This is a genomic window from Streptacidiphilus sp. MAP5-3, from assembly GCF_041262505.1.
GTDB lineage: Bacteria > Actinomycetota > Actinomycetes > Streptomycetales > Streptomycetaceae > Streptacidiphilus.
This window is the reverse complement of sequence record NZ_JBGCCL010000027.1, coordinates 1-98,989: the sequence shown is the minus strand read 5'-3', so window position 1 is coordinate 98,989 and position 98,989 is coordinate 1. Positions and strand designations below refer to the sequence as shown.

Below are 98,989 nucleotides of genomic sequence, written 5' to 3'. Positions count from 1 at the left end.
AACCTCCGGATCCAGATTGTTGTTCAACATCCGCAGGGCGGCCTCCTGCTGCCAACCCAAAGTGCTGAGCCCCGTACCACGTGCGGCACGGACCGGCTCGGTGCGAATCGTCATGTCGAAGTCCTTTGGTGCTGTGGGAAAGCGTGGGGGAAAGAGCGGCGGGAGAGCCTCAGTGCAGGCGGCCGGTGACAGACTCGGCGGCGGCCAGCGCGCGGCCGTCGGCGACGTACTGGACGGCGGCCTCGATCTCGGGGGCGAGGTAGCGGTCGGTGCCGGGGCCCTCGACGTGCTCGCGCAGACCGGCGCGGACGGCCGCGGTGGCCGGGGCCGGGCTGAGCGGGGCACGCAGGTCCAGCGCGCGGGCGGCGGTGAGCAGCTCGATCGCCAGGACGCGGGTCAGACCGTCGACGGCGCGGCGCAGCTTGCGGGCGGCGGACCAGCCCATGGAGACGTGGTCCTCCTGCATCGCCGAGGAGGGGATGGAGTCCACCGACGCGGGCGCGGCCAGGCGCTTGAGCTCGGAGACGATCGCGGCCTGGGTGTACTGGGCGATCATGTGGCCGGAGTCCACACCCGGGTCGTCGGCGAGGAACGCGTTCAGGCCGTGGCTGCGGGCGACGTCGAGCATCCGGTCGGTGCGGCGCTCGGCGACGGAGGCGATATCGGCGACCGAGATCGCGAGGAAGTCGAGCACACAGGCGACCGGCGCGCCGTGGAAGTTGCCGTTGGACTCGACCCGGCCGTCACGGGTGACGACGGGGTTGTCGACGGCGCTGGCGAGCTCGCGGTCGGCGACGGTCTCGGCGTGGTCGAGGGTGTCGCGGGCGGCGCCGTGCACCTGCGGCGAGCAGCGCAGCGAGTAGGCGTCCTGGACGCGGGTGCAGTTGGCGGGGTCGCGGTGGCTGGCGACGATCTCCGAATCGGCGAGCACCGCGCGCAGGTTGTGGGCGCTGGCGGCCTGGCCGGGGTGCGGGCGCAGGGCCTGCAGGTCGGCGGCGAAGACGGCGTCGGTGCCGAGCTGGGCCTCGACGCTCATCGCGGCGGTGATGTCCGCGGTGGCGAGCAGGCGGCGCAGGTCGTGGGCGGCGAGGACGAGCTGGCCGAGCATGCCGTCGGTGCCGTTGATGAGGGCGAGGCCCTCCTTCTCCTTGAGCACCACCGGGGTGATGCCCGCGGCGGCGAGCGCCTCGCCGGCCGGGAGGAGCGTGCCGTCGACGTCGCGGACCTCGCCCTCGCCCATGACGGCGAGCGCGCAGTGGGCCAGCGGGGCCAGGTCGCCGGAGCAGCCGAGCGAGCCGTACTCGCGCACGACCGGGGTGATCCCGGCGTTGAGCAGGTCGGCGTAGGCCTGGGCGGTGGTCAGCCGGACGCCGGTGCGGCCGGTGGCGAGCGTGGAGAGACGCAGCAGCATCAGCGCGCGGACGACCTCGCGCTCGACCTCGGCGCCGGAACCGGCGGCGTGCGAGCGGACCAGGCTGCGCTGGAGCTGCGCCCGCAGCTCGTGCGGGATGTGACGGGTCGCCAGCGCGCCGAAGCCGGTGGAGACGCCGTAGTGGGGCGTGACGTCGTCGGCGAGGTCCTCGATGACCTTACGGCTGCGGGTGATCTCCTCCTGGGCCTCCAGGGAGATCTCGACAGCGGCCCCGAGACGGGCGACGGACACGACTTCGTCGGCGGAGAGCGGGCCGACCCCGACAAGCACCTTGTTCATGGCATCTATGAAGCACCAGGTCACAAGGGGTTCACCAGAGGTTTCCCCGGGCTTGTGTCTGGGATCCCAGACATTCGGCCGTGCAGTCGTCTGGGATACCAGACGCTGCCGGCGGGCGGGAACCAGGGCCCCGCGGGTTACCCTCCGGGCATGTCCATCGTGCCCGCGGCGGCCCAGGTGCTGGCCGTCCTCAGGTATCTCGCCCGCCAGGCGGCACCGGTCCCGGCCGCCGCCATCAGCCGCGACGTCGGCCTGCCGCGGTCGACCACCTACCACCTGCTCGACACGCTCACCGCGGACGGCTTCGTCGTCCACCTGCCGGAGGAACGGCGCTACGGCCTGGGCGTCAGCGCCTTCGAGCTCGGCTCCGGCTACTCCCGGCAGGCCCCGTTCCAGCGCCTCGCCCGGGTGCCGCTGGCCCGACTGGTCGACCGCACCGGCCACAACGCCCACCTGGCCGTGCTGCACGGACGGGAGGTCCTCTATCTGATCGAGGAGCGCGCTCCGGGACGCGCACCGCTGGTCACCGAGGTGGGCGTGCGGCTTCCGGCGCAGCTGACCGCGAGCGGCCGGGCGATGCTGGCACTGCTGCCGAACGCGCAGCTACGGGCGCTCTTCCCGGACGCGACGGCGTTCGTGCAGCGGACCGAGGTGGGCGGGCCGCGCTCGCTGACGGCGCTGCGCACCCGACTGGTCGAGGTGCGCCGCATCGGCTTCGCCACCGAGGACGGCGAGGTCACCCTCGGCTTCTCCTCCGTCGCCGCGGCGGTGACCGACCGCACCGGCCACCCGGTCGCGGGGGTGGCGATCACCTACGAGAGCAGCTCCGTCGACACCGCCCAGCAGGAGCAGTTGGCCGCGGAAGTGACCCGGACGGCACGGGAGCTCTCTCGAAGGGTGGGCGGCCGTTGACGCCTGCGTGAGTGGACTTATACATTCCACCCACCTGTGAATAGGTTGATGCAGACGGTACGACCGGCCCCTCCCTCGCGACCGGCTCCGCCTGCCGAAGGGAACCTGAGATGGACGCCCACGCCGAGCCGCCCGCTTTCGCCACCACGACCGAGGCGGTGGACGAGAACGTGTACAACAGCGTCCACCGCCTGCGCGCCGACGCCTGGGCCTCCCTGGAGGAGGCCGCGCGCCGCCTGGCCACCCTGCCGCGCACGAGCGAGGCCCGCACCGATCTCGACGCCCGCGTCGAGGAGCTGCTCGACCTGCTCGGCCCGATCGAGAGCTGCTGGTCCTCCCCCGGCACCGTCGTCCTCGGCGAACTCCGCGCACTCCACCGGGCAGGCGAGGAAGGGAAACTGACGGAACGTCTGGCCGAGGTCCGGCGCGCCCGCAGCCCCTACGAGACCGACGCCTCGAATACGCCCGACGACGCGACCGAGGCCACTGTGGGCGCCGAACCGGCCCGTCCGGTCTTCGAGGTACTGGTCGTCGACGAGTTGACGCCGGCCGAGGAGCGGTCGCTCCGCGCCCGACTGCATGCGCTGCGGCGGCCCGGCGACGAGTTCGCCTACGAGCTGGTCGTGGTGGACAGCTTCGAGGACGCGGTCATCACCTCGCTGGTCAACGTGCGACTCCAAGCCGTGGTGATCGGCCGCCGCTTCGCCGGGCGCTCCCGGCACGACCTGCGTCTGCTGCGCCGGTTCTTCACCGGGACCGCCGACGACGACAGCGACGGCAACCGCGGCGACGAGCAGTCCTTCGACCGCAGGGTGCGCCGCCTCGGCTCCCGACTCTCGTCGATCCGCCCGGAGTTGGACCTCTACCTGCTGGCCGACGGCTCCGTCGAGGTGCTGGCCGGGTTGGTGGACGGCCGCTTCGCCCGCGTCTTCCACGCCCGTGACGGGCTGCTGGAGCTGCACCTGTCGATCCTCGAAGGCGTCGGCCGCCGCTACCGCGCGCCGTTCTTCTCCGCGCTGGAGGCGTACAGCCGCCGTCCCACCGGCGTCTTCCACGCGCTGCCGATCTCGCGCGGCTCCTCGGTCGCCGGATCGCCATGGCTGCCGGAGATGACCCGCTTCTACGGCATGAACACCTTCCTTGCCGAGACCTCGGCGACCTCGGGCGGGCTGGACTCGCTGCTCGACCCGACCGGACCGCTGCGCGAGGCGCAGGAGTTGGCCGCGAAGACCTTCGGCGCACAGCAGACCTACTTCGTCACCAACGGCACGTCCACGGCCAACAAGATCGTGGTGCAGGCGCTGGTCCGGCCCGGCGACATCGTCCTGGTGGACCGCAACTGCCACAAGTCCCACCACTACGGGCTGGTCCTGGCCGGGGCCCATGTCGTCTACCTCGACTCGTACCCGCTGGACGAATACGGGATGTACGGGGCGGTACCCGTCGAGGAGATCAAGCGCAAGCTGCTGGAGTTCCGCGCGGCCGGCACGCTGCACCGGGTTCGGCTGCTGATGCTGACCAACTGCACCTTCGACGGCGTGGTCTACCACCCGGCCCGGGTCATGGAGGAGTGCCTCGCACTCCACCCCGAGCTGGCCTTCCTGTGGGACGAGGCGTGGTTCGCCTTCGCCCGGTTCCACCCCGTCTACCGCCCGCGCACCGCCATGGCCGCCGCCGGGACGCTGCGCGAGCGCTTCCGCGATCCCGAGTACCGGGCGCGGTACGCCGAGCAGCAGCGCGAGCTGGGTGAGAACCCGGACGACGCAGCGCTGCTGACGCACCGTCTGCTCCCGGACCCGGCGCGGGCCCGGGTCCGCGTCTACGCCACGCAGTCGACCCACAAGACGCTGACCTCGCTGCGCCAGGGCTCGATGATCCATGTCCACGACCAGGACTTCCACCGGCGCGCCGCGGAGACCTTCCGCGAGGCGTACATGACGCACACGTCCACGTCACCCAGCTACCAGATCCTCGCCTCGCTCGACCTGGGCCGCAGGCAGGCCGCGCTGGAGGGCTTCGGCCTGGTCCGCAAGCAGGTCGAGCAGGCGGGGCTGCTGCGCGACGCCATCGAGGAACACCCGCTGCTCCGCCGCTACCTGCACTTCCTCACCACGCCCGAACTGATCCCGGACCACTACCGCACCTCCGGCATCGACCAGCCGCTGCGCGCCGGGCAGGCGGCGATGGCCCGCGCCTGGGCGGAGGACGAGTTCGTGCTCGACCCCACCCGCGCCACGCTCTCGATCGGAGCCACCGGCATCGACGGGGACACCTTCAAGCACGAGCACCTGATGAACCGTCACGGCGTGCAGATCAACAAGACCACCCGCAACACGCTGCTCTTCATGACCAACATCGGGACCACCCGCAGCACGGTCGCCTACCTGATCGAGACCCTGGTCCGCCTGGTCCGGGGCCTGGAGGACGACGCCGACGCCCGCAGCCCGCGCGAGCAGGCGGCACACCGCCGCCGGGTGGCCCAACTGACCACACAATCCGTCCCGTTGCCGGACTTCAGCGCCTTCCACCCCGCGTTCCGCCCGGGCGGCGCGACCCCGGAGGGCGACATGCGCGCCGCCTTCTACCTCGCCTACGACGACACCCTCTGCGAGTACCTCACCTCCAACGAGGCCAACGCCGCCCTGGCCGCGGGCCGCGACCTGGTCTCCGCCACCTTCGTCACCCCGTACCCGCCGGGCTTCCCGGTCCTGGTCCCCGGCCAGACGGTCACCCCGGAGGTCCTCGCCTCCATGTCGGCGCTCGACACCCGCGAGATCCACGGCTACCAACCGGACCAGGGCTACCGGGTCTTCACCGAGGAGGCCCTCAAGGCCCGCTCCGGCTCCTGATCGTGGGGCACGCGCTGCCACATTCGAACGCGTGACGTCGGGAGCGGGCTAAGCGTCCAGCCTCGGGACCTGTCGGACGCATGCAGGACCGGGAGGTCAGGCGAACGCGGCCTCGGGCAGGTCCCAGCCGGGACCATCCTTGGCACGCCACCAGGCGCGCTGCCGCTCGGCGGTGAGGGTCAGTCCGAACTCGTCGCGGGCCGGGGTGGTGGCGAAGGTCGTGTGCAGCTCCTCGATGACGTCCCACAGGCGTCGGGGGCCGATCTGCCGCACGGCTCCGTCCGTGCGGGCAGTCGCGGTCGAGCCGTCCGGTGTCCAGATCCCCACGGCGGTGACGTCGCCGCTGCTGTCGGACCAGGTGCACGAGCGGTAGCCCGGCAGAGCGAGGGCGAGCGGGAACTGGAGCCGATCCACCTCGGTCACGGGGGCCTCGGTGCTGGTCGGTCGTACGTCGTCCAGTTCGGCGAAGCGTGGTTCAGCGCCTGGAGTACGGCTGCCCATGAAGTACGCGCCTTGCGGCAGGAACTGCGCGCGGGCGTGGCGGTCGTGGACGCTGACCTCGGCGAGTCCCCAGCCGATCGGTACGACCATCACCGCGCCGTCGGCGGACTGGTCGATCCACTGCCACGGAATCGACTGCATGCCGCAGGTGGCGATGATCCGGTCGAAGGGAGCCCGCCCGGGTACTCCGGCGACGCCGTCCCCGGTGCGGACATGCGGCTGGTATCCGCAGGCAGCCAGGCGTTCCTCGGCAAGCTTGGTCAGCTCGGGGTCGACGTTGACCGTGGTCACGCCTGCGTCGCCGAGGACGTGCGTGAGCAGCGCGGAGTTGTAGCCGGTGCCGGTCCCGATCTCGAGGACACGTTGGCCGCCGCGCACGTCGAGGGCGTCCAGCATGGTCAGCATCAGGTCCGGCTCGCTGGACGACGAAGTGGGCATCTCGTCGGTGAGTTGGGTCGTCAGCGCACGGTCGGCGTAGGCACCTTCCAGGTGTCCGGCGTCCCCGGCCGTGATGGTGTGCCACTGGCCGGCCGCATCCTGCTGGTGGAACACCGGGACGAAGAGGTGCCGAGGCACGGCCCGGACCGCGTCGACCCACCCCGGGCTGTGTCCCGATTTGGCCAGGCGCTCGGCGAGGGCTGCCCGTAGGGCGCGGGTCTCCTCGGTGTCGACGGCCACGGTCATGCGATGGCTCCTTGCAGGAGTGAGGCGTGGGCCTCGGCGATCGGGAGTTTCGTGGCGGCAGCGATGAACTGCCATTGTCCGGCGGGGTTGCACTCGAAGAACACCCACTCACCGGCCGGGGTCACAGCGAAGTCGTAAGCGCCGTAGTTCAGTTGGTAGTGGGCCTGGAAGCGGCACACGCCGTCGGCCACGTGGTCGGGCACGGGGACGGGCTCGTACTCCAAGGCGTCGTAGTCGCTGCGCCAGTCGACCTCGGCCTCGGCGCTGCGGGCGTGGATCGCCACGGAGAACATCTGGTCGCCCACGACGGTCAGCCGGACCTCGAACGCCTTGGGTACCCATTCCTGGAACAGGTGCGCGGTCAGCTCCAGTGACTCGTCCAGTTCGGTCGGCTCCAGGCGACGCGTCGGCAGGATGGTGGGAGGTGCGCCGGGGATGGTGATCGAGGCGGAGGCGACCGGCTTGACGATCAGCGGCCCGTTGATCCCCTCGGCCCAGGCACTGGCCCGGGACAGGCTGTTGGTCAGCAGCGTCCGGGGTACCCGTAGGCCGCAGGCGGTGGCCGCTACGAGCTGGCCCGGCTTGTGTGCGGCGGCCCGGTACACGTCGGGGTGGTGCATCCACACCACCGGCAGCGACCCGAGCACCTGCACCATCCCAACCAGCGCCTGAGACTGTGCCCACGCCCGATAGTGCTCCGGGACCTCGGGCGCGATGACGGGCAGGCCGGGCCGCCTGTAGTAGACGGCCCGGACCTCCTCCAGCCGCACCGCGCGAGCACTGGTGGCCAGATGCCCCGTCCAGCCCGGTCGGTCCCCGTCGTGCTGGGCGGCCAGGTCGAGGTGCTGGGGGAAGCGGGCGAGGTCGAACCGCATCGTCGGCACGGCTCGCTCGGCGAGGGCCTGCACCACGAGGTCCGCTGTGGGGTCGAGTTCCTCGGCGACGACCAGGACGTGCCCGTGCGGCGCGCCCATCGGCTACGCCACCAGGTCGCCGGGGAAGGCGTACGGGTCGCTCTGCTCATCCGGCGGGTTACCGGGCGACGTGTCGTTGTTGGTGGCGGTGCTGGAGGCTGCCATGGGCGTCTCGGCCCACAACGAGCCGTCCGGCGCCACGTTGACCTGCCGGCCCGGGTCGAACGCGAAACCGCTCGGGTCGATGGCGACGGTGTATGCGGGCTGGAGGCCACGCGCGCCGAACGGCACGCCACGGCGCTCGACAGTGATGGTGGACATGGTGCTCCTTCCGTTACTGCGGACAGGGCGGTGGGGTACTGCGAATGGGGCAGTGGTGCGGCCTCCCTGGCGGCCTCAACCAGACTGGCCGTCAGGGATACGCACACTCAACGAATTTGCAGCCCTTTGCACGGCTTCACCCGAGCGCGTCCATCGCCGCCAGGACCAGCGCCCGCGCGGCTGCCCCGTGAACAGCGAGATCTGCGAAGCGTGCGAACGCCTGCACGTACAGGGCGACGTCGCTGGGCGCAGTGACCGTCACCTGGGCGGACAACAGTTCCACGGCGGCCCGCTCACCGTCGAAGAGGTTGAACGTCTCCACAGGCCACATGTGGCGAGTCGCGGTGGACGGGATAATGCCGAGCGAGACGGCCGGCAGTGACATCGCTTCGAGGAGATGGCCGAGCTGACCGGCCATCGTCTCGGCGTCACCAATGCGGTACCGCAGGACCGACTCCTCCACCACGAAAGCGAACTGGTGTCCGCGCTGGTGGATGACGCCGGCTCGGGTCAGGCGGACGGCCACGGCGTCGGCGACGTCGTTGGGGATGCACCGGAAATCGGCCACGGTGGAGAGAAGCGCGGTGGCGTACGCCTCGGTTTGCAGCAGCCCCGGGACGACCCGCGACGAGTAGGCCCGCAACGCGCGGGTGCGCTGGTACAGCGGGATCCGGGACTCCTGGAGCCTGCGCAGCCCGGTGCGGGTGAGTCTGCGCCACTCCATGTACATCGAATCAGCGTCGCGGTTCTTCGCGATCAGGTCGTCCGCCTGGTCGTCGGCCCCGCACGCCGAGCACCAAGCTCGGATATCGCTGTCGGAGGGGGCTGTGCGGCCGTTGATGATCCGGCTGGTCTTCGAGCCGTGCCACCGGCACCGGACAGCCAGCTCGCCGCCCTGAAGCCCTGCGTCCAGCATGATCTCGCGCAGACGATCTGCGACGGCCTGGCGGGCAGCCTGGGCGCTGGTGGAAGGCGAGACGGGCATGGGCCGGCTGTCCGTTGTCGTGCTAGACGGTGTACTGGTGGTGCGGGATCGCGCGCTCCCACACCGCCTCGAAGGCGTCGGCACAGAGCTTCGCCACGGCTGGGTCGTCGCTGAACGATGGTCCGGCCGATTCACCCTCGCCCGTGAAGTGGTTGAACCGGACGATCCGGCCGTCGAACAGCCAGAAGTCGTTACCCGGCAGCGCAAGATCGGACGCCTGCCGCCGGGGCAGCCAGCGGATCAACTCACCGGCCGTGACGTTGGTGAACGTCCCCGAGTGCTCGTAGCGGATGTAATCGCTGACCGGCTCGGAGACAATCCGGGCGCGGCGGATGACGACGCCACGGGCCACGGTCTCGCTGATCAGGCCAAGCCAGGGGCGCCACCAGGACGCACGGTCAGCCGGGTCGTACCGGAAGCCGTCGCGCCACGCCGCGAACGCCTCACGCTCCTTCTCCACGCTGTACGAGTCGCGCATCTCCAGGTGGACTGCGGAATACTGAGCCTCCGCCAGCTGCTCAGCGAAGCTGGGCACGCTCGACGGCATCGCACGCCTCCCTCAGAGCCGGAACCATGCGAGCCGGGAGACGGAACACGCCCTCGGTGTCCGGGATACCGGTCTTGTGTCCGGCCACCCACTGGGTGTCGCTGATCTTGTCCACCATCTCCGGACCGGCCTTCCAGCCCTGGATCACGATCTCCTGCGCGTCGTTGTCGACCCACACCGTCGGGCACTCGTCGTCACCGGTGTTGGGGTCGATCCCGATGAACCGTAGGTCCACTGCGCCCTCCCGTATCAACCTGTTTCCACGGTCTTGCACGTCCACCGTTCCGGTTTACCGGCGGACCGTCAAGGGCGCTTGGTTGCAGCCTGGAAGCAACGGCGTCCCTCAGCTCGGGGAACCTTCGCGCACAGCGTCGTGGGCGCGGTGATCTCGTTGTGGAAGAACTCGGTGTCGTTCATCGGGTCGCCCACTGGGTGAGTCGAACTGGGTCGCGATCGCCAGCCGGACGACGTCCGGGCGCGCATGAAGCGTCAGTTCGACGTGCTCGCCGCAGAGTTGCTCGGCCAGGACGGTCGACTCATCCTCCCTCATGCCGCGTTGCTGGCTTCTGCCCAGCGCTGAGCCTGCACCCAAGGCCTGTTACAGCGGCGAGAGTTCGCCCAGACCCAAGGCGCGCAGGGTGAGGTTGGCCATCTCCAGATGGCCGACCGGGTTCGGGTGGGCCGGGTTGTCGAGCCACGGGATCGGGTCGGCGTCCTGGAAACGCGCCCGCCAGTGCGCCTCGTGGTCGACCAGCAGGGCGCCCGTCTCGGCCGCGATCTCGCGCACCGCCTGGCAGTAGGCCGGTTGTTCACCGCGGGCGCCACGGCCCGCCAGGCTCACCAGCACCGGGGTGTGCACCACGACCTGCACGCCCGCGCACTCGTTCCGACTCCTGGCGATGATCGCGTGCATCGCCTCCCGGAACTCGTCGAGCCCGGCCAGACCCGCCCGCGCGTCGTTGGTGCCGAGGGAGATCGACAGCACGTCCGGCCGGAACCGGCCGATCAGGTGCTCGAAGGAGCCGAGGACATCGGGGGCTCGCCACCCGGAGACGCCGGTGTTGACCACGATGTCGGTCAGCCGGTCGAGCTGCCAGCGGATCCGCTCGTGCAGGTGCTCCACCCAGCCGCGTTCGCCGTGGGTGTGGAGCACGGCCTGGGTGATGCTGTCCCCGGCCATCACCCAGGTCATGGGCTCGCTGGAAAGCCTGATCACGTCGTCCTCCCCGATGATGCCTACGCCGGCGGGGTGCACCGCCGGAAGGGAGTTGATCATAGCCAGGGCCACCGACCCGCGACACGCGCAAGCAGGACACCTGATGCCAGCCTCTGGCATCCGGCGCGAGCTGATGGCGACCTGGACACCCTGCGCGCCGGGGCAGTGGCCTCCGATGCCTGGCCGGAGCTGCGACGTGTGAAGTCCGCTGGACCGGGCACTCTCCCAGTCCGGGTGCAAGCCCGGAGAGGTAGTCGAGGAGTGACGACATGGTCACCTACGGTCGGCGGACAAGGGCGCTCGCCCAGCAGTCACTTGCCCAGCAGTACAGCGCGGCACTGGACCACTTCGGGCAGTTGGTCCGCCGGGTGGAAGTCCAGCAGTGGAGACTGCCCACGCCGTGCCCGCTGTGGACGGTCCGCGGTCTGGTCAACCACGTGACGGTCGAGCAGTTGTGGGTGACGCCGCTGCTGGCCGGCACTCCGGCGACCGCTGTGGGCGGCCGGTTCGAGGGCGACCTGCTCGGGGACGACCCGGTGCTGGCCTGGAAGCAGGCCGCGGCGGAGGCCGAGGAGGCCGTCCATGCCGACGGCGCGCTGGAGCGCACGGTCCGGCTCTGGCAGGGCCCGGCCCTCGCCGCGCATCTCTGCAGCCAGCTGGCCATGGACATCGTCGTGCACTCGTGGGACCTGGCCCGCGCGATCGGCGCGGAGGAGCAAATCCCGAGCGGCCTCGTCGCCTTCGCGCTGCACGAGGTCTCCGAGTACCCGGACCGGCTGGCCGAGTCGGGCCTGTTCGACAGCCCCCGCGCGGTCCCGCCCGGCTCGGACGCGCAGACCCTCCTGCTTGCCCTGACCGGCCGGGAGGCGTGACCGGCCGGGAGGCGTGACCGCGCCGAAGGCGAGTAGCTGCGTGTCGGCGGCAACCGTGCGTGCAAGAGACCCGAGCCGAGTGGAGTCAGGCGCTGGGAGCAGTCGGAAGGCGCCCGCTCGCTTGGTGACCGAGACGGGTAAATGTCCCAGGCAACGGGTAAATGTCCGAGTGGGCCCGTCGGAGCCGGGCGGGCCTGCACGCCGCCGTCGGGACGGCGCGTCCGCCACCCGAGGATCCCCGTCCATGCCCGCTTCTCCGTCATCCTCGCCGTCACGCTGGCCGACGGCCGGTGCCGAGCCGGTCCCCGGCCGACTTCCGTCACCACACGTCGTGGACACCGAGGACGCCCGTTCCCTCTCCCGTGAGCTGTTCCGACGCCTGCGCGAACTCGACGAGGGCACCGCGGACTACTCGTACGTACGCAACACGCTGGTCGAGCTGAACCTCGCGCTGGTCCGCTACGCGGTCGCGCAGTTCCGCCACCGCAACGAGCCCACCGAGGACCTGCTGCAGGTCGGCATCGTGGGCCTGATCAAGGCGATCAACCGCTTCGACCCCGCTCGCCACGTCGAGTTCTCCACCTTCGCGCTGCCCACCATCAGCGGCGAGCTCAAGCGTTTCTTCCGGGACACCACCTGGTCGGTACGGGTGCCGCGCCGACTGCAGGAACTTCGGCTCAGTCTGGCCAGGGCCCGTGACGAGCTCTCCCAGGAGCTCGAACGCCAGCCCACCGACGCGGAGTTGGCCGAACACCTGCACATCAGCGAGGCGGAGGTCGCCGAGGGCGTGGTGGTGAGCAACGCCTATGTCGCCGGCAGCCTCGAAGCGCCCGACCGCGAGGAGTTCGAGGGCCTCCAGAGCCGCCGGACCAGCTATCTCGACCGGGGCCTGGAAGGCGTCGAGAACCTGGAGAGCCTCAAGCCCCTGATCGCCGCGCTTCCGGAACGGGAGCGCACGGTGCTGGCACTCCGGTTCACCGCGGAGCTGTCGCAGGCGGAGATCGGGGAACGGCTCGGCATCTCGCAGATGCACGTGTCGCGCATCCTGTCGCGCACGCTCAAGGGCCTCCGTGAGGCCCTGCTCGCCGACGAGTGAGCGTCGCGTCCGCCGCCTCAGCCCTCAGGCGCGGTCGATCTCGAACCAGACCGCCTTGCCCTCCGGCCGGGTCTCACTGCCCCAGTTCCGCGCGAGCCGTTCGACGACCCGCAGGCCGTGCCCCCCGGGACGCGCCGGAACGGCGAGCGGTCGCAGGGTCGGCGGCTCGGAACTGGGATCGAGGACCTCGATCCGGAGCCCGGCGTGTCCGCAGCCGGAGACCGCCAGTTCACGCGGGCCCCCCGCGTGCAGACAGGCGTTGGTGACCAGTTCGGAGGTCATCAGCAGCACGTCCTCGACCACGGCGAGCTGATCCTCGCCGGGATCGTCGAGCCATCCGCGCGAGGCCAGGCTGGCCTGGACGAAGTCACGGCACCGGCCGACCACGCCCGTGGCGTCCACCAGCACCAGCCGGTCCACCGGCGACTCGTCGGTCGTGCCGCGCATGTGGTCCACCGCGCTCCTCCCTTCGCTCTCGGTCCGCTGCCCTGTGTGCTCAGTCCCCTTCCGCCGTCCGGGCCTCGGCGAGGGAGGCGAAGCGCGGGAAGAGCGTCGCCGCTCCGGTGATCTCGAAGACCCGGGCCACCCGCGGGGTTATCCCGACCAGCGCGATGATGCCATCACGTGCCTGGGCCCTGGACCGGGCGTCGAGCAGGAGGTTGATCCCGGTCGAGTCGCAGAAGTCCAGGCCCGAGCAGTCCACCAGGATCCGGGCTGCGCCGGCGTCCTCGCAACGCTTGAACGCCTCCCGCAACACCGGGGCCGAGTCGTGGTCGAGCTCTCCGGTCAGTCGGAGCACACTCTCGCCCTGCTGCACCGGGCTTCCGCTCGGCCGCGAGGTCGCGGTCACCGTGAACCGCCCACCGGCGGTACCACCAGACTCCAAGGTCATCGTCTCCCGATCTCCCCTTCTCCCGATCTCGTGTCTCCCGATCTCGTGGTCGTGCTCACACGCCCGCGCCGCCGTTGCCCTCCTGATGCCGACGATGCAACGACGGCAGATGCACGCGGCGCGGTGGCCGCATCGTGCGTAGTGCCTGTTCGAGCTTCTCGTCCTCGCGCAGCTCCTGCTCGATGTCGGTGAGTGCCCGTCGCTCACGCCAGGACAGAGCCGGTCCGTGCCGTGCCTCCACGAGGCGCCTCCTCACTGTCCGTGGTTGTCAGCCAGCGTCTGCCCACCCTGTGCCCCGCTATGCATCACAAGACACCCTTGCGGTTGTTGCAGGCGGCTTCGCCCAGGTCCGGACGGGTTCGCCCGGACGGCTGCGGCCGGGGAGCGCTCGTGGAACGATGAAGGGAGCCAAGCGATCTCGCCCAGGCCGGCCGAACCGAACGGCTGGCCGGACGACCTGCGGAGAGGCCGGACATGGACACTCCCCCGCCGCCCGCTCCCGATCTGCCGTACCCCCCGAACGGCCCCAACTCCAGCCACCCGGGCTCCAGCCACCCCGGCTCGAACCGCCCAGTCCCGGCGCGAACCGACCCGAACCGCCCGGACGAGCGGAGCCAGGAGGGCCTGCGGCAGCTGCTGGCGGGCCTGACCGCGGTGCGCGACGGCGACTTCTCGGCCCGGCTGTCCCCCGGCACGGACGGGCTGCTGGCCGAGATCGCCCTGGTCTTCAACGGGATGCTGGACCAACTGACCCTGGTCACCTACGAGGTGACCAGGGTCGCCCAGGAGGTCGGCGGCCAGGGGCGGCTCGGCGGGCAGGCACAGGTGCCCGGCCTGCGCGGGGTCTGGCAGGAGCTCACCGACTCCGTCAACGGGATGGCCCGGAACCTCACCGACCAGGTGCGCAACATCGCCCAGGTCACCACGGCCGTGGCCAAGGGCGACCTGACGCAGAAGATCGAGGTCGACGCGCTCGGTGAGATCCTCGCGCTGAAGAACACCGTCAACACCATGGTCGACCAGCTCTCCGCCTTCGCCGACGAGGTCACCCGCGTCGCCCGCGAGGTAGGCACCGAGGGACGGCTCGGCGGGCAGGCGCGCGTCCCCGGCGTGGCCGGGACCTGGCGGGACCTGACCGACAACGTCAACTCCATGGCGGGCAACCTGACCACCCAGGTGCGGGCCATCGCCCAGGTGGCGGGCGCGGTCGCCGGCGGCGACCTGACCCAGAAGATCTCCGTGGACGCGCGCGGCGAGATCCTGGAGCTCAAGACCACCATCAACACCATGGTCGACCAGCTCTCCGCCTTCGCCGACGAGGTCACCCGCGTCGCCCGCGAGGTGGGCACCGAGGGCAAACTGGGCGGTCAGGCCACGGTCCGCGGCGTGGCCGGGACGTGGAAGGACCTGACCGACAACGTCAACGTGATGGCGTCCAACCTGACCCATCAGGTCCGGTCGATCGCCCAGGTCGCGCAGGCGGTCGAACGCGGCGACCTGTCCCGGAAGATCTCCGTCGAGGCGAGCGGCGAGGTCGCCGGGCTGGCCGAGGCGATCAACACCATGGTGGACATGCTCTCCGCCTTCGCCGACGAGGTCACCCGCGTCGCCGGCGAGGTGGGCACCGAGGGCGTCCTGGGCGGCCAGGCCCGCGTCCCCAACGTCGCCGGGACCTGGAAGGACCTGACCGAGAACGTCAACTCCATGGCCACCAACCTGACCAACCAGGTCCGCAACATCGCCCAGGTGACCACGGCGGTCGCCAAGGGCGACCTGACCCGCAAGATCGACGTCGACGCGCGCGGCGAGATCCTGGAGCTCAAGACCACGATCAACACCATGGTCGACCAGCTCTCCGCCTTCGCCGACGAGGTCACCCGCGTGGCCCGAGAAGTCGGCACCGAGGGACGGCTCGGCGGCCAGGCCGAGGTCGAGGGCGTCTCCGGAACCTGGAAGCGGCTGACCGAGAACGTCAACGAGCTGGCCGGGAACCTGACCCGGCAGGTCCGCGCGATCGCCGAGGTCACCAGCGCCGTGGCGGAGGGCGACCTGACCCGCTCGATCACCGTCGAGGCGCCGGGCGAGGTCGGCGACCTGAAGGACAACATCAACGCCATGGTCGAGTCGCTGCGCGAGACCACCCGCACCAACCAGGAGCAGGACTGGCTCAAGACCAACCTGGCCCGGATCTCCGCTCTGATCCAGGGTCCGCGCAGCCTGACCGCCGTGGCCGAGCTGGTGCTGGACGAGCTGACCCCCCTGGTCGGCGCGCAGTTCGGGGCCTTCTACCTGGCCCAGGACGGACCGGACGGGCCGCTGCTGGTCCGGGTGGGTTCCTACGGCGCGCCCAGCGGACAGTCCGACAGTTTCCGTCTGGGCGAGTCCCTGGTGGGCCAGTGCGCCCGCAGGCGCCGCACGCTGCTGATCGAGGACCTGCCGACCGGCTACCTCTCCATCTCCTCCGGCGCGGGCAGCGCGGCCCCCGCCTCGCTGATCCTGCTGCCGATCGTGATGGAGGACCAGCTGCTGGGCGTCGTCGAACTCGCCTCGCTGCGGCCGTTCTCGCAGGTCGACCGGGACTTCCTGTCGATGGTGACCGAGGCGCTCGGCGTCAACGTCAGCTCGCTGGTGGCCAACACCCGTACCGACGAGCTGCTCACCGAGTCGCGTCGGCTCACCGCCGAACTGCAGGAGCGGCAGCAGGAGTTGCAGCGCTCCAACGCCGAACTGCAGGAGAAGGCGGCGTTGCTGGCCGACCGCAACTCCGACATCGAGACCAAGAACCTGGAGATCGAGCAGGCCCGGCAGGAGTTGGAGGAACGGGCGCACCAGCTGTCGATGGCGTCGATGTACAAGTCGGAGTTCCTGGCCAACATGAGCCACGAACTACGAACCCCGCTCAACAGCCTGCTGGTGCTGGCCCAGCTGCTGGCACAGAACCCGGGGAGCAACCTGACGGACAAACAGGTCGGCTACGCCACCGTGATCCACTCGGCGGGGTCGGACCTGCTGGAGTTGATCAACGACATCCTCGACCTGTCCAAGGTCGAGGCGGGCAAGCTCGACGTGAACCCCGAACCCTTCGCGCTGCGACCGCTGCTGGACTCGCTGGAGACCATCTTCCGTCCGCTCACCGCCGAGAAGGCGCTGGAGTTCCGCGTCAGCACCGGTCCGGACCTGCCGGAGCAGCTGGTGACCGACGAGCAGCGGCTGCGGCAGATCCTGCGCAACCTGCTCTCCAACGGAGTCAAGTTCACCGAGACCGGCAGCGTCGAACTGCGCGTCGAGATGGCGGCGCCGGACGCGCTTCCGGACGAACTGCCCGGTGGGCAGCGGGTGGTGGCCTTCCGGGTGGAGGACACCGGGATCGGGATCGCCGAGGAGCACCTGGACAGCATCTTCGGGGCCTTCCAGCAGGCCGACGGCACGACCAGCCGCCGCTACGGCGGCACCGGCCTCGGTCTGTCGATCAGCCGTCAGATCGCCCGCCTGCTCGGCGGGATGATCCACGCGGAGAGCACGCCGGGCCAGGGCAGCAGCTTCACGCTGCTGCTGCCGGTCCGCTCGCCGAAGACCGCGCCTCCGCCGCAGCCGGTCCCCGCGCCGACGACGCGCGGGCCACGGCTCGGAGACGAGCTGGAGGGCCGGACGGCGCTGGTGGTGGACGACGACGAGCGCAACGTCTTCGCCCTGTCCGGCCTGCTGGAGCTGCACGGCGCCACCATCGTTCACGCCCGCGACGGACAGGAGGGCTTCGACGTGCTGCAGGCCCGCAGCGACATCGACGTGGTGCTGATGGACCTGATGATGCCCGGCCTGGACGGCTATGCGGCCACCGAGCTGATCCGGTCCATGCCCCGGTTCGCGGACCTGCCCATCATCGCGGTCACCGCCAAGGCCCTCCCGGGCGACCGCGACGACATCCTCGGCGCGGGAGCGACCGACTACGTCGTCAAGCCCGTCGACGCGAACGACCTGCTCGACCGGGTCCGCCGCCATCTGCGCTGACACTCAGCCCATCCGACAGCCGATCTGACGATCTGTCACTCAACCGACCTGACGAGCCGTCAACTCAGCCGGACCAGCACCAGGCTGGCGTCGTCGTCGGTGTCGCCGACCGCCGCGGCCAGCAGCGCGTCCGCCTGGGCGTCGAGGTCACCGTCCACCTCCAGCTGCTCGACCACGCGGCAGAGCAGCGCGAGCGCGTCGTCCAGGGAGGAGTGCCGCCGCTCGATCAGCCCGTCGGTGAAGAGCAGCAGCAGATCGCCCTGGCGCAGCTCGCACTGCGACTCGGCGTAGCGGGTGTCCGCCACCGCGCCGAGCAACAGGTTGGGCTCCGCCTCCAGCAGCCGCGCCCGGCCCTCCCGCAGCAGCAGCGCGGGCAGGTGGCCGGCGCTGGTCCAGTGCAGCAGCCGGTCCGCCGGGTCGAAGTGGCCGCAGACGGCCGTGGCCGTCGGATGGCCGGAGGTACGCAGCGTCACCTCGTTGAGCCAGTGCATCAACTCCCCCGGCTCGCCGCCCGAAACCGCCAGCCCGCGCAGCGCGTTGCGCAACGCCACCATGCCGGTCGCCGCCTCGATGCCGTGACCGGCGACGTCGCCGACCGCGATCATCACCCGGCCGTCGGGCAGGCCCAGCATGTCGTACCAGTCGCCGCCGACCCGGTACTCCTCGGCCGCGGGCCGGTAGCGGGCCACGACCTGGAGGCCGGGCAGCCCGCCGAGGTCCGGCTGCTCGGGCACGATCGCCTGCTGCAGCTGGAGGGCGAGCCGGTGCCGCAGCGCGGCCTGGGCCTGCACGGAGCCGAGCGCGTCGAAGGTCGCGGCGAGCGCCTCCTCCGTCTGGTACTGCAGCGACACGTCCTGGAAGAACCCGGTCAGACCGGTCAACGTGCCGTGGGTGACCAGCGGTTCGGCGATCAGGCGGACGTGCCGGACGCCGCCGTCGGGACGCGGGATCCGCAGCACGCCGCTGACGCCGTCCAGGCGGGCGGTCAACGTCTCCAGCATTCCGGCGAGTTCGGGTCGGTCCTCGGCCACCAGCAGGTTGGCCAGCTGCTCCAGCGGGAAAGGCTCGGCGTCGGCGGGCAGTCCGAGGCACGGGGCGACCAGTTCGCTCCACTGGGTCACCCCGCGCGCCGTGTCGTCCTCGAACGCGGCCAGCGAGCCGAGCCGTCCCGCCCGCTTCAGCACGGTGAAGCTGTGGTCCCGGTTCTCGGTGTGCCAGAAGACCATGCAGCGCTCGGCCGAGACGGCCAGGACGCGGACGTTGAGCATCGGCGCGCTGTTCGGCCGCCGGACCTGCGGCAACCGGTCCACGCGCTGGACGGCGCCGTTCCGGTAGGCGTCGGCCACCATGGCAGCCAGCTCCTCAGCGGCGGCCGGCAGGACGTGGCTGAGCGGCCTGCCCACCGGCCTAGGCACGCCGCTGCTCAGCCGGTACGCGGCGGCGTTGAGGTACTCGACGAACACCCCCGACGCTCCGCCCGAACCCGAACCCGAACCCGGACCCGACGCCCGGCCGCGCCGCAGCGTCATCGCCGGTTCCGCCAGCAGGTCCAGCGCCGAGGCCAGCACCGGAAGCGATCCGCCCGGGTCCGCGTCCTGCTCGCCCCGCGCGAGCACCCGGGCGAGCACCTCCACCAGGCCGAGGACCCGGCGGCGCAGGCCCGGATCCAGCTCCCTGGGCCCCTTCCAGGCGACCAGGACGACGCCCACCGAGCGGCCCTCGTGGCGCAGCGGCAGCAGGGCGCGCGCGGACGTCCGGTCCTGGCCGGGGAGTTCGTGCGGGTCCAGGACGCCGACCGGCAGCCACAGCGGAGTGTCGTCGTCGAGCGCCTGCTGGGGCTTGGCCCGCCACTGCGGCGGGATCTGCCCCCACTGCGCCCGCACCAGCGGCGGGAACCCGGCGGAACCGACCAGCCGCAGACAGTCGCCGGCGGTGCGACGCCACAGCAGCAGTCCGCGCACGCCCAGCGGGTGCAGCTCACCGAGCACGGTCGCGGCCAGCTCGTCCAGGTCGGCGTCCGCCTCCCCCGCGCTGGCGATCCGGCGGCGCGCCCGGGGCTCCGGCAGCGCCGGAGCGTGGCTCCCCGGCTCTCCCGGCGCCACGACCTCCGCCCCGCAGGCGGCGTTGACGATGTCGGCGGCCAGGTCCGCGATCGACAGACCGGCCCCGACCGCGAGCCGCCGCAGCGCCTCCCCGGCGACCGCGGGCTCCACGCCCTGCTGCGCCACCAGGACTCCGGTGGCGAGGTCCAGCAGCCGTCGCCCCTCCGTCCGCGCCAGCTCGGCCGCCAGGTCCAGGTAGGCCGACGCCGTTCCGGCCGTGGCCTCGCCGCTGCCGTCGCGCAATTCGCCGTCCCGTAGCTCGCCGTCCCGTGCCATCAAGCCTCCTCCGCGCCGCGTACGGGTCCGCCCTCCCAGTCTGCGCGTTCGCCCGGCGGGGCGTCCCCCGCCACCGGCACTTCCGGCATTACGTGTGGGAAAGAGTCGCCGGAAGCAAAAGATCCCTGTCCGACCTGTGAAGGTGTCAGGAAGTTGAGCGCGACACGTTTCCCGCGCCGAAATGCGGACAGACGCGGATGGGCGCTCCAGACAGGCGGTCTGCCCGCGAGCGGCCCGATGTCCGCGAGCGCCCACCAAACACGTCCGGCCTCCTCCGGCGCGACGGGCGCATCCGGCAGGCCCGGAGGAGGCACAGCACGATGACGGCGGAGCCCGAACACCGCGCACCGCGCCACGGTCCGCTCAGTCCGCTCAGTCCGCCAGGAACTCCACGAACGCGTCGGTGAGCTCCGGCGCCACCGCCGCGTCACCGTGGTCGCCGGGCACCTCGACCAGGCGGGCGCCGGGCAGGACAGCGACCAACTCGCGTGCCGAGACAGCCCGTTCGTCCTCGGACCCCACCACCACGAGCGACGGGACCCGGATCGCGGCGACCTGCTCCTCGGTCGAGTGCGCGATCGAGTCGAGCACGTGCAGCGTCGCGACCGGGTCCACCCCGCGCTCCCGCATGGCCGCCACGGCCTGCGCCTCCCGCGAGCCGGGCTCCCACGTGCCGGCGGCGGCCCCGGCGAAGAGCCGCTTCAGCCAGGCCCCCGCGCCGCCGCCGGTCCCGTTGACCTCGCGCATCCCCTGCCCGCCGATCACCGCCCGCCGCGGCGTCGCCCCGCGCACCAGCATCCGCACCGCGATCCGCGCGCCGAGCGAGTAGCCGCCGAGGTCGTAGCCACCGGCGTCGTACGCGTCCAGCTTCAGGTGCTCGACCAGCGCGAGCGCGTCGGTGGTCAGCACGTCCGACGGGTACGCGGCGGCGTCCTGCGGCTTGGCGCTGTCGCCGTGGCCACGGAAGTCCGGCATGACCACCCGGTGCCCGCGCGCGGCGAGCCCGTCGACGATCCCGGTCCGGAACCACATCCCGGCATCCGCCGACATCCCGTGCAGCAGCACCACCGGCCGCCCCTCACCCACCTCCCGGTACGCGAGCTGCTGTCCGTCGGGCGCGGCGAAGAAGGAGGGCTGGGGCATCGTCATGCCAGGGACGCTACACGTGCTTCGGTTCGCACGCCCTCAGCCTCCCGGCTGCGCCATCAGGTAGGCGAGGACGGCCAGCACGCGGCGGTTGTCGTCCTCGGACGGAGGCAGGTCCAGCTTGGTGAAGATGCTGGTGCTGTGTTTCGACACGGCCTTCTCGCTGACGAAGAGCCGACCCGCGATCGCACTGTTGGAACGGCCCTCGGCCATCAGCTCCAGCACCTGGCGCTCGCGCTCCGTGAGGCGGGCGAGCGTCTCGCCGTTGCCGCCCCGGCTGCGGCGGCCGAGCAGGCGGGTGACCACGGCGGGGTCCATCACCGTGCCGCCCGCCGCCACCGTCCGGATCGCGTCGACGAACTGGTCGTCACTGAAGACCCGGTCCTTGAGCAGGTAGCCCACCCCGCCCGCCTGGTCGGCGAGGAGTTCCTCGGCGTAGATCTGCTCCACGTACTGCGACAGCAGCAGGATCGGCAGCCCGGGGATCCGCTCCCGGGCCGTCAGCGCGGCGCGCAGGCCGTCGTCGGTGTGGGTGGGCGGCAGCCGGATGTCCACCACGGCGAGGTCCGGCCGGTGCTCCAACAGCGCGTCGAGCAGGCCCGGCGCGCTGTCGGTGGCCGCCACGACCTCGAACCCGCGTGCCGCGAGCAGCCGGACCAGTCCTTCGCGGAGCAAGAAGAGGTCCTCCGCGACGACGACGCGCAGGGCGGCTACCTGCACGGCACCTCCATCGCCACGATCGTCGGCCCGCCGGGCGGGCTGCTGACGGCAAGGATGCCATCGAAGGACGCCAACCGCCGCTCCACACCGGCCAGCCCGCTGCCCCGGGCGGGATCCGCGCCGCCGACGCCGTCGTCGGTGACCTCGATCCGCAGCAGCCCGTCCGTGCGGGCGACGCGAATCCGCAGGCTCCGCGCGTCGGCGTGCCGGACGGCGTTGGTCACCACCTCGGCGACGGCGAAGTAGCAGGCCGACTCCACTGGGGCATCGAGCCGTTCGGGCAAGTCGATCTCGGTGGTGCAGGGCAGCGGCAGGTCCAGCGCCAGCGCGCGGATCGCCTCGCCGAGGCCGCGGTCGGCCAGGACCGGCGGGTAGATGCCGCGGACCAGGCAGCGCAGCTCCGAAAGCGCCGCCGCCGACGCCTCGCGGGCCTCCACGACCAGCGCGGCGGCCTCGTCCGGGCGGTCGGCGATCAACTCCTCTGCCACGCGCAGGTTCATGCCGATCGCGACCAGCCGGCCCTGCGCGCCGTCGTGCAGGTCGCGCTCGATCCGGCGCAGTTCGGCCGCCGCCGAATTCACCGCCTGCGCCCGCGTGTCGGCCAGCTCACGCACCCGCGCGGCCAACGCGGGATCCGGCTCCTGCCCCAACAGCCGCCGGGCGTCCGGCAGTACGGTGCGCGGCAGCAGCCAGACCCCGAGGGCCAGCAGCAGTGCGCCCTGGATCGCGCCGACCACGGAGATGTTGTGGCCGAGACCGACCTGGACCACCGGTCCCTGGCCCACCGGGTTGCCGACCCGCTGCAGCACCACCGCCGACCGGTTGAGCGCCCCCTCCACGACGGCGTACGCGCCGCTCGCCACCAGTCCCAGCGCCACCAGGTCGGCTGCCGCCCGCGGCCACCGCACCGGTGCGACGGCCGCGACGACCAACAGCGCCAGGCCGGCCGCCCAGCCGAGCACGGCGTGAACGGCGGAGACGCCCGGCGCCGGTGCTCCCCACAGGTCCAGGCCCGCCAATCCGCCGACCATGACGACCACAGCGGGCAGCAGCACGGCCCAACGCCCGGACGACCGCACCGCCTCGTCGCCGCGCGCCCACCACGCCAGGCCGTGCCCCGCCACGCCGCCGAGCACGAGCACGACCACCGCGCCGAGCAGCGCGTACTGCGGGCCTTCGACGTGCGTGGCCCCGTACGCACCGGTCATCGCCTCCCCCGCGACCACCGCCGTCACCGCGAGCACCCACGGCCTCGGTGCCGGTCCCTGCCCGGCGGACGGCATCAGGGCGGCGGTCAGCAGGCCCGCCAGCAGCAGCCCGAAGGCGAGCGGCCCGGACGGGGTCAGGTCCGGCACCGTCGCCCAGTAGCCGGACGAGGCCCCGACCGCCCGCACGTCGACGACGAGCGCCGACGCCTCGCCGTACCCGGCCACGCCCACCAGCGCGGCGACCAGCGGCCAGCCGACCGGCCCGGCCCAGCGCGCCGCGAGCGGCACCCGCTCACGGCGAACCGCCAGCACCGCGCACACCGCCGTCAACGCCACGAACACGCTCAACACCCACGGCAGTTCGGTCACCACCGGAAACGGCCACATCTCGGTCCCTCGCTCCGTCGTCCCACCGGCCACGGATCGCGGCCTCAGGATCATGCTGCTGCGCGGGACGCGGTCGTCGCCATGGACCCGAACCTACTTCTGAGGTGGGGAAATGCCTACCTTCTGCGCCTCGTCCGCCCAGCCGTCAGGTCCACCGCCGCGACCGTCCCCTCACGGCGGGGAGGCCGCCCGAACCTCTCCGGTCACCCCTCCAGGGCCGCCCGCACCCGGCGCGAGGGCTGGAAGGCGTAGAGGTCGAGGATCGCGGGCGGATCGGCGAGCCCCGGACCGCCCTGCTCGACCCAGGCGGTGATGTCCGCCGTCGCGTCCAGGTCGTTCACCAGCCCGAGCCAGACCGGCCTGCCGCCCGCCCGACGACCTTCGGGCGAGGGCTGCACCACGATCACGTTGGCGTGCTCGCAGGCGTCCAGGCAGTCGACCGTCCTGAGCCCACCGATCCCCGCCAAGGACCGGCGCAGATCCGCCAGTTGGGCCGTGTGGTCGACGCGCGGGATCTTCGGCGTGCCACAGCAGCAGCCCCGGCAGACGGAGACCGTCGGGCTGCCCGGCGTCCCGTCGACGACGGGCCCCACGGCCTTGCGAGTACGTCGGCTCACCGGGGGGCCTCGGCAATCTGGGTGTCGTACGTGCAGGTCACCGGCGAAGTCTTGCAAACCCGCCCGACCGTCCGCTCCCCCGGGCCTCAGTTCGGCGCGGGTACGGTGGGCCCATGGCACCCGGAGAACCCGCACGGCGCACGGTCATTGACGACCAGGGGACGCCGCTCGTCCTCGCCCACAGCCCGATCCGCCGCGTCGTCTCGCTGGTGCCGTCGCTCACCGATGCGATCGCGGTCAGCGCCCCCGGCCTGTTGGTCGGCGCGACCGACTGGTGCAGCCATCCGGCCGGGCTGGACGTGGTCCGGATCGGCGGCACCAAGAACCCCGACACCACGCGGATCGCCGCTCTGCGCCCCGATCTGGTGGTGGCCAACGAGGAGGAGAACCGCGCCCCGGACCTGGAGGCGCTGCGCGCGGCCGGAATCCCCGTCTGGGTCACCGAGGTGCGCACCCTCGACCAGGCCTTCCGCTCGCTCGACCGCCTGCTGACCCTGCTGACGCTGCTGAACAAGGACTCCGGCCTACCGCGCCCGCAGTGGCTCGACGACGCCCGCCGCGCCTGGGCCGCCGTGACCCCGCTGCCCGGCCATCCGTCCGGCCGTCCCCGCCGCGCGGTGGTGCCGGTCTGGCGTCGGCCCTGGATGGTGGTCGGCCGGGACACCTTCGCCGGGGACCTGCTGCGCCGCCTCGGCGTCGAGCAGCTCTACGCGGACCACGACGAGCGCTATCCGGCGATCCCGATCGACCAGCTGCGCGCGTCCGGCGCCGACCTGGTCGTCCTGCCGGACGAGCCCTACCGGTTCACCGGGACCGACGGCCCGGAGGCGTTCCCCGGTCTGCCGGCAGAACTGGTGAGTGGCCGTCACCTCACCTGGTACGGACCGTCGTTGACCGAGGCAGCAACGCTGCTCCGGCAGCAGCTGCAGGCACCCCTGCCACCCCCGGTGCCTGAACAGGGCTGAGCCGGACCGACCCCCGGCCCGAAACCGATTCGTCGTTCGAGCCGGGTGTCTGTTAGCGTTGGGTTCACCGACGCGGGGTGGAGCAGCTCGGTAGCTCGCTGGGCTCATAACCCAGAGGTCGTAGGTTCAAATCCTGCCCCCGCTACTCCGTACGGAGGGCCCGGCCGATCAATCGGCCGGGCCCTCCGTCGTTCTACGCCACTTCTGCCGCCACTCCCACTGCTTCCACTGCTTCCACTGCCCGGCGCGGACGCCGCAGCCGCAGGCGGTCCAGGACCGCGCCGAAGGAGCGGCCGAAGGCCGGGTCGCAGAGGGCTCCCGCGCTGTGCCGGACCTCCCGGGCCTGACGCGCGAAGGCGGCCACCACCCGCGCGGCCTCGTAACCCGCCGGAAGCGCGGGCAGATGCACCCGGCCCCGCTCCGCCTGCGCGGCGAGCGCTTCGGCCAACTCCTCGGGCGTACGCGGCCAGGGCGCGATCCCGGCGGCGGCCAGCGTGGCCGCATTGGCCTGGCCGTGGCCCGGAATGACCTCGTAACTCACCGCCGGCAGGCCCGCGACCAGTGCCTCCGTCAACGACAGCCCGCCCGCGTTGTGCACCAGCACGTCCGCCGCACCCATCAACTGCGGGACGTCGTCCCGCCATCCGAGCGCGACCGTGCCCGGCTCGGCCGACACCTGGCGCAGCAGCCGCCCGTTCCGCCCGCAGAGCACCACCGGCACCGTCCGCTCCGCCGCGCGCACCGCGCGGACGCCGGCCACCACGTCCCCCAGCCCGAGCGAGCCGGTGACCATCAGCGCCATCCGGTGGTCGTCCGGCACGCCCAACTCGGCACGCAGCGCCCGACATTCCGCCGGGTCGGGCGTCCGCGCGAAGGCCTCGGGGGCCAACGGACCGGCCGCCGCCATCACGACGCCGTAGCGGGCGCTGCCCTCCGCTGCGGTCGCCTCGGTGACCGTCAGATGCGCGTCGAGCGCGGGATGCACCCAGAGACGGTGCGGCGCGGGGTCGGTGAGGTAGCAGACGGTCGGCGCGGTCAGCGTGCCGTCCTCCTTCAGCGCGCCCAACGTCTGTGCCGCGAACGGGAAAGTGGTGACCACGACGTCGTACCCCTGCCCGACCCACCCGGCCACGCCGGAGCGCGCCGCCGTGCAGACCCGCAGCGTGAGCCGCCGCGCGACCGAGTCGCGCTCACCGCACCGGAAGAACCAGTCGAAGACCGCCGGAAGATGACTGGCCGTCAGCGCGTAACCCTGACGCAGCACCAGTCGCTGGTGCCGGGGCAGCGCGTCGAGGAAGTCCTGACAGTCGGCCTCCATCCCCATCGCCTCGAGCCGCCGGATCAGCTCCGCCGCAGCCCCGTTGTGCCCCGCGCCGACACTGCCGGTGATCACGAGCGCCCGCAGCGCCCCTGCCGTCCGCCTGCCCTGCCGAGGCACCCTGCGAGGCGTCCGCCTCACCGACCCGAACGCGACCATGGAAACGGAACCTCCTGCGCAACTTCGCCGACGTCGGGCACGACGATGACGGGTTTGCGGCGGTTTTGGGGTGTCCAGCGGCCGACCACTCGCGCAACATTCGACGAAGCCCCGGCGTCACCGGCGCACACCGAAGTCGCGCTCCACCGGACAACCCGCGAAAATAGGGTCTTGTGAGGTTTTCCCTGTTTTTCTTCTCTCTGTTCCGCCACCCCTCAGGAGCAGGAATGAGCACCGAACCGGAGCCGATCAGCCCCGAGGCGCGTCGCGCGCTGGAGCAGGACCTCGCGGAGCTGCGCGCCGAGCGCGCGAAGATCGCGGCGACGCTGCGGGACGTGGACTCGACCGGCGACCGCGCCGACCAGGCCGACGAGCTGCAGCGGGCCACCGACGTCGCGCGGCTCGACGACCGGATCAAGGCGCTCGACCTGCGGCTGCGGCAGGCTGCCGTGGCCGGGCCACCGCCGACCGACGTGGTCGGGGTGGGGAGCACGGTCACCGTACGGTTCGACGATGAGAGCACCGAGACCGTGCAGATCGGCGCCGTCGCCGAGGAGCTGGAACGGACGCTGGTCACCGCCGACAGCCCCCTGGGGCACGCCCTCCTCGGGCACCACCCGGGCGACACCGTCGGTTACGACACGCCCGAGGGCCACGCGACCGCGACGGTCGTCGCCATCGCGGCGAGCTGAGCCACAGGCAGCCGCCGAGCCAGGCGGTCAGAGCCGGTCGCTGTGCAGCCGCTCCGAGCTCCGCAGCTCCATGTACGGCTGCTGCCCGGCCGGTCCACCGACAGGACGGCGCAGTACGTCAGCGCCGCCGCATGGTCGCCGAGGGTGTCCTGCCGCAGCTCAGCGGGCACCCGGAGCAGCGCCTGCCGCCAGCCGGGCTCGTCGGGCCCAGCCGGGCTCGTCGGGCCGCTCCGCCTCTGCCGTGCTCATCGCAGGTCCGCCTTCTTCTCCCGAGGGAGGTCGTGATCGTCCGCGTCAGAGTAGCCCCGGTCCTGTCCCGGACCGGGGCTGGCAGACCATACAGGGGAAGTCAGGTGGCGGGACGGCGGCCGTGGTTGGCCCCGTGCTTGGCGCGCTGCTTCTTCTTCCGGCGGCGTTTCGACGACATGGCCACTCCTCTCGCAGACCTCGTCCTCACGGACCTCGCGCGGCATTCGTGCAACGCTCGCACAGCACTCGCGCAACACTTGCGCAACGCTCGGGCGGCGGACGACCGGCCCCTCGCTCCACGGTGCCACAGCACCGAGCGCCCGGCATGTCCGCGCGGAGGTGTACGCACGACGGCACTGCTGGGCGGGCGAGGACCGCCTCTCCCCCTCACATCGGCACCTGTGGGGCGTGAGACCGGACGTCCGCCATCCGGTCTGTGAGTGAAACAAGTCACTGCTTCGACCGACCCGCTGGTCGGTATGAAAAGGGTAGGTTCCTGCGACCAAGGGGAAGGACCTCCGTCCCCGGCTACAGCCGCTCCGCCCTGCCTGCCCTGTCCTGCTCGTGATCGTGCTTCCGCGTTGCTGTGTCTTCGCGGTTCCGCGAATCCCCCGTTCCCCTGACGAGAGACACACGACATGTCTGCGCATGACGCCACCCACCACCCACCCCAGCGCATCGGCGTGGTCGCCGAGTCGACCGCCGGGGAGACCCGCGTCGCCGCGACGCCCGCGACCGTCAAGCAGTTGCTCGGGATCGGCTACGAGGTCGTCGTCGAGTCCGGGGCCGGTGCGGCCTCGGGCTTCACCGACGAGGTCTACGTCGAGGCGGGCGCGGACATCGGCGACGCCTGGGCGCAGCAGATCGTGCTCAAGGTCAACGCCCCGTCCGGCAGTGAGATCGCGCGGCTGCGCGAGGGCACGACCCTGGCGGGCCTGATCGCCCCGGCGCAGCACCCGGAGCTGCTGGAGCAGCTGTCCGCGCGCGGCGTCACCGTGCTGGCGCTCGACGCGGTGCCGCGGATCTCGCGTGCGCAGTCGATGGACGTGCTCAGCTCGATGGCGAACATCGCCGGATACCGGGCGGTGATCGAGGCGGCCCACGTCTTCGGGCGCTTCTTCACCGGTCAGGTGACCGCGGCGGGCAAGGTGCCGCCGGCGAAGGTCCTGGTGGCGGGCGCCGGTGTGGCCGGGCTCGCGGCGATCGGCGCCGCGTCCAGCCTGGGCGCGATCGTGCGCGCGACCGACCCGCGTCCCGAAGTCGCGGACCAGGTCAAGTCGTTGGGCGGTGAGTACCTGCCGGTCAACGTCGTGCAGGAGCAGAGCACCGACGGCTACGCCAAGGCGACCTCCGCCGACTACGACCGCGCCGCCGCCGAGCTCTACCACCGCCAGGCCATGGACGTGGACATCGTGGTCACCACCGCGCTGATCCCCGGCCGTCCGGCGCCGCGGCTGCTGACCGCCGAGGACGTGGCGGCCATGAAGCCGGGCAGCGTGATCGTCGACATGGCCGCCGCGATGGGCGGCAACGTCGAGGGCACGGTGGCGGGCCGGGCCGTGGTCACCGACAACGGCGTGACCATCATCGGCTACACCGACCTGGCCTCCCGGCTGCCGGCCCAGGCCTCGCAGCTGTTCGGCACCAACCTGGTGAACCTGGTCAAGCTGGTGACGCCCGGCAAGGACGGGCAGCTGACGCTGGACTTCGAGGACGTGGTGCAGCGGGCGGTGACGGTCGTCCGCGAGGGCGAGATCACCTGGCCGCCGCCGAAGGTCTCCGTCTCGGCGGCACCGGCCGCGCCGGTCGCCGAGACCGCCAAGCCGGAGCCCAAGGAGGCCAGGAAGCTCAGCCCCGCGGCCCGCTTCTCACTGATCGGCGTCGGCATGCTCGCGCTCTTCGGCGTGGTCGGCTTCGCCCCGGCCCAACTCGCCGAGAACTTCACGGTGTTCATGCTGGCGGTGGTGATCGGCTACTACGTGATCGGCAAGGTGCACCACGCGCTGCACACGCCGCTGATGTCCGTCACCAACGCCATCTCCGGCATCGTGGTGACCGGCGCGCTGCTGCAGATCGGGCACGAGAGCTGGGTGGTCACCGCGCTGTCCTTCGTCGCGATCCTGCTGACGAGCGTGAACATCTTCGGCGGTTTCGCCGTCACCCGCCGCATGCTGTCCATGTTCTCGAAAGGCTGAGCCACGATGACCTCCACGACGGCCGCACACGCCGCGGACCTCGTAGCCGCCCTGCTGTTCATCCTGTCCCTGGCGGGGCTCTCCCAGCACCGCACCTCGCGCGCCGGCGTCGTCTACGGCATCGCGGGCATGGGGCTCGCGCTGGTCGCCACGATCGTGGTGGCGGCGCAGAGCATCGCCGCCGGGGCGATCGCGCTGATCCTGCTCGCCATGGCGATCGGCGCCGTGCTCGGGATGTGGCGGGCGCGCAGCGTCGAGATGACGCAGATGCCCGAACTCATCGCCGTGCTGCACAGCTTCGTCGGCCTTGCCGCGGTGCTGGTGGGCTGGAACAGCTACCTCGAGGTCGAGTCGCACGGCGCCAGGCAGACCGAGATCGCCGCGGACCTGCTGACCATCCACCATGCCGAGGTCTTCATCGGCATCTTCATCGGCGCGGTCACCTTCACCGGCTCGATCGTCGCCTTCCTCAAGCTGTCGGCCCGGATCAACTCCCGGCCGCTGATGCTGCCGGGCAAGAACGGGCTCAACCTCGGCGCGCTGGCCGCGTTCGTGGTGCTGACGGGCTGGTTCTGCGCGAGTCCGAACCTGCCGCTGATGATCGCGGTCACCGTGCTGGCCCTGGCGCTCGGCTGGCATCTGGTCGCCTCGATCGGCGGCGGCGACATGCCGGTCGTCGTCTCGATGCTGAACAGCTACTCCGGCTGGGCGGCGGCAGCGGCGGGCTTCCTGCTCGACAACGACCTGCTGATCGTCACCGGCGCACTGGTCGGCTCCTCCGGCGCCTACCTGTCGTTCATCATGTGCAAGGCGATGAACCGCTCGTTCATCTCCGTCATCGCGGGCGGCTTCGGCATCGAGGCGCCGTCCGGCGGCAGCGAGGAGACGGGCGAGCACCGCGAGATCCGCGCGGCGGAGGCGGCGGAGCTGCTGACCCAGGCCCGCTCGGTGGTGATCACCCCCGGCTACGGCATGGCCGTGGCCCAGGCCCAGCACCCGGTGGCGGAGCTGACGCGCCGTCTGCGCGAGCGCGGCGTCGAGGTCCGCTTCGGCGTCCACCCGGTCGCCGGACGCCTGCCCGGCCACATGAACGTGCTGCTGGCCGAGGCGAAGGTGCCGTACGACATCGTCCTGGAGATGGACGAGATCAACGACGACTTCGCGGACACCTCCGTCGTCCTGGTCATCGGCGCCAACGACACGGTCAACCCGTCCGCGGCCGAGGACCCGGGCAGCCCCATCGCCGGCATGCCGGTGCTCCGGGTCTGGGAGGCTTCGAGCGTCATCGTCTTCAAGCGCTCCATGGCCTCCGGCTACGCGGGCGTGCAGAACCCGCTGTTCTTCCGTGAGAACAGCAGCATGCTCTTCGGCGACGCCAAGCAGAGCGTGGACGCGATCCTCGCCGCGCTCGGCACGGACGGGCCGGCGTCGTCCGGTACGCGTTCCGCCGCCAGCCCGGCAACGGTCGGCGGGTAACCGAGCGGCTCAACCCCTCACGTGTGCCCCCGGCTCCGACAGCGAGCCGGGGGCACACGTGTGTTCGGGCACGAAAAACCCTTGGACGACGCAGCTCGCCTCGCGGCAGACTTCAATACCCCACACCCCCGCCTCCGCCGGAGCAGTTCGACGCGTCCCCCGTCGGCCGCTCCGAGGCTGGACGTTTGTGACAACCAGTCGTGCCCGCCTCCCCACCCCCACCGACCCGTGTGCGGGCACTCGACCCGAACCGACGACCGGCTGGTCCGGCATGCTCGGCAACCCCGGCATGCGCGGCCCAGCCTCGACACCTCCAGGGTTGGTATGGCAACGCCACACACAGGCCAGGGCACGCCGCGCAGAGGCGCGGTGCTCCTCGCCCTTCGTTACTACGGACGGGAGTTGGCCCGCCACAAACGGGTGACGCTCCCCGCGATGCTGCTGCCCGCGCTGGGCAACATCGGCATCAACTACCTCGCGCCGCTGATCGTCGCCCGCCTGGTCGGCAAGATCGCCTCCGACGCGCGGATGACCACCGCCGACGCGCTGCCCTACATCGCCGCCTTCGCCGGAGTGCTGCTGTTCGGCGAGGTGTTGTGGCGGCTCGGCATGCACTGCCTCAACCGCCTGGACGCGTCCGGCATCGAGCACCTCTACGTCATCGGTATGGACGAACTGTTCGCCAAGGACGCCTCCTTCTTCCACGACAACTTCGCCGGCTCGCTCACCAAGCGGGTGCTGAGCTTCGCCTCCCGCTTCGAGGACTTCGTCGACACGCTCACCTTCTCCGTGGTGGGCAGCCTGGTGCCGCTCGTCTTCGGCGCGGTGGTGCTCTGGCAGTTCCAACCGCTGCTGGTGGTCGCGCTGCTGGCGCTGATCGCGGTCACCGGGGTCATCACCGCGCCGCTGATCCGCCGCCGTCAGGCGCTGGTGGACCAGCGGGAGGAGGCCATCGCCCGGGTCTCCGGCCATGTGGCGGACAGCCTGATGAACATGGACACGGTCCGCGCCTTCGCCGCCGAGCGGCGGGAGGCGGCCGAGCACCGCTCCCGGGTCGCGGAGTCGCGGCGGCTGTCGCTGCGTTCGTGGGACTACGGCAACCTGCACATCGACACGCTGGTCGCACCGATGTCCGTGCTGACCAACGGCCTCGGTCTGCTGCTGGCGATCGCGGTCGGCGGCGGCACGCACAACGTCGAGGCGGTCGTGGTCGCCTTCTCCTACTACTCGACCGCGACGCGGATCATGTTCGAGTTCAACCAGATCTACCGCCGTCTGGAGAGCTCGATGACGGAAGCCGCGCAGTTCACCGAGCTGCTGCTGTCCCCGCCGACGGTGCTCGACCCCGAGTCGCCGGAGCCGCTGCGCCCGCGGTCCGCCGGTCGCGACGGTCATGCCGACGTACGTTTCGACCGCGTCACCTTCTCCCACGGGGGCGGCAAGCCGCTCTTTGCGGGGCTGGACCTCGCGGTGCCGAGCGGCGCGCGGATCGGCCTGGTCGGCCGGTCCGGCGGCGGCAAGACCACGCTGACCCGGCTGCTGCTGCGGATGACCGACATCGACGACGGCCGGATCCTGATCGGCGGCCAGGACATCAGCCGGATGCGTCAGGCCGACCTGCGCAGCCTCATCGCCTACGTCCCGCAGGACCCGGCGATGTTCCACCGCACCCTGCACGCCAACATCGCCTTCGCCCGACCGGACGCCACCGACGCGGAGATCCGCCGCGCCGCCGAGGCGGCCCACGTCACCGAGTTCGCGGACACCCTCCCCGAGGGCTTCGCCACCATGGTCGGCGAACGCGGCGTCAAACTCTCCGGAGGGCAGCGGCAGCGCGTCGCCCTGGCCCGCGCGATCCTGCGGGACGCGCCGATCCTGCTGCTGGACGAGGCGACCAGCGCGCTGGACTCGGAGAGCGAACTGCTGGTCCAGCAGGCGCTGTGGCGGCTGATGGAGGGCCGCACGGCCCTGGTCGTCGCCCACCGGCTGAGCACGGTGGCGACGATGGACCGTCTGGTCGTGCTGGACCGCGGCCGGATCGTCGAGCAGGGCAGCCACCAGCAACTCCTCGCCGCCGAGGGCGCCTACGCCAAGCTCTGGCAGCACCAGTCGGGCGGCTTCCTCGACGAGTCCGAAGATGCGGAACCGGCACTGCCGTGAACGCCGGGGTGTCCGGTCCGGTCAAGCGAGCCGGACCGGACACCCCGTTCCGTCACTGGCCGCTGGGGTGGTCCTTGAACCAGGTCAGGAAGTCGGACGTGATGGTCCCGACACCCGTCACGTCGTCATAACCCGGGCCTGTCTTGAGCGAGGTGTCCGAGTCCATGCCGATCATCACGGGGTTGTGGCTCGAGTTCCAGGCCTCCATGGCGGGCTCGTGCCCGAGCGCGGACGGCACACCCGACACGTCGTGGAAGGCGGAGGACCCGGACAGCTTGTAGAGCACGGGGTTGACGAAGCCGACCGGAACTCCCCCCGCCGCCTGCTGGGCCAGCGCCTCGACGCCGGAGAACAGCGGGGTGGCCAGGCTGGTCCCGCCATACTCCTCGTCGCCGTACGAGCCGCCGCTCTCGCTGAAGGTGGCGCCCGCACCCGAGCCGGCGTCCACGTTGATCGTGCCGTTCTGGGTGACGCCGATCAGCAGGCCGCTGTTCCAGTCCGCGTCCATGCCCACGTCGGGCACCTCACGGTTCGCCGTACCGGTGGCCGCCCCGACCAGTGAGTCGGAGACGACGCCCTTCTGGTACGACGGCTCGGGGAAGACCGAGCTGTTGCCGCCTCCGGCCCCGCCGATGAAGGGGTTGCCGGCAGCCCAGCCGTTGCCGGTGTCCTGCTGGAACCAGTCCCCCCAGCCGCTCTCCCAGGAGTAGTTGCCGTTGGAGTCGATGCCGAGGCTGGTGCCGCCCACCCCCGTGGCGAAGGGGTCGGAGGCCGGGAAGGCGACCGACGCGTGCGGCTGCACGTCGTTCGGGTCGGAGCTCCCGGTCGCGGCGACGGTGTAGTCGCCGTTGTCCATGCTGGCGAAGTTGAAGCCGATGCCCTCGGCCGCGCCCTGCTCGAAGATCTGCGTCTTCGCCTGGAACTCCTCCTGCGCCTGCGAGCTCTCGGCACCGCCCCAGGAGCAACTCACGATGTCCGCGGTGTGGTTGGCGACGATGGTCTCCAACGCGGTGTCGAAGCCCTGGTCGCTGCCGTCCGTTCCGTAGTAGACGATCTTCGCGTCCGGGGCCATCAGGTGCACGGACTCGATGTCCATCGTCTCCTCGCCCTGCCAGGAGGCCACCATCTTGGGGTCCGTGGACGGCGGAAAGCCACCCTGCGGCATCTCCTGGGTGAACTGGCCGGGGGCGAACTGGGGCAGGCCCATCTGCTGGTTCCAGTTGGCGACGTCCTGCGCGATGGTGGGCGAGGCGTAGGCGTCGACGACCGCGACGGTGACGCCCTTGCCGGTCAGCCCGCTCTGGGCCACCCCGTAGGCGTGCCGCAGCTGGTTCGGGGTGTACCCGCACAGCTGCATCGGCAGCGTCTGGCCGTCGAGTCCGGGCGGGGCGTCGTTGTAGTGCTTCTCGCCCCAGTAGGTGCTGCACCACTGGGTGCTGAACCCGGCGCTGTCCCCGGGCGTGTACTTCCCGCCACCCGCGGAGACGGCCTTCCCCTTCTTCTTCGGACTGACAGCCGTGGCCTTGAAGGCGAAGCTGGAGATCGGCGAGCTGGTGGTCAGACCGGTGACGCTGGAGACGTAGTTGCCGACGTCGGAGGGGTACTGCGGCTGGCCGGTCGGCGCGATGTCCACCCGACCACCGTGCTTGAACTTGTCGATCTGGACCTTCAGTACGGACTCGACCTTGTCCAGCGTCGTCGAGACGACGACGGAGTCGGCGCCCTGGGAGACGATCGTCATCCCGTCCTGCTGCAACCACTGGGTGACCGCCGTGGCGGCGTCGGGCACGTTGACGAAGGTGGAGTTGAACTGAGCAGGCGTCAGGTACTTGTGGTAGTCCGGCGATCCGGGCATGCCGACCTCGGCCGCATAGGTCGCCAGGTCCTGCGGGTGCTGCTTGGCGATCCAGACGGTGCCCTGCACCACCGTGCTGGGGTCGGCCGGCCCGACGTCGTTCGCCTTGGTCGCCCAACTCGGCGGGCTCCAACTGGTGCCGCCGTTGGACGTCGTGGTGATCGGCCCGCTGGATGAGGACGCACCGGCGACGGGCGTGCCGCCGCTGCCGCCGCTGCCACCACTGCCGCCGCGTCCGCCGGCGGCAACCGCGACCGCCCCGCCGACCACCAGCACGAGGGCCACGCCGATGCCGATCAGCACCCCCTTCTTGGAGCCGCGCGAGCCACCGCCGCCGGAGTTACCGGGGCCGCCGGGCATGCCTGGCCCGCCACCGAAGGGCGGCTGACCAGGGCCGCCCGGCCCACCCGGCCCACCCGGCCCGCCACCGAACGGGGGTTGGCCCCCGTACGGCGGGGGCGGAGGCGGCGGCGCGGCCGGGCCCTGCTGGTACGGGTTCGGCGGCTGCTGCGGAGGACGGCCACCGCCGTAGGGGTTCTGCGGCGGCCGGGGCGGCTGAGCCTGCGGCCCCCGCTGTGGCTGCTGCTGCGGCGGAAAGGGGCCGTTCTGGTACGGATTGTTCGGCCGGGGCGGATTGCCCGCGGACCCGTTGCCGTAGGGCGGGTAACTCACGGTGCCCGTCTCCTCGAGACTCGCCCGGGAGACATCACAGGACAGACAGGACAGACCGTCAGGCGTGCGCTATCCCCCGGTAGCGACGCTCATTCTTCGCACGCCCGTGCGCATCGTAGCGACATCCCCACCGTGCCCGACACGGGCTTCACGCCATGCTCACGAGCGACCAGCTCCTCCCCGCCCCAGCCCCGCCCCGGGACGCCCGGAAGCCCGCCTGCCACGGCGTCGCACCCTTCCTACGTCCTCCGCCCGTCGGCTGGGTGACGTGTACACGCACGAGACGTGGATCAACCATCCCGACGTGGACCTCGCCGACCCGGCGTTCAACACCTCGGGCATGCCGTGGTCCCCGCTCTACTACGGCGAGAACTACCCCCGGCTCCAGCGAGTGAAGGCGCGCTGGGATCCGCGCAACGTCTTCCGCCACGCGCTCTCGATCGAACCGCCCGCGTGACCCGGCGCCCAACCCGCAGGCGGGAGGTTCGCGTACAGGTGCGTCCAACAGGAGAGCCGATTACATGATCAAAGTTTTGCGAGGCTAACATGGAGGCCGCTGCCTAGCTGGAAGATAAAAGCCTGTGACTGTCAACGACGACTCGTTCACCGACTGGAAGATCCGCGAGGAGATCGCGGAGGCGATGATCCCGATCATCGGGAAGCTGCACCGTGAGCAGGACGTCACCGTCCTGCTGCACAGCCGCTCCCTGGTGAACAAGTCGGTGGTCAGCATCCTGAAGACCCACCGCTTCGCCCGCCAGATCGACGGCGAGGAGCTCTCGGTCACCGAGACCATGCCGTTCCTGCAGGCGCTCACCACGCTCGACCTGGGCCCGGCCCAGATCGACCTGGGCCTGCTGGCCACCTCCTACAAGGCCGACGACCGCGGCCTGAGTGTCGAGGCCTTCACGGCCGAGGCCGTCGCCGGCGCCACGGGCGAGAACAAGATCGAGCGCTCCAAGTCGCGCGACGTCGTCCTCTACGGCTTCGGCCGCATCGGCCGCCTGGTCGCCCGCCTGCTGATCGAGAAGTCCGGCTCCGGCAACGGCCTGCGCCTGCGGGCCATCGTCGTCCGTCGCAGCGGCGACATGGACATCGTGAAGCGCGCCTCGCTGCTGCGCCGCGACTCGATCCACGGCCAGTTCCAGGGCACGATCACGGTCGACGAGGCCAACAGCAAGATCGTCGCCAACGGCAACGAGATCCAGGTCATCTACTCCGACGACCCGACGACCGTGGACTACACGGCCTACGGGATCAACGACGCGGTGCTGATCGACAACACCGGCCGCTGGCGCGACCGCGAGGGTCTGTCGAAGCACCTCCAGCCCGGCATCGCCAAGGTCGTGCTGACCGCGCCCGGCAAGGGTGACGTCCCCAACATCGTGCACGGTGTCAACCACGACACGATCAAGCCGGACGAGCAGATCCTCTCCTGCGCGTCCTGCACCACCAACGCGATCGTCCCGCCGCTCAAGGCGATGGCGGACGAGTACGGCGTGCTCCGCGGCCACGTGGAGACGGTCCACTCGTTCACCAACGACCAGAACCTGCTGGACAACTTCCACAAGGCCGACCGCCGTGGCCGTTCCGCCCCGCTGAACATGGTGATCACCGAGACCGGTGCCGCCTCGGCCGTGGCCAAGGCGCTGCCGGACCTCAAGGCGAAGATCACCGGCAGCTCGATCCGCGTGCCGGTGCCGGACGTCTCGATCGCCATCCTCAACCTGCAGCTGGCGCGCGAGACCACCCGCGAGGAGGTCCTCGAGCACCTGCGTGAGGTGTCGCTGACCTCGCCGATGCGTCGTCAGATCGACTTCACCACGGCGCCGGACGCGGTCTCCAACGACTTCATCGGCTCGCGCCACGCGTCCATCGTCGACGCCGGCGCGACCAAGGTCGAGGGCGACAACGCGATCCTCTACCTGTGGTACGACAACGAGTTCGGCTACTCGTGCCAGGTCGTCCGGGTCGTCCAGTACGTCTCCGGCGTGGAGTACCCGACCTTCCCGGCTCCGCGGGGCTGAGCCCGGAGCAGGGACCACGCCCGAGGGGCCGACGCGCGCTGCGTGTCGGCCCCTCGGCGTTCGTCGGGCCCGTGCTCGGGCCGGTGCTCGCGCCAGACGTTCGCGGCGTCCACCCGGCCGTGGACGGCGAGCTTGGCGTAGACGTGCTCCAGATGCTTGTCGACGGTGCGCGGGCTGATGCCGAGTCGGCGGCTGATCTGCTGGTCGGACAGGCCGAGGGCGAGCAGGTCCAACACCGTCGCCTCGCGCGGGGTCGGCGCCGGCCCCAGGTTGCACGGATGCGGCGCGGCGCTCCGGCCCAGCCGGACCAGCGCGGCCCGGATCCGGTCCTGCAGCAGGGCCGCGGCGGCCACGTCGTCGTCGGAGAAGTCCAGGCCCGTCCGGTTCAGCGCGACGCACACGCTCCGCCCGCCCGGGACTCGGCCAGGGACTCCACCGGGGTCTCCGCCGACGGGGACCTCCAAGGCCAGCTGGTACTCACCACCGATCCGGCGGGCCACATCCGCGTAGACCGGCTGAGCGAGCCAGTCCGTCCGCGACTGGAGGTCCGAACGGCGCAGCGGCACGCCGGGACCGCCGGTGGTCAGCCGGATCAGCGGGTCTGACGTCCGGTAGTGGTCGATCAGCGCGTAGTCCTCCGGCGTCAGCAGCCCGGCCGGATGCGTCACCGGGAGTGGCGGCACCGGGCGGGTGGTCCAGATGATGTTCTCCGCGGGGATCGCCCCGAGCAGTTCCGGAAGCAGCACCGAGAGGAGCGCGTCCTCGTCGACGGCCTGGATCAGCAGGTCGACGACCGCGAGGATGCGTCGCAAACCGACCTCCCCGGCCGACGCGGTCACACCTCCAGGCTGCGCCGCCTCGCGCGGGCGGTCAACCCACGCCGACTGCCCCCGAGCGGGCGCCTCACCGCCTGGACCGCCTCACCGACTGGAACCCCTCAGCGACAGGACCGCCTCACCGACTGGCGGCGTAGACCCGGTTCACCGGCGTCTCGGCCGCGAGCCGCCAGTGGTGCAGCCCCGCGTGGTCGGCGATCGTCCGCATCGTCCGCTCCCCGGCGTGGTTGCCGAGCGCCTGTGGTCCGTGCTGGGCCAGCGCCGACGGCAGACAGACGGCGACCGACGCCGCGGTGATCGCCCGGCCCACCGGGTTGGCGTTGGCGCGGACGTCCTCGGACGCGTTCGGCTCGACGATCATGCAGGCGCCGCCCTCGGCCAGGCTCTCCGCCGCGTGGTGCAGGGCCGCCTGCGGGTCGCCCATGTCGTGCAGGCAGTCGAAGAAGGTCACCAGGTCGTAGGTGTCCCCGGGGAAGTCCTGAGCGGAGGCCACGTCGAAGCTGACCCGGTCGCCGAGCCCCTGCTCGTCCGCGATCCGGCGGGCCGCCTCGATCGAGGGGCCGTGGAAGTCGAAGCCGTGGAAGTGCGAGTTGGGGTACGCCTTGGCCATCAGCATGGTCGAGTAGCCGTAGCCGCAGCCCACGTCGGCGACCTCGGCGCCGCTCTGGAGTCTCTGCTCGGTGCCGTTCATGGCCGGCAGCCACTCCGCGACCAGCGAGGCCGTGTAACCGGGCCGGAAGAACTTGGCCGCCCCCGAGAAAAGGGCGGAGCTGTGCTGCTCCCACCCGACGCCCTCGCCGGTGCGGAACGCCTCCATCAGCGTGTCCTCGGTACCGAACATCGCCTGCAGCATGGTGAAGAACCCCGCCGCGTAGGTGGGCGCGGTCGGGTCCGCCAGCACGGCGGCGTGCTCGGGCGGCAGGGTGTAGCGGTCGGACTCGGGGTCGTAACTCACGTACTCCCCCGCGACCTGGACGGCGAGCCACTCGGCGACGTAGCGCTCGACCATCCCCGTCCGCTCGGCGAGTTCAGCGGCGCTCATGGTGCCCCCGGCCTCGGCCATGGCCGAGTAGAGCCCGAGTCGATCTCCCAGCGAAGTGCACAGTCCCGACGCCGCCGCGCCCGCGTCGGTGATCACGCGCATCAGAAAGTCCATCATCCGGTCCTCGTCGACCGCATCCATGGTTCCGGACATGGCCGTCCACCTCCTCCGTTCAGCCCTGCTGACGGTTCCACCCGACCAGCCCAACCGGACCCACGCCATACGGTGTTTCCCGTACGCCGCACCGCGCCTCGAGAGGCAGGTGACCGTACGTGCGCCTAGGGTGACGCCTGAGGCGACTCGGCCTCGCCGCGCCCGCGCGGCCCCGATGTCCGTGGAGCAGACTCATGACCACCGTCCCCCGCAGTGAACTGACCGGCGACTACGTCCTCGACCCCGCGCACACCCAGATCGGCTTCGTGGCACGGCACGCCATGGTGACCAAGGTGCGCGGCGGGTTCAAGAAGTTCGAGGGCACCGCCCACCTCGACGGCGAGAACCCGGCCAACTCGACGGTGCGGGTGAGCATTCAGGCCGACAGCATCGACACCCGCAACGAGCAGCGCGACGGCCACCTGCGCACCAACGACTTCCTCGACGCGCCGAACCACCCCGAGATCACCTTCGTCTCGACGTCCGTGCGCGAGGCCGACAACGATCGCTACGACGTCACCGGCGATCTCACCATCAAGGGTGTGTCCAAGTCGCTGACCATCCCCTTCGAGTTCCAGGGCAGCGCCATGGACCCGATGAACAACTTCCGTGTGGGCCTTGAGGGTTCGGTGACCATCAACCGCAAGGAGTTCGGCCTGACCTGGAACGCGGCCCTGGAGGGCGGCGGTGTCCTGGTCGGCGACAAGGTGGTGCTGGAGTTCGAGATCTCCGCCATCCGCAAGTCCTGACGTCCTGACGTCCTGACGCCCTGACGCCCTGGCCTTCTGGACGCCCCCGCGATGTCCCCACGCTGATGTCCCCATGCCCGCCCTGCGCAGCAGACGCCGCGCAGGGCGGACGTCGTCATGCGGTCCGGGATCCGCCCTACCCCCCCCGAGGGCGGATCCCGGACCGTCCCCCCAACTCCCCCTTGATGGCAGAGTCTTGCGCAGAATGGTTTGCAGTGCAAACCTGATGGCACAACAAATTCGGGGAGGCACAACCATGGTGAGCAATCCGCCCACAGACCCGTCCGACGATTCGCCCGCACAACTCCTGGCCGCCGCAACCACCGCAGGCAGGCTGACCCGGGCGGCGCGCCACGGGTTCTGGTTCCCGCTGGTGCTGTTCGGACTGCTGGTGATCGGCGCCGCACCGTTGTACCTGGTCAACGTGCCCTCGTGCCCGCACGGCGAGATGAGCTGCGTGATCAACGGCGGTGACGGCATTCCCGGGGGCTCGCTGGCCATGTCGCTCTACTGGCTGATCGCGGTCGCCGTCGGCTACGCCGCAACGCTCGGCTACTACTGGTCCCGCGCCCGACGCGTCGGCGTCGCCGGTCGGATCTGGCCCTACCTGGTGACGGGGCTCGCGCTGCTCGCGATCACCGTGCTCGCCACGCCCGAGGTGAGCGACCGACTGATGCATCGGGAACTGCTCTCCGTCCCTGGAGACCTGGCGATCCGCGGCATGACACCGCTGCTGGCGCTGGCGCTCGGCCTGTTCGTCCTGGCCCGGCTCGAACGCAGCGTTCCGATGGCGGGATTCGCCGTACTCTTCCTCGTCGTGACCCTGATCTCCAACCTCTACGACGTCGAGAACCAGACCCCGCTGATCGGCTGGACCCCATCCGCGGCATGGCAGTACGTCCCGAACCTCTGGCTCGCCGGATTCACGCTGCTGCTCGGTGGTCTGGGCTTCCGGCTCGCCAAGCTGCTGCGCGACCGTGACCGCGCCCGCGTTCAGATCCTGCCGCAGGGGCAGGCGACGTGAGCGACGAACCCGCCCAGCAGGCCCATCCCACCCAGGGCCTGGACGACACCGTCCACCAACGCGCCCGCCTCGGCATCCTGGCGGTGCTGCACGAGTCGGCCAGGGTCGAGTTCACCTTCCTCCGCGAGGCACTCGACCTCACCGCGGGCAACCTCTCCCGTCACCTCCAGGTGCTGGAGGAGGCCGGACTGGTCGCGGTGGACAAGGGTTACGAGGGCCGTCGCGCCCGCACCTGGGTCCGGATCACCAAGCCGGGGCGAGCGGCGTTCCTTGCCGAGATCTCCCACCTCAAGGAGCTCATCCGCCGCGTCGACGGTGCGGCGGACCTATCGTGAGAGGCAGACCCGCCGTCGGCCCGTGGAAGTGATGGTGACCGCACATGCCCGCCGGTAGCCCCTCCGGCAGCGTCCGCCGTCCGCTCTTCGCCCGGCTCTGGTCCCGCGTCGCCGGTCCGGCGCTGGACCGGGCCGGGATCGGCGAGCATCGTGCCCGCCTGCTCGCCGGGCTCTCCGGTGAGGTCGTGGAGATCGGCCCCGGGAACGGCCTGAACTTCCCGCACTACCCCTCCACCGTCACCCGCGTCCTGGCTGTGGAACCGGAGGAGCAGTTGCGCGCGCTGGCGACCGAGGCCGCGCGCACCGCGCCAGTGCCGGTCGAGGTGGCGGCGGGCACCGCGGACGCGATCCCGGCGGACGACGCGTCCTTCGACGCGGTCGTGGTCTGCCTGGTGCTCTGCTCGGTCCCCGACCAGGCCGCAGCACTGGCCGAGGCCCGCCGGGTGCTCAAGCCCGGCGGGCAGCTGCGCTTCTTCGAGCACGTACGCGCCGACTCCCCGGCGATGCGCCAGGTCCAGCGGGCCGTGGACGCGACCTTCTGGCCACTGCTCTGCGGCGGCTGCCACACCGGCCGCGACACCCGCTCCGCGATCGACGCGGCCGGCTTCCGCCTCACCGACGTCCGCACCTTCACCTTCCCGGACACCCGGATCCCCTCCCCCGCCGGAACCCACATCCTGGGCACCGCACAGCGCGCGGATTAGATCTGCATGCAACCCTTCTGCCCGCCGTCGAACCACTTACACACATATGATGTGTCGTCAGATATGTGTCGACCAGTAATACCAGAACCGGTTCAGCACCAGCAGCACGATCACCAGGTACCCCGCAGCCGGCACGACCCACGCCCAGTGCACGCCGGTCCGCTGGAACCACGCCCGTGCACCGCTCGGCAGCGGGAGGGTGCCCGTGCGCAGGTTGTGGACGGTGGTGTACCAGAGCAGCGGGATCGTGGCCGTCCAGACGACCATGCAGTACGGGCAGACCGCACCGATCGAGTACAGCGTCTGGTCGATCAGCCAGCACACGAAGCCGATCCCGAACAGCGTCCCGGCCTGGAGGCCGAGCCAGAACCAGCGGGGCAGCCGGACGCCGGTCAGGGCGACGACGCCGATGGTGACGACCGCCGCGAAGGCCCCCACGCCGATCAGCGAGTTGGGGAAGCCGAAGACGGAGGCCTGCGCGGTGCGCATCACCGAACCGCAACTGATGATCGGGCTGATGTTGCAGCTCGGGATGTAATGCGGGTTTTCCAGCAGCCGGATCTTCTCCAGCGTCAGCGTGATCGCGGCGGCCAGACCCAGGGCGCCGGCGATCAGCAGCAACCAGGCGTAGCCGCGCGTGGCGGCGACCCGGTCAGTGATCCAACTGCCGCCGGGCTCTACGGCGTTCGGTTCGACGGTGTCCAACATATCCGCCTCATCAGCCAGTTCGGGGTTCATCCTCGTCGGCTCCGGTCCGCTACTTGTTCGTGCCGACGGCCTGCTGGACCAGGCCCGTGTACTGGGCCGGGGTCACCGGGTTGCTGCTGTTGTCGAAGACGTTGAGCACCTGACCGTCGAGCTTGAGCGTGGGCGTGCCCTGGATGCCGCTGCTGTTGAACGCGTCCGAGACCTTGGCCGCCCAGGGGGCGAAGACGCGGTTCTCGACGTCCTTGGTGAACTGCGGCGTCACCAGGCCCGGCACCTTCTTCGCCAGGTCCAGCAGGGTGTTGAGGTTGCCGAAGCCGTCCGTCTCCTCGGAGGGCTGGTTGGCGTAGAGGACGTCGTGGAACTCCTTGAACGCCGTCGGGCCGCCCTCGTTGAGTGCGGCTCCCGCGACCTCCAGGGCGTCCATCGAGCCGGTGCCGCCGAGGTTGTTGTCCAGGAACGTGGCCATGTGGTATTGGATCTTGTACGTGCCGTTGTCCGCGAGCTGCTTGATGGTCGGGCCGTCGGCCTTCTCCAGCTTGTCGCAGATGGGGCAGCGGAAGTCCTCCCACACGTCCAGCGTGTGCTTGGCGTTCGGGTTGCCGTAGACGATCACCGTGCCGTCCGGGCCGCTGGCGTGGGCCGGGATCACCAACGGCTGGCCGGCCCCGGCGCTGCCCCCGCTGTTGCCGGCGAGGGCGACGGCCACCACCGCGCCGACGGCGACGACCGCGACGACGGTCGAGCCGATGCCGATCCGGCGCATCCGGACCTGCTTGCGGGCCTGCGCCTCGCGCTCGTACTGCAGCCGCTCGCGGGCGTTTCCCGGCTTGTTGGAGTTGGGGTTGCTGGGGTTGCTGGGGTTGTTGTGGTTGCCGGGGTTGTTGCGGTTCTTGGTCTTGCTCATGGCTGTCCTCACAGGTGAAGAAGTGCAGGAAAGGGTGAGGGACAGGCCTGTTCAGGCAGCGCAGCGCAAAAGAAGAAAGAAAAGAAAAGAGAGAACGCGAAGCGACGCCGCTCAGCAGGCCTGAGCGAGCATCGGCGGGCCGCGACGCGGCGCGGTGCGCGGCAGCACGTCCTGTGGACCGCGCGCCTTGGAACGGGGTGCGGGAAGCGGCGGCCGGGGGCCGCTCGGCTCGGGCAGCGCGACAGGCGCCGAGAGCCGGACGAGCAGGGCGCGGACGCCGTGCCACCCGGCGAGCACCGCCACCCGGACCAGCGCGAAGAGGGCCGCCTCACCGCGGCGCAGCCACCACGCGGCGGCCAGCGCCAGCACCAGGTGGACCACCAACAGCAGCATCGCCTGACCACCCGTCAGGGCGACCAGCGCGGCGTGCGTCTGCTCGGTCAGTCCCAGCAGGCCGGGACGGATGGTCCCGCCGCCGCACGCGAGCATGCCCCACCCCGGCAGGCCCGCATGCGCGGCGACCGGACCGGGCGGACAGCTCTGCTGACCGGTGTTGAAGAGGACGTTCATCCCGACCTGGAGCGGGACAAGGACGGCGACGATGCTCCGGTAGCCGCGTTCGCCCGCGAAGAGCAGCAGGGCGACGACCAGACTGCCGCCGAGCGCGAGGAGCGCGACGTCCACGGGGACCGGCTGACCGGTCACCGCCAGGCGCGCCCCGACCGGGAGCATGACGGAGAGCGCGGCGAACACCACCGCGCGCAGGAGCCTCAGTCCCCATCCGTCCATCGTTCGGAGTATCGCAGGGGCACGTGTGAAGGCGCTGTAAAGTCCTCGCCCGCCCTTCCCCGCCCCGCCCTACGCCGTCATGCCCCACGCCCTACGCCGTCACGCCGAACCGCCGGCCGTCGGGATCCGGGCGAGGCTGGACGCGAGGGCCGCGCGCTGGTCGTGGTCGAGCGCGCCCAACAAGGTGGCCTCGGTCGCACGGGCGCCGATCAGGATGTCGTGCGCGGTGACCGGGCCCACCCCGGGCAGCGCGCGGAGCAGGGACGCGAGGGTCATCCCGGCGGCGACCACGTCACCGCCATGCCAGGCGTCGAGGCAGATGTGGGCGAGCCGGGTCGGGCCCTCCTCCGCCGTGGCGGCGAGCCGCAGCTCACGGGCCCGGTGGAGTTCGGCACTCGGCGCGGACGACGACGGGCCCATATCCACTCCCCAATCCACTCCTTTCGACATCTCCTGCCGCTTGCAAGCGTATGCCGGGGCAACCATTCGTGCACGTAATACCCTGGTGCGCAATACCGCCGTGCACAATACCGTCGCGCACAACAGGCCCCAGGCACCTCCTGGCCGGCGCGGACGTCGACACCACGCCCGTCAGTCGGCCGTGAGCCGCCCCGCTCCAGAGACGCCCGAAGCGCCGGAATCTCCGGACCCGGCGGACCCGCCGAAACCACCCGGCACCGACTGCTGCGCGTTGTCGAAGTAGGCGGCCAACTCCCGGTCCAGCGGCGGGATGTCGTAGGGACGGCCGCCGTCGCGCAGCGACATCGTCGCCATGTATCCGGCGGCCACGCTCATCCGCGCCGCCAGCGGTGAGGTGTCCGTCGGGCCGCCCTCACGGACGAACCGCGCGAACTCCTGCATGATGGCGACGTCGCTGCCGCCGTGCGTGCCCGACGAGTCCGGCACGCGGTAGGAGATGTCGCAGTCCGCGCGGTAGCGGGAGGGCCCGGTGTTCCACACCCGGACCTCCGCTCCGGCCTCGTCGCCGAAGTTCTCCAGCCGCCCCTCGGTCCCGATCACCGTGTAGTTGCGGAAGTAGTCAGGGCTGAAGTGGCACTGCTGGTACGCGGCGATCACGCCGTTGTCCAGCTGCATGTTCATCACCGAGACGTCCTCGACGTCGATGCGGTGGTGCAGGTCGGCCCGCGTGGTCGGCGGCCACTCGTACTCCTTGAGCCAGTTCTCCGGACGCGGCATGCCCGGGGCCCGGCGCGGCAGGTCGCCGTGGAGCATCAACGAGCCGAACGCGTTGACGCGTTCGGTGTAGCCGCCCGCCAACCAGTGCACCACGTCGATGTCGTGGGCGGCCTTCTGCAGCAGCAGTCCGGTGGTGCGGCGGCGGTCGGCGTGCCAGTCCTTGAAGTAGAAGTCGCCGCCGTAGGAGACGAAGTGGCGCACCCAGACGGTCTTCGGCTCGCCGATGTCGCCGCGCGTGATGACCTCCCGCATCCGCCGGACCACGCCCATGTGCCGCATGTTGTGACCGACGTAGAGGCGGGTGCCGGTCTCGTACGCGGCGCGCAGGATCGCGTCGCAGCCGTCGACGGTGATCGCCATCGGCTTCTCCAGGTAGACCGGCTTGCCCGCACGCAGGCAGTCGACGGCGATCTGCTCGTGGGTGTCGTCCGGGGTCACCACCAACACCGCGTCGAGGTCGTCGCGGGCCAACAGCTCCCGGTAGTCGGTCACCGCGTCCTCGGACTTGACCGAGCCGGGCTCGACGCCGTCGAGCCGTTCCAGGCCGCGCCGCAGCGCTGCGGGGTCGCTGTCGCAGACGGCGGCGACGACGGTACCGCGCCCGGGCCGGTGGGCGGCGACGGCCAGCGAGATGCGCAGGCCCAGACCGATGACGCCGAGGCGCACGTCTTCCACGGTCACAGAGTTCCCTTCCCTGAGTGGTGTCACTTGGAGCCGGTGAAGGCGATGCCTTCGGTGATCCGGCGCTGCGCCAGGACGAACATGACGATCATCGGCAGGCTGGCCAGCAGCGAACCCGCCATCAGCACCGGGTAGTCGGTGCTGTGCTCGCCCTGAAGCGTGGCCAGACCGACCGAGAGCGGCATCTGGTTGGCGTCGTTGGCGACCACCAGCGGCCACAGTAGGTCGTTCCAGGACCAGAGCACGGTCAGCACGCCGAGCGAGATCAGACCGGGCTTGGCCAGCGGCAGCATCACCGACCAGAAGATCCGCAGCGGTCCCGCGCCGTCGAGCCGGGCGGCCTCCTCGACGTCCAGCGGAAGCGAGAGGAAGAACTGCCGCAGCATGAAGGTGCCGAAGGCGCTGAACAGGCCCGGCAGCACGATGCCGGTCAGGGTGTTGAGCAGGCCCAGGTGCATGAGGATCTGGTACTGCGGCAGCAGGTAGACCTGGCTGGGCACCATCAGCACCGCGAGCAGCAGCAGGAACAACGCGTTTCGTCCCGGAAAGCGCAGCCGGGCGAAGGCGTAGGCGGCCATCGAGCAGAACAGCAGCTGCGCCGCGACCCGGACCACGGTGATCAGCACGGTGTTCAGGAACTGCCGCAGGAACGGCATGCTCGTGAACACCTCCGAGTAGTTGGACCAGCGCCAGCCGGGCACGAAGTCCGGTGGCACGCTGGTCGCCTGACCCAGCGTCTGCAGGGAGGTCAGCAACTGCCAGAAGAACGGGGCGACCATCGCCGCCGCGCCGATCGCCAGCACGACATGAACCGGCCACAACCGCTGCTTATTCATAGTGCACCCACTTCTTCTGCAGCCGGAACTGGACGGCGGTCAGCACCAGCAGGACCGCCATCAGCACGACCGCGATCGCGCAGCCCATCCCCTGCTGGTTGTCGAGGAAGACGTCCTCGTAGAAGAGGTAGGCGATGGTCTTGCTGTCGGCCAGGGCCGGGTTGGCCTTGCCGAGCATCATCAGGACGGTGTCGAACATCTGCAGGCCGCCGATGACCGTCAGTACCGAGACGAAGAAGATGCTCGGGCTGAGCAGCGGCAGCGTGATCGAGAAGAACTGCCGGATCCGGCCCGCGCCGTCGAGCTCGGCCGCCTCGTAGTAGTGACGCGGAATGCCCTTGAGGCCGGCCGCGAAAATGATCATGTTGTAGCCGAGGCTGGCCCAGATCCCGACCACGGCCATCGCGTAGACGGTGAACCTGGGGTCGGAGACCCAGTGCGGGCCGTGGATGCCGACCAGCGACAGCAGGTAGTTGATCAGGCCGTAGTCGCCGTTGTAGAGCCAGCGCCACACCATCGCCACCGCGGCGGGCATGCTGACCACCGGCAGAAAGAACAGCGTCCGGTAGAGCGCGACGCTGCGTCCGCGCACCTGGTTGAGCAGCGCGGCGCAGACGATCGAGAACGGGATCGACAGCAGCATCAGCAGCGAGTACAGCACGGTGTTCCAGGCCGCCTTGGGCAGCTGCGGATCGCTCAGGAACGCACGGTAGTTGGCGAACCCGACCCACTGCTGCCCGCCGAAGACGCCCCAGCTGGTGAAGCTGTAGTAGCAGGACTGGACGATCGGCCACAGGTAGAAGACACCGATCCCGGCGACCAGCGGCAGGACCATCAGGTAGCCCCAGATCCACTCGCGCGGATGCCCGTGCTGCTCACCGATGCGCAGTCCGGTCCGGCGGCAGGTCCGGCGGCCGGTCCGGCGGCTGATCCGGAGGCCGGGTGCTTTGGCGAGGGCCACGGTCACCCCTTCGCCAGGTCGGCGTTCATGGTGGACGTCAACTGCCGGGCCCCGGCGTTCAGACCGGTCTTGCCGGCCCAGATCTGGTCCAGGATGCTCTGGGTGTCGGTGATCCACGGCATGCTGTCGGAGGAGACCGGGTACGGCACCGCGTACTTCAGCTCGTCGATGAAGGTCTGCAGGTGGTACTGCGGCGTCGACTTCACCCAGTCTCCGGCGAGGCCCTGGTACGCGGGGATGACCGCGCCGCTGGCCGCCTGGATCTGGTTGGCCTGCTCGCCGCCGAGGAACTTGACGAACTGCCAGGCAGCCGCAGCATGCGGGGTCTTGGCGTAGATGACGTTGGCCAGGCCGTTGATGACGGTGGCGTTGCCGTTCGGCCCGGCGGGCAGCGGCGCGACGTCGGCGTCGAGGCCCGGGGCGTTCTTGTAGGTCGGCATGTCCCAGTCGCCGTCGGTGAACATCGCCACCTTGCCGGAGGCGAACAGCTGGGACGGGTCGGTGTCCGCCATCTGCTGCGCGGTGGGCGAGGTGTGGTACTTGGTGATGAAGTCCAGCGCGTACTGCAGTCCGGCGAGGGCCTTGGGCCCGTCCAGCTCGGAGGACTTCTTGTCGGCGGAGACGACGCTGCCACCGGCCTGGTAGATGTCGTTGTAGAGGTTCTCCTGCGTCCAGTCCGGCGAGGCGATGCCCCAGACGCCCTTGGCGGAGTTCGTCAGCTTCTTCGACGCGTCGATGACGTCCTGCCAGGTCCAGTTGGCGGTGGGGTACTTCACCCCGGCGGCGTCGAAGAGCTTCTTGTTGTACCAGAGGCCGATCGTGTCGAAGTCCTTCGGCATCCCGTACTGCTTGCCGTTGATGGTGTAGATGGAGTTCAGCGAGGCCGGGAACGGCTTGTTGTCGAAGCCCGACTGGTCCGAGAGCGGCATCAGTTGGCCCTGGCCGCCGTAGAGGCCGATCTGGGTGGTGCTCATCCAGAAGACGTCCGGGGCGGTGCCCGAGGCGGCCTCGGTCTGCAGCTTGGTCCAGTAGTCGGCAACGGGGGTCAGTTCGATGTCGACGGTGATGTTCGGGTGGAGCTTCTCGAAGGCGGTGGCGATCTGCTGCATCGCGGGCTTCTGGTTGGCATCCCAGATGCCGTAGGTGAGGGTGACCGGGCCGGAGCTGTTGCCGCCGGAGCCGGAGGCTCCGCTCGAGCAGGCGGAGACGCAGGTCACGAGCGCGGCGGCGCAGACCAGCGCGGAGGCCTTTCCGGCGATCTTCGATCCCATGGTTCGGTCCCATCGGTCGGTGTGGCGTGGGGGTGGTACCGGGGTGAGCGGCACTGAGGGGTGGTGACGGGACAGTAGCCGAGCATTTATGCGAAGAACTAGCGTTAATCGAGCAAGAGTGCGCAGCCGAAACCGGAGCGAGACGTTCTCGTGACCCTACTCAGGGGTCATTGCGCGAGTTGTTGAGGTAAATCCGCCGCTCGGGACATGCGTCGGAACACGCGTCGGAACCTCATCAGGGCCCGCGCAGGGACCGGTGTCAGGGCCCGCGCAGGGACCGGTGTCAGGGCCCGCGCGGGGACCGGTGTCAGGGCCTGCGTCGGAGCGCGCCTCAGGAGGCGAAGAGCCGCCGCTCGGCCTCGTTGAGGCCGTACCGGACCGCGCCCAGGCAGACCGCGTCCGCGCCGAGCTCCGAGACCGCGACCTCCGGGGGGTAGAGGCAGACCGCACCCAGGTAGTCGCGGATCGGTGCGGTGATCCACTCCCCCGCCTGGGCCAGGGCACCGCCGATCACCACCAGCTCGGGGTCGAGCGGCGTCACCAGGGTCACCAGCGCCTCGGCCAGGCCGGTCGCGAAGGACTCGACGACTGTCGCCGCCTCCGCGTCGCCCCCCTGGGCGCGGGTCAGGGCGAAGAGCGCCGCCTGGGAGGGGGCCCGCAGCTCCCCCGGGTCGACGGCCAGCGCGTAGTCCATGACGTGCCGGAACGCGCGCCACCTGCTGTTGGGGTGGCCGCCCAGCTCCCCGGCCGCCGCGTGCGAGCCCCGGTACGGGACGCCGCCGAGCAGCATCCCCAGGCCGATCCGGCTGCCGCTGTGCAGGTAGAGCACGTCCGCCCGGCCGCGTGCGGCGCCGAGCCAGTGCTCGGCCAGCACCGCCAGCCGCATGTCGTTCTCGACCAGCACCGGCACCGCCAACCGCCGGGCCAGCTCCGCCTGGAGCGCCACCCCCGTCCAGTCGGCGAGCACCACGCTCTTGACCACCCGGCCGTCGGCGTCGATCACGCCCGTGGTGCCGACACCGGCGGCGGTGAGGTCGCCGACGGTCAGTCCGGCCTGCGCGCACACATCACCGACCAGGCGCGCGACCGCGTCGAGCCGCTCCGCCGCCGGCAGGTCGCGCGGCACGCCGACGGTACTGCGGGCGACGATCCGGCCGCGCAGATCGGCGACCATCGCGGTGAGGTGTGCGGCGCCGATCCCGACGCCCGCGACATGGCCCACGGCCGCGCGGAAGGCGAAGCGCCGGGCCGGTCGGCCGCGCAGCCCCTCGGCCGCGCCCTCCGCGTACTCCTCGGCCTGGCCCTCCCGGAGCAGTGTCTCCATGATCGCCTCGGTGGTGGCCCGGGAGACCCGCGCCGCCCTGGCCAGCTCGGCCAGCGTGGCGCTCTCCGTCCCGTGTAGGCCGCGCAGGATGGCGACCTGGTTCAACCGGCGCAGGAAACTCGCGTCACCGCTCTCCCGTGGCACGCTTCCTCCTGCTGTGTCGCCGACCGAGGCTGATCCTAAACGGTGCCCGACCGCGCCGGACGGCGGTTGACCTGCTTGACAGTGCTTGGCCTGCTTGACGGTGCTCGACTCGCTTGACGGTGGGGACGCCCGCTGATTACGTTCCGCCGGGTGACCCGACTGCCCGGACTACCCCGACTGCCCGGACCGACCTGCGACCACGGCGACGTGCTGGCCCTGGAGATCGCCGGGGACCGGATCGAGGCGGGCGTGCTCGGCGCGGACGGCGCCTGGCGGCACCGGGAGAGCCGTCCCAGCGACAGCGCGCTGGGCTCGGACGCCGTCATCGACGCGCTGGTCGACTGCGCGACGGAGCTGTCGCGGCGATACACCCCGGTCGCGGCGGGTGTCGCGGTGCCGGGGATCGTCGACGAGCGCACCGGCCTGGCCGTCTTCTCCGCCCATCTGCGCTGGCGCGACCTGCCGTTGCCGCGCTGGCTGGCGGACGAGCTCGGCATCCCCGTCGCGTTCGGGCACGACGTCCGCGCAGCCGCGTTGGCGGAGGCCCAGTTCGGCGCGGGGCAGGGCTCGCGTTCACTGCTCCTGCTCTCCCTCGGCGCGGGCGTCGCCTCGGCGGCGGTGCTGGACGGGCGGATCCTCGTCGGCGGCCAGGGACGGGCAGGTGAACTCGGCCATCTGGTGGTGCAGCCTGACGGTCCATCATGTCCGTGCGGCGGACGCGGCTGCGTGGAGAGCCTGGCCTCGACCACCGCGCTGCTCGCCCGCTACCGCGAGGCACGCGGGGCAGCCGACGGCACAACAGGCGGCGCGGCAGGCGGCGGGACAGGCGATGCGGCCGTCGACGCGGCGGAGGTGGTCCGGCGCGCGCACGACGGCGAACCGGCCGCTGTCGCCGTCTGGCGCCAGGCGGTCGCGGCGCTGGCCGACGCCCTGTGCGCGGCGGTGGTGGTGCTGGATCCCAAACGCGTCGTACTGGGCGGGCATTTCGCCGAGACGCTCCGGGTCGCGGACCTGCTGCCGCAGGTCTGCGCGGACCTGTCCGCTGCGCTCGCCGAGCGGCTCACCGTACAGGCCCCGCCGGCCCTGGTGCCCACCACGCTGCACGGCCAGGCCGGTTGCCTGGGTGCCGCACTGCTGGCGCGGCGCGGCTGAGCATATGCGCTGATGGCCGATCAGTGATGCTTATTTCTACAAGGTTCTTGTCAAATCTGCTCAGTTTCCCCTACAACGGAGTGCCCGTACCCGAGAATCCGTGAGGTCGCTCCCGTGCTCACTCCCGCGCCAGCTAGTGTGCCAACTCGTGTGCCAACTCCCCCGTCACGGCGGCTCCGTGCCGCGCTCGCCTGCGTCTCGGCGCTGGCCGCCGCCTCGTCCGGCCTGCTGCTCGGCACACCCGCCGTCGCCGCCACCGCCCCAACTGCCGCCGCGGTCAACGCCACAGGCAACGCCGCTGGCACCGCGCAGTACCCCGACTACGCGCCGACCCCGCCCATGGGCTGGAACGACTGGTCCTACTACCAGTGCGGCATCAACGAGAAGACGATCCTCGACAACGCCCACGCCCTGGTCACCACCGGCCTGGCCAAGAAGGGCTTCAACACCGTCACCATCGACGACTGTTGGATGGCCCCGAACCGGGACGCCAAGGGCAACCTGGTCGCCAACCCGACCGAGTTCCCACACGGCATGGCCTACATCGGACAGCAACTCCACAAGCTGGGCCTGAAGTTCGGCATCTACGAGGACGCCGGGACGCAGACCTGCGGCGGCTTCCCCGGCTCGATGGGCCACTGGCAGCAGGACGCGGACCTCTTCGCCTCCTGGGGCGTCGACTACGTCAAGCTCGACGGCTGCAACGTGCCGACGCCCACCGGCCAGACCGACGAACAGGCGTACCACGCCACCTACGCCGCGATGAGCCAGGCGCTCGTCAACACCCACCGGCCGATCGTCTTCTCCATCTCCGCGCCCGCCTACTTCCAGGGCGAGTCGAACTGGAACCAGGTGATCGGCTGGTCCGCCCAGTTGGGCAACCTCTGGCGTGAGGGCGCGGACATCGCGCTGGGCCAGGACACCGGCCCCGACAAGTGGGCCTCGATCGACTACAACTACAGCTACAACGTGGGCCTTGCCGACCTCCAGCACCCCGGCCGTTGGAACGACCCGGACTTCCTGCTCGCGGGCGACTCGGGGTTGACCCAGGACGAGATCCAGAGCCAGGTCTCGCTCTGGTCGATGATGGCCGCCCCGCTGATCTCCAGCACCGACCTGACCCACCTCTCGCCCGCCGCGCTCGAAGTGCTGGGCAACAAGGACGTCATCGCGGTCGACCAGGACCGCCTCGGCGTCCAGGGCCGGATCGTCGCCCACGGCACCGGCTACGACGTGCTGGCCAAGCCGCTGGCCAACGGCGACCGCGCCGTCGCGCTGTTCAACTCCTCGGACGCGGCGCAGACGATCTCGGTCGCCGCGCGGACGGCGGGCCTTTCCAGCGCCAAGGCCTACCGGCTGGAGAACCTGGTCAGCAAGCAGGTCACGGAGACCACCGGCACCATCTCCGCCGACGTGCCGCCGCACGCCACCGTGCTCTACCGGGTCTCGGCAGGCGCCGGGGCCGGCCTCGCACCCGCCACGGCGATCACCTGGCGTGACGTCAGTTCAGCTGCGCAGCCTGGCACTTACCGGGTCACGCTGGCCGACCACGGCTCGAAGCCGCTGACCGGCGTCCGGCTCTCGGTCACCGCGCCCAAGGGCTGGACGGTCAGTCCGAGTGCCGTTTCCCTGCCGCGCGTTCCGGCGGGCGGGACCGCCTCCGCCACGGTCCGGCTGAGCGGGCCGGCCCCCGTGCCCGGCACGACGATCACGCCGGTCGCCGCCACCGCGACCTACCGCGGCGGCTCGACCGACGGCTCGGTCAGCGGCCAGGAGACCGTGGTCCAGGTCGTCCCCTACCCGACTCTCGCCGCCGCCTTCGACAACGTCGGGGCCACCTCGGAGAGCAACACCACTCCGGGCAACTTCGACGGCAGCGGCGACAGTTACTCCTCGGACGCACTGGCCAAGGCCGGAGCCACACCCGGCGCGACGGTCAACGCCAACGGCCTGACCTTCACCTGGCCGACCGCCGCTCCCGGCACGCCGGACAACGTCTCGGCCGACGGCCAGGAGGTCACGCTGACCGGGCAGGGCTCGGCGCTCGGCTTCCTGGGCGCGGAGGCCGGGTTCGTCTCCGGCCCGGTCACCGTCACCTACACCGACGGGACCACCAGCACCGGCCAGCTCGGCTTCCCCAACTGGTGCTGCGCGCCGACCAATGCGTACGGCGCGCTGACCGCCTTCACCACGGACCACCGCAACACCCCGAGCGGACCGGCCAACTACGGCACCAGCTACGGCGTCTTCACCAACACCGTGCCGCTGACGCCGGGGAAGACCGTCCGCTCGGTGACGCTGCCCCAGGAGCCCGCGATCCACGTCTTCGGGCTCGCGATCAAGCCCTGACCTGACGGGCCACCGCGTGTCGGAGCGTCAGAACTCCGGCACGCGGTGCGTCGGGTGCCCGGCGACGACCGTCAACAGCACCGGCAGTGCGGCCAGTTGGGCGTCCGGGACGGTGAGCGGGCTGTCGGCGAGGACCGTCAGGTCGGCCCGGTACCCGACAGCCAGCCGACCGCCCACGTACTCCTCGCCCGCGGCCCAGGCCGGGTTGACCGTCATGCCCTGGAGCGCCTGGAGCGGGGTGAGTGCCTGTTCGGGGCCGTGCGGGGGCAGCGAGAGGTCGGCCGGGCGACGGTGCCGGGCCCCGGCCATCACGCTGAGCGGCGGGTAGGGCGCGATCGGCCAGTCCGAGCCGAGCACGACCCGCACGCCCGCGTCCCACAGGTCACGGCAGCGGAACGCACGTCCCGCGCGCTCCTCGCCGAGGCGGCGGGACCAGTTGTCGGTGTGGTCGGCGCGGGTGTACTCGCAGCAGTGGGTGGGCTGCATCGAGGCGGTGACGCCGAGTCGGGCGAACCGGGCCACGGTGTCGTCGGGAACGGTCTCGATGTGCTCGATCCGGTGCCGGACCGGGCTCGCCGCTCCCCTGCCGCCGGGCGCGAGCACGCTGTCGGTCTGCGCCTTCTCGATCGAGTCGAGTGCGTGGCGAACGGCCGCGTCGCCGATCGCGTGGGTGGCGGTCGGCACCCCGGCCCGGTGCAGCTCACCGACCACCCAGCTGTACTGCTCCGGGTCGGGCCAGAACGCGTGGGTGGACTCACCGTGGCAGTCCGGCCGTTCCAGCCAGGCGGTGCCGTTGTCGACGGTCCCGTCCATGAACATCTTCACGCCCGCGACCTGCCACAGCCGCCCGCTCCGGCCCTGGAGCCGGACCAGCTCGGCGACCGCCGCGCCGTCCGCACCCGGCTGGCACCACGGCGCGACCCGCAGGCGCAGCGACAGCGCGTCCCCGCCGTCCCCGCCGTCCAACTTCGTGAGGATCGCCAGGGAATCGCCGCCCGCGTCCATGGCGTGGCCGCCGGTCAGGCCGGTCTCGGCCATGGCGCGCAGCAGCTCGGCCGTGCGGGCGCGGACCTGGGCCTCGGTGGGCTTGGGCGCGACGCCCTCGACCACGGCGCAGGCGGCGTCCTCCAGCAGCAGTCCGGTCGGACGGCCGTCGGCGTCGCAGACGATCTCGGAGGCCTGCTCGAACTCGCGCGGACCCTCGACGCCCGCCAGCTCCAGCGCCCGGAAGCTGGCCAGCAGCGAGTGGCCGTCGAAGAGGTCCAGCAGCGCCGGGATGCCGTCGAGCACCGGGGTCAGCGCAGCCGCACCGACGGGCCGGTCGCCGAAGGTGTTCGGGTCCAGTCCCCAACCGCGCAGCCAGGCACCCGGCTTGAGCTCCCGTGCCGCCCCGGCCACCGCCGCGCGGACGGCGTCGAGGTCGCGGCAGCCCGACAGGTCGACGCCCATGGTCCGCTCGGCCCCGGAGACCGGGTGCAGGTGCCCGTCGGTGAAGCCGACGGTGACCACCGCGCCCTTGAGGTCGATCACCGTGGTGGCGCGACCCGCCAGGGCGCGGACCTCGCGGTCGTCGCCGAGCGCCGTGATGAGTCCGGCCCCGGCGGCGAGGGCGGTGTGTGGGAGGAGCGTTCCCGTGCCCGGGTCCAGCAACCGGGCGTTGAACAGGACGAGATCGGTGGACACGGGCGGCTCCTTCGGTGCTGCGGTGATGCGCGGTGGGGGTTGGTTCAGTCGGTCGTCCCGGCAGCCGTGGCCCCCGCGTCGGATCGACCGGCGGCGAGAGTCCCGGCCGGCAGCTCCAGCACCCGCTCCGCGGTCAGCGCGGGCATCGCGCTGATCTCGGGCGGCACCGGGCCGCGGTCGGTGTTGACGTCCGAGCCCAGGCCGTCCATGACGACCAGGATCTGCATCGCGGCGACTCCCGGACTGGCGGCCCGAAAGGCCCCGACCGACACCCCGGCCTCGATCAGCCGGGTCAGCCGGTCCCGCCACTGCGCCATCTGGTGCACGACCCGGTCCCGCAGGGTGGGGCGGTACCGGCTCAGGTGGCGGGCGTTGAGCCAGAGGCGGCTCATCCCGTCGTACCGGTCCCCCGCGGTGAGCGAGAGGAACCGGTCCAGCAGCGCCAACGCCTGGTCACCGGCCGGGTCGGCCGGGATCAGGTCGTCGAGCTCGGCACTCGCCGCGACCCCGAACGCCTCCGCGACCAGATCCTCCGCCACCGGGAAGTAGTGGCTGATCAGGCCGGGTCGGACGCCGAGTTCGTCGGCGATACGACGGACCGTGATGCATTCCAGTCCCTCATCGAGGGCGACCGCAGCGGATGCGGCCACGATCTCGGCGCGACGGGCCTCAGGGGTTTTCCTGGTCCGTTTCGGCCGGACGCTTGACGACACGACGTGCACGCTATTGGATGTGCGACCAATAGACAAGCTGCCCCCAGGGCTTGTTGGTTCGGAGGACTCCATGGCATCCACGATTCCAGACCCCGAGACGGCTCCCCCATCGGACCCGGTCCCCTCGCACACTGCTGACATGCTCCGCACCGCCAAACAGCCCGACCCGACCGACCAGGTCAGCGGCACCCAGAGCCATGGCGGCGTCGAGGCCCACGGCATCGACGTGATCCCCGACAGCGAGCGGCACGGCCGCGCCCGGGAGCTGCTCGGGGTCTGGGCCGCGCCGAACGTCAGCTACCTCAGCCTGGTCGTCGGCGGCGCTCTGATGCTGATGGGACTGAGCCTGTGGCAGGCGCTGGCCGTGATCGTGGTCGGGAACCTGTTCTGGGCGCTAGTCGGGCTGGTCGCGGTGAGCGGCCCGGCCTCGGGCACGCCCAGCGAGGTGATCATGCGGGCGATGTTCGGCGTCCGCGGCAACCGCGGCAACATCGCGATCACCGGCTGGTTCGCCTCGGTCTGCTACCTCGCACTCAACTGGGCCGCCGCCTCACTGGCCGCCTTCGCGATCCTGGGCGAGGTCGGACTGCAGCCGGACACCGTCGTCAAGATCGTGGTCATCGTGGCCATCGCCGCGGCCACCTTGGCCATCAGCGTCTACGGCCACGCCACCATCATCCGGCTCTACCTGCCCTTCACCATCGCGCTGACCGCGGTCTTCGCGGTGCTGTCCGGCTACGTCTGCGCACACGCCGACTGGCACTACCACCCGCAGCAGCCGCTGCACGGCACCCCGTTGATCGCGGCCCTGGCCGGCGGACTGGCCCTGGTCGCGTCCGCGCCGCTCTCGTACAGCAACAGCGCCGACTTCGCACGCTACCTGCCGCGCACCACCAGCGCGGCCTCGGTCGCCGGCTGGACCGCGCTGGGCTCGTTCGTCCCCAGCGTCCTGTTCACCGGGCTGGGCGCGGTGGCCGGGACCGCGCTGGACATGACCGATCCGCAGACGGCGCTGGAGCAGATCATCCCGGGCTGGTTCCGACCGGTCTTCCTGCTGGCGATCATCCTCTCCGCCATCGCCAACAACGCGATGACCGCCTACAGCTCCGGCCTGTCGCTGCAGGCCATCGGCGTCAGGATCCGCCGCTCCCGGAGCGTCGCGCTGGACGGCACGCTCGGCGTCGCGCTGACCCTCTACGCGCTGCTGGTGTCGAACTTCCTCGACACCGTCAACAACGTGCTGCAGCTGATGGTCGCCCTGATGGGCCCGACCATCGCGATCTACGCCGCCGACGTGCTCTGGCGGCGCAACCGCTACGACGGCCACGAGCTGAGCGACGAGAGCAAGGGCTCGCCGTTCTGGTACCGCGGCGGGGTCAACTGGGCCGGGGCCAGCGCACTGGTCGTCGCCGCCGTCACCGCCGGCCTCTGCGTCGACGCGCCGCCGCTGTGGACCGGCCCGATCGCCACGGCCCTGGGCGGCACCGACCTCTCCCTGCCGGTCGGCATCATCCTCGGCGCCGGGATCTACCTGCTGCTGATGCGCGGCAGGCGACCCGCCCGGCACTGACACTGCGTCAACTGCCGTGCACCCTATCTCGTCATATTGACGATATCCCCGCGGCGGGCCTACCGTTCCCCTGAGAACAGACGCTCACCCAGGGGGAAACAGCCATGGCCGACATCACCAGACGACCGCTGTTCAGTCACTTCCGCGGCAGCCCGACCGACCATGTCGTGCACCTGCGACGTGGTCAGGTCGTGCACCAGGGCACCGGCCAGGCGTTCTGGTTCCGGCCGATCAGCGCCGTGCTGGCCGAGGTCCCGGTCGACGACCGCGAGCTGCCGCTGCTCTTCCACGCCCGGACCGCCGACTTCCAGGACGTCACCGTCCAGGCCAGCGTCACGTACCGCTTCACCGACCCCGAACTCGCCACCCGCAGGCTGGACTTCGCCATCGACCCGGGCACCGGCCGGTGGCGGTCCGCGCCGCTGGAGCAGGTGGCGACGCTGCTGACCGAGCTGGCACAGCAACAGGCGATCGGCCTGGTCGCCACGCTCGACCTCACCACGGCGCTCGCCACCGGCACCGCCGCCGTTCAGGCGCGGATCAGCGAGGGCCTGACCGCCGACGCCCGGCTCACCGACACCGGCGTCGGCGTGGTCGGCGTCCGCGTCGTCGCCGTCAAGCCCGAGGCCGAGGTGGAGCGGGCGCTGCGGACCCCCGCCCGGGAGCAGATCGCCCAGGAGGCGGACCGGGCCGGCTTCGAGCGCCGCGCCCTCGCCGTCGAGCGGGAGCGGGCGATCAGCGAGAACGAGCTGCAGAGCCGGATCGAACTGGCCCGCCGCGAGGAGCAGTTGGTCGGCCAGCAGGGCGCCAACGAGCGTCGCCGCGCCGAGCAGAAGGCGGAGGCCGCCCGGATCACCACCGACGCGGAGGCCGCCCGCACCCGCACCCTCGCCGCCGCCCAGGCGGAGCAGATCGAGCTGGTCGGAGCGGCGGAGGCACAGGCCGAGGCGGCCAAGCTGGCCAACTACGCGGGCCTCGACCCGCGCCTGCTGCTGGCCCTCGCGGCAAAGGAGTTGGCGGGCGGCCTGCCGGCGATCGGCACGCTCAACCTCACCCCGGACGTGGTCACCGGCGCGCTGGCACGCCTGGCCGCCCCGAACGGCGGCTGACCCGATGGCCCTCGCAACCGGGCCACTCGCGCGCAGGACTCTCGCACCGCGCGTCGTACTGGTCCACCGCCGCACCGAGCGCGAGGAGATCGTCGCCGAGCAGGGAACCTGGGGCCAGGCCCAGTTCGTGCAGCGGATGCGCGGCGTCTCGCTGGACGCGGTCCAGCAGCGCCACGAACGCCTCGGCGAGGCGCTGCGCACCGCGTCCGCCGCGGTCCCCAAGCAGTGGCGGCGCGGCAGCGTGCTCCGCGACGACCTGGACCGGTTCCTGTTCGAGCCGGAGGACGTGGTGGTCGTGGTCGGCCAGGACGGGCTGGTGGCCAACACCGCCAAGTACCTGAGCGGCCAGCCGGTGATCGGCGTCAACCCCGATCCGGCCAACGGCTGGGGCGTCCTGGTCCAGCACGCCCCGCAGGACCTGGCCGGGCTGCTGGACGCGGTCGCGGACGGCTCGGCCCGCACCGAGCAGCGGACCATGGTCCGCGCGGAGACCGCCGAGGGCGACAGCATCACCGCGCTCAACGAGGTCTACCTCGGTCACCGCGGCCACCAGTCCGCCCGCTACCGGCTCTCGCTGCCGGACGGCGGCCAGGAACACCAGTCGTCCTCCGGCCTGCTGGTCGGCACCGGGACCGGCGCGACCGGCTGGTGCCTCTCCGCCTCCCGTCAGCGCGACGGCGCCTTCGAACTGCCCCAGCCGACGGACTCCGCGCTGAGCTGGTTCGTCCGCGAGGCCTGGCCCTCCCCCACGACCGGAGCGGATCTGACGGCGGGTCTGCTGAGTGGTGGTCAGGAGCTGTCGATCCTGGTCGAGAGCGAGGAGTTGGTGGTCTTCGGCGACGGCATCGAGGCGGACCGCCTCTCCGTCGGCTGGGGCCGGTCCGTCACCGTCCGGACCTCGGACCGCCGCCTCGCCCTGGTCCTGCCCTAGTACTCCTCCTCGCCCTCGCCCTGGTACTCCTCCTCGCCCTCCTCGTCCTGCGCCCCCGGCCAGCGGTCGGCCACCTCGTCCGGGGCGAGGCGGGCGACGACCTCGGCCAGGCCGATGCAGGCCTCCTCGATCATCCGGTGGGTGACGTTGCGCTCCGTGATCACCGCGGAGAGCAGCAGCGCGGTGAGCGCCGCCGAACCGTTGAGCAGTTGGAGGATGAGCATGGTGGCGGCGATGGTGTGCCCGTGGAACGGCCCGGTGTGCCCGACGGCCGCCGGGACCGCGAGCACCGAGATCAGCAGCACGCACGGCGCCGCGCCCGGCAGCTGGAAGCGGATCGCCGCCCAGATCACCAGCGGGAAGACCAGGAAGAGCAACGACAGCGGGCTGGAGGTCACCGCCAGGGTCACCCCGGCCGTGGCGGCCAGCAGCACCAGCATCTCCGTCCACCGCCACACCGACGTCTCCCCCGGCAGCTCCGGCGAGCGGACTGCGAGCAGCAGCGGGGCGACCACCAGCACGCCCATCGCGTCGCCGGTCCACCAGGCCGACCACGCCTGCACGTAGTCGGGCCCGGGCAGCGCACCCTCGCCGTAGAGGACCAGGGTCGCCGTCGTGGCGCTGAGCAGCATCGACGCCCCGCCGACGAAGACCAGCAGCAGCCCGTCCCGGAGCCGGTCCAGCTGCGGCCGGAAGCCGAACCGGCGCAGCAGCAGGTAGGCGACGACGGGCGCGACGGTGTTGCCGGTGACGATGCCCAGCGTCCCCCAGGAGACGCCGCCGATCGAGGCCACGACGAAGAACTCGCCGAGCGCGATGGCGGGCCAGATCCGCAGCCCGAGGAGCAGCAGGCTGGCCAGAGCGACGCCGGTCGGCGGCCAGAGCGGGGTGACCCGGACGCCGCCGACCACCACCTGGGCCAGCAGTCCGAGCCGACCGCTCGCGTAGTAGACACCCGACAGGGCGAGGATCCACAGCACCGTCGTGGCGACGGTTCGGGGTTCCCGGATCTCCCGGACGCGCTCCAGTGCAGGCATGGGACAACTTTCCTGGTGCCTTCGTGCCTGCGCAGCCGTGACACGCCCGCCACAGCGGATCACCCGTGCCGGAGCACTGCGCTCACCCGTGCCGGAGCACTGCGCTCATCCGTGCCGAAGCACCAGGACTGCTGCGTCGTCGGCGTGGCCGGTCAGCTCGGCGACCTTGATCACCTGGGCGGCCAGCTCCCCCGGTTCGCCACCCGCGCCACGGCGGACCAGCAGCGTGATCTGGTCCAGCCCCTCCTCCATCGAGAACGACGGGCCCTCCACCACTCCGTCGGTGACCATGACGAACGCCCCGGTCCCGTCGAGCCGGTGCCGGGTGACCGGGTAGTCCTCCCCCGACTGCACGCCCAGCGGCAGTCCCACGCCCTCCTCGGCGACCCCGCTGTGCCCGTCCAGCGTCGCCCAGACGGCGGGCACATGGCCCGCCCGGGCCACCGCCAGGTCGCCCGTGGCGGGGTCGTAGCGCAGGAAGCAGCAGGTGGCCAGGAGTTCGACACCCATCGCCAGCAGCAGGTCGTTGGTCCGGCTCAGCACCTCGCCGGGGTCCGGCGAGACGGTGGCCATGGCGCGCAGCGCGATCCGGACCTGGCCCATGAAGGCCGCCGCCTCCACGTCGTGTCCCTGCACGTCGCCGATCGAGAAGCCCAGCACCCCGCCGGGGAGCAGGAAGCCGTCGTACCAGTCACCGCCGATGTCCAGGCCGTGGCGGGCGGGCGCGTAGCGGGCGGCGGCCCGCAGACCCGGGCTGCTCGGCAGCACGGCGGGCAGCAGGTCCCGCTGCAGCGCCATGGCCAGTTCGACGCGGGCTTTCTGCGACTCCGCCCGTTCCAGGGCCTCTGCGGTGAGCCGCCCGAGGGTGCTCAGCAGTTCACCGGAGCTCACGGGCGGAGGGGGACGGCGTCGGGCCATGAACCGCTCCGGGGTACGTCTGGGCAGGAGAACGTCGATCCCATTGTCCTCTGATCCGCCCGGAAAGGCTGGTCCGACCGGCTTACCACCGATCAGCCTGTGCTGACCAGCGCGTCTACTGACCAGCGCCTCTGCTGACCAGCGTCTACTGCCCGCCTTCTCCTGAGCCGGTGTCCTGCTCGGTCCAGATGGTCTTGCCCGACTGTCCGTAGCGGCTGCCCCAGCGCGAGGTCAGCTGCGCCACCAGGAAGAGCCCGCGTCCGCCCTCGTCCGTGTCCCGGGCGCGCCGCAGCCGGGGTTGGGTGTTGGAGGGGTCGGAGACCTCGCAGACCAGCACTCCGTCGCCGTGGACCAGCCGCAGCCCGATCGGGCCGCCCGCGTAGCGCAGCGCGTTGGTGACCAGCTCGCTGACCACCAGTTCGGTGGAGAAGGCCAGGTCGGAAAGGCCCCAGCGGTCCAGTTGCCCGACGGCGGCCCGCCGGGCAAGGGACACCGACTCGGCATGGGTCGGGAACTCCCAGTGCGCCGTGGACCCGGGGGCCACCCGCCGGGTGCGGGCCAGCAGCAGGGCCACGTCGTCGGACGGTTGATCCGTGGTGACGGCGGACAGCAGACCGCGCGCCGCGTCCGCGAGCGGGCGTTCCGCCAGGCAGAGCCGTCCCGCCTGCCGCAGCAGCCGGGCCATGCCCGCGTCGAGGTCGTGGTCCGCACCCTGCACCAGGCCGTCGGTGTAGAGGGCCAGCGTGCTGCCGGGTTCCAGCCGCACCTCCGCCACCTCGAACGGGAAGGCCCCGACGCCCAGCGGCGGCCCGGGATCCAGCTCGGCGAAGGCGGTGCTGCCGTCCGGCGCGACGAGCAGCGGCGGCGGGTGCCCGGCGCTGGCCATGGCGCAGTGGCCGGTGACCGGGTCGTAGATCGCGTAGAGGCAGGTCGCGCCGGACAGGTCCTGGTACTCGCCGTCGGACTCCACGGCGAGCCGCTGCACCAGGTCGTCCAGATGGACCAGCAGCTCGCCCGGATCGAGGTCGAGGTCGGCCAGCGTCTGCACCGCCGTGCGCAGCCGCCCCATCGCCACCGACGCGCCGAGGCCGTGGCCGACCACGTCCCCCACGATCAGCGCGACCCGCAACGAGGAGAGCGGGATGACGTCGAACCAGTCCCCGCCCACACCGGGCCGGGCCGCCGAGGGGACGTAGGAGGCGGCCGTCTCCACGCCGATCGCCGCGACCGCCGCCGTCGGCAGCAGCCCGCGCTGGAGGGTGACGGCGGTGCTGTGCTCGCGGGTGTAGCGGCGGGCGTTGTCCACGCCGAGCGCGGCGCGGGAGACGATCTGGGAGAGCAGTGCGGCGTCCTGGTCGTCGTAGGGGACGGCGTCCTCGGTGCGCCAGACCTGGACGGTGCCGAGAACCAGCCCACGGGCGTAGAGCGAGGCGGCCATCAGCGACCGCGCGCCCTCCGGCACGATCCGCCGCCGCAGCTCCGCGTCGGCGCTGAAGATCTCCGCCAGCTCCGCCTCGTCCACCTGGTAGACCAGCACGTCCCCGCGCCGGATCCGGTCCAGCTCGGGCGCGGTCGGCACCGGCGGCATCGGCTCGCCCGGCCGGATCAACGCCGCCGGAAAAGGCCCGGTCCGGCAGAGTCCGGCGGCTCGGCGGACGTGCCACTCGTTCGTCATCTCGGGCTGCGGCGGATCAGCCCCGGTGAAGACGGCGTCGGCCAGGTCGACCATCACCACGTCGGCGAACCCGCCCAGCACCTCGGCGAGGTCCTGGGCGGTACGGCCGACGTCGAGCGAGGCTCCGATCCGGGTCGCCGCCTCGTCCAGCAGTTCGAGCCGCCGCCGGGCCTGACGCTCGGCGGTGATGTCGGTGAAGGCGACCGCGACGCCGGTGATCCCCCCGTCGTCGTCGGTCAGCGGGAACGCGGAGAGCGACAGCCACAGCTGCGCCGGCTCTGCCCCCGGTGACTGCTCTGTTCCATGTGACTGCGCCGACCGCAGCGGCCGGACCCGGTACTCGGCGCGGTGCACCGGGACGCCGTCACTGACCACCGTGCGCAGCCTGCTCTCGATCTCCTCGGCCTGCTCCGGCTCGAGGATGTCGGCCAGCCGCTCCGGCAGCGCACCGTCCGGACCGGCCAGACAGCGGGCGGCATTGGTACGCAGCAGGCGCAGCTCGCGGTCGTGGACGACGATCCCGATGCTGCCCTGCCCGAACATCGCTCGGGCGAACGCGGCGTCGAGCGCCACGTCGAGCGCTGCCTCGCCGTCTGTCGTCACCCGACCATTGTCGCGCGACCGGGTCGGAACGCAGCACCCCGTGCACGGTCACTCGTGCGCCTGAAGATTTCCTGGTCACCCGCTTAAGCAAGTCTCGATGGACCTGACCTGCCCTGGACCCCCAGGCTGAGGCCCGGGGTGCGGAACGTTCCTGCATCCCTTTGTGTGGTTTGTGCGACTTGTTGGGGCGCGACGTCCGGGAGGCACCGCTGTGAAGGCACTCGTGAAGGCCAAGGGAGAGCCCGGCCTGTGGCTGATGGACGTGCCCGAGCCCGAGGTCGGCCCCGGTGAGGTGCTGATCAAGGTGCTGCGCACGGGCATCTGCGGCACCGACCTGCACATCCGCAAGTACGACAGCTGGGCGCAGCAGGCCGTCAGCGTGCCTCGGGTGATCGGCCACGAGTTCGTCGGCGAGGTCGTCGAGGTCGCGTCGGGCGTCACCGACGTCGCCGTCGGCGACCTGGTCAGCGGCGAGGGCCACCTGGTCTGCGGCAAGTGCCGCAACTGTCTGGCCGGCCGCCGTCACCTCTGCCGCAGCACGATCGGCCTGGGCATCGGCCGGGACGGCGCGTTCGCCGAGTACGTCACGCTGCCCGCCGCCAACGTCTGGGTGCACCGGGTCCCGGTCAACCTCGACGTGGCCGCGATCTTCGACCCGTTCGGCAACGCGGTCCACACCGCGCTGTCGTTCCCGCTGGTCAACGAGGACGTGCTGATCACCGGCGCGGGCCCGATCGGCATCATGGCCGCCGCCGTCGCCAAGCACGCCGGCGCGCGCAGCGTCGTCATCACCGACGTCAGCCCCTACCGCCTGCAGCTGGCCGAGAAGGTCGGCGTCACGCTGGCGCTCAACGTGGGCGACCACACCATCGAGGACGGCCAGCGGAAGCTCGGCATGCGTGAGGGCTTCGACATCGGCATGGAGATGTCCGGCCGCCCCGAGGCGCTGCGCGAGATGATCGCCAACATGACCAACGGCGGCCGGATCGCGATGCTCGGCCTGCCCTCCGACGAGTTCCCGGTCGACTTCGCCCGGATCGTCACCTCGATGATCACCCTCAAGGGCATCTACGGCCGCGAGATGTTCGAGACCTGGTACGCGATGTCGGTGCTGCTGGAGGGCGGCCTGGACCTCTCCCCGGTGATCACCGGCCGCTACCCGTACCAGGACTTCGACGCCGCGTTCGACGAGGCGGCCGGTGGCCGCTGCGGCAAGATCATCCTCGACTGGACCGCCTGAGCAACCCCCTCCGCCCGCCCGATCTCCTGCCCTTCGGGCTCTCCCGACCTCCCGACCTTCGGACCCTTTCGAACCAGGAGCCACTCGATGCTCGACTCCGTCCGCGACGACCTCCGGGCCACCCTCGACGAGATCCGCGACGCCGGCCTGCACAAGCCTGAGCGGGTGATCGGCGGCCCGCAGAGCGCCACCGTCGACGTCACCGCGGGCGGCCGGCCCGGCGAGGTGCTGAACTTCTGCGCCAACAACTACCTCGGCCTGGCGGACAACCCCGAGGTGATCGCCGCCGCCAAGGACGCCCTGGACCGCTGGGGCTACGGCATGGCCTCGGTCCGCTTCATCTGCGGCACCCAGGAGGTCCACAAGGAGCTCGAGGCGCGGATCTCCCGCTTCCTCGGCATGGAGGACACGGTCCTCTACAGCTCCTGCTTCGACGCCAACGGCGGCGTCTTCGAGACGCTGCTGGACGATCGCGACGCGGTGATCTCCGACGCGCTCAACCACGCCAGCATCATCGACGGCATCCGGCTCTGCAAGGCGCGCCGCCTCCGTTACGCCAACCGCGACATGGCCGACCTGGAGCAGCAGCTCAAGGAGGCCTCGGACGCCCGCCGCAAGCTGATCGTCACCGACGGCGTCTTCTCCATGGACGGCTACATCGCCCCGCTCAAGGAGATCTGCGACCTGGCCGAGCGCTACGGCGCGATGGTCATGGTCGACGACTCGCACGCGGTCGGCTTCGTCGGCCCGGGCGGTCGCGGCACCCACGAGCTGCACGGCGTGATGGACCGCGTCGACATCATCACCGGCACGCTCGGCAAGGCGCTGGGCGGCGCGTCCGGCGGCTACGTCGCGGCCCGCGCCGAGATCGTGGCACTGCTGCGCCAGCGCTCCCGTCCCTACCTGTTCTCCAACTCGCTGGCCCCGGTGATCGCCGCCGCCTCGATCCAGGTCCTTGACCTGCTGGAGAGCGGCGAGCTCGGCGCGTCGCTGCGCGAGCAACTGGCCGCCAACACCGCGCTGTTCCGCTCGCGGATGACCGAGGAAGGCTTCGAGATCCTCCCCGGCGAGCACCCGATCGCCCCGGTCATGATCGGCGACGCGGCCAAGGCCGGGAAGATGGCCGAGTTCCTGCTGGAGCACGGCGTCTACGCCGTCGGCTTCTCCTACCCGGTGGTCCCGCACGGCAAGGCCCGGATCCGGGTGCAGCTCTCGGCCGGCCACTCCACCCAGGACGTGGAGCGCGCTGTCAAGGCATTCGTCGCCGCGAGGTCCGCCCTGGCAGAATGAGTCGGTGATCGACTCGCGCCGGCTGCGCACGCTGCGCGCCGTGGCGGACCACGGAACCGTGACCGCCGCGGCAGCCGCGCTGTACCTGACCCCCTCCGCCGTCTCCCAGCAACTGGCCGCCCTGGAACACGAGGTCGGCCACCAGCTGCTGCTCCGAGACGGCCGGGGGGTCCGGCTCACCGCCGCCGGCGAGATCCTGCTGCGCCACAGCAACGCGGTCCTGGCGCAGCTGGAGAACGCGGAGGCGGAGCTGGCCGCCTTCGCCCAGGGGCACGCGGGCGACGTGACTCTCGTCTCCTTCGCCACCGGCATCGCCGCCGTGGTCGCCCCCGCCATGACCCGCCTCGCGCAGGCCGCTCCCGGCATCCGCCTCACCGTCCGCGACGCCGAGGGCGACGCGAGCCTGCTGATGGTCCTCGACGGCCGCGCCGACATCGCGGTAGCCGTCGAGTACCGCGGCGCCCCGGCCGAGGACGACGCCCGCCTCTCCCGCGTCCCGCTCTACGCCGAGCCCTTCGACGCGGTGTTGCCGCGCGGGCACCACCTGGCCGCCGCCCCGGCCGTGGCCGTCGCCGAGCTCGCCGACGAGCCGTGGATCGGCCCCTACCCGGGCAACCCCTGCCTGGACGCGGTGATGCTGGCCTGCGAGTCGTCCGGCTTCCAGCCGCGCCTGGCCCACTCCTCCGACGACTTCCGCGCGGTCGCCGCACTCGCGGGCGCGGGCGCGGGCGTCGCCCTGGTCCCCCGCTCCGCGCTGCGCGGCGTCGACCTCCCGGACGTCGTCGTCCTCCCGGTCCTCGGCGCCCCGGCCACCCGCCGCGTCTTCGCCGCCGTCCGCCGCGGCTCGGCGGACCACCCGCTGTTCCGCCCGGTCCTCGACGCCCTGACCACGGCGACCGCCCAGGCGGATCTGGTCGAGCGGCCGCTGGCACGCAGCTACGGACTGTGAGGATCACGTGGAGTGATGGCGGGCCCGGTGCGGGTCGATTTGCGCAGCCGGGGCGGGGTACTGCCAGGATGGCGGTATGAATCCCAAGGTTTACTTCGACGTGTCCGCCAACGGTGAGAAGCTCGGTCGCATCGAGTTCGAGCTCGCCGCCGATGTCGCCCCGAAGACGGCCGAGAACTTCCGCGCCCTGTGCACGGGCGAGAAGGGCTTCGGCTACAAGGGCTCCTCCTTCCACCGTGTCATCCCCGAGTTCATGCTCCAGGGCGGTGACTTCACCGAGGGCAACGGCACCGGTGGCAAGAGCATCTACGGCGAGAAGTTCGCGGACGAGAACTTCACCCTCAAGCACACCGTGCCGGGCCTGCTCTCCATGGCCAACGCGGGCCCGAACACCAACGGCTCGCAGTTCTTCATCACCACCGTCGTCACCCCGTGGCTGGACGGCAAGCACGTGGTCTTCGGCAAGGTCACCGAAGGCATGGACGTGGTCAAGGCCATCGAGGCGCTCGGTTCGGGCAGCGGCCGCACCTCCAAGGCGATCGTGATCGACGACTGCGGCCAGATCTGATCTGACGCACTCGATCCACTACTTCTGACCACCGCGCTCGATCCGCTGCCGCCGTTCACCCGAACGGCGGCAGCCTTGTCTGATGCCCTGTCACATTTGCCGTCGCCCTCCCTGGACAGATCACCGGACCGCAGGCATGATGCAGTTTCTGACGGTGCATCAGATTTGAGCGAGTCAGTGAATCAGCGGTACCCAGGGTCAGGAGGCCTCCGTGGAGTTCGGCATCTTCATGAACGGATTCATCCCCGGCCCGGCGGCACACGACCGGCCCTCCGAACACCTGGCGCTCAAGCGCGAGATGGAGCTGGCCGTCAAGGCCGACAAGCACAACTGGAAGTACGTCTGGTTCGGCGAGCACCACTCGCTCACCGAGTACAGCCACATGTCCGCCCCCGAGGTGGTGATGGGCTACGTCGCCGCCCGCACCGAGCGGATCCACCTCGGCACCGGTATCAACTCCCTCTCGCCCCGCAAGGAGCACCCGGTCCGCTTCGCCGAGCGCGCCGCCATGCTGGACCACATCACCGAGGGCCGCTTCGAGTGGGGCACCGGCCGCGGCGCGGGCTCGCACGAGCTGAAGTCCTTCAACATCATGGACACCAACTCGACCAAGCCGGAGTGGGACGAGGTCTCCCGCGAGGTCGTCCGGATGTGGGAGCAGTACGACTACTCCTTCCAGGGCGAGCACTTCACCGTGCCGACCCCGCACAACATCCTGCCAAAGCCGTACGGGCACTCCCACCCGCCGATCTGGATGGCCTGCGGCAACCCGCCGTCCTTCGCCAAGGCCGGGTCGCTCGGGATAGGCGCGATCGCCTTCAACTTCGAGCCGATCTACAACCTCAAGGGCCGGATCGAGGCCTACAAGGAGGCCGCCGAGAACCCGGTCGAGATCCTCGGCGACTACCAGAACAACAACGTGATGATGACCAACGCGGTGGTCTGTCTCAACGACCGCAAGCGGGCCCGTGAGATAGCCCTGTCGGCGGGCAACGCGTACCTGGTCACCCTGGTCAACCTCTACCACGACACGATGCCGAAGTCCGCCGACGGCATCACCTGGCCGGAGCCGCCGATCAACCTCGGCGCGTGGGGCGGCGAGGAGTTGCTGGACGAGCTGATCGCCGGCGGCTACCTGCTCTGCGGCACCCCGGACGAGGTGTGCGAGCAGGTCGCCGCCTACCAGCAGGTCGGCTGCGACCAGTTGGTCTTCGGCCTGACCGGTGGCATGACCTTCGACGAGCATCTGGAGATGCTGGAGCTCTTCGGCGAGCGGGTGATCCCGGAGTTCGACCGCAACCCCGAGCACTCGACGGCGGTCTACCGCCGCAACGCGGGCGCCCCGAAGTACCCGCCGCTCAACCAGCCGGTCGACCCCGACCTCAAGCACACCGTGCTGCCGCTCAGCGCGATCCTGCCCCTGCCGGAGGACTGACGAGTCGTCAGCATCAGCGACCCAGCGACAGAGACTCAGAGACTCAGCGCACGCTTCATGATCTTGCCCATGTCGTTGCGCGGCAGCGCCGCCACGAAGCGGACCTCACGGGGACGCTTGTGCGGGGCCAGATGGCCCGCGACATGGGCGGTCAGCGCGTCCGCAGTCGGCGGCGCGGCCGGGTCGGCGGGGACGATCCAGGCGATGATCCGTTCGCCCAGGTCCTCGTCCGGCTCCCCGGTCACCGCCGCGTCGGCGACGCCGGGGTGGTCCAGCAGGACGGTCTCGATCTCGCCCGCGCCGATCTTGTAACCGCCGCTCTTGATCAGGTCGGTGGAGCGGCGGCCGACGATCCGCACCGAGCCGTCCGGCTCCAGGACGGCCATGTCGCCGGTGCGGAACCAGCCGTCCTCGGCGAACGCGGCGGCGGTCGCCTCGGGGCGGTTGAGGTAGCCGGAGAACAGGTTCGCGCCACGCACCTGGATCTCGCCCACCGCGTCCGTCCCAGCGGGGACAGGGGTGCCGTCGTCCTCGACCAGCCGCAGCTCGACACCGGGCAGCGGCAGCCCGACCGTTCCCGGCGTGCAGGCGCCGCCGAGCACCATGCTGGTGTTCATCAGCGTCTCGGTCATGCCGTAGCGCTCGATGACCTGACGGCCCGTCGCGGCGAGCAGCGCCTCGTGGTCCCGGCGCGACAGCGCGGCCGAACCGCTGACCAGCAGCCGTGCCTTGGCCAACGCCGCAGCGAGCTCCGCGTCGCTCGCCACCGCCTCGGCGAGCCGGTGGTACATCGTCGGCACGCCGAAGAGCATGGTGCCCTCGCCCGCGAGCTCGGCCGCGACCGTGTCCGTCTCGAACCGGCCCAGATGGTGAACCGTACCGCCGCGCCGCAGCGGGCCGAGGATGCCGAGCACCAGCCCGTGCACGTGGAACAGCGGCAGCGCGTGGACGAGCACGTCGTCCCCGGTCCAGGACCAGGCCTCGGCCAGCGCGTCCAGCGTGGTGCGGATCGCGCGACGCGAGATCAGCGCCCCCTTGGGCGGTCCGGTGGTGCCCGAGGTGTAGATGACCAGCGCGGTCTGCTCGTCGTCCGGCTCCTCGGGGAGCGGCAGTGCTGGACCATGAGACGGTGCCGGACCTTGGGACAGGGCCGGGCCGGTGGGGTGGTCCGGCACGTCCACGCGCGGCAACCCGGCCAGCGGGCCCGGCAGCTCCGCGTCCGGCGCGGCCAGCACCAGCTCCGGCGTGCTGTCGCCGAGGACGTGGGTCAGCTCCTTCTCCCCGATCCGCGGGTTGATCGGCACCACCGGCACTCCGGCCAGCAGTCCGGCGACCGCGCCCACAGCGGTCTCCAGGCTGGGCGTGGCCCAGAGCGCGACCCGGCTCACGCCCGTCAGACGCGGGGCCAGCGCGGCTGCCGTCGCGGCCAGTTCGGCATAGCTGAGGGACCGTTCGCCGAACCGCAGCGCGCGGCGTGATCCACCGGTCGCCAGTGCGGGCACGAGTGAGGACACCGTCCGTACTCCTTCGTCGGGCTACCACGTCTGCACGCCAGTCTGTCACCCGTGGATCGCGTGGTCCTTGACCGCCCGGACCGCGCGGTCGGTGCGGCCCTCGACCAGGCAGTCCAACAGCTCGGCGTGGCAGCGGTTCCGGTGGCGGATCGCCTCAGCCCCGGGCGGCGGCGCAAGCAGCGCGAGGCGGCCGAGCAGGTCGGACGTCACCGCGCGCAGTCCGGGACCGCCGAGGGTCTCCGCCAGTTCGAGGTGGAACCGGGTCTCGCGCTCCAGCGCCGACACTGCATCCGCCGTGAACTCCTGGTCCTCCGCGAACTCCTGCTCCGCCGCGACCAGCTTGCGCAGGCTGCCCAGCTCGCCCTCCCCCACCTCGCCGGAGGCGTGGGCGACCAGGCCGCACTCCAGCAGCAGCAGGAAGGCCTCGGCCGAGGCCGCCGCGGCCGGATCGTGGTGCGCGGGGACCACGGCGTCGAAGGCGGCGGAGACGAAGGTGCCGCCGGTACGCCCGCGTCGCCGGTCGAGCAGGCCGTCCTGGCACATGCCCTCCAGCGCGCGACGCACCGTCATCTCGCCGATGCCGAGCTGCTCCGCCAGCGCGCCGGTGTCCGGCAGCCGGTCCCCGGGGCGGAGCAGCGCCAGCCGGACCTGCAGCGCGATCCGGGAACGGACCAGATCCGCGCCGCTCCGACTGTACGGGCCGGTCTGACTGTGCGGCCCCGCCAGGCTGTACGGGCCGAACTTGCCCGCTGGGCTCACCACCGAGCCACCCCAACCGTCCCGCCGGTCAACTGCCGTGGCTGTCCGCGACGATCGAGCCCACTCGCTCGCCCAGGGTCGGGTCACGCCGGACCAGGACGGCCGCGTAGCCGAGCGCCACGACCAGGATGCCCAGCGCCAGGTAGGGGAACCAGTTGTAGGGCTCGGGCTGCCCCGGCTTGACCAGGTAGTAGAGCGGCACCAGGATCGCCGCCGCGCCCAGCCCCGGCAGCAGCACGTGCCGGGCCCAGTGGAACTCGCTGCGCCGGTACCGGTGGTAGTAGAACGGCAGCGCCACGTTCGAGGCCAGGTAGACCAGCAGCACCAGGATGGTGCCCATCGTCGACGCCTCGGCGAAGAAGACCATCGGGTCCATCGAGCCCGACTGGGCGTGCCCGCCGAGCAGGTGCAGCAGGCCCCAACCGCCGATGATCAGCAGCGAGATGGAGACGAAGACGATGATGGCCCGGGTCGGCGTCCGCCGGGTCGGGTGGACCGCGCCGATCGCGGACGGCAACAGGCCCTCGCGTCCGGCGTTGAAGATCAGCCGCGCCTGCGAGTTGGTCCCGGCGATCAGCGCGCCGAGCGTGGAGGTGAGTCCGGCCAGGTAGGCGAAGAACGCCAGCGCGCCGAGCGTCCCCTGCGCGACGTCGATGAACGGGACGGCGGAGGCGCCGACCTTGGCGACGTTGTAGTCGAAGCCGGTCATCGTGGCGTAGGAGAAGAGCAGGTAGCTGACGGACATGATGCCGACCGAGAGGAAGACCGCGCGCCCGACGTTGCGCCTCGGATCCTGCGTCTCCTCGGCCAGCGCGGCGGAGTTCTCCCAGCCGATGAAGAGGTAGACGGCCAACGGGAATCCCTCGGCCAGGCCCTGGAAGCCGCCGGTGATCAGGCTCGGACGGAACGGGTCCAGCGAGAGGTGCCCGGCGTGGTTGACGATCGCGGCGACCGAGACGACGACCAGCACCACCATCTCGACGCCGAAGAACAGCCCGGCCAGCTTGGTGGAGACGGCGATGCCACGGACCATCAGCACCACCGCGATCGCGGTCAGCAGCAGCGTCCAGATGATCCAGGGGACGTTCCACTTGAAGTAGTGGTTGAGCGTCGTCTCCAGGAAGCCGCCGGCGACGGCGATCACCGAGGCCATCGCGATGATGTAGCCGAGGCCCGCCAGCAGCGCGGTGGTGACGGCGCTGGTCGGGCCGAAGGTCTTGCCGACGAAGGTGATGAAGCTGCCCGCGGACGGGTGCGCCTTGGAGAACTGCGAGAGCGTGTTGCCCAGCAGCGCCACCGCGATCCCGGCCGCGATGATGGTCAGCGGCGAGGCGACGCCCGCCGTGGTGGCGAGGAAGCCGAACCCGAAGAAGAAGCTCATCGCGGGGCCGATGTTGGCCATGGTGGCGGCCGCGATGTCGACCATGCCCAGTGTTCCGCCGCGTAGGCGCTGGGATCTGACGGTGGTGGTGTCGGCGAGCTGATCGGACACGGCGTGCTCCTTCGCGTGCGGCGCAGGAAGGCTGGTGGCGTGCCGAGAAAATAGTTCAGGACGATCAGTTAAACAAGGGTGCGCGCAGCAACCCGCCACCGCGCGAGCCCGGCTACCCACCCATCCAACTCAGTGCCGCCTCGGCCGCGTTGGCCCCGCACATGCCGTGGACCCCACCACCCGGCGGCGTGGCCGAGGAGCAGAGGTAGACGCCCGGTACGCCCAGCGCATACGGGTCGAGGGCCGGTCGCGGCCGGAAGACCAGCTGCCGGGCCGAGTTGGCGCCCGCGCTGATGTCGCCACCCACGTAGTTGGCGTTGTACAGCGCCAACTGACGGGCCGTCCGGACATGCGTCGCGACGATCCGCTCGCGGAAGCCGGGCGCGAAGCGCTCGATCTGCGCGACCACCGCCTCGGTCGCGTCGCCCCGGTACCCGGCCGGGACATGGGCGTAGGCCCACAGCGGGTTGACTCTGCCCGTAGAACCTCCGCCCGCCGAACCGCCGCCTGCCGAACCAGCCCCGTCGGCCGAACGCGACGGGTCCGCCAGGTACTGCTGCCCGACCAGCACGAACGGCCGGTCCGCCAGCCGTCCGGCGACGGTGGCGGATTCGGCGGCGGCGATCTCCTCCGCCGTGCCGCCCAGATGCAGCGCGCCCGCGCGACGGCAGTCCTCGTTGGTCCACGGGACGTCGCCCCGGATCGCGAAGTCCACCTTGTGCGCCGCCGGTCCGTACCGGTAGCGGCCGAGCGCTCGCCGCACCCGAGGGGGCATCCGGGCACCGGCGATCCCGTCACCCACGATCCGGACGGCCGCGTCCGGCGCGGTGTCCAGCAGCACCAGCTCCGGCCGTTCCCCGAGCAGCGCGGGCAGTTGGTCGAGCCCGGTGACGGTGACCCCCGTGCGGACCGTGCCGCCGAGGCTGTCCAGCACGCGGAGCAGCGCGTCGGTGATCGCCTGCGTCCCGCCCTCGGCCACCGGCCAGCCGACCGCGTGGCCGGTGGCGGCCAGCATCAGGCCGATCGAGGCGCTGAGCGGGGTGTCCAACCGGCCGAACGCGTGCGCCGCCGCTCCCATGAACAGGGCCCGCGCGGGCGCGTCCTGCCAACGGCGGACCGTCCAGGTCGCGGGCTGCAGCGCGTCCACGCCGAACCGGGCCAGCGCGAACGGATGCCGGGGCAGGTGCAGCAGCGGACGCAGCACCTCGGCGTTGAGCGCCTCCGCGTCGGCGACCAGGGGCGCGAAGAGGCGACGCCAGGCGCGGGCGTCGACCGGGCCGAGGGAGGCGGCTGTCCGCGCCTGGTCCCGGCTGAGCACCCCGGCCCGGCCGTCGTCCAGCGGGTGCGCCAGGTCGAGCTCCGCCCAACGCCAGCGCAGCCCGTACCGTTCCAAGCCGAGCGAGGCGAAGAAGGGCGAGACCAGCGCGGTGGGGTGGAAGGCGGCGCAGTCGTCGTGGAGCACGCCTGGCAGGGTCAACTGCGAGGTCCTGGCCCCGCCTCCGGGCCGCTCGGCGGCCTCCAGCACGGTCACCCGCAGCCCGTCCTGCGCCAGCCGCACAGCAGCGGCCAGCCCGTTCGGTCCGCTGCCCACGACGACTGCTGCGACGGTCACCGGGCCAGCGTATTACTGCCGGCGCTGCCGGATCACTGCCGCTCTGCCGGATCACTGCTTCCTCGAAGCCCGCCGCTTCGAGACGAACTTGCCGAGCACGGCCCCCACCAGCAGCGTGACCAGCAGCACCACCCACAGCGGCGCGCTGATGTCGACGACCCAGAACGTCATCTTGACCGTCTCGGTGTTGACCGCGATGAACCAGACGGCCGCCACCGCGATCAGCCCCACAGCCACGGGCTTCGCCCGCACCGGTACGCCCTTCACCTTGAGCAGGGGCGGGGAGGAGTCAGGAGGCCTGCCATTCGTGCTCATACCTCCATCGTGCGTTCCCCGGAGCCCCGCCGCGATCGGGCGGCACGCCGGCAGACGGCATAGCGTGGAGGTGTCCGTGGCACGCGAACACGAGACGAGGCGCGACGATGAGCACACAGACCCCCATGCCGCCACAAACCCCGATGCGGACCAAGCACTGGTCCCTCGACGTCGACCTCTACGAGGAGGGCGACGTGACCAAGGCGCGGGTGACCCTCTCCGCCGGGGATCGCACCCTGGAGGGGCGCGGCACCTCCCGGCGCAACCCGCACGACGAGTCGGTCGCCGAGATCGGCGACGAGTACGCGGCGGGCCGCGCCCTGATCGAGCTCGGCGAACAACTCCTGCGGGCCGGCTCGGTCGACGCCGCCGCCCACGGTGACGGCCGTTTCGGCTGACCCGCCCCGCGTACGCCACCCGTCCAGTCCGCATCACCCGGACGGCGCATGATTTCCGACAGCGACACGCCGGGCCGAGGAGGGTTGCCTAGCCCGCGCTGAATCGTTGTTCCGGACATGAGTACCGATCCGTTGTTGCCTATCGAGGCCGCATCTGCCGAAACGTTTCTCCCTCGCGGTGCCGGACGCTCCGGGGCGCGCGGCCGTACGCCCAGGACTGCCTCGGCCGAGGCGGTCGCCTGCGGGACGTCCCTCGACCTCCACGTCGTCACCGAGCACTACGGCGAGCTGCCCGTGGCCGCCCACCTCAGCTACCTGCGCGCCGACCCGTACGCGATCCGGCTGCACTGCTACGTGGACACGCCGTTCACGGTGACCTGGCTCTTCGCCCGTCATCTGCTCTGGCTCGGCCTCAACCGGCCCACCGGCATGGGAGACGTCCGGGTCCGGCCGGGCCACGGCCGGGACCGCGGCTGGATCTTCCTCTGCCTCGACGGCGCCGACGGCCGCGCCGTGCTGCGCGCCCGCGCCCGCAAGGTGCGCCGGTTCCTGGAACAGTCCACCCGGATCGTCCCGCTCGGCTCGGAACACCAGCACCTCGATCTCGACGCGATGATCGAACGACTGCTCTCACTCAGCTGAGAGCCGGGTCGAACATCTCCAGCCGAAGCGAACATCTCAGCAGCAGTGGACAGCTCAGCAGCTTTGGACATCCCAGTGATCGCGGAACTGTGATCGAAATCCCTGTTGCCGGATTTCTGTGACCTGCCTGTCCTCCGTAGGGTCTCCTTTCACGTACGCACATCCACGGGTGACCGAAGGAGCGCAGGATGACGCGCACGGCGATGGACGCCGAGCTGGTGGCCGCCGCCCGCAGCGGCTCGGCCGAGGCGATGGACGAACTGGTCGGGTGCTGCCTCCCGCTGGTCTACAACATCGTCGGCCGCGCCCTGTCCGGGCGCGTGGACGTGGACGACGTCGTGCAGGAGACGATGCTGCGCGTGGTCCGCGGCCTGCCGGGGCTCCGCGACGACGAGGTGTTCCGGTCGTGGCTGGTGGCGGTGACCATGAACCAGATCCGGCGGCACCACGCCCCGGGGCCGGCCGCTCCGCGGGCGCTGGACGAGCTCGACGACCTGTCCGCGGTCGCCGACCCGGGCGCGGACTTCACCGACCTGACCCTGACCGAGCTCGGCCTCTCCGGTCAGCGCCGCGAGACCGTCGAGGCCACCCGCTGGCTGGACCCGGACGACCGGGAGCTGCTCTCCCTCTGGTGGCTGGTCACCGCCGGGCACCTCACCCGCGCCGAACTCGTCTCGGCGCTGGGCCTCGGCTCGCACCACGTCACGGTCCGCGTCAGCCGGATGAAGGCCCAGCTCGACGCCGCCCGGCTGATCGTCAGGTCGCTGGCGGCCCGCCCGCGCTGCGCCGAGCTGGAGGCGGCCCTGACCGTCTGGGACGGTCGTCCGAGCGCCCTGTGGCGCAAGCGGCTGGCCCGGCACGTACGCTCCTGCGCCGACTGCGGCGCCCGCGGCGCGGACCTGGTCCCGGCCGAACGGCTGCTGGTCAACTTCGCGCTGCTGCCGCTGCCGCTGGGCTACGCGGCCTACATGCTCACCCGCGTGGGTCTGCCGGACATATCCGGCCACTCCCTCGTCAACACTGCACAGGTGATTCCCGCACAGGCGGCTTCTGCCGGCACAGGCCATTCACGAGCGGTGTCCCGTCCGGTCTCGCACCGGCGGAGACGGACCGGCGGGACGTTCGGCGGCAAGCCGCTGCTCGTCGCCGCCGGGGTGACCGCGGGTGTCGCGGCCGTGGTGGGCGCGGGCGTGCTGACGCTCTCCCTCGGCGGCGGGCATGCGACGGGCTCCGCCGGACAACCGGCTGCCGCGATCTCGGGGACGCTGCCCAGCACGTCGGGCGCCGTCCCCTCGCCCACCGCCACGCCGAGCCGTAAGCCGGTCGCCTCCCCCTCCCCGACCACCGCCAAGCCCTCCCCGACCCACAGCAGCGCGACGCCGCGCTCCGGCACCCCCGCTTCCGCCACTCCCGGCGCACCCTCAGCCGCGGCGCCCCCGCCCGCGCTCTCGCCGGATCAGGCGGCGGTGCAGCAGGTGCTCGCGGTCATCAACCAGGCCCGTGCAGGCCAGGGGCTGGCCCCGCTGCAGCTCAGCTCGGGCCTCGAGAGCAGCTCCGCCGCGCACAACCAGACCATGGCCGCGGGCTGCGGCCTCCAGCACCAGTGCCCGGGCGAGGCGTCCCTCGGGGACCGCGAGACGGCGGCCGGGGTCCAGTGGTCGGCCGCGGGCGAGAACATCGGCACGGGCGGCCCGGTCTCCGACACCACGTCCGGCGTCGCCGGGATGGCCGTCGGCCTGACCCGCTCGATGCTGGCCGAACAGCCGCCGAACGACGGCCACCGCAAGAACATCCTGAGCACGGCCTTCCACCACATCGGCATCGCCGTGATGCGCGACTCCAGCGGCAACGTCTGGCTCACCCAGGACTTCTCGGACTGAGCCGCCTGAGCTCACTGCCCCACGAAGTTGAAGCTCCTGTAGACCCTCCGCGTCGGGCCGGTGCTGGTGTTGGTCGACAGGTAGAACGGAGCGGGGGCCGTGATGTTGGTGCAGTTCCGGCCGGTGTAGAGGTGCATGTCCGCCAGGGTCATGTCGCTGACCGTGGTCACGTCCGGGATGGAGAAGTTGTGGCAGGCCGACGTCGCCGGCAGGTTGGTGAAAGTCTGCACAGCACGGCCGTCGGTCGCGAACACCTGGCCCTGCGGCAGGTCGGAGCAGCCGGCCAGGGCCAGCCCGAGTACGGTGGCGCCGAGCAGCGCGGCCGTGGGACGGGACATCAGAGCGCGGGACATCGGAGCGCGGGACATCACGCCTCCTCCTCGGGACTGGGCGCAGGGCCGGACACGGTCGCCACGCCTCCGAGGCTAAGCAGACGCACCGGGGCCCGCTCCCCCGCCGCGACCGGACGGGTGAGCGGGCCCCTGTACGACCTGCTTCAGACGGGTGCTCAGCTCACGGTGAGGCTGACCGGTCCGGCCAGCGCCGTGTACCCGCCGTTGGAGAGGTACCAGACGTCGTACGAGCCCGGCCCGGACAGCTTGCTGGTGGAGAAGTTCAGGCTGCCGCTCGCGTTGGGCGCGTACTGCCAGGTCAGCGAGGACTTCGAGCCAGGGGTGACGCCCGCCGGGTAGATGCCGATCCAGTTGCTGGAGCTGACGCTGTTCGTCGGCGTCGAGTACTGGAAGGTGACGGTCGATCCGTTGCTGACGGTCGGCGTGCTGGTGGTCAGCGTGCTGGCCGTGGGCGGCGGGTTGTTCGAACCGGAGCTCGGCACGAACGCGTCGTTGAGCGGGGTCGCGTACGTGTCGTTGGCCGTCAGGCCCGGCAGGCCGAGGGCGGACTCGATGGTGCGGGCGGTGCTGTAGTGGTCGTAGCGGGAGCTGCTGGTGGTGCCCGCGGGGACCGTTCCCTGGGAGCCGTCGACCACGGCGAGGACGTGGTTGTCCGGGTTGCTGGTGTCCTCGTCCCAGGTCAGGATCAGCAGCGACTTCTGCGTCGTCCAGGCCGGGGAGTCGAGCACCGGCGTCAGGGTCTGCTTGAGCCAGGTGTCCTGGGTCTGCAGGCTGGTGGTGTTGCCGTTGCCGGAGGCCTCGCCGTCGTAGTAGTCGTCGGCGGCGATCCAGGAGAAGTTCGGCGTCGTGGCCGCCGACTTGAGGTCGGTGGTCAGCTGCGTGGTGTCGAAGAGGTGCGCCGCGCAGCGGGACGCATTGCCGCTGATGTCCGTGTAGTTGATGAACGGCGCGTCGTCCGGCTCGTACTTGGCGTCGTACTGGGTGGTGGTGTTGCAGGGCGTGCCCATGCCCTGCTCATAGGCCTTCCAGCTCTTACCCGCGGCGTCGAGGGTGTCGCCGAGGTTCTGCTCCGGCGAGTTGATGTTGGGCCAGTAGGTGGCGCCGTTGGTGTAGGTGTCACCGCCCGCGATCGCGAGGTAGTTCTCGTCGCTCGGGTGGTAGACGCCGTGGTAGTTGTTCAGGGTCGCGCCCTGGGACATCAGGCTGTGCATGAACGGCGTGTCGGTCGGGTCGTTCATGACGGCCGAGTAGTCGGTGTTCTCCATCATGACCATGAACACGTGGTCGTAGCCCGGGACCTGGGAGACCGGCGGGGTCAACGTGGCGGCGGTCACCGGGGTGTTCAGGGTCAGCGAGAGGTTGTCCAGGTAGCCGGACTCGCCGGAGCTGTTCAGGAACTGGACCTCGACGACGATCGAGCGGGTCCCCGAGGGCACCGCCCCGGTCGCGCTGCGGGACAGGAACGACGTCGCGTCACCGCGGTCGGCCGCGCTGACGGTGGGCAGCTCGGCGGTCGTGCCGAGGGGGTTGCCCGAGGCGTCGTGGAAGGCCAGGGAGACCTGGACCTCCCCGGCGTAGGTGGTCCAACCCCCCAGCCAGCCGGACAGGTTGTAGTTGACGCCGCCCGCGTCGATCGCCGTCGCCGCCGAGGAGACGTCGACGGTCTGCTCCATCGCGCCGTCGCCCTGGTCGCCCGGGGCGAAGAAGGCGTTGCCGGGCGCGGGGGTCGACGGGTGGCCGAAGCTGCCGGCCGAGTAGCAGACCACGTCCGGGCTGCCGGAGAGCACGCTCCACCCGGGCATGGTGGTGGCCGCGGTCCAGTCCTTGGTGCAGTAGCCCGCTTCCGCGTCACCGTTCACAATCAAGTTGCCGCTGGTGGTGGCCGCATGAGCGGGCGTCACCACCAACAGTGCGCCGAGCAGCGCGACCACGGCGCTGAGCGCCCGCCAGATCCGACTCATTCTCCGCTGACCCTTCCGTCGGTCCCCCCGTGCTGCGGATTTGGGCCCCGCCGGGAGGACTGCCTGTCCATGCAGTGCATGGGTAACGTGCAGGGCTGTCCGCAGGACGAACGGTCGGACAACGTTCAGAGACTAAAGTCGGCCAACTTGTCCGGACAAGTAGTCTGACCGTGATTGGACAAGTGGTCAGTCCTTGTCCAGACAAGTGGTTGGGCGGAGCACGCACCGCCTGGGACTGCGGTCGACTCAGGCGTGCGGGGGGATCCCCTGGAGGGCGTGGTCCGCGTGAGCAGCGACCTCGTCCAGCAACCGGTGCAGGTGCGCGCCGCGCAGCCGGTACAGCCGGGCCCGCCCCTCCGCACGCTGGTCGACCAGGCCGCTGATCCGCAGCTTGGAGAGGTGCTGGCTCGCGGCCGTCGGTGAACAGCCCGCCGCCTCGGCCAGCGCCGTCACGCCCAACTCGCCCTCCCGCAGCGCCCACAGCAGTCGCAGCCGGGTCGGCTCGGCGAGCATCGCCAGCACCCCGACGGCCGTCCCGACCTGCGCGTCGCTCAACGGCCGGCCGGGGACGCTGTGGCGGTACGCGGGCTGCTCGGAAGATGTACTCACCTGCGTCATCCTTCCAGTTCCGCCGCGCTCAACGCGCACCGCTCCCCGGCCGGCCGCTCCCCTGCTGTCCGTCCGGCCGCCCACTCCGGATCATGTCCAGCAGCAGGCGGGCCGGCGCGGGCAGTTCGCCGCCGGAGGGCCAGACGGCGCGGAGCACGCGGCTCAGCACCACGTCCGGGGCGACCGGGATCTCCACCAGCCGCCCGGCCGCCAGGTCGTCGGCGACGGCGAGCAGCGACAGCACCGCCGGGGCCGCGCCCTGGGCGGCGGCGCTGCGCAACGGTGCGGTGGCGCCCAGCTCCAGCGCGGGCACGGACGGCCCGACCCACGGTCGGAGCGCGCGCTCCAGCGTCTCCCTCGTCCCGGAGCCCGGTTCGCGCAACAGCAACGGCGTCTCGGCGAGCTCGGCACCCGTCACGGGGACGGGCCCGGTCCCGGGTGCTGCACCGGGTGCGGCGCGGCGCGCCCAGGGATGCTCCGGCGAGGTGACGACGGTCAGCCGGTCCCGGCCGACCGGCAGCGAGCGGAAGTCCCTGGGCACGAACGGGCCCTCGATGAACCCGAGGTCCGCCTCACCGTGCCGGAGTGCCTCGATCACCTGGTGGCTGTTGGTCACCCGCAGCCCGACATGCGTCCCCGGGCTGACCCGGCGCAGGCTGATCAGCCAGCCCGGCAGCAGCTGTTCGGCCAGGGTCAGGCTGGCCACCAGCCGTAGCTCGCCGCGCTGCTGCGCCTGGAGCGCCGCCAGCGACTCGGCCAGCACATGCGCCTGTTCCAGCACGCCGCGCGCCCAGTCGGTGACCACCAGCCCGGCGGCCGTCAGCTGCGAGCCGCGCCGGGACCGGTCCAGCAGCGACAGGTCCAGCTTCCGCTCCAGGGTCCGCAGCCGGGCGCTGGCCGCAGGCTGCGTGATCCGCTGCTGCGCGGCAGCCCGCCCGATGCTGCCGGTGTCGGCGACCGCGACCAGCAACTCCAGCGTCTGCAGGTCGGGCAACCGCCGCGAGGTCGGCTGGTCGGCCCCGTTCTCCGTCATTTCTGCCCTGCTGTCATTTCTGCCCTGCTGTCATCGCTGTCCTGCTGTCATGGCTGCGTGTCCGCCATAGGGAAACCTTATGATGTCCTCCCGGATTTCCGTCTACCGGCTCCCTCGATGTCGATCAAGAGTGGGCATCGTGACCGTGACGCCCGTACGACCCCCTGGCAGCACTGCCGTCGGACTCCCCCTCTCGCGGCGTCTTCCCGCCGCGCTGCCCGGACTGGCCGCCTCGGCGGTCGCGGTCGGGATCGCGTGGGGCGCGCACCAGCTGGTGCCGTCGCTCTCCCCGCTGACGGCGGCCGTCGCGCTCGGGGTCCTCGCGGGCAATCTGCGGCTGCTGCCCGCCGCGACGCGTCCCGGTCTCGACGTCGCCGCCAAGCGCGTGATGCGGCTCGGCATCGTGCTGCTGGGCCTCAAGCTGGCGCTGAGCGACGTGCTCGGCCTCGGCTGGCAGACGCTGCTGGTCGTCGCGGTGACCCTGTTCGCGACCTTCTTCGGCACCCAGTGGCTGGGCCGCAAGGCCGGGCTCCCCGGGGACCAGCCGCTGCTGATCGCCACCGGGTTCTCCATCTGCGGCGCGTCCGCCGTGGCAGCCATGAACGGCGTCACCGAGAGCGAGGAGCGGGACACGGTCACCGCCGTCGCGCTGGTGACCCTCTGCGGCAGCCTGGCCATCGCCGTGCTGCCGCTGCTGCGCCACCCGCTCGGCCTGGACCCGATCCAGTTCGGCCGCTGGGCCGGGGCCAGCGTCCACGACGTCGGGCAGGTCGTCGCCGTCGGCCAGACCGCCGGTCCGGCCGCACTGGCCGAGGCCGTCGTGGTCAAGCTGATGCGCGTGGCCCTGCTCGCTCCGATCGTCACCGGCGTGGCACTGGTCCGCAGCCGCCGTGATGCACGCGCCGACCTTGCACACGCCGACCCGCAGGGGACGAAGCGCCCGGCGCCGGTGCCGCTCTTCCTGGTCGGCTTCCTCGCCTGCGTCGCGATCCGGAGCACCGACCTGCTCTCCACCGGGACCGTCAACATCGCGGCGACGGTCGACGACCTGCTGATGGCCGCCGCGCTCTTCGCCCTCGGCGCTGCCGTCGACATCCGCACCCTGGTCCGCACCGGCCGCCGGGCGCTGCTGGTCGGCCTCGCCTCCTGGGCGATGATCGCCGGCGTCGCCTACGCGGGCGTGCTGGTGACCACCTGATCACACAGTGCTGTGCACAGGGCGCCGATCGACATGATCAAATATGGCGGGTGATGAGCAGAACCAAGAGCCACGCCGTGATGTTCGACTTCTCCGGGACGCTGTTCCGGGTCACCTCGACCGCCGAGTGGCTGGCCGGGGCGCTGGAGGCGACGGGCATCGAGCTCCCGGCCGCCGAGAGGGAAGACCTGGCCGCCCGGCTGGAGCGCGCCGGAGCGCTGCCCGGCGGCGCCGTCCCCGAGGCGGTCCCGGACGACCTGGTCCCCCTCTGGAAGGAGCGCGACCTCGACGCCCGGCGCCACCGCGCCGCCTTCACCGCGATGACCCGCCTGGCGCTGTCCGACACCGCCCTGGCCGCCCACGCCGACCACTCCGATCACTCCGACCGAGCCGACCGAGCCGACGAACTGGTCGAGGTCCTCTACGACCGCCACATGAGCCCGGCCGCCTGGCGGCCCTACCCCGACGCCGAGGCGACGCTGAAGGAGCTGCGCCGCCGCGAGATCCCGATCGCGGTGGTCAGCAACATCGGCTGGGACCTGCGGCCGGTCTTCCGCGAGCACGGGTTCGACGAACTGGTCGACGCCTACGTGCTGTCCTACGAGGTCGGGGTGGTGAAGCCCGACCCGGCGATCTTCCAGGCCGCCTTCACCGCGCTCGGCCGCGTCCCCACCGAGACCCTGATGGTCGGCGACGACGCCGGCGCCGACGGCGGCGCGACGGCCCTCGGCTGCACCTTCCTGGAGGTCGCCCCCCTGCCGGTGGACCAGCGACCGAACGGTCTCACAGCCGTGCTCGACGAGGTCTGATCGCTCACAAGAAGCGATCACTTCTGAGCGATGATCAGATGCCGCGCGGAGTGCGCCACGAAAGGGCCCTCCGCGCGGATCAGGGCGTCCAGCTCGCGCAGCCGGTCGCGGTAGGCGTCGACGGTGAAGCCGGGGACGATCCAGACGACCTTGCGCAGGAAGTGGACCACCGCGCCGACGTCGAAGAACTCCATCCTCAGCCGCTCGGCCCGCAGGTCGACCAGCTCCAGACCGGCCTCCCGCAGCTCCGCGACCTCCCCGTCGGGGTGGCGCGAGTTGCGGGTGGACTCGGGCTGCGGGCCGAGGAAGAACTCGGTCACCTCGAAGACGCTGGACGGCCCGACGTGCTGTGCCACGTAGTGCCCACCGGGCGCCAGCACCCGGGCGATCTCGTCCCACCACGCCCGGACCGGGTGACGCGACGTCACCAGGTCGAACCCGCCGTCGGCGAAGGGCAGCGGCGGCTCGTCCGGCGTTGCCACGACCGCGACGCCGAGCGGGTGGAGCAGCCGCGTCGCCTTGGCGGCGTTGGGCGGCCAGGACTCCGTCGCCACCATGGTGCGCGGACGGCGCTCGCCGGACACACCCAGTGGCACACCCACCGGTCCACCTGCGAGCGCGCCCGCCAGCACCTCGCCGCCGCCGGTCTGCAGGTCCAGCGACGTACCGCCTGCCGTCCGCGCGAGCCACTCGCCGAGCACACGTTGGTAGCCCCAGGAGGGCCGTGCCTCGGTGGCACGTCCCTCGAACCAGGAGAAGTCCCAGCCCTCGGTCGGAGCGTGCTCCGCCTCGGTGATCAGTTCTTCGAAGGAGTGCATCATGAGCGATATTTTCGGACGGACGCGGCGTCGATTGCTCGTATTTACGGTTGCAGGCGCGCCAGCGCCAGATTGAGCGTCACCACGTTCACCCGCTGCTGGCCAAGGAAGCCGAGCACGCGCCCCTGGATGTGGTCGCTGACCAGCGCGCGCACCACCGAGGGCGCCAGCCCGCGTCGGCGGGCGACCCGGTTCACCTGCTCGTAGGCGTACGCGGGCGAGATGTCCGGGTCCAGGCCGGAGCCGCTGGACGTGAGCGCGTCCGGCGGCACGGAGGCCGGTGACACACCGTCGAAGAGCGCGATCGCCAACCGCCGGGCCTTGACCGTCCGGGTCAGGCCGGCGTCGTCGGGGCCCAGGTTGGAGCCGCCCGAGGCGGTGGTGTCGTAGCCGGTGCCCGCCGCCGAGGGACGCGGCTGGAACCAGCGCGCATCCGGCAGCGAGGGGGCCTTCGGGTCGATCGGGCGCAGCGAGAAGGTCTGCCCGATCAGGCTGGAGCCGACGGTCCGTCCGTTCAGCGTCACCCGGGAGCCGTTGGCCTGCCCCGGGAGGATCAGCTCGCCGATCCCGGTGATGACCAGCGGGTAGACGATGCCGCAGACCACCGTGAAGACCAGCAGCAGCCGAAGCCCGGTCAGATGCAGCCGGACCACCGCCGGCAGGGGCGCAGCCATCACAACTCCTCAGTGTCGTCCGGCTCAGTGCAGGCCAGAAGCCATCAGTGCAGCCCGGGGATGAACTGGACGATCAGGTCGATCACCTTGATGCCGATGAACGGCAGGATCAGCCCGCCCACGCCGTAGACGCCGAGGTTCCGGCGCAGCAACGAGGAGGCGGACGACGGCTTGTAGCGGACGCCGCGCAGCGCCAGCGGGATCAGCCCGATGATGATCAGCGCGTTGAAGATGATCGCCGAGGTGATCGCCGACTTCGGGCTGTGCAGGTGCATGATGTTCAGATGCCCGAGCCCCGGGTACACGCTGGCGAACATGGCCGGGATGATCGCGAAGTACTTCGCCACGTCGTTGGCGATCGAAAAGGTGGTCAGCGCGCCGCGCGTGATGAGCAACTGCTTGCCGATCTCGACGATCTCGATCAACTTGGTCGGGTTGGAGTCGAGATCGACCATGTTCCCGGCCTCTTTCGCGGCCGAGGTGCCCGTGTTCATCGCCACGCCGACGTCCGCCTGGGCCAGCGCGGGGGCGTCGTTGGTGCCGTCGCCGGTCATGGCCACCAACTTGCCGCCCGCCTGCTCCTGACGGATCAACGCCATCTTGTCCTCGGGCGTCGCCTCGGCCAGGAAGTCGTCAACGCCCGCCTCCTCGGCGATGGCGGCAGCCGTCAGCGGGTTGTCGCCCGTGATCATGACCGTCCTGATGCCCATCGCCCGCAGGTCCTCGAAGCGCTCGCGGATGCCGTGCTTGACCACGTCCTTGAGGTAGATCACGCCGAGCACCTGCGCCGGTCGCGTGGACACGCGCTCCGCCACGACCAGTGGCGTGCCGCCCAGGTTGGAGATCCGGCCCACGACCGTGTCCAGTGCCGGGTCCGGCTCACCACCGTTGTCCCGGACCCAGGTGGCCACGGCCGCGGCCGCGCCCTTGCGGGTGGCGTGGACGCCGTCGGGCTCGTCCAGGTCCACGCCGGACATCCGGGTCTGCGCGGTGAACTCGATCCAGGTCGCATGCCCGAGCTCGCCCTGGTGCCGGGCGCGCAGGCCGTACTTCTCCTTGGCCAGCACCACGATGGAACGACCCTCGGGCGTCTCGTCCGCCAGCGACGACAACTGCGCGGCGTCGGCCAGCTTGGCCACCTCCACCGCGCCGACCGGGAGGAACTCGGCGGCCTGGCGGTTGCCGAAGGTGATGGTGCCGGTCTTGTCCAGCAGCAGCGTGGAGACGTCACCGGCCGCCTCGACCGCACGGCCGGACATCGCCAGCACGTTGCGCTGGACCAGCCGGTCCATGCCGGCGATGCCGATCGCGGAGAGCAGCGCACCGATCGTCGTCGGGATCAGCGCGACCAGCAGCGCGACCAGGACGACGATGGTCTGCTCGGCGCCCGCGTAGGTCGCCATCGGCTGCAGCGTCACGACCGCAAGCAGGAAGACAATGGTCAGCGACGCCAGCAGGATGTTGAGCGCGATCTCGTTCGGCGTCTTCTGCCGGGCCGCGCCCTCGACCAGTGCGATCATCCGGTCGATGAAGGTCTTGCCCGGCTCCGAGGTGATCTTCACGACGATCCGGTCCGAGAGTACCTTCGTACCACCGGTCACGGCCGACCGGTCACCGCCGGACTCACGGATCACGGGCGCGGACTCACCGGTGATCGCCGACTCGTCCACGGAGGCGACACCCTCGACCACGTCCCCGTCGCCCGGGATGATCTGCTGCGCCTCGACCACCACGTGGTCGCCGAGCCGGAGTTCGGTCGCCGCGACGGTCTCCTCCGGCACGTCGGTCGCGCCCGGCGTCCACGAGCCGACGACCCGGCGTGCCAGGGTGTCGGTGCGGGTCTTGCGGAGCGTCTCCGCCTGGGCCTTGCCCCGGCCCTCCGCCACCGCCTCGGCCAGATTGGCGAAGACGACGGTCAACCAGAGCCACGCCGTGATCACCCAGGCGAAGACGCTGGGGTGCCGGATCGCCGCGTACGTGGTGAGCAGCGAACCGATCTCCACCACGAACATGACCGGGTTGCGGACCATCACCCGCGGGTCGACCTTGCGGACCGCGTCGGGCAGCGACTCCAGCAACTGCTTCGGGTCGAGCAGACCGCCGGAGACCCGATGGGTCTCCGACAGGTCGCTTTCGCCGATCCCGCTCTCGCTGATCTCGCTCACTTGTGCAGGCCCTCCGCGAGCGGTCCCAGCGCCAGCGCCGGGAAGTAGGTGAGGCCGACGACGATCAGCACCACGCCGCTCAGCATCCCGACGAAGAGCGTGTTGTGCGTGGCAAGCGTCCCGGCCGTCCTGGGCACGGGCTTCTGTTTGGCCAGCGTCCCCGCCAGCGCCAGGACGAACACCATCGGCAGGAATCGGCCGAAGAGCATGGTCAGACCGAGTGCGGTGTTCCACCACGTGCTGGTGACGTTCAGTCCGGCGAAGGCCGAGCCGTTGTTGTTGGCCGCCGAGGTGAAGGCGTAGAGGACCTCGGTGAAACCGTGCGCGCCGTTGTTGAGCATCGCGGCCCGCTCCGCCGGGAACGTCATCGCCACACCCGTGCCGACCAGCACGATCGCCGGCGTGGTCAGGATGTACAGCGAGGCGAACTTCATCTCGTGCCCGCCCAGCTTCTTGCCCAGGTACTCCGGCGTGCGGCCGACCATCAGGCCCGCGACGAAGACGGTCACGATCGCCAGGATCAGCATCCCGTAGAGGCCCGATCCGGTACCGCCGGGCGCGATCTCGCCGAGCATCATGTCGAAGAGCGCCACCCCGCCACCGAGCGGGCTGAGCGAGTCGTGCGCGGCGTTGACCGCGCCGGTCGAGGTCAGCGTGGTGGAACTGATGAACAGTGCGGAGCCGGCGATGCCGAACCGCACCTCCTTGCCCTCCATCGCCGCACCCGCGGCCTGAAGCGCGGTGCCGTGGTGCTGCCATTCGAAGAAGGACACCAGACTCGTCGACACCACCCAGTACACCGACATCACGGCCACGATCGCGTAGCCCTGGCGGTGGTCGCCGATCATCGTGCCGAAGGTGCGCGGCAACGCGAAGGAGATGACCAGCAGCAGGTAGATCTCCAGCCAGTTGGTCCACGCGTTGGGGTTCTCGAACGGGTGGGCGGAGTTGGCGTTGTAGAAGCCGCCGCCGTTGGTCCCGAGCTCCTTGATCGCCTCCTGGGAGGCGACCGGCCCGCCCGGGATCGACTGGGTCGCCCCGCTGATGGTGTGGATGGTCTGCGCCGCGTGCAGGTTCTCCACCACACCGGAGGCGATCAGGACGATGGCGAAGACCACCGCGATCGGCAGCAGCACCCGGACGGTGATGCGGGTCAGGTCGGTCCAGAAGTTGCCCACCCGGTCCGTCTTCGCCCGGACGAAGCCGCGGATCAGCGTCGCGACGACGGCGATGGCGACGGCGGCGGAGAGGAAGTTCTGCACCGCGAGCCCGGCCATCTGCACCAGATGGCCCATCGTCGCCTCACCGGAGTACGACTGCCAGTTGGTGTTGGTGACGAACGACGCGGCGGTGTTCCAGGCCGTCGGGGGCGGCACGGCCGGAAAGCCCAGCGAGAGCCACAGGTCGTTCTGCAGCCGCTGGAAGCCGTACAGGAACAGCACCGAGACGGCCGAGAAGGCCAGCACGCTGCGCAGGTAGACGTACCAGGTCTGGTCGCCGTCCGGATTGACGCCGATGGCCCGGTAGACCACGCGCTCGATCCGCAGGTGTCGACTGCCCGTCAGCACCCCGGCCATGTAGTCGCCGAGCGGCCGGTGGGACAGAGCCAGCGCCGCCACCAGCGCGATCGCCTGCAGGAACCCGGCCAGGGTCGGGCTCACTAGAACCTCTCCGGCAGCAGAAGCGCCACGACCAGGTACCCGACCAGGGCGAAGGCCACCACCAGACCCACGATGTTGTCAGCCGTCACAGCCGCTCGACCCCCTTCGCGATCAGGGCGAGCAGACCGAAGACGGCAACGGTCACGGCGATGAAGGCCACGTCGGACATACGCCGAACGGTCACCCCGCGACCGTCCGGGCAAACCACCCGGACGGCGGCGTCCCCCGAAAGGCCGTACGAACAGCTGGGACACGTCAGTGCCGGCCCCCGTCAGTGCCGGCCCCGTCAGGGATACGACACGACGTCCCTGGGGCCGGCGGAGGACTGGCCCACGGCCGCACCGGTGCCGTCGATCACGGAGTCGATGCCGCCGGTGCCGTTGAGGAAGACCGTGAGCAGGTCGTGGAACTGTACGCCCGGGGCGTGCGGGGCCTGGAAGGCCATGGCGTTGTGGACTGCGCTGCCCTGATTGAGGTTGCCCTGGACGCTGCCCTGGTTGAAGTTCGAGTAGCTGCCCATCCCGTACCCCTGGAACGAGGTGACGCTGTCGGCGACGGAGAACGCCGGGTAGCCGTTCTGGGTCGGGCTCGCCCGCCAGGCGGACTGGCTGGGGACGTCGTAGGGGTTCTCGTTCTGATAGAAGATCACCTCGCCGTGCTGGCCGTTCCAGACGGCCTCGCTCTTCTGGAAGTGCTCCACGGCAAGTCCGGTGGCGGTGACGTGGTCGCCGTTGACCACGAGACCGGTGTCGCTCCGGTCCCCGGCCCAGCTGCCGGCGCCCGCGCCGTGGTCGGCGCGCCAGATCCAGGCGTCGTCGATCAGGGAGTCGTTGCTGTTGTCGACCAACGCCGTCGTCGCCGTCCCCGGCGTCGCCCCGCCGATCCGGAAGAAGACGTCGTCCAGGCTGACCGGGTCGGCCGCATGACTGACCGTCGACCCCTTGGTTCCGACCTGGAGCAGCGCGGGCGAGCCGGTCGTCCCCGCGTCGAGGATCAGGCCGGTGACGTTGACGCCGCCGACGTCGGCGATGTTCATGGTGACGTTGCCGCGGGTCGGGACCAGGGTCGCGAAACCCAGGCCGACGATCTTCGTGTCCGGGTGGCTCACCTGGATGCTGCTCGGCACGTCGTAGACGCCCGGCGTGACGAGCAGATTCTCGCCGGTCGACAGCGCGGCGTTGATCTGGTCGACGGTCGCACCCGGCCGGACGACGAAGAAGCTGCTGAGCGGGAGCGAGGTCCCGGCTGTGTTGCCGTGAGCCCAGGTCGGACCGGTCGAGTCGGTCTGCGTGGCGGGGACGAAGACGCGGTAGTTCCCGGTCGCGTCCAGGTAGAGGTAGGGCGCCTCGCGGGTGACCGGGCAGGTGGACAGCGTGGTGTAGGAGTCGGGCCCGCCCTGGTCACCGGAGTCGCTCGCGAAGCTCTGCGCGGGCGCGCCGGCGTCGCCGCAGAAGACCTGGTTCCACACCGAGTTGCTCCACCCGTCCAGGCTGCTGTCCCGGGTGAAGAACTGCTGCTGGGAGCCGTTGGTGACGGTCCCTCCGGCGAGCTCCGAGTCGGCGATGAAGCCGCCGCTGGCCCAGTCCGGCGAACCGGTGCAGTGGTCCATCAGGCTGAGGTTGCCGTTGATGTGCACCCGCCGCAGCGGCGCGGCCTGGGACACGGCCCAGAAGTCGGTGCCCGCGTAACAGCCGTCCGCGCCGGCGGAGCCTCCGGTGACGCCCGCGGCGGAGCCGCCGGTGACATTCGCGGCAGAGCTGCCGGTGACGTTGACGGTGAGGTTGGTCAACGAGCGCCAGAAGTTGGTGGTGGCGTAGCACTGGCTCTGGTTGCCGTCGTTGCACTGGTTGTACACGTCGACGCTGCCGTTGATGACGACATCGCCCGGGTTCTGCCCGAGACCCGCGACGCTCTCGTAGTAGCCGACCGAGAAGACCAGCGGATCGGCGCCCGAACCGTAGGTACCCGGCTTGAACAGGATCGCGTAGCGGCCGGTCCCGAACTCGTTGCCCGCCTGGGAGTTGGCGATCAGGTTCAACTGGTCCTGGATCGACGACTCGGACATGGTCGGGTCGAAGACCACCACGTTCGGCCCGAGGCCGCCGCCGGTGGACGCCGGTGCCGCATCGGCGCTGCGTGCCCCGGGCGTTGCGCCGGTGTGCAGCAGGAGGGCGACAACGGTCGCGAGGACTAAGGCGAGGACGACGATCAGGGACAGGAGCAGCTTGCGCGGTGCGACGGTCACTTCAGCACTCTCTCATGGGCCCGTGCGGAACCCCCCGCCGCCAGGAACCGTGCGACCGGGAGGGTCGCCGCGCCGCGAGCGACGGCGTCCGGACCGAGCGCGCCCAACTCCACCGAGGTCAACGCGTAGGGCAGCCGCAGCGCGTGGGCGCGGGCAACCTCACGGATGCGCGGCAGCAGGCGTGGCGCCATCGCCAGACCGGCCCAGCCACCGATGATGACCTGCTGCGGGTTGAGGAAGTTCACCACGTTGGCGATGCCCACCCCGATCCGCACCGCCGTCTCGTCCAGCACCTCACGTGCGGCGTCGCCGACCGGTCCGGCGTCCTCGTCCGCGAGCGTCAGGATCCGTCGTAGTACCGATTCCTCGTCCACATCGGGACTCTGACGGTCCATCGCATCATCGCCCGCCGCCTCCTGAAACCGGGCGATCACCGCCTCCGCGCCGACGTACGCCTCCAGGCAGCCCCGTGAGCCGCAGCGGCAGAGACGCCCGCCGTACTCGACGTTGAGGTGGCCCCACTCCCCCGCACTGGTCGTCGAGCCGCGCATCGGCGCGCCGTCCAGTATCACCGCCCCGCCCGCGCCGGAACCGAGCAGCAGGAACACCGCGCTGCCCGGCCGCGCGGCACTGCCCGGACCTGCGGCGTTGCCCGAACCTGCGGCACCCGAACGCGCGGTGCTGCCCGCGCCGAACCACATCTCGGCCTGCGCCATCGTGGTCGCGCCGTTGTCGATGTGCAGCGGCAGGTCGGTGTGCTCGCGCAGCATCTCCTCCAGCGGAACCGCGTCCCACCCCACGGTCTGCCCGTGGACGACGGCCTGCGGGTGATGCTGCACGATCCCCGGTACGCCGATCCCCACGCCGAGCAGCGGCTCGGACACGTCGGCCGTCAACTCCCGCAGTCCGCCTGCGATCGCGGCCACCACGTGCTCAGGCTCCAGCGAGCCTGCGGTGCCTGCTCCCACCATCGGCACGTCCACGGCCGCGAGTTCGTGCAGTCCGAGGTCGAAGCGCTCCATCCGGACCCGGGTCTCCCCCACGTCCACGCCGATGGCCTGGAACCGTGCGTGGTCGACGCGCAGCAGGATCCGCGGGCGCCCGCCGTCCGACTCGACCGCGCCCGCCTCGACGACGACCCCGGCCTCCAGCAGGTCGGCAACCACGTTGCTCACCGACGCCGAGCTCAGGCCCGTGGTCTCCACCAACTCCTGCCGACTCAGCGGGCCGTGGAAGTAGAGCCGGCGCAGCAGCCGAGCCCGGTTGCCGCGCCGCAGGTCACGGACGTTGCGCCGACCCTCATCCGTCATGGGGCCATCCTCTCGGCCGATTTCGTTCCCTCGCAAGCTGTTGACGGTGCATTCTCCCACGAGTTAAATCACACCTCGAACTAAGTCATGAGCAAACCTTCTTCCGTACTCGTCCCCCACCCCTTACAGACCCGCGCACCCACACACCCACACGCCCGCACGCCGTCGAAAGGCTCACCATGCGTAGATCAGCCTTGCTCGCCCTCGCCGTGTGCAGCACAGCCACCGCCCTGTTGGCCACGGGGTGCAGCAGTTCGGGGAGCAACTCCGGCGGAGGATCCGGCAGTTCGCAGCAGACGCTTACCTACTGGGCCAGCGACCAGGGCAGTTCGATCGCCGACGACGTCCAGGTGCTCACCCCGGAGCTCAACGCCTTCACCAAGCAGACCGGCATCAAGGTCCACCTCGAAGTCATCGGCTGGAACGACCTGCTCAACCGGATCATGGCGGCGGTGAGTTCGGGCCAGGGCCCCGACGTCCTCAACATCGGCAACACGTGGTCCGCCTCGCTCCAGGCGACCGGCGCCTTCCTGCCGTTCACCAGTGACGTGATGCAACAGATCGGCGGTTCGAGCCGGTTCCTGCCCGGCGCCCTGGCCGCCACCGGCGCGCCCGGCAAACCGCCGGTCGGCGTCCCCATCTACTCGATGGCCTACGCCCTCTACTACAACAAGGCGATGTTCCAGGCCGCCGGGATCACCACCCCGCCCACCACCTGGAGCGAGTTCGTCGCGGACGGCACGAAGCTCACCAAGAGCGGCCAGTGGGGCGTCAGCGTCGAGGGCGCCCAGACCCCCGAGAACGCGCACCACGCCTTCACCTTCGCGGCGCAGCAGGGCGGCAGCTTCTTCGACAGCTCCGGCAAACCGACCTTCGACACCCCGCAGAACATCGCGGGCATCAAGACGTACGTCGACTTCATGGCCGCCGACAAGATCGCCAACCCGAGCGACGCCGAGTACTCCAACGGCACCGAGGCGGTCAAGGACTTCGCCACCGGCAAGGCCGCCATGATGCTCTGGCAGGACGCCGGGCAGGACCTCACCAACTACGGGATGTCGCCCAGCCAGTACGGCGTCGTCCCGGTCCCGTTCGCCGACACCTCCGCTACGAGCGGACCCACCCACGTCGACTCGATCGTCGCCGGGATCAACCTCTCCGTCTTCGGCGGCACGAAGAACAAGGACGCGGCGCTGAAGTTCGTGAAGTTCATGACCAGTCAGCCGACACAGATCGCGCTGAACAAGTCCTACGGCTCACTGCCCTCGGTCAGCGACGCGTACACCGACCCGGCCTTCCAGACCCCGACCGTCAAGGTCTTCCAGAACGTGCTCGCCTCCTCAGCCGCGCCGATGCCGGCGGTCGCGACGGAGAGCCAGTTCGAGACCGTGATCGGCACTGCGCTGAAGAACCTGTTCGCCGACGCAGCCAGCGGCAAGCCGGTCACCGACCAGAGCATCGCCAGCCAACTCGACCAGGCCCAGCAGCAGTTGCAGGCCGGTGGCTGAGGCGCGCGCAGCGGTCCGCGCTGCCGTTACTCGCCACGTCCGCCGCGCCGGGCTGCCGTACCTGCTGCTGCTTCCCGCCGTCCTCTTCGAACTGCTGGTCCACGTGGTGCCGATGCTCGTCGGCATCGTCATGAGCTTCAAGCAGCTCACCGAGTTCTTCATCCGCAACTGGACCGCCGCGCCCTCCGCCGGGCTCGACAACTACCGCTTCGCCCTGAACTTCAACGGCGCGGTCGGCAGCTTGCTGCTCCACTCCTTCCTGGTCACCTGCGGGTTCACCGTGCTGACGGTCGGGATCTCCTGGCTGCTCGGCACGGGCGCCGCGCTGCTGATGCAGGACCCGTTCCGCGGCCGTGGCCTGCTCCGCACCTACTTCCTCGTCCCGTACGCGCTGCCCGCCTACACCGCCGCGATCACCTGGGAGTTCATGTTCCAGCGCGACACCGGTCTGGTGAACCGCCTGCTCGTCGACGACCTGCACCTGTTCCACACCGCGCCGTTCTGGCTCATCGGCGGCAACAGCTTCTGGGCCCTGGTCGTCACCGCGGTCTGGCGCACCTGGCCCTTCGCCTTCCTGGTGGTCACCGCCGGTCTGCAGAACATCCCCGGCGACCTCTACGAGGCGGCGGCGATCGACGGCGCGGGCGTCTGGCGGCGGATCCGCTCAATCACGCTGCCGCAACTGCGCCCGGTCAACCAGGTGTTGGTGCTGGTGCTGTTCCTGTGGAACTTCAACGACTTCAACACCCCGTACGTCCTCTTCGGCAATGTCCCGCCGCCGCAGGCCAACCTGATCTCGTTGCAGATCTACGACACGTCCTTCGAGAACTGGAACTTCGGCTCCGGCTCGGCGATGTCGGTGCTGCTGCTCCTCTTCCTGCTCGTCGTCACGGCGATCTACCTGCTCGTCACCAACCGGAGGAGGAAGGCGGATGTCTGACGCTGCCTCTGCTCTGCGGGGGAACCGCCGCCGACGTCGCTCGCCGCGCTCGCCGATGGCGCCTCCGCCCGCCTTCCTGTGGACCCGGCGGATCGTGTTGACGCTGCTCGGCCTGTTCACCTTCGTGCCGCTGTACGTCATGGTGACCGGCTCGCTCAAGCCGCTGCAGGACGTCCAGTCGGCGTTCCAGTGGATCCCCCAGCACCTGACACTGCGCCCCTACATCGACATCTGGAGCACAGTCCCGCTGGGCCACTACTTCGTCAACAGCCTGATCGTCTCTACCTGTTCGACCGTCGTCTCGGTGCTGATCGCGATCCTCGCCGCCTACGCGGTGAGCCGGTACCGGTTCCCGGGACGGCAGTTGTTCAGCGTGACGGTGCTGTCGACACAGATGTTCCCCGGGATCCTGTTCCTACTGCCGCTCTTTCTCATCTACGTCAACATCGGCACGGCCACCGGCGTCCAGCTGTCCAACACCCTGCTCGGCCTGGTCATCACCTACCTGACCTTCACCCTGCCCTTCTCCATCTGGATGCTGGTCGGCTACTTCGACTCCATCCCACGGGAGTTGGACGAGGCCGCCAAGGTCGACGGCAACGGCCCGATCGGCGCGCTGGTACGGGTCATCATCCCGGCCGCCGTCCCCGGGATCGTGACCGTGGCGGTGTACTCCTTCATGACCGCCTGGGGCGAGGTGCTCTTCGCCTCGGTGATGACCGACGACTCGACGCGGACGCTGGCCGTCGGCCTGCGCAACTACGCGTCGCAGAACGACGTGTACTGGAACCAGATCATGGCGGCGTCGCTGGTGGTGAGCGTTCCCGTGGTGGTGGCGTTCCTGCTGCTCCAGCGGTATCTGGTGGCCGGGTTGACCGCCGGTTCCGTCAAGTAGGGCGCCGCGTTCCGCTGTCCTTCGCCCTTCTCGCCTGGTCTTTCGCCCTTCGTCATTCGCCCTTCCCGTTCCCTGCACCGTGAGCTGAGGAGACCCATGTCTTCCCCCGACACGTCCGTGTTCGGCCCCGACTTCCTGTGGGGCGCGGCGACGTCCGCGTACCAGATCGAGGGGGCGGTCGCCGAGGACGGGCGGACCGCGTCCATCTGGGACACCTTCTGCGCCGTCCCCGGCGCGATCGACAACGGCGACACCGGCGCGGACGCGTGCGACAGCTACCACCGCTGGCCGGAGGACATCGCTCTGATGCGCACCCTCGGCCTCGACTCGTACCGCTTCTCGCTGGCCTGGCCCCGGATCTTCCCCGACGACACCGGCGCGGTGAACCAGGCCGGACTCGACCACTACGACCGCCTGGTCGACGCGCTGCTGGAGGCGGGGATCCGCCCGAACGCCACGCTCTACCACTGGGACCTCCCTCAGGCCCTCCAGGACCGCGGCGGCTGGCCCTTCCGCGCCACCGCCCACGCCTTCGCGGACTACGCCGGAGCCGTCGCCGCCCGCCTGGGCGACCGCGTCGAGTACTGGGCCACCCTCAACGAGCCGCTGTGCAGCGCCTGGATCGGGCATCTGGAGGGCAACATGGCCCCCGGCCTGACGGACCTGACCGCAGCCGTCCGCGCCTCGTTCCACCTCCACCTCGGCCACGGCCTCGCCGCCCAGGCGGTCCGCGCCGCCGCCCCGGGCCCGGTCCGGGTGGGCCTCACCAACAACCTCAGCACCTGCGAACCGGCGTCCGAGTCGGACGCGGACGCCGCGGCGACGCGACGCGCGGACGGCCACATCAACCGCTGGTGGCTCGACCCGATCTTCGGCCGCGGCTACCCGCAGGACATGCTCGACGTCTACGGCGTGGACCTGCCCGTCCATCCGGGCGACCTGGAGACCATCGCGCAGCCGCTGGACTGGCTGGGCGTCAACTACTACTTCCGCCAGATCATCGCGGACCGGCCGGACGGTCCTGTCCCGCACTTCACCCAGCTTTCGGGCCCCGGCCCGAAGACGGCGATGGGCTGGGAGGTCCACGCGGCCGGACTGGAGGAACTGCTGCTCCGCGTCACCCGCGACTACGGCGCCCAGCACCTGTTCGTCACCGAGAACGGCGCGGCCTACGCGGACGTCGTCACGGCGGGCGGTGCGGCGGGCGCGCCATCGGTCCTCGACCCGGAGCGCGCCGCGTACCTGGAGCAGCACCTTGCCGCCTGCGCCCGCGCCGTCGAGGGCGGAGCGCCCCTGCGCGGCTACTACTGCTGGTCCCTGCTGGACAACTTCGAGTGGGCCTACGGCTACGACAAGCGCTTCGGCCTGGTCCACGTCGACTACCCGACCCAACGCCGCACCATCAAGTCCAGCGGCCACCGCTACGCCGACATCATCCGCGCCCACCGCGCCCAGTTTCCCGGGACGGTGTGAGGGGTGAGGACGTGCCGGTGGGCCGCTCCCGGCTGGGACAGCGGCTGGTCGGCGGGCGGGGGGTTGCTAGTCGCGGTGGGGGTAGCGGGTGTTGGGTGGGGGTGGGGTGTCGG

The 98,989-nt window shown here is 71.1% G+C and carries 85 protein-coding genes, 1 tRNA gene and 1 pseudogene; 36 read left to right on the top strand and 51 right to left on the bottom strand.

Going from position 1 to position 98,989, the window contains the following annotated elements:
• Together ABH928_RS29405 and hutH are read right to left on the bottom strand one after the other, a co-directional pair.
• A partial coding sequence (locus tag ABH928_RS29405) for a hypothetical protein (protein ID WP_370071668.1) occupies positions 1–114 on the bottom strand: 114 nt, incomplete at its 3' end.
• A 55-nt stretch (positions 115–169) separates the two neighbouring features.
• Positions 170–1,711 carry a histidine ammonia-lyase gene (hutH, locus tag ABH928_RS29400; protein WP_370071665.1) on the bottom strand — a complete coding sequence of 514 codons (1,542 nt, stop codon included), beginning with the start codon at positions 1,709–1,711 and terminating at the stop codon, positions 170–172.
• A gap of 150 nt (positions 1,712–1,861) precedes the next feature.
• On the opposite strand from hutH, the gene ABH928_RS29395 reads away from it, so the two are divergent.
• Complete coding sequence (locus tag ABH928_RS29395) at positions 1,862–2,623, top strand: IclR family transcriptional regulator (RefSeq protein WP_370071664.1); 762 nt, start codon at positions 1,862–1,864, stop codon at positions 2,621–2,623.
• A gap of 110 nt (positions 2,624–2,733) precedes the next feature.
• On the top strand, positions 2,734–5,472 hold the full coding sequence (locus tag ABH928_RS29390) for a beta-eliminating lyase-related protein (RefSeq protein ID WP_370071663.1): 2,739 nt from the start codon (positions 2,734–2,736) through the stop codon (positions 5,470–5,472).
• A 96-nt stretch (positions 5,473–5,568) separates the two neighbouring features.
• On the opposite strand, the gene ABH928_RS29385 is transcribed toward ABH928_RS29390, so the two are convergent.
• The 7 genes from ABH928_RS29385 to ABH928_RS29355 all read right to left on the bottom strand — a co-directional run bounded on the left by ABH928_RS29385 (position 5,569) and on the right by ABH928_RS29355 (position 10,700).
• The gene (locus ABH928_RS29385; RefSeq protein WP_370071662.1) at positions 5,569–6,657 is read right to left on the bottom strand and encodes a methyltransferase domain-containing protein; all 1,089 of its coding nucleotides are present in this window, start codon (positions 6,655–6,657) and stop codon (positions 5,569–5,571) included.
• Positions 6,654–7,631 (bottom strand): ATP-grasp ribosomal peptide maturase, encoded by a 978-nt coding sequence (gene tgmB, locus ABH928_RS29380; protein ID WP_370071661.1) that lies wholly within the window; start codon positions 7,629–7,631, stop codon positions 6,654–6,656. Before tgmB ends, ABH928_RS29385 begins: the two co-directional genes overlap by 4 nt.
• A 3-nt stretch (positions 7,632–7,634) precedes the next feature.
• Positions 7,635–7,892, bottom strand: a complete 258-nt coding sequence (gene tgmA / locus ABH928_RS29375) for a putative ATP-grasp-modified RiPP (protein WP_370071660.1) — start codon at positions 7,890–7,892, stop codon at positions 7,635–7,637.
• A gap of 136 nt (positions 7,893–8,028) precedes the next feature.
• Positions 8,029–8,877, bottom strand: a complete 849-nt coding sequence (locus ABH928_RS29370; RefSeq protein WP_370071659.1) for a helix-turn-helix domain-containing protein — start codon at positions 8,875–8,877, stop codon at positions 8,029–8,031.
• A gap of 22 nt (positions 8,878–8,899) precedes the next feature.
• Positions 8,900–9,424 carry a DUF6879 family protein gene (locus ABH928_RS29365; protein ID WP_370071658.1) on the bottom strand — a complete coding sequence of 175 codons (525 nt, stop codon included), beginning with the start codon at positions 9,422–9,424 and terminating at the stop codon, positions 8,900–8,902.
• Complete coding sequence (locus ABH928_RS29360) at positions 9,396–9,659, bottom strand: hypothetical protein (RefSeq protein ID WP_370071657.1); 264 nt, start codon at positions 9,657–9,659, stop codon at positions 9,396–9,398. The genes ABH928_RS29365 and ABH928_RS29360 overlap by 29 nt, the downstream gene beginning before the upstream one ends.
• A gap of 363 nt (positions 9,660–10,022) precedes the next feature.
• Positions 10,023–10,700: an SGNH/GDSL hydrolase family protein gene (locus ABH928_RS29355; protein WP_370071656.1), complete on the bottom strand. Its 678-nt coding sequence runs from the start codon at positions 10,698–10,700 to the stop codon at positions 10,023–10,025.
• 209 nt (positions 10,701–10,909) lie between these two features.
• Here ABH928_RS29355 and ABH928_RS29350 point away from each other — a divergent pair, with 209 nt between their 5' ends.
• Both ABH928_RS29350 and ABH928_RS29345 read left to right on the top strand, forming a co-directional pair.
• Complete coding sequence (locus ABH928_RS29350; RefSeq protein WP_370071655.1) at positions 10,910–11,512, top strand: TIGR03086 family metal-binding protein; 603 nt, start codon at positions 10,910–10,912, stop codon at positions 11,510–11,512.
• 244 nt (positions 11,513–11,756) lie between these two features.
• Positions 11,757–12,608 carry a SigB/SigF/SigG family RNA polymerase sigma factor gene (locus tag ABH928_RS29345; RefSeq protein ID WP_370071654.1) on the top strand — a complete coding sequence of 284 codons (852 nt, stop codon included), beginning with the start codon at positions 11,757–11,759 and terminating at the stop codon, positions 12,606–12,608.
• Positions 12,609–12,632: 24 nt separating this feature from the next.
• On the opposite strand, the gene ABH928_RS29340 is transcribed toward ABH928_RS29345, so the two are convergent.
• From ABH928_RS29340 to ABH928_RS29330, 3 genes are read right to left on the bottom strand one after another with little or no spacing between them, the layout of a single operon-like run.
• On the bottom strand, positions 12,633–13,055 hold the full coding sequence (locus ABH928_RS29340; RefSeq protein ID WP_370071653.1) for an ATP-binding protein: 423 nt from the start codon (positions 13,053–13,055) through the stop codon (positions 12,633–12,635).
• 49 nt (positions 13,056–13,104) lie between these two features.
• A complete protein-coding gene (locus ABH928_RS29335) occupies positions 13,105–13,500 on the bottom strand; it encodes an STAS domain-containing protein (RefSeq protein WP_370071652.1) in 396 nt (131 codons plus the stop codon).
• A gap of 55 nt (positions 13,501–13,555) precedes the next feature.
• Positions 13,556–13,741, bottom strand: a complete 186-nt coding sequence (locus ABH928_RS29330; RefSeq protein ID WP_370071651.1) for a hypothetical protein — start codon at positions 13,739–13,741, stop codon at positions 13,556–13,558.
• A gap of 233 nt (positions 13,742–13,974) precedes the next feature.
• On the opposite strand from ABH928_RS29330, the gene ABH928_RS29325 reads away from it, so the two are divergent.
• Positions 13,975–17,508: a HAMP domain-containing protein gene (locus ABH928_RS29325; protein WP_370071650.1), complete on the top strand. Its 3,534-nt coding sequence runs from the start codon at positions 13,975–13,977 to the stop codon at positions 17,506–17,508.
• Between the two features lie 59 nt (positions 17,509–17,567).
• On the opposite strand, the gene ABH928_RS29320 is transcribed toward ABH928_RS29325, so the two are convergent.
• The 5 genes from ABH928_RS29320 to ABH928_RS29300 form a co-directional block, all read right to left on the bottom strand.
• Complete coding sequence (locus ABH928_RS29320; RefSeq protein WP_370071649.1) at positions 17,568–19,886, bottom strand: SpoIIE family protein phosphatase; 2,319 nt, start codon at positions 19,884–19,886, stop codon at positions 17,568–17,570.
• Between the two features lie 372 nt (positions 19,887–20,258).
• Entirely contained in the window at positions 20,259–21,035 is a 777-nt protein-coding gene (locus tag ABH928_RS29315; RefSeq protein WP_370071648.1) for an alpha/beta fold hydrolase, read from the bottom strand.
• Between the two features lie 36 nt (positions 21,036–21,071).
• On the bottom strand, positions 21,072–21,737 hold the full coding sequence (locus ABH928_RS29310; RefSeq protein WP_370071667.1) for a LuxR C-terminal-related transcriptional regulator: 666 nt from the start codon (positions 21,735–21,737) through the stop codon (positions 21,072–21,074).
• A gap of 5 nt (positions 21,738–21,742) precedes the next feature.
• Positions 21,743–23,347: a sensor histidine kinase gene (locus ABH928_RS29305; RefSeq protein ID WP_370071647.1), complete on the bottom strand. Its 1,605-nt coding sequence runs from the start codon at positions 23,345–23,347 to the stop codon at positions 21,743–21,745.
• A 203-nt stretch (positions 23,348–23,550) separates the two neighbouring features.
• Positions 23,551–23,964: a (2Fe-2S) ferredoxin domain-containing protein gene (locus ABH928_RS29300; RefSeq protein WP_370071646.1), complete on the bottom strand. Its 414-nt coding sequence runs from the start codon at positions 23,962–23,964 to the stop codon at positions 23,551–23,553.
• A gap of 113 nt (positions 23,965–24,077) precedes the next feature.
• Here ABH928_RS29300 and ABH928_RS29295 point away from each other — a divergent pair, with 113 nt between their 5' ends.
• Together ABH928_RS29295 and ABH928_RS29290 are read left to right on the top strand one after the other, a co-directional pair.
• Positions 24,078–24,929, top strand: a complete 852-nt coding sequence (locus tag ABH928_RS29295; RefSeq protein ID WP_370071645.1) for a helical backbone metal receptor — start codon at positions 24,078–24,080, stop codon at positions 24,927–24,929.
• Between the two features lie 71 nt (positions 24,930–25,000).
• Positions 25,001–25,074, top strand: a tRNA-Met gene (locus ABH928_RS29290).
• 48 nt (positions 25,075–25,122) lie between these two features.
• On the opposite strand, the gene ABH928_RS29285 is transcribed toward ABH928_RS29290, so the two are convergent.
• The gene (locus ABH928_RS29285; RefSeq protein ID WP_370071644.1) at positions 25,123–26,322 is read right to left on the bottom strand and encodes a glycosyltransferase; all 1,200 of its coding nucleotides are present in this window, start codon (positions 26,320–26,322) and stop codon (positions 25,123–25,125) included.
• 311 nt (positions 26,323–26,633) lie between these two features.
• Between ABH928_RS29285 and ABH928_RS29280 the strand changes: the two genes are divergently transcribed.
• The 4 genes from ABH928_RS29280 (at position 26,634) to ABH928_RS29265 (ending at position 33,178) form a co-directional block, all read left to right on the top strand.
• A complete protein-coding gene (locus ABH928_RS29280) occupies positions 26,634–27,098 on the top strand; it encodes a GreA/GreB family elongation factor (protein ID WP_370071643.1) in 465 nt (154 codons plus the stop codon).
• 887 nt (positions 27,099–27,985) lie between these two features.
• Positions 27,986–29,542 carry a Re/Si-specific NAD(P)(+) transhydrogenase subunit alpha gene (locus tag ABH928_RS29275; protein WP_370071642.1) on the top strand — a complete coding sequence of 519 codons (1,557 nt, stop codon included), beginning with the start codon at positions 27,986–27,988 and terminating at the stop codon, positions 29,540–29,542.
• Between the two features lie 6 nt (positions 29,543–29,548).
• On the top strand, positions 29,549–31,018 hold the full coding sequence (pntB, locus tag ABH928_RS29270; protein ID WP_370071641.1) for a Re/Si-specific NAD(P)(+) transhydrogenase subunit beta: 1,470 nt from the start codon (positions 29,549–29,551) through the stop codon (positions 31,016–31,018).
• Between the two features lie 324 nt (positions 31,019–31,342).
• Positions 31,343–33,178: an ABC transporter ATP-binding protein gene (locus ABH928_RS29265; RefSeq protein WP_370071640.1), complete on the top strand. Its 1,836-nt coding sequence runs from the start codon at positions 31,343–31,345 to the stop codon at positions 33,176–33,178.
• Positions 33,179–33,230: 52 nt separating this feature from the next.
• Here ABH928_RS29265 and ABH928_RS29260 read toward each other — a convergent pair whose 3' ends face one another.
• Positions 33,231–35,705 carry a protease pro-enzyme activation domain-containing protein gene (locus ABH928_RS29260; RefSeq protein ID WP_370071639.1) on the bottom strand — a complete coding sequence of 825 codons (2,475 nt, stop codon included), beginning with the start codon at positions 35,703–35,705 and terminating at the stop codon, positions 33,231–33,233.
• 286 nt (positions 35,706–35,991) lie between these two features.
• Between ABH928_RS29260 and ABH928_RS29255 the strand changes: the two are divergent.
• Both ABH928_RS29255 and ABH928_RS29250 read left to right on the top strand, forming a co-directional pair.
• Positions 35,992–36,162 (top strand): annotated as a pseudogene (locus ABH928_RS29255) (BBE domain-containing protein); the annotation flags it as partial.
• A 124-nt stretch (positions 36,163–36,286) separates the two neighbouring features.
• A complete protein-coding gene (locus ABH928_RS29250; protein WP_370071638.1) occupies positions 36,287–37,732 on the top strand; it encodes a glyceraldehyde-3-phosphate dehydrogenase in 1,446 nt (481 codons plus the stop codon).
• On the opposite strand, the gene ABH928_RS29245 is transcribed toward ABH928_RS29250, so the two are convergent.
• Positions 37,654–38,544, bottom strand: a complete 891-nt coding sequence (locus tag ABH928_RS29245) for a response regulator transcription factor (protein WP_370071637.1) — start codon at positions 38,542–38,544, stop codon at positions 37,654–37,656. The genes ABH928_RS29250 and ABH928_RS29245 overlap by 79 nt on opposite strands.
• Positions 38,545–38,686: 142 nt before the next feature.
• Positions 38,687–39,763, bottom strand: a complete 1,077-nt coding sequence (locus ABH928_RS29240; protein ID WP_370071636.1) for a class I SAM-dependent methyltransferase — start codon at positions 39,761–39,763, stop codon at positions 38,687–38,689.
• A gap of 194 nt (positions 39,764–39,957) precedes the next feature.
• On the opposite strand from ABH928_RS29240, the gene ABH928_RS29235 reads away from it, so the two are divergent.
• The 4 genes from ABH928_RS29235 to ABH928_RS29220 all read left to right on the top strand — a co-directional run bounded on the left by ABH928_RS29235 (position 39,958) and on the right by ABH928_RS29220 (position 42,575).
• Positions 39,958–40,512 (top strand): YceI family protein, encoded by a 555-nt coding sequence (locus ABH928_RS29235; protein ID WP_370071635.1) that lies wholly within the window; start codon positions 39,958–39,960, stop codon positions 40,510–40,512.
• Positions 40,513–40,768: 256 nt separating this feature from the next.
• Positions 40,769–41,536 carry a hypothetical protein gene (locus ABH928_RS29230; protein ID WP_370071634.1) on the top strand — a complete coding sequence of 256 codons (768 nt, stop codon included), beginning with the start codon at positions 40,769–40,771 and terminating at the stop codon, positions 41,534–41,536.
• A complete protein-coding gene (locus tag ABH928_RS29225; protein ID WP_370071633.1) occupies positions 41,533–41,871 on the top strand; it encodes a winged helix-turn-helix domain-containing protein in 339 nt (112 codons plus the stop codon). Before ABH928_RS29230 ends, ABH928_RS29225 begins: the two co-directional genes overlap by 4 nt.
• Positions 41,872–41,915: 44 nt before the next feature.
• The gene (locus ABH928_RS29220) at positions 41,916–42,575 is read left to right on the top strand and encodes a class I SAM-dependent methyltransferase (protein ID WP_370071632.1); all 660 of its coding nucleotides are present in this window, start codon (positions 41,916–41,918) and stop codon (positions 42,573–42,575) included.
• Between the two features lie 57 nt (positions 42,576–42,632).
• Here the strand turns inward: ABH928_RS29220 and ABH928_RS29215 are convergent, their stop codons facing one another.
• The 9 genes from ABH928_RS29215 to ABH928_RS29175 all read right to left on the bottom strand — a co-directional run bounded on the left by ABH928_RS29215 (position 42,633) and on the right by ABH928_RS29175 (position 51,390).
• A complete protein-coding gene (locus ABH928_RS29215) occupies positions 42,633–43,283 on the bottom strand; it encodes a vitamin K epoxide reductase family protein (RefSeq protein WP_370071631.1) in 651 nt (216 codons plus the stop codon).
• Between the two features lie 49 nt (positions 43,284–43,332).
• Positions 43,333–44,187 (bottom strand): thioredoxin domain-containing protein, encoded by an 855-nt coding sequence (locus tag ABH928_RS29210; RefSeq protein ID WP_370071630.1) that lies wholly within the window; start codon positions 44,185–44,187, stop codon positions 43,333–43,335.
• Positions 44,188–44,298: 111 nt separating this feature from the next.
• On the bottom strand, positions 44,299–44,976 hold the full coding sequence (locus tag ABH928_RS29205; RefSeq protein ID WP_370071629.1) for a hypothetical protein: 678 nt from the start codon (positions 44,974–44,976) through the stop codon (positions 44,299–44,301).
• Between the two features lie 99 nt (positions 44,977–45,075).
• A complete protein-coding gene (locus ABH928_RS29200) occupies positions 45,076–45,402 on the bottom strand; it encodes a hypothetical protein (RefSeq protein ID WP_370071628.1) in 327 nt (108 codons plus the stop codon).
• Between the two features lie 165 nt (positions 45,403–45,567).
• The gene (locus tag ABH928_RS29195; RefSeq protein WP_370071627.1) at positions 45,568–46,848 is read right to left on the bottom strand and encodes a Gfo/Idh/MocA family protein; all 1,281 of its coding nucleotides are present in this window, start codon (positions 46,846–46,848) and stop codon (positions 45,568–45,570) included.
• A 29-nt stretch (positions 46,849–46,877) separates the two neighbouring features.
• A complete protein-coding gene (locus ABH928_RS29190) occupies positions 46,878–47,690 on the bottom strand; it encodes a carbohydrate ABC transporter permease (RefSeq protein WP_370071626.1) in 813 nt (270 codons plus the stop codon).
• Positions 47,683–48,651: a carbohydrate ABC transporter permease gene (locus tag ABH928_RS29185; RefSeq protein ID WP_370071625.1), complete on the bottom strand. Its 969-nt coding sequence runs from the start codon at positions 48,649–48,651 to the stop codon at positions 47,683–47,685. Before ABH928_RS29185 ends, ABH928_RS29190 begins: the two co-directional genes overlap by 8 nt.
• A gap of 2 nt (positions 48,652–48,653) precedes the next feature.
• On the bottom strand, positions 48,654–49,922 hold the full coding sequence (locus ABH928_RS29180) for a sugar ABC transporter substrate-binding protein (protein WP_370071624.1): 1,269 nt from the start codon (positions 49,920–49,922) through the stop codon (positions 48,654–48,656).
• 331 nt (positions 49,923–50,253) lie between these two features.
• Positions 50,254–51,390, bottom strand: a complete 1,137-nt coding sequence (locus tag ABH928_RS29175; protein WP_370071623.1) for an ROK family protein — start codon at positions 51,388–51,390, stop codon at positions 50,254–50,256.
• A gap of 150 nt (positions 51,391–51,540) precedes the next feature.
• Between ABH928_RS29175 and ABH928_RS29170 the strand changes: the two genes are divergently transcribed.
• Together ABH928_RS29170 and ABH928_RS29165 are read left to right on the top strand one after the other, a co-directional pair.
• Positions 51,541–52,542, top strand: coding sequence for an ROK family protein (locus tag ABH928_RS29170; RefSeq protein WP_370071622.1), 1,002 nt, complete (start codon positions 51,541–51,543; stop codon positions 52,540–52,542).
• A 150-nt stretch (positions 52,543–52,692) separates the two neighbouring features.
• Positions 52,693–54,891: an NEW3 domain-containing protein gene (locus tag ABH928_RS29165; RefSeq protein WP_370071621.1), complete on the top strand. Its 2,199-nt coding sequence runs from the start codon at positions 52,693–52,695 to the stop codon at positions 54,889–54,891.
• Positions 54,892–54,918: 27 nt separating this feature from the next.
• On the opposite strand, the gene ABH928_RS29160 is transcribed toward ABH928_RS29165, so the two are convergent.
• Positions 54,919–56,574, bottom strand: coding sequence for an amidohydrolase (locus ABH928_RS29160; protein WP_370071620.1), 1,656 nt, complete (start codon positions 56,572–56,574; stop codon positions 54,919–54,921).
• Positions 56,575–56,618: 44 nt separating this feature from the next.
• Positions 56,619–57,224, bottom strand: coding sequence for a TetR/AcrR family transcriptional regulator (locus tag ABH928_RS29155; RefSeq protein ID WP_370071619.1), 606 nt, complete (start codon positions 57,222–57,224; stop codon positions 56,619–56,621).
• A gap of 133 nt (positions 57,225–57,357) precedes the next feature.
• Between ABH928_RS29155 and ABH928_RS29150 the strand changes: the two genes are divergently transcribed.
• The 3 genes from ABH928_RS29150 to ABH928_RS29140 all read left to right on the top strand — a co-directional run bounded on the left by ABH928_RS29150 (position 57,358) and on the right by ABH928_RS29140 (position 60,897).
• A complete protein-coding gene (locus tag ABH928_RS29150; RefSeq protein WP_370071618.1) occupies positions 57,358–58,857 on the top strand; it encodes a cytosine permease in 1,500 nt (499 codons plus the stop codon).
• Positions 58,858–58,961: 104 nt separating this feature from the next.
• On the top strand, positions 58,962–59,966 hold the full coding sequence (locus ABH928_RS29145; RefSeq protein WP_370071617.1) for an SPFH domain-containing protein: 1,005 nt from the start codon (positions 58,962–58,964) through the stop codon (positions 59,964–59,966).
• Positions 59,967–59,970: 4 nt separating this feature from the next.
• Positions 59,971–60,897: a hypothetical protein gene (locus tag ABH928_RS29140; protein WP_370071616.1), complete on the top strand. Its 927-nt coding sequence runs from the start codon at positions 59,971–59,973 to the stop codon at positions 60,895–60,897.
• Here ABH928_RS29140 and ABH928_RS29135 read toward each other — a convergent pair.
• The 3 genes from ABH928_RS29135 to ABH928_RS29125 all read right to left on the bottom strand — a co-directional run bounded on the left by ABH928_RS29135 (position 60,894) and on the right by ABH928_RS29125 (position 65,130).
• Positions 60,894–61,934 carry an MASE1 domain-containing protein gene (locus ABH928_RS29135; RefSeq protein ID WP_370071615.1) on the bottom strand — a complete coding sequence of 347 codons (1,041 nt, stop codon included), beginning with the start codon at positions 61,932–61,934 and terminating at the stop codon, positions 60,894–60,896. The genes ABH928_RS29140 and ABH928_RS29135 overlap by 4 nt on opposite strands.
• Before the next feature lie 105 nt (positions 61,935–62,039).
• Positions 62,040–62,852: a PP2C family protein-serine/threonine phosphatase gene (locus tag ABH928_RS29130; protein WP_370071614.1), complete on the bottom strand. Its 813-nt coding sequence runs from the start codon at positions 62,850–62,852 to the stop codon at positions 62,040–62,042.
• 145 nt (positions 62,853–62,997) lie between these two features.
• A complete protein-coding gene (locus ABH928_RS29125; RefSeq protein ID WP_370071613.1) occupies positions 62,998–65,130 on the bottom strand; it encodes a SpoIIE family protein phosphatase in 2,133 nt (710 codons plus the stop codon).
• Between the two features lie 211 nt (positions 65,131–65,341).
• Between ABH928_RS29125 and tdh the strand changes: the two genes are divergently transcribed.
• The 5 genes from tdh to ABH928_RS29100 all read left to right on the top strand — a co-directional run bounded on the left by tdh (position 65,342) and on the right by ABH928_RS29100 (position 70,612).
• A complete protein-coding gene (gene tdh / locus ABH928_RS29120) occupies positions 65,342–66,370 on the top strand; it encodes an L-threonine 3-dehydrogenase (protein ID WP_370071612.1) in 1,029 nt (342 codons plus the stop codon).
• An 87-nt stretch (positions 66,371–66,457) separates the two neighbouring features.
• Complete coding sequence (locus ABH928_RS29115) at positions 66,458–67,660, top strand: glycine C-acetyltransferase (RefSeq protein WP_370071611.1); 1,203 nt, start codon at positions 66,458–66,460, stop codon at positions 67,658–67,660.
• A gap of 4 nt (positions 67,661–67,664) precedes the next feature.
• Complete coding sequence (locus ABH928_RS29110; RefSeq protein ID WP_370071610.1) at positions 67,665–68,609, top strand: LysR family transcriptional regulator; 945 nt, start codon at positions 67,665–67,667, stop codon at positions 68,607–68,609.
• A 76-nt stretch (positions 68,610–68,685) separates the two neighbouring features.
• The gene (locus ABH928_RS29105; protein ID WP_370071609.1) at positions 68,686–69,177 is read left to right on the top strand and encodes a peptidylprolyl isomerase; all 492 of its coding nucleotides are present in this window, start codon (positions 68,686–68,688) and stop codon (positions 69,175–69,177) included.
• A 211-nt stretch (positions 69,178–69,388) separates the two neighbouring features.
• Entirely contained in the window at positions 69,389–70,612 is a 1,224-nt protein-coding gene (locus tag ABH928_RS29100; protein ID WP_370071608.1) for an LLM class flavin-dependent oxidoreductase, read from the top strand.
• Positions 70,613–70,647: 35 nt separating this feature from the next.
• On the opposite strand, the gene ABH928_RS29095 is transcribed toward ABH928_RS29100, so the two are convergent.
• From ABH928_RS29095 to ABH928_RS29075, 5 genes are all read right to left on the bottom strand, one after another.
• Positions 70,648–72,126, bottom strand: coding sequence for an acyl-CoA synthetase (locus tag ABH928_RS29095; protein WP_370071607.1), 1,479 nt, complete (start codon positions 72,124–72,126; stop codon positions 70,648–70,650).
• Positions 72,127–72,171: 45 nt separating this feature from the next.
• Positions 72,172–72,885 carry a FadR/GntR family transcriptional regulator gene (locus ABH928_RS29090; RefSeq protein WP_370071606.1) on the bottom strand — a complete coding sequence of 238 codons (714 nt, stop codon included), beginning with the start codon at positions 72,883–72,885 and terminating at the stop codon, positions 72,172–72,174.
• A gap of 28 nt (positions 72,886–72,913) precedes the next feature.
• On the bottom strand, positions 72,914–74,311 hold the full coding sequence (locus ABH928_RS29085; RefSeq protein ID WP_370071666.1) for an APC family permease: 1,398 nt from the start codon (positions 74,309–74,311) through the stop codon (positions 72,914–72,916).
• A gap of 178 nt (positions 74,312–74,489) precedes the next feature.
• Positions 74,490–75,989 (bottom strand): phytoene desaturase family protein, encoded by a 1,500-nt coding sequence (locus ABH928_RS29080; RefSeq protein WP_370071605.1) that lies wholly within the window; start codon positions 75,987–75,989, stop codon positions 74,490–74,492.
• Positions 75,990–76,040: 51 nt separating this feature from the next.
• On the bottom strand, positions 76,041–76,304 hold the full coding sequence (locus ABH928_RS29075) for a lipopolysaccharide assembly protein LapA domain-containing protein (protein ID WP_370071604.1): 264 nt from the start codon (positions 76,302–76,304) through the stop codon (positions 76,041–76,043).
• Between the two features lie 107 nt (positions 76,305–76,411).
• On the opposite strand from ABH928_RS29075, the gene ABH928_RS29070 reads away from it, so the two are divergent.
• From ABH928_RS29070 to ABH928_RS29060, 3 genes are all read left to right on the top strand, one after another.
• Entirely contained in the window at positions 76,412–76,702 is a 291-nt protein-coding gene (locus tag ABH928_RS29070; protein WP_370071603.1) for a dsRBD fold-containing protein, read from the top strand.
• 117 nt (positions 76,703–76,819) lie between these two features.
• Positions 76,820–77,344 carry an SsgA family sporulation/cell division regulator gene (locus ABH928_RS29065; RefSeq protein ID WP_370071602.1) on the top strand — a complete coding sequence of 175 codons (525 nt, stop codon included), beginning with the start codon at positions 76,820–76,822 and terminating at the stop codon, positions 77,342–77,344.
• A gap of 188 nt (positions 77,345–77,532) precedes the next feature.
• Entirely contained in the window at positions 77,533–79,224 is a 1,692-nt protein-coding gene (locus ABH928_RS29060; protein WP_370071601.1) for a sigma-70 family RNA polymerase sigma factor, read from the top strand.
• Between the two features lie 11 nt (positions 79,225–79,235).
• On the opposite strand, the gene ABH928_RS29055 is transcribed toward ABH928_RS29060, so the two are convergent.
• The 4 genes from ABH928_RS29055 to ABH928_RS29040 all read right to left on the bottom strand — a co-directional run bounded on the left by ABH928_RS29055 (position 79,236) and on the right by ABH928_RS29040 (position 83,180).
• Positions 79,236–79,592 (bottom strand): hypothetical protein, encoded by a 357-nt coding sequence (locus tag ABH928_RS29055; RefSeq protein ID WP_370071600.1) that lies wholly within the window; start codon positions 79,590–79,592, stop codon positions 79,236–79,238.
• A 140-nt stretch (positions 79,593–79,732) separates the two neighbouring features.
• Positions 79,733–81,538, bottom strand: coding sequence for an alkaline phosphatase family protein (locus ABH928_RS29050; protein ID WP_370071599.1), 1,806 nt, complete (start codon positions 81,536–81,538; stop codon positions 79,733–79,735).
• Positions 81,539–81,784: 246 nt separating this feature from the next.
• On the bottom strand, positions 81,785–82,147 hold the full coding sequence (locus ABH928_RS29045; RefSeq protein ID WP_370071598.1) for an ArsR/SmtB family transcription factor: 363 nt from the start codon (positions 82,145–82,147) through the stop codon (positions 81,785–81,787).
• Between the two features lie 28 nt (positions 82,148–82,175).
• Complete coding sequence (locus ABH928_RS29040) at positions 82,176–83,180, bottom strand: LysR substrate-binding domain-containing protein (protein WP_370071597.1); 1,005 nt, start codon at positions 83,178–83,180, stop codon at positions 82,176–82,178.
• Positions 83,181–83,310: 130 nt separating this feature from the next.
• On the opposite strand from ABH928_RS29040, the gene ABH928_RS29035 reads away from it, so the two are divergent.
• Together ABH928_RS29035 and ABH928_RS29030 are read left to right on the top strand one after the other, a co-directional pair.
• Positions 83,311–84,378, top strand: coding sequence for a YeiH family protein (locus ABH928_RS29035; RefSeq protein ID WP_370071596.1), 1,068 nt, complete (start codon positions 83,311–83,313; stop codon positions 84,376–84,378).
• A gap of 53 nt (positions 84,379–84,431) precedes the next feature.
• Entirely contained in the window at positions 84,432–85,187 is a 756-nt protein-coding gene (locus tag ABH928_RS29030) for an HAD family hydrolase (RefSeq protein WP_370071595.1), read from the top strand.
• A 17-nt stretch (positions 85,188–85,204) separates the two neighbouring features.
• Here the strand turns inward: ABH928_RS29030 and ABH928_RS29025 are convergent, their stop codons facing one another.
• The 7 genes from ABH928_RS29025 to ABH928_RS28995 form a co-directional block, all read right to left on the bottom strand.
• Positions 85,205–86,008, bottom strand: a complete 804-nt coding sequence (locus ABH928_RS29025) for a class I SAM-dependent methyltransferase (protein WP_370071594.1) — start codon at positions 86,006–86,008, stop codon at positions 85,205–85,207.
• Between the two features lie 41 nt (positions 86,009–86,049).
• Complete coding sequence (gene kdpC / locus ABH928_RS29020; RefSeq protein WP_370071593.1) at positions 86,050–86,679, bottom strand: potassium-transporting ATPase subunit KdpC; 630 nt, start codon at positions 86,677–86,679, stop codon at positions 86,050–86,052.
• Positions 86,680–86,723: 44 nt separating this feature from the next.
• Positions 86,724–88,844 carry a potassium-transporting ATPase subunit KdpB gene (kdpB, locus tag ABH928_RS29015; RefSeq protein ID WP_370071592.1) on the bottom strand — a complete coding sequence of 707 codons (2,121 nt, stop codon included), beginning with the start codon at positions 88,842–88,844 and terminating at the stop codon, positions 86,724–86,726.
• A complete protein-coding gene (gene kdpA / locus ABH928_RS29010; protein ID WP_370071591.1) occupies positions 88,841–90,505 on the bottom strand; it encodes a potassium-transporting ATPase subunit KdpA in 1,665 nt (554 codons plus the stop codon). Before kdpA ends, kdpB begins: the two co-directional genes overlap by 4 nt.
• Positions 90,505–90,594: a K(+)-transporting ATPase subunit F gene (kdpF, locus tag ABH928_RS29005; protein ID WP_370071590.1), complete on the bottom strand. Its 90-nt coding sequence runs from the start codon at positions 90,592–90,594 to the stop codon at positions 90,505–90,507. The genes kdpA and kdpF overlap by 1 nt, the downstream gene beginning before the upstream one ends.
• A 197-nt stretch (positions 90,595–90,791) precedes the next feature.
• Positions 90,792–92,750 carry a hypothetical protein gene (locus ABH928_RS29000; RefSeq protein ID WP_370071589.1) on the bottom strand — a complete coding sequence of 653 codons (1,959 nt, stop codon included), beginning with the start codon at positions 92,748–92,750 and terminating at the stop codon, positions 90,792–90,794.
• Positions 92,747–94,060 carry an ROK family transcriptional regulator gene (locus ABH928_RS28995; protein WP_370071588.1) on the bottom strand — a complete coding sequence of 438 codons (1,314 nt, stop codon included), beginning with the start codon at positions 94,058–94,060 and terminating at the stop codon, positions 92,747–92,749. The genes ABH928_RS29000 and ABH928_RS28995 overlap by 4 nt, the downstream gene beginning before the upstream one ends.
• 179 nt (positions 94,061–94,239) lie before the next feature.
• Here ABH928_RS28995 and ABH928_RS28990 point away from each other — a divergent pair, with 179 nt between their 5' ends.
• The 4 genes from ABH928_RS28990 (at position 94,240) to ABH928_RS28975 (ending at position 98,876) form a co-directional block, all read left to right on the top strand.
• Positions 94,240–95,568, top strand: coding sequence for an ABC transporter substrate-binding protein (locus tag ABH928_RS28990; protein ID WP_370071587.1), 1,329 nt, complete (start codon positions 94,240–94,242; stop codon positions 95,566–95,568).
• Positions 95,561–96,508, top strand: coding sequence for a carbohydrate ABC transporter permease (locus ABH928_RS28985; protein ID WP_370071586.1), 948 nt, complete (start codon positions 95,561–95,563; stop codon positions 96,506–96,508). The genes ABH928_RS28990 and ABH928_RS28985 overlap by 8 nt, the downstream gene beginning before the upstream one ends.
• Positions 96,501–97,403, top strand: coding sequence for a carbohydrate ABC transporter permease (locus ABH928_RS28980; RefSeq protein WP_370071585.1), 903 nt, complete (start codon positions 96,501–96,503; stop codon positions 97,401–97,403). The genes ABH928_RS28985 and ABH928_RS28980 overlap by 8 nt, the downstream gene beginning before the upstream one ends.
• A gap of 96 nt (positions 97,404–97,499) precedes the next feature.
• Complete coding sequence (locus ABH928_RS28975; RefSeq protein WP_370071584.1) at positions 97,500–98,876, top strand: GH1 family beta-glucosidase; 1,377 nt, start codon at positions 97,500–97,502, stop codon at positions 98,874–98,876.
• Positions 98,877–98,989: the final 113 nt, after the last annotated feature.

Coding starts and splice junctions, on each gene's coding strand:
- ABH928_RS29135 (WP_370071615.1), bottom strand. CDS start 61,934: ATGCCTGCACTGGAGCGCGTCCGGGAGATCCGGGAACCCCGAACCGTC.
- ABH928_RS28975 (WP_370071584.1), top strand. CDS start 97,500: ATGTCTTCCCCCGACACGTCCGTGTTCGGCCCCGACTTCCTGTGGGGC.
- ABH928_RS29275 (WP_370071642.1), top strand. CDS start 27,986: ATGTCTGCGCATGACGCCACCCACCACCCACCCCAGCGCATCGGCGTG.
- ABH928_RS29235 (WP_370071635.1), top strand. CDS start 39,958: ATGACCACCGTCCCCCGCAGTGAACTGACCGGCGACTACGTCCTCGAC.
- ABH928_RS29055 (WP_370071600.1), bottom strand. CDS start 79,592: ATGTCCCGCGCTCCGATGTCCCGCGCTCTGATGTCCCGTCCCACGGCC.
- ABH928_RS29280 (WP_370071643.1), top strand. CDS start 26,634: ATGAGCACCGAACCGGAGCCGATCAGCCCCGAGGCGCGTCGCGCGCTG.
- ABH928_RS29060 (WP_370071601.1), top strand. CDS start 77,533: ATGACGCGCACGGCGATGGACGCCGAGCTGGTGGCCGCCGCCCGCAGC.
- hutH (WP_370071665.1), bottom strand. CDS start 1,711: ATGAACAAGGTGCTTGTCGGGGTCGGCCCGCTCTCCGCCGACGAAGTC.
- ABH928_RS29295 (WP_370071645.1), top strand. CDS start 24,078: ATGGCACCCGGAGAACCCGCACGGCGCACGGTCATTGACGACCAGGGG.
- ABH928_RS29180 (WP_370071624.1), bottom strand. CDS start 49,922: ATGGGATCGAAGATCGCCGGAAAGGCCTCCGCGCTGGTCTGCGCCGCC.
- ABH928_RS29370 (WP_370071659.1), bottom strand. CDS start 8,877: ATGCCCGTCTCGCCTTCCACCAGCGCCCAGGCTGCCCGCCAGGCCGTC.
- ABH928_RS29215 (WP_370071631.1), bottom strand. CDS start 43,283: ATGTTGGACACCGTCGAACCGAACGCCGTAGAGCCCGGCGGCAGTTGG.
- ABH928_RS28995 (WP_370071588.1), bottom strand. CDS start 94,060: ATGACGGATGAGGGTCGGCGCAACGTCCGTGACCTGCGGCGCGGCAAC.
- tgmB (WP_370071661.1), bottom strand. CDS start 7,631: ATGGGCGCGCCGCACGGGCACGTCCTGGTCGTCGCCGAGGAACTCGAC.
- tgmA (WP_370071660.1), bottom strand. CDS start 7,892: ATGTCCACCATCACTGTCGAGCGCCGTGGCGTGCCGTTCGGCGCGCGT.
- ABH928_RS29385 (WP_370071662.1), bottom strand. CDS start 6,657: ATGACCGTGGCCGTCGACACCGAGGAGACCCGCGCCCTACGGGCAGCC.
- ABH928_RS29085 (WP_370071666.1), bottom strand. CDS start 74,311: ATGGTCGACATCGCGGCCGCCACCATGGCCAACATCGGCCCCGCGATG.
- ABH928_RS29145 (WP_370071617.1), top strand. CDS start 58,962: ATGGCCGACATCACCAGACGACCGCTGTTCAGTCACTTCCGCGGCAGC.
- ABH928_RS28980 (WP_370071585.1), top strand. CDS start 96,501: ATGTCTGACGCTGCCTCTGCTCTGCGGGGGAACCGCCGCCGACGTCGC.
- ABH928_RS29065 (WP_370071602.1), top strand. CDS start 76,820: ATGAGTACCGATCCGTTGTTGCCTATCGAGGCCGCATCTGCCGAAACG.
- ABH928_RS29105 (WP_370071609.1), top strand. CDS start 68,686: ATGAATCCCAAGGTTTACTTCGACGTGTCCGCCAACGGTGAGAAGCTC.
- ABH928_RS29390 (WP_370071663.1), top strand. CDS start 2,734: ATGGACGCCCACGCCGAGCCGCCCGCTTTCGCCACCACGACCGAGGCG.
- ABH928_RS29205 (WP_370071629.1), bottom strand. CDS start 44,976: ATGGACGGATGGGGACTGAGGCTCCTGCGCGCGGTGGTGTTCGCCGCG.
- ABH928_RS29140 (WP_370071616.1), top strand. CDS start 59,971: ATGGCCCTCGCAACCGGGCCACTCGCGCGCAGGACTCTCGCACCGCGC.
- ABH928_RS29340 (WP_370071653.1), bottom strand. CDS start 13,055: ATGCGCGGCACGACCGACGAGTCGCCGGTGGACCGGCTGGTGCTGGTG.
- ABH928_RS29050 (WP_370071599.1), bottom strand. CDS start 81,538: ATGAGTCGGATCTGGCGGGCGCTCAGCGCCGTGGTCGCGCTGCTCGGC.
- ABH928_RS29305 (WP_370071647.1), bottom strand. CDS start 23,347: ATGTGGCCGTTTCCGGTGGTGACCGAACTGCCGTGGGTGTTGAGCGTG.
- ABH928_RS29150 (WP_370071618.1), top strand. CDS start 57,358: ATGGCATCCACGATTCCAGACCCCGAGACGGCTCCCCCATCGGACCCG.
- ABH928_RS29365 (WP_370071658.1), bottom strand. CDS start 9,424: ATGCCGTCGAGCGTGCCCAGCTTCGCTGAGCAGCTGGCGGAGGCTCAG.
- ABH928_RS29355 (WP_370071656.1), bottom strand. CDS start 10,700: ATGATCAACTCCCTTCCGGCGGTGCACCCCGCCGGCGTAGGCATCATC.
- ABH928_RS29315 (WP_370071648.1), bottom strand. CDS start 21,035: ATGACGATGCCCCAGCCCTCCTTCTTCGCCGCGCCCGACGGACAGCAG.
- ABH928_RS29030 (WP_370071595.1), top strand. CDS start 84,432: ATGAGCAGAACCAAGAGCCACGCCGTGATGTTCGACTTCTCCGGGACG.
- ABH928_RS29345 (WP_370071654.1), top strand. CDS start 11,757: ATGCCCGCTTCTCCGTCATCCTCGCCGTCACGCTGGCCGACGGCCGGT.
- ABH928_RS29335 (WP_370071652.1), bottom strand. CDS start 13,500: ATGACCTTGGAGTCTGGTGGTACCGCCGGTGGGCGGTTCACGGTGACC.
- ABH928_RS29115 (WP_370071611.1), top strand. CDS start 66,458: ATGCTCGACTCCGTCCGCGACGACCTCCGGGCCACCCTCGACGAGATC.
- ABH928_RS29395 (WP_370071664.1), top strand. CDS start 1,862: ATGTCCATCGTGCCCGCGGCGGCCCAGGTGCTGGCCGTCCTCAGGTAT.
- ABH928_RS29350 (WP_370071655.1), top strand. CDS start 10,910: ATGGTCACCTACGGTCGGCGGACAAGGGCGCTCGCCCAGCAGTCACTT.
- ABH928_RS29265 (WP_370071640.1), top strand. CDS start 31,343: ATGGCAACGCCACACACAGGCCAGGGCACGCCGCGCAGAGGCGCGGTG.
- ABH928_RS29025 (WP_370071594.1), bottom strand. CDS start 86,008: ATGATGCACTCCTTCGAAGAACTGATCACCGAGGCGGAGCACGCTCCG.
- ABH928_RS29220 (WP_370071632.1), top strand. CDS start 41,916: ATGCCCGCCGGTAGCCCCTCCGGCAGCGTCCGCCGTCCGCTCTTCGCC.
- ABH928_RS29130 (WP_370071614.1), bottom strand. CDS start 62,852: ATGGCCCGACGCCGTCCCCCTCCGCCCGTGAGCTCCGGTGAACTGCTG.
- ABH928_RS29040 (WP_370071597.1), bottom strand. CDS start 83,180: ATGACGGAGAACGGGGCCGACCAGCCGACCTCGCGGCGGTTGCCCGAC.
- ABH928_RS29325 (WP_370071650.1), top strand. CDS start 13,975: ATGGACACTCCCCCGCCGCCCGCTCCCGATCTGCCGTACCCCCCGAAC.
- ABH928_RS28990 (WP_370071587.1), top strand. CDS start 94,240: ATGCGTAGATCAGCCTTGCTCGCCCTCGCCGTGTGCAGCACAGCCACC.
- ABH928_RS29075 (WP_370071604.1), bottom strand. CDS start 76,304: ATGAGCACGAATGGCAGGCCTCCTGACTCCTCCCCGCCCCTGCTCAAG.
- ABH928_RS29230 (WP_370071634.1), top strand. CDS start 40,769: ATGGTGAGCAATCCGCCCACAGACCCGTCCGACGATTCGCCCGCACAA.
- ABH928_RS29070 (WP_370071603.1), top strand. CDS start 76,412: ATGAGCACACAGACCCCCATGCCGCCACAAACCCCGATGCGGACCAAG.
- kdpC (WP_370071593.1), bottom strand. CDS start 86,679: ATGGCTGCGCCCCTGCCGGCGGTGGTCCGGCTGCATCTGACCGGGCTT.
- ABH928_RS29240 (WP_370071636.1), bottom strand. CDS start 39,763: ATGTCCGGAACCATGGATGCGGTCGACGAGGACCGGATGATGGACTTT.
- pntB (WP_370071641.1), top strand. CDS start 29,549: ATGACCTCCACGACGGCCGCACACGCCGCGGACCTCGTAGCCGCCCTG.
- ABH928_RS29210 (WP_370071630.1), bottom strand. CDS start 44,187: ATGAGCAAGACCAAGAACCGCAACAACCCCGGCAACCACAACAACCCC.
- ABH928_RS29190 (WP_370071626.1), bottom strand. CDS start 47,690: ATGAATAAGCAGCGGTTGTGGCCGGTTCATGTCGTGCTGGCGATCGGC.
- ABH928_RS29320 (WP_370071649.1), bottom strand. CDS start 19,886: ATGGCACGGGACGGCGAGCTACGGGACGGCGAATTGCGCGACGGCAGC.